The 113200-nt window shown below is 59.6% G+C and carries 114 protein-coding genes and 2 pseudogenes (2 of these 116 cut by a window edge); 58 read left to right on the top strand and 58 right to left on the bottom strand.

The annotated features are described in order from the left end of the window. Positions 1-806: the beginning of an ATP-binding protein gene (locus tag G9X67_RS09235; protein ID WP_138330198.1), read on the bottom strand. The gene continues 2581 nt to the left of window position 1, outside the view; the window shows 806 of its 3387 coding nt (coding positions 1-806); it begins with the start codon at positions 804-806; its stop codon lies off the left edge, out of view. 179 nt (positions 807-985) lie between these two features. On the opposite strand from G9X67_RS09235, the gene G9X67_RS09230 reads away from it, so the two are divergent. The 19 genes from G9X67_RS09230 (at position 986) to ureG (ending at position 18132) form a co-directional block, all read left to right on the top strand. After that, positions 986-2890: a phosphatase PAP2 family protein gene (locus G9X67_RS09230; protein WP_138330199.1), complete on the top strand. Its 1905-nt coding sequence runs from the start codon at positions 986-988 to the stop codon at positions 2888-2890. A gap of 185 nt (positions 2891-3075) precedes the next feature. Then, a complete protein-coding gene (gene urtA, locus G9X67_RS09225; RefSeq protein WP_017961750.1) occupies positions 3076-4368 on the top strand; it encodes an urea ABC transporter substrate-binding protein in 1293 nt (430 codons plus the stop codon). 114 nt (positions 4369-4482) lie between these two features. Then, entirely contained in the window at positions 4483-6105 is a 1623-nt protein-coding gene (gene urtB, locus G9X67_RS09220) for an urea ABC transporter permease subunit UrtB (protein ID WP_171598536.1), read from the top strand. Further along, a complete protein-coding gene (gene urtC / locus G9X67_RS09215) occupies positions 6102-7265 on the top strand; it encodes an urea ABC transporter permease subunit UrtC (protein ID WP_064652155.1) in 1164 nt (387 codons plus the stop codon). The genes urtB and urtC overlap by 4 nt, the downstream gene beginning before the upstream one ends. A 5-nt stretch (positions 7266-7270) precedes the next feature. Beyond that, positions 7271-8026: an urea ABC transporter ATP-binding protein UrtD gene (urtD, locus tag G9X67_RS09210; protein WP_026158829.1), complete on the top strand. Its 756-nt coding sequence runs from the start codon at positions 7271-7273 to the stop codon at positions 8024-8026. A gap of 76 nt (positions 8027-8102) precedes the next feature. After that, on the top strand, positions 8103-8621 hold the full coding sequence (locus G9X67_RS09205; RefSeq protein ID WP_138330203.1) for a hypothetical protein: 519 nt from the start codon (positions 8103-8105) through the stop codon (positions 8619-8621). Between the two features lie 18 nt (positions 8622-8639). Beyond that, positions 8640-9335: an urea ABC transporter ATP-binding subunit UrtE gene (gene urtE, locus G9X67_RS09200; protein ID WP_138330204.1), complete on the top strand. Its 696-nt coding sequence runs from the start codon at positions 8640-8642 to the stop codon at positions 9333-9335. Between the two features lie 152 nt (positions 9336-9487). Beyond that, entirely contained in the window at positions 9488-10309 is an 822-nt protein-coding gene (locus tag G9X67_RS09195) for an urease accessory protein UreD (protein WP_171598535.1), read from the top strand. A gap of 33 nt (positions 10310-10342) precedes the next feature. After that, positions 10343-10645 (top strand): urease subunit gamma, encoded by a 303-nt coding sequence (locus G9X67_RS09190; RefSeq protein ID WP_003561955.1) that lies wholly within the window; start codon positions 10343-10345, stop codon positions 10643-10645. A gap of 10 nt (positions 10646-10655) precedes the next feature. Further along, positions 10656-10907, top strand: coding sequence for a DUF1272 domain-containing protein (locus G9X67_RS09185; protein WP_171598534.1), 252 nt, complete (start codon positions 10656-10658; stop codon positions 10905-10907). Between the two features lie 10 nt (positions 10908-10917). Next, entirely contained in the window at positions 10918-11223 is a 306-nt protein-coding gene (locus G9X67_RS09180) for an urease subunit beta (RefSeq protein ID WP_171598533.1), read from the top strand. A 22-nt stretch (positions 11224-11245) separates the two neighbouring features. Continuing rightward, positions 11246-11653 (top strand): lysozyme inhibitor LprI family protein, encoded by a 408-nt coding sequence (locus G9X67_RS09175; RefSeq protein ID WP_171598532.1) that lies wholly within the window; start codon positions 11246-11248, stop codon positions 11651-11653. A gap of 16 nt (positions 11654-11669) precedes the next feature. Further along, positions 11670-12293, top strand: coding sequence for a Urease operon accessory protein (locus G9X67_RS09170; RefSeq protein ID WP_171598590.1), 624 nt, complete (start codon positions 11670-11672; stop codon positions 12291-12293). Between the two features lie 3 nt (positions 12294-12296). Then, positions 12297-14009 (top strand): urease subunit alpha, encoded by a 1713-nt coding sequence (gene ureC / locus G9X67_RS09165; RefSeq protein WP_020051336.1) that lies wholly within the window; start codon positions 12297-12299, stop codon positions 14007-14009. Between the two features lie 31 nt (positions 14010-14040). Further along, entirely contained in the window at positions 14041-14712 is a 672-nt protein-coding gene (locus tag G9X67_RS09160) for a TIGR02117 family protein (RefSeq protein ID WP_171598531.1), read from the top strand. Positions 14713-15043: 331 nt separating this feature from the next. Then, on the top strand, positions 15044-15907 hold the full coding sequence (locus G9X67_RS09155; protein ID WP_171598530.1) for a GGDEF domain-containing protein: 864 nt from the start codon (positions 15044-15046) through the stop codon (positions 15905-15907). 148 nt (positions 15908-16055) lie between these two features. Further along, positions 16056-16652, top strand: a complete 597-nt coding sequence (gene ureE / locus G9X67_RS09150; RefSeq protein ID WP_171598529.1) for an urease accessory protein UreE — start codon at positions 16056-16058, stop codon at positions 16650-16652. Positions 16653-16658: 6 nt separating this feature from the next. Beyond that, positions 16659-17330 carry an urease accessory protein UreF gene (locus tag G9X67_RS09145; RefSeq protein ID WP_171598528.1) on the top strand — a complete coding sequence of 224 codons (672 nt, stop codon included), beginning with the start codon at positions 16659-16661 and terminating at the stop codon, positions 17328-17330. A gap of 190 nt (positions 17331-17520) precedes the next feature. Beyond that, on the top strand, positions 17521-18132 hold the full coding sequence (ureG, locus tag G9X67_RS09140; protein WP_003542294.1) for an urease accessory protein UreG: 612 nt from the start codon (positions 17521-17523) through the stop codon (positions 18130-18132). A 19-nt stretch (positions 18133-18151) separates the two neighbouring features. Here ureG and G9X67_RS09135 read toward each other — a convergent pair whose 3' ends face one another. The 7 genes from G9X67_RS09135 to G9X67_RS09105 all read right to left on the bottom strand — a co-directional run bounded on the left by G9X67_RS09135 (position 18152) and on the right by G9X67_RS09105 (position 28137). Continuing rightward, positions 18152-18835 carry a Crp/Fnr family transcriptional regulator gene (locus tag G9X67_RS09135; protein ID WP_171598527.1) on the bottom strand — a complete coding sequence of 228 codons (684 nt, stop codon included), beginning with the start codon at positions 18833-18835 and terminating at the stop codon, positions 18152-18154. 166 nt (positions 18836-19001) lie between these two features. After that, a complete protein-coding gene (locus G9X67_RS09130) occupies positions 19002-22328 on the bottom strand; it encodes an efflux RND transporter permease subunit (protein ID WP_171598526.1) in 3327 nt (1108 codons plus the stop codon). 12 nt (positions 22329-22340) lie between these two features. After that, complete coding sequence (locus G9X67_RS09125) at positions 22341-23531, bottom strand: efflux RND transporter periplasmic adaptor subunit (RefSeq protein WP_138386803.1); 1191 nt, start codon at positions 23529-23531, stop codon at positions 22341-22343. Positions 23532-24035: 504 nt separating this feature from the next. After that, positions 24036-25007: an ABC transporter substrate-binding protein gene (locus tag G9X67_RS09120; protein WP_003542286.1), complete on the bottom strand. Its 972-nt coding sequence runs from the start codon at positions 25005-25007 to the stop codon at positions 24036-24038. A gap of 58 nt (positions 25008-25065) precedes the next feature. Then, positions 25066-26193, bottom strand: a complete 1128-nt coding sequence (locus tag G9X67_RS09115; protein ID WP_138330218.1) for an ABC transporter permease — start codon at positions 26191-26193, stop codon at positions 25066-25068. Continuing rightward, the gene (locus G9X67_RS09110) at positions 26190-27119 is read right to left on the bottom strand and encodes an ABC transporter permease (RefSeq protein WP_138386804.1); all 930 of its coding nucleotides are present in this window, start codon (positions 27117-27119) and stop codon (positions 26190-26192) included. The genes G9X67_RS09115 and G9X67_RS09110 overlap by 4 nt, the downstream gene beginning before the upstream one ends. Positions 27120-27360: 241 nt before the next feature. Next, the gene (locus G9X67_RS09105; RefSeq protein ID WP_168331013.1) at positions 27361-28137 is read right to left on the bottom strand and encodes an ABC transporter ATP-binding protein; all 777 of its coding nucleotides are present in this window, start codon (positions 28135-28137) and stop codon (positions 27361-27363) included. Positions 28138-28231: 94 nt separating this feature from the next. Between G9X67_RS09105 and G9X67_RS09100 the strand changes: the two genes are divergently transcribed. Further along, complete coding sequence (locus G9X67_RS09100; protein ID WP_003542280.1) at positions 28232-28645, top strand: cupin domain-containing protein; 414 nt, start codon at positions 28232-28234, stop codon at positions 28643-28645. A gap of 58 nt (positions 28646-28703) precedes the next feature. Here G9X67_RS09100 and hydA read toward each other — a convergent pair whose 3' ends face one another. The 4 genes from hydA to G9X67_RS09080 are packed head-to-tail and all read right to left on the bottom strand — an operon-like array spanning position 28704 to position 32049. Continuing rightward, positions 28704-30158: a dihydropyrimidinase gene (hydA, locus tag G9X67_RS09095; protein WP_138330221.1), complete on the bottom strand. Its 1455-nt coding sequence runs from the start codon at positions 30156-30158 to the stop codon at positions 28704-28706. Between the two features lie 10 nt (positions 30159-30168). Further along, positions 30169-30513: a barstar family protein gene (locus tag G9X67_RS09090; RefSeq protein WP_138330222.1), complete on the bottom strand. Its 345-nt coding sequence runs from the start codon at positions 30511-30513 to the stop codon at positions 30169-30171. Then, positions 30510-31763, bottom strand: coding sequence for a Zn-dependent hydrolase (locus tag G9X67_RS09085; protein WP_138330223.1), 1254 nt, complete (start codon positions 31761-31763; stop codon positions 30510-30512). Before G9X67_RS09085 ends, G9X67_RS09090 begins: the two co-directional genes overlap by 4 nt. Before the next feature lie 28 nt (positions 31764-31791). Next, complete coding sequence (locus G9X67_RS09080) at positions 31792-32049, bottom strand: hypothetical protein (RefSeq protein ID WP_138330224.1); 258 nt, start codon at positions 32047-32049, stop codon at positions 31792-31794. 16 nt (positions 32050-32065) lie between these two features. Between G9X67_RS09080 and G9X67_RS09075 the strand changes: the two genes are divergently transcribed. Beyond that, positions 32066-32716 carry a TetR family transcriptional regulator C-terminal domain-containing protein gene (locus G9X67_RS09075; RefSeq protein ID WP_029872411.1) on the top strand — a complete coding sequence of 217 codons (651 nt, stop codon included), beginning with the start codon at positions 32066-32068 and terminating at the stop codon, positions 32714-32716. Between the two features lie 4 nt (positions 32717-32720). On the opposite strand, the gene G9X67_RS09070 is transcribed toward G9X67_RS09075, so the two are convergent. The 3 genes from G9X67_RS09070 to G9X67_RS09060 form a co-directional block, all read right to left on the bottom strand. Continuing rightward, entirely contained in the window at positions 32721-35288 is a 2568-nt protein-coding gene (locus tag G9X67_RS09070) for an HWE histidine kinase domain-containing protein (RefSeq protein WP_138330225.1), read from the bottom strand. Then, positions 35285-35821 carry a biliverdin-producing heme oxygenase gene (locus G9X67_RS09065; protein WP_138330671.1) on the bottom strand — a complete coding sequence of 179 codons (537 nt, stop codon included), beginning with the start codon at positions 35819-35821 and terminating at the stop codon, positions 35285-35287. The genes G9X67_RS09070 and G9X67_RS09065 overlap by 4 nt, the downstream gene beginning before the upstream one ends. A gap of 138 nt (positions 35822-35959) precedes the next feature. Beyond that, positions 35960-36859: a LysR family transcriptional regulator gene (locus G9X67_RS09060; RefSeq protein ID WP_138330226.1), complete on the bottom strand. Its 900-nt coding sequence runs from the start codon at positions 36857-36859 to the stop codon at positions 35960-35962. 102 nt (positions 36860-36961) lie between these two features. Here G9X67_RS09060 and G9X67_RS09055 point away from each other — a divergent pair, with 102 nt between their 5' ends. After that, positions 36962-37984 (top strand): NAD(P)-dependent alcohol dehydrogenase, encoded by a 1023-nt coding sequence (locus G9X67_RS09055; protein WP_138330227.1) that lies wholly within the window; start codon positions 36962-36964, stop codon positions 37982-37984. Positions 37985-38019: 35 nt separating this feature from the next. Here the strand turns inward: G9X67_RS09055 and G9X67_RS09050 are convergent, their stop codons facing one another. Beyond that, positions 38020-38430 (bottom strand): rhodanese-like domain-containing protein, encoded by a 411-nt coding sequence (locus G9X67_RS09050; RefSeq protein ID WP_138330228.1) that lies wholly within the window; start codon positions 38428-38430, stop codon positions 38020-38022. A gap of 71 nt (positions 38431-38501) precedes the next feature. On the opposite strand from G9X67_RS09050, the gene ftrA reads away from it, so the two are divergent. The 3 genes from ftrA to prfH all read left to right on the top strand — a co-directional run bounded on the left by ftrA (position 38502) and on the right by prfH (position 41528). Further along, on the top strand, positions 38502-39503 hold the full coding sequence (ftrA, locus tag G9X67_RS09045; protein WP_138330229.1) for a transcriptional regulator FtrA: 1002 nt from the start codon (positions 38502-38504) through the stop codon (positions 39501-39503). A 233-nt stretch (positions 39504-39736) separates the two neighbouring features. Continuing rightward, on the top strand, positions 39737-40927 hold the full coding sequence (locus G9X67_RS09040) for an RNA ligase RtcB family protein (protein WP_246705381.1): 1191 nt from the start codon (positions 39737-39739) through the stop codon (positions 40925-40927). Further along, positions 40914-41528 (top strand): peptide chain release factor H, encoded by a 615-nt coding sequence (gene prfH / locus G9X67_RS09035; RefSeq protein WP_094087574.1) that lies wholly within the window; start codon positions 40914-40916, stop codon positions 41526-41528. The genes G9X67_RS09040 and prfH overlap by 14 nt, the downstream gene beginning before the upstream one ends. 106 nt (positions 41529-41634) lie before the next feature. Here prfH and preA read toward each other — a convergent pair whose 3' ends face one another. From preA to G9X67_RS09015, 4 genes are all read right to left on the bottom strand, one after another. Beyond that, positions 41635-42948 carry an NAD-dependent dihydropyrimidine dehydrogenase subunit PreA gene (preA, locus tag G9X67_RS09030; RefSeq protein ID WP_138330231.1) on the bottom strand — a complete coding sequence of 438 codons (1314 nt, stop codon included), beginning with the start codon at positions 42946-42948 and terminating at the stop codon, positions 41635-41637. Between the two features lie 15 nt (positions 42949-42963). Continuing rightward, on the bottom strand, positions 42964-44325 hold the full coding sequence (locus G9X67_RS09025) for an NAD(P)-dependent oxidoreductase (RefSeq protein ID WP_138330232.1): 1362 nt from the start codon (positions 44323-44325) through the stop codon (positions 42964-42966). 408 nt (positions 44326-44733) lie between these two features. Next, complete coding sequence (locus G9X67_RS09020) at positions 44734-45729, bottom strand: sensor histidine kinase (protein WP_171598589.1); 996 nt, start codon at positions 45727-45729, stop codon at positions 44734-44736. 193 nt (positions 45730-45922) lie between these two features. Continuing rightward, a complete protein-coding gene (locus G9X67_RS09015; RefSeq protein WP_003542253.1) occupies positions 45923-46717 on the bottom strand; it encodes a response regulator in 795 nt (264 codons plus the stop codon). A 257-nt stretch (positions 46718-46974) separates the two neighbouring features. Here G9X67_RS09015 and G9X67_RS09010 point away from each other — a divergent pair, with 257 nt between their 5' ends. Beyond that, complete coding sequence (locus tag G9X67_RS09010; RefSeq protein ID WP_003542250.1) at positions 46975-47181, top strand: NepR family anti-sigma factor; 207 nt, start codon at positions 46975-46977, stop codon at positions 47179-47181. 9 nt (positions 47182-47190) lie between these two features. Continuing rightward, the gene (locus G9X67_RS09005; RefSeq protein ID WP_003542247.1) at positions 47191-47748 is read left to right on the top strand and encodes an RNA polymerase sigma factor; all 558 of its coding nucleotides are present in this window, start codon (positions 47191-47193) and stop codon (positions 47746-47748) included. 340 nt (positions 47749-48088) lie between these two features. Here G9X67_RS09005 and G9X67_RS09000 read toward each other — a convergent pair whose 3' ends face one another. From G9X67_RS09000 to G9X67_RS08970, 7 genes are all read right to left on the bottom strand, one after another. Continuing rightward, the gene (locus G9X67_RS09000; RefSeq protein WP_138330233.1) at positions 48089-48490 is read right to left on the bottom strand and encodes a hypothetical protein; all 402 of its coding nucleotides are present in this window, start codon (positions 48488-48490) and stop codon (positions 48089-48091) included. 9 nt (positions 48491-48499) lie between these two features. Then, entirely contained in the window at positions 48500-48844 is a 345-nt protein-coding gene (locus G9X67_RS08995; RefSeq protein WP_138330234.1) for a DUF883 family protein, read from the bottom strand. Between the two features lie 148 nt (positions 48845-48992). Continuing rightward, entirely contained in the window at positions 48993-49787 is a 795-nt protein-coding gene (locus tag G9X67_RS08990) for a heme ABC transporter ATP-binding protein (RefSeq protein ID WP_138330673.1), read from the bottom strand. A gap of 36 nt (positions 49788-49823) precedes the next feature. Further along, a complete protein-coding gene (locus G9X67_RS08985; protein ID WP_138330235.1) occupies positions 49824-50936 on the bottom strand; it encodes an iron ABC transporter permease in 1113 nt (370 codons plus the stop codon). A 2-nt stretch (positions 50937-50938) separates the two neighbouring features. After that, positions 50939-51868, bottom strand: coding sequence for an ABC transporter substrate-binding protein (locus G9X67_RS08980; protein WP_138330236.1), 930 nt, complete (start codon positions 51866-51868; stop codon positions 50939-50941). An 11-nt stretch (positions 51869-51879) separates the two neighbouring features. Beyond that, entirely contained in the window at positions 51880-52929 is a 1050-nt protein-coding gene (locus tag G9X67_RS08975) for a ChuX/HutX family heme-like substrate-binding protein (protein ID WP_138330237.1), read from the bottom strand. Positions 52930-52937: 8 nt separating this feature from the next. Beyond that, on the bottom strand, positions 52938-53120 hold the full coding sequence (locus G9X67_RS08970) for a hemin uptake protein HemP (protein ID WP_012758649.1): 183 nt from the start codon (positions 53118-53120) through the stop codon (positions 52938-52940). Positions 53121-53296: 176 nt separating this feature from the next. On the opposite strand from G9X67_RS08970, the gene G9X67_RS08965 reads away from it, so the two are divergent. The 5 genes from G9X67_RS08965 (at position 53297) to G9X67_RS08945 (ending at position 56216) form a co-directional block, all read left to right on the top strand. Beyond that, the gene (locus G9X67_RS08965) at positions 53297-53719 is read left to right on the top strand and encodes a hypothetical protein (protein ID WP_138330238.1); all 423 of its coding nucleotides are present in this window, start codon (positions 53297-53299) and stop codon (positions 53717-53719) included. A 56-nt stretch (positions 53720-53775) separates the two neighbouring features. Next, on the top strand, positions 53776-55107 hold the full coding sequence (locus G9X67_RS08960; RefSeq protein WP_171598524.1) for a TonB family protein: 1332 nt from the start codon (positions 53776-53778) through the stop codon (positions 55105-55107). A 108-nt stretch (positions 55108-55215) separates the two neighbouring features. Continuing rightward, complete coding sequence (locus G9X67_RS08955) at positions 55216-55623, top strand: DUF2325 domain-containing protein (RefSeq protein ID WP_138330240.1); 408 nt, start codon at positions 55216-55218, stop codon at positions 55621-55623. Beyond that, the gene (locus G9X67_RS08950) at positions 55620-55892 is read left to right on the top strand and encodes a hypothetical protein (protein ID WP_138330241.1); all 273 of its coding nucleotides are present in this window, start codon (positions 55620-55622) and stop codon (positions 55890-55892) included. The genes G9X67_RS08955 and G9X67_RS08950 overlap by 4 nt, the downstream gene beginning before the upstream one ends. Before the next feature lie 9 nt (positions 55893-55901). After that, positions 55902-56216 carry an antibiotic biosynthesis monooxygenase gene (locus G9X67_RS08945; protein WP_027663899.1) on the top strand — a complete coding sequence of 105 codons (315 nt, stop codon included), beginning with the start codon at positions 55902-55904 and terminating at the stop codon, positions 56214-56216. Positions 56217-56597: 381 nt separating this feature from the next. On the opposite strand, the gene G9X67_RS08940 is transcribed toward G9X67_RS08945, so the two are convergent. Both G9X67_RS08940 and G9X67_RS08935 read right to left on the bottom strand, forming a co-directional pair. Next, positions 56598-56966 carry a DUF423 domain-containing protein gene (locus tag G9X67_RS08940; protein WP_171598523.1) on the bottom strand — a complete coding sequence of 123 codons (369 nt, stop codon included), beginning with the start codon at positions 56964-56966 and terminating at the stop codon, positions 56598-56600. Then, positions 56963-57388 carry a group II truncated hemoglobin gene (locus G9X67_RS08935; RefSeq protein ID WP_171598588.1) on the bottom strand — a complete coding sequence of 142 codons (426 nt, stop codon included), beginning with the start codon at positions 57386-57388 and terminating at the stop codon, positions 56963-56965. The genes G9X67_RS08940 and G9X67_RS08935 overlap by 4 nt, the downstream gene beginning before the upstream one ends. 177 nt (positions 57389-57565) lie before the next feature. On the opposite strand from G9X67_RS08935, the gene G9X67_RS08930 reads away from it, so the two are divergent. The 5 genes from G9X67_RS08930 to G9X67_RS08910 all read left to right on the top strand — a co-directional run bounded on the left by G9X67_RS08930 (position 57566) and on the right by G9X67_RS08910 (position 61086). Further along, the gene (locus G9X67_RS08930) at positions 57566-58129 is read left to right on the top strand and encodes a TetR/AcrR family transcriptional regulator (RefSeq protein ID WP_171598522.1); all 564 of its coding nucleotides are present in this window, start codon (positions 57566-57568) and stop codon (positions 58127-58129) included. Positions 58130-58147: 18 nt separating this feature from the next. Beyond that, positions 58148-58489, top strand: a complete 342-nt coding sequence (locus G9X67_RS08925) for an SMR family transporter (protein ID WP_168253327.1) — start codon at positions 58148-58150, stop codon at positions 58487-58489. A gap of 194 nt (positions 58490-58683) precedes the next feature. Beyond that, positions 58684-59469, top strand: a complete 786-nt coding sequence (locus G9X67_RS08920; protein ID WP_171598521.1) for a ThuA domain-containing protein — start codon at positions 58684-58686, stop codon at positions 59467-59469. 9 nt (positions 59470-59478) lie between these two features. Beyond that, complete coding sequence (locus tag G9X67_RS08915) at positions 59479-60522, top strand: Gfo/Idh/MocA family oxidoreductase (protein WP_138330246.1); 1044 nt, start codon at positions 59479-59481, stop codon at positions 60520-60522. Positions 60523-60648: 126 nt separating this feature from the next. Then, a complete protein-coding gene (locus G9X67_RS08910) occupies positions 60649-61086 on the top strand; it encodes an EamA family transporter (protein ID WP_138330247.1) in 438 nt (145 codons plus the stop codon). Between the two features lie 102 nt (positions 61087-61188). On the opposite strand, the gene G9X67_RS08905 is transcribed toward G9X67_RS08910, so the two are convergent. From G9X67_RS08905 to G9X67_RS08880, 6 genes are all read right to left on the bottom strand, one after another. Next, the gene (locus tag G9X67_RS08905) at positions 61189-61584 is read right to left on the bottom strand and encodes a DUF1236 domain-containing protein (RefSeq protein WP_003542187.1); all 396 of its coding nucleotides are present in this window, start codon (positions 61582-61584) and stop codon (positions 61189-61191) included. A gap of 120 nt (positions 61585-61704) precedes the next feature. Next, positions 61705-62814, bottom strand: coding sequence for an ABC transporter permease (locus G9X67_RS08900; RefSeq protein WP_138330248.1), 1110 nt, complete (start codon positions 62812-62814; stop codon positions 61705-61707). Position 62815: 1 nt separating this feature from the next. Then, the gene (locus G9X67_RS08895) at positions 62816-63943 is read right to left on the bottom strand and encodes an ABC transporter permease (RefSeq protein ID WP_138386826.1); all 1128 of its coding nucleotides are present in this window, start codon (positions 63941-63943) and stop codon (positions 62816-62818) included. Continuing rightward, a complete protein-coding gene (locus G9X67_RS08890; protein WP_138330250.1) occupies positions 63940-65685 on the bottom strand; it encodes an ATP-binding cassette domain-containing protein in 1746 nt (581 codons plus the stop codon). Before G9X67_RS08890 ends, G9X67_RS08895 begins: the two co-directional genes overlap by 4 nt. Continuing rightward, complete coding sequence (hlyD, locus tag G9X67_RS08885) at positions 65682-66695, bottom strand: secretion protein HlyD (protein WP_171598520.1); 1014 nt, start codon at positions 66693-66695, stop codon at positions 65682-65684. Before hlyD ends, G9X67_RS08890 begins: the two co-directional genes overlap by 4 nt. Then, the gene (locus tag G9X67_RS08880; RefSeq protein WP_171598519.1) at positions 66692-67393 is read right to left on the bottom strand and encodes a CerR family C-terminal domain-containing protein; all 702 of its coding nucleotides are present in this window, start codon (positions 67391-67393) and stop codon (positions 66692-66694) included. The genes hlyD and G9X67_RS08880 overlap by 4 nt, the downstream gene beginning before the upstream one ends. A 433-nt stretch (positions 67394-67826) precedes the next feature. On the opposite strand from G9X67_RS08880, the gene G9X67_RS08875 reads away from it, so the two are divergent. Both G9X67_RS08875 and G9X67_RS08870 read left to right on the top strand, forming a co-directional pair. Next, a complete protein-coding gene (locus G9X67_RS08875; protein ID WP_003542181.1) occupies positions 67827-67979 on the top strand; it encodes a hypothetical protein in 153 nt (50 codons plus the stop codon). Between the two features lie 180 nt (positions 67980-68159). Next, positions 68160-68546, top strand: coding sequence for a hypothetical protein (locus G9X67_RS08870; protein ID WP_171598518.1), 387 nt, complete (start codon positions 68160-68162; stop codon positions 68544-68546). Positions 68547-68650: 104 nt separating this feature from the next. On the opposite strand, the gene G9X67_RS08865 is transcribed toward G9X67_RS08870, so the two are convergent. Beyond that, positions 68651-69667, bottom strand: coding sequence for an NAD-dependent epimerase/dehydratase family protein (locus tag G9X67_RS08865; protein ID WP_171598517.1), 1017 nt, complete (start codon positions 69665-69667; stop codon positions 68651-68653). A gap of 281 nt (positions 69668-69948) precedes the next feature. Here G9X67_RS08865 and G9X67_RS08860 point away from each other — a divergent pair, with 281 nt between their 5' ends. Beyond that, positions 69949-70905, top strand: a complete 957-nt coding sequence (locus G9X67_RS08860; protein WP_171598516.1) for an endonuclease/exonuclease/phosphatase family protein — start codon at positions 69949-69951, stop codon at positions 70903-70905. 35 nt (positions 70906-70940) lie between these two features. Here G9X67_RS08860 and G9X67_RS08855 read toward each other — a convergent pair whose 3' ends face one another. The 3 genes from G9X67_RS08855 to G9X67_RS08845 all read right to left on the bottom strand — a co-directional run bounded on the left by G9X67_RS08855 (position 70941) and on the right by G9X67_RS08845 (position 74256). Next, positions 70941-71246 (bottom strand): hypothetical protein, encoded by a 306-nt coding sequence (locus G9X67_RS08855; RefSeq protein ID WP_138330675.1) that lies wholly within the window; start codon positions 71244-71246, stop codon positions 70941-70943. A 118-nt stretch (positions 71247-71364) separates the two neighbouring features. Continuing rightward, on the bottom strand, positions 71365-72792 hold the full coding sequence (locus G9X67_RS08850) for a mannose-1-phosphate guanylyltransferase/mannose-6-phosphate isomerase (RefSeq protein WP_171598515.1): 1428 nt from the start codon (positions 72790-72792) through the stop codon (positions 71365-71367). A gap of 39 nt (positions 72793-72831) precedes the next feature. Further along, positions 72832-74256, bottom strand: a complete 1425-nt coding sequence (locus tag G9X67_RS08845) for a phosphomannomutase (protein ID WP_171598514.1) — start codon at positions 74254-74256, stop codon at positions 72832-72834. 236 nt (positions 74257-74492) lie between these two features. Between G9X67_RS08845 and ung the strand changes: the two genes are divergently transcribed. From ung to G9X67_RS08830, 3 genes are all read left to right on the top strand, one after another. After that, positions 74493-75194, top strand: coding sequence for a uracil-DNA glycosylase (ung, locus tag G9X67_RS08840; protein ID WP_171598513.1), 702 nt, complete (start codon positions 74493-74495; stop codon positions 75192-75194). Between the two features lie 135 nt (positions 75195-75329). Then, positions 75330-76262, top strand: coding sequence for a VOC family protein (locus tag G9X67_RS08835; protein ID WP_171598512.1), 933 nt, complete (start codon positions 75330-75332; stop codon positions 76260-76262). A gap of 11 nt (positions 76263-76273) precedes the next feature. Continuing rightward, positions 76274-76879, top strand: a complete 606-nt coding sequence (locus tag G9X67_RS08830) for an alpha/beta hydrolase (RefSeq protein ID WP_171598511.1) — start codon at positions 76274-76276, stop codon at positions 76877-76879. 104 nt (positions 76880-76983) lie between these two features. On the opposite strand, the gene G9X67_RS08825 is transcribed toward G9X67_RS08830, so the two are convergent. Then, the gene (locus G9X67_RS08825; protein WP_003542164.1) at positions 76984-77226 is read right to left on the bottom strand and encodes a KTSC domain-containing protein; all 243 of its coding nucleotides are present in this window, start codon (positions 77224-77226) and stop codon (positions 76984-76986) included. A 367-nt stretch (positions 77227-77593) separates the two neighbouring features. Between G9X67_RS08825 and G9X67_RS08820 the strand changes: the two are divergent. Both G9X67_RS08820 and G9X67_RS08815 read left to right on the top strand, forming a co-directional pair. Further along, positions 77594-77899: pseudogene (locus G9X67_RS08820) on the top strand (TolC family protein); the annotation flags it as partial. Further along, a complete protein-coding gene (locus tag G9X67_RS08815; RefSeq protein ID WP_171598509.1) occupies positions 77900-78691 on the top strand; it encodes a metallophosphoesterase in 792 nt (263 codons plus the stop codon). Positions 78692-78805: 114 nt separating this feature from the next. Here the strand turns inward: G9X67_RS08815 and G9X67_RS08810 are convergent, their stop codons facing one another. After that, on the bottom strand, positions 78806-80134 hold the full coding sequence (locus tag G9X67_RS08810) for a UDP-glucose/GDP-mannose dehydrogenase family protein (protein ID WP_163882006.1): 1329 nt from the start codon (positions 80132-80134) through the stop codon (positions 78806-78808). 268 nt (positions 80135-80402) lie between these two features. Then, positions 80403-81002 (bottom strand): transglutaminase-like cysteine peptidase, encoded by a 600-nt coding sequence (locus tag G9X67_RS08805; RefSeq protein ID WP_171598508.1) that lies wholly within the window; start codon positions 81000-81002, stop codon positions 80403-80405. 309 nt (positions 81003-81311) lie between these two features. On the opposite strand from G9X67_RS08805, the gene G9X67_RS08800 reads away from it, so the two are divergent. From G9X67_RS08800 to G9X67_RS08780, 5 genes are all read left to right on the top strand, one after another. Then, positions 81312-82736 carry an O-antigen ligase family protein gene (locus G9X67_RS08800; RefSeq protein ID WP_138330676.1) on the top strand — a complete coding sequence of 475 codons (1425 nt, stop codon included), beginning with the start codon at positions 81312-81314 and terminating at the stop codon, positions 82734-82736. A 289-nt stretch (positions 82737-83025) separates the two neighbouring features. Beyond that, positions 83026-84237, top strand: coding sequence for a polysaccharide biosynthesis/export family protein (locus G9X67_RS08795; protein WP_062943559.1), 1212 nt, complete (start codon positions 83026-83028; stop codon positions 84235-84237). A gap of 78 nt (positions 84238-84315) precedes the next feature. After that, the gene (locus G9X67_RS08790) at positions 84316-85020 is read left to right on the top strand and encodes a sugar transporter (protein ID WP_138386831.1); all 705 of its coding nucleotides are present in this window, start codon (positions 84316-84318) and stop codon (positions 85018-85020) included. A gap of 51 nt (positions 85021-85071) precedes the next feature. Beyond that, positions 85072-87348: a polysaccharide biosynthesis tyrosine autokinase gene (locus G9X67_RS08785; protein WP_062943561.1), complete on the top strand. Its 2277-nt coding sequence runs from the start codon at positions 85072-85074 to the stop codon at positions 87346-87348. Beyond that, the gene (locus tag G9X67_RS08780) at positions 87348-88052 is read left to right on the top strand and encodes a hypothetical protein (RefSeq protein ID WP_171598507.1); all 705 of its coding nucleotides are present in this window, start codon (positions 87348-87350) and stop codon (positions 88050-88052) included. Before G9X67_RS08785 ends, G9X67_RS08780 begins: the two co-directional genes overlap by 1 nt. Positions 88053-88197: 145 nt before the next feature. Here G9X67_RS08780 and G9X67_RS08775 read toward each other — a convergent pair whose 3' ends face one another. Then, positions 88198-88893, bottom strand: a complete 696-nt coding sequence (locus G9X67_RS08775) for an Ig-like domain-containing protein (RefSeq protein ID WP_025395616.1) — start codon at positions 88891-88893, stop codon at positions 88198-88200. 685 nt (positions 88894-89578) lie between these two features. Here G9X67_RS08775 and G9X67_RS08770 point away from each other — a divergent pair. The 4 genes from G9X67_RS08770 to G9X67_RS08755 all read left to right on the top strand — a co-directional run bounded on the left by G9X67_RS08770 (position 89579) and on the right by G9X67_RS08755 (position 95602). Beyond that, the gene (locus G9X67_RS08770) at positions 89579-91189 is read left to right on the top strand and encodes a right-handed parallel beta-helix repeat-containing protein (protein WP_348649105.1); all 1611 of its coding nucleotides are present in this window, start codon (positions 89579-89581) and stop codon (positions 91187-91189) included. Between the two features lie 477 nt (positions 91190-91666). Beyond that, positions 91667-93433, top strand: a complete 1767-nt coding sequence (locus G9X67_RS08765; RefSeq protein WP_138330266.1) for a type I secretion system permease/ATPase — start codon at positions 91667-91669, stop codon at positions 93431-93433. 15 nt (positions 93434-93448) lie between these two features. Then, positions 93449-94756, top strand: coding sequence for an HlyD family type I secretion periplasmic adaptor subunit (locus G9X67_RS08760; protein ID WP_171598505.1), 1308 nt, complete (start codon positions 93449-93451; stop codon positions 94754-94756). A gap of 150 nt (positions 94757-94906) precedes the next feature. Continuing rightward, positions 94907-95602: an SGNH/GDSL hydrolase family protein gene (locus tag G9X67_RS08755; RefSeq protein ID WP_171598587.1), complete on the top strand. Its 696-nt coding sequence runs from the start codon at positions 94907-94909 to the stop codon at positions 95600-95602. Positions 95603-95644: 42 nt separating this feature from the next. On the opposite strand, the gene G9X67_RS08750 is transcribed toward G9X67_RS08755, so the two are convergent. From G9X67_RS08750 to G9X67_RS08685, 14 genes are all read right to left on the bottom strand, one after another. After that, positions 95645-96121 carry a glycosyltransferase gene (locus G9X67_RS08750; RefSeq protein ID WP_017961662.1) on the bottom strand — a complete coding sequence of 159 codons (477 nt, stop codon included), beginning with the start codon at positions 96119-96121 and terminating at the stop codon, positions 95645-95647. Then, positions 96118-96576: a glucuronosyltransferase gene (locus G9X67_RS08745; protein ID WP_129421574.1), complete on the bottom strand. Its 459-nt coding sequence runs from the start codon at positions 96574-96576 to the stop codon at positions 96118-96120. Before G9X67_RS08745 ends, G9X67_RS08750 begins: the two co-directional genes overlap by 4 nt. Before the next feature lie 209 nt (positions 96577-96785). Further along, a complete protein-coding gene (locus G9X67_RS08740; RefSeq protein ID WP_171598504.1) occupies positions 96786-97766 on the bottom strand; it encodes a glycosyltransferase family A protein in 981 nt (326 codons plus the stop codon). Further along, positions 97763-98647: a glycosyltransferase family 2 protein gene (locus G9X67_RS08735; RefSeq protein ID WP_171598503.1), complete on the bottom strand. Its 885-nt coding sequence runs from the start codon at positions 98645-98647 to the stop codon at positions 97763-97765. The genes G9X67_RS08740 and G9X67_RS08735 overlap by 4 nt, the downstream gene beginning before the upstream one ends. Further along, on the bottom strand, positions 98644-99618 hold the full coding sequence (locus tag G9X67_RS08730) for a glycosyltransferase family 2 protein (protein WP_171598502.1): 975 nt from the start codon (positions 99616-99618) through the stop codon (positions 98644-98646). Before G9X67_RS08730 ends, G9X67_RS08735 begins: the two co-directional genes overlap by 4 nt. Before the next feature lie 91 nt (positions 99619-99709). Next, positions 99710-100678, bottom strand: coding sequence for a glycosyltransferase (locus tag G9X67_RS08725; protein ID WP_171598501.1), 969 nt, complete (start codon positions 100676-100678; stop codon positions 99710-99712). A gap of 171 nt (positions 100679-100849) precedes the next feature. Beyond that, on the bottom strand, positions 100850-101794 hold the full coding sequence (locus G9X67_RS08720) for a glycosyltransferase (RefSeq protein WP_017961657.1): 945 nt from the start codon (positions 101792-101794) through the stop codon (positions 100850-100852). 83 nt (positions 101795-101877) lie between these two features. Further along, positions 101878-102699 (bottom strand): galactosyl transferase, encoded by an 822-nt coding sequence (locus tag G9X67_RS08715; RefSeq protein ID WP_171598500.1) that lies wholly within the window; start codon positions 102697-102699, stop codon positions 101878-101880. Between the two features lie 40 nt (positions 102700-102739). Then, positions 102740-103744, bottom strand: a complete 1005-nt coding sequence (locus tag G9X67_RS08710; protein ID WP_003561855.1) for a polysaccharide pyruvyl transferase family protein — start codon at positions 103742-103744, stop codon at positions 102740-102742. A 32-nt stretch (positions 103745-103776) separates the two neighbouring features. After that, the gene (locus tag G9X67_RS08705; protein WP_171598499.1) at positions 103777-105279 is read right to left on the bottom strand and encodes a lipopolysaccharide biosynthesis protein; all 1503 of its coding nucleotides are present in this window, start codon (positions 105277-105279) and stop codon (positions 103777-103779) included. Between the two features lie 150 nt (positions 105280-105429). Continuing rightward, on the bottom strand, positions 105430-106332 hold the full coding sequence (pssM, locus tag G9X67_RS08700) for an exopolysaccharide glucosyl ketal-pyruvate-transferase (RefSeq protein ID WP_171598498.1): 903 nt from the start codon (positions 106330-106332) through the stop codon (positions 105430-105432). Next, positions 106329-106835: an acyltransferase gene (locus G9X67_RS08695; protein ID WP_003542119.1), complete on the bottom strand. Its 507-nt coding sequence runs from the start codon at positions 106833-106835 to the stop codon at positions 106329-106331. Before G9X67_RS08695 ends, pssM begins: the two co-directional genes overlap by 4 nt. Next, positions 106835-107986 (bottom strand): glycosyltransferase, encoded by a 1152-nt coding sequence (locus G9X67_RS08690; protein ID WP_003542111.1) that lies wholly within the window; start codon positions 107984-107986, stop codon positions 106835-106837. The genes G9X67_RS08695 and G9X67_RS08690 overlap by 1 nt, the downstream gene beginning before the upstream one ends. Positions 107987-108017: 31 nt before the next feature. Continuing rightward, positions 108018-109091, bottom strand: a complete 1074-nt coding sequence (locus G9X67_RS08685) for an endo-1,4-beta-xylanase (RefSeq protein ID WP_171598497.1) — start codon at positions 109089-109091, stop codon at positions 108018-108020. A 141-nt stretch (positions 109092-109232) separates the two neighbouring features. Between G9X67_RS08685 and G9X67_RS08680 the strand changes: the two genes are divergently transcribed. Then, complete coding sequence (locus G9X67_RS08680; protein ID WP_171598496.1) at positions 109233-109673, top strand: hypothetical protein; 441 nt, start codon at positions 109233-109235, stop codon at positions 109671-109673. A gap of 30 nt (positions 109674-109703) precedes the next feature. Here the strand turns inward: G9X67_RS08680 and G9X67_RS08675 are convergent, their stop codons facing one another. Beyond that, positions 109704-110591 carry a DUF6030 family protein gene (locus G9X67_RS08675; protein WP_171598495.1) on the bottom strand — a complete coding sequence of 296 codons (888 nt, stop codon included), beginning with the start codon at positions 110589-110591 and terminating at the stop codon, positions 109704-109706. 124 nt (positions 110592-110715) lie between these two features. On the opposite strand from G9X67_RS08675, the pseudogene G9X67_RS08670 reads away from it, so the two are divergent. The 3 genes and pseudogenes from G9X67_RS08670 to G9X67_RS08660 form a co-directional block, all read left to right on the top strand. Further along, a pseudogene (locus G9X67_RS08670) lies at positions 110716-110916 on the top strand (hypothetical protein); the annotation flags it as partial. 171 nt (positions 110917-111087) lie between these two features. Beyond that, positions 111088-111513 carry a helix-turn-helix transcriptional regulator gene (locus tag G9X67_RS08665; RefSeq protein ID WP_171598493.1) on the top strand — a complete coding sequence of 142 codons (426 nt, stop codon included), beginning with the start codon at positions 111088-111090 and terminating at the stop codon, positions 111511-111513. Positions 111514-111522: 9 nt separating this feature from the next. Next, positions 111523-113200: the 5' portion of a peptide antibiotic resistance protein gene (locus G9X67_RS08660; RefSeq protein WP_171598492.1), read on the top strand. Its footprint extends 170 nt past the window's final position; the window shows 1678 of its 1848 coding nt (coding positions 1-1678); it begins with the start codon at positions 111523-111525; the stop codon falls past the right edge of the window.

Below are 113200 nucleotides of genomic sequence, written 5' to 3'. Positions count from 1 at the left end.
GCGAGAAAGATCGCCAGGCGGTGGCGCCACTTGCGCTGCGGGTCCGGCGGCAGGAAGCGCAGGAAGTCGGCCTGTTCGCCGATCTGCGACATCAGCGCCAGGATGACGGCGGAGGCCGCGCCGAACTCCACCAGATCGAATTCGGCGATGGTGCCGGGCGGACCGGAGGCATGGCGGATGCCGGCGAAGGCGCGCCAGAGATCGAATTTTTCCCAGTCCAACAGGGCGATGAAGATGAAGGGCAGGATATTCAGCACGATCCAGAAGGGCTGGGTCATCAGCTGGAACTTGCTGATCAGCCGTACGCCGTGCGTCACCAGCGGGATCACCATGACGGCGCTGATGATGTAGCCGATCCAGAGCGGGATGCCGAGGGTGAGCTCCAGCGCCCCGGACATGATCGATGCCTCGATCGCAAACAGCATGAAGGTGAAGCTCGCATAGATCAGCGAGGTGATGGTCGAGCCGATATAGCCGAAGCCCGCGCCACGCGTCAGAAGATCGATGTCGACGCCGTGGCGGATGGCGTAGCGGCTGATCGGCAGGCCGATCGCCAGCATGGCGATCGAGGCGACGATGATGGCGTAAAAGGCGTTGGTGGTGCCGTAGGAGAGGGTGATTGCGCCGCCGATCGCCTCCAGCGCCAGGAAGGAGATCGCGCCGATCGCGGTCTGCGAGATGCGCTGCGAGGAGAAATGCCGGGCGCTCTTGGCAGTGAAGCGCAGCGCGTAATCTTCCAGCGTCTGGTTGGCGACCCAGCGATTATATTCGCGTCTTACCGGAATGATGCGTTGGCGCGCTGCCATGTCTTCCTTTCCGGCATTCCGGTTGGGCTCATCGTCTCTCCGGCAGTTTTGGCGGGATGGTTGGGAAAGGCAAGAGGCAGGCACCGGCTGGTTCACAGAATGGCAATATTTTTGCAATTGAACTGTCACATAAGAACTCTAACTCTCCCGGCGTTCGTTCAACCATTTCGGGTATCACCATGTCTGTTTTAAGCCTTTGCCGTCTGAGCACTGCCCTCGTCTGCCTTCTTTCGATCGTGCCATCGCTTGCCAGCGCCGAGCAGGTAACAGTGGCGAAAGCTGCTTATGCGGAAGCCGGAAACACCAACAAGCGCGGTGACGCCTGCTTCTCGACGGTGGACACCAACGCCGCCGTTCACCTCCTCTCCGGCTTCCTCGAAATCTGGACCCCGCGCACGCCTTTCGTCGATGCGGGTGTCGAAGCCCCGGCCAAGGATAATTGCCCGGCGGTCGCCAAGACGGATTGGGATGGTATTCCCGCCAGCAAGACCGACGGCCATATCGTCAACCAGGCCGTCCATGACGCCAACATCGGCTATGTCGTCAATGCGACACGGGCGCGGACGGCCGATCAGGCGGTCGCTGCCTATCTCGATGATCGGCGGGGCAAGAATGCCAGCATCGTCGATGGCCTCGGTCCGCTGACGGATGCCTGGAAGGCCGGCTCCAAGCAGACCACTACGATCACCGAGGTGGCGGCCGACGCGACGACGGTCAAATATGACGACAAGGGCAACAATCGCGGTGCCGGCAGCAAGCCGGACGCGGAAAACAAGACCGATGCCAACCCCGACATGGGCCTTGCAATCGACTTCATCATTGCTGCAAGCGGTGACGGCTCGACGGAGCCTGCCAAGCGCTATTTCAAATATGGCCGTCCCTACCGCTGGAGCCAGGACGTGTCGGTGGTGCCGACGCTGCAGCCCGCCAAGAGCGGCAAGCCGGTCGAGGACGGCGGTTTCCCGAGCGGGCATACGGCGGAAGCCTGGCGGGATGCGCTCGCCATGGCGTATCTCGTGCCGCAGCGCTTTCAGGAAATGATCACGCGCGCCAGCGAGCTGGGTGAAGACCGCATCCTCGCCGGCATGCATTCTCCTCTCGACGTGATGGGCGGTCGGATGCTCGGAACGGCCACGGTCGTTTACAATCTGAACAAGGCCGACAATGCCGCGCTGAAGAGCGATGCCTACGCCCAAGCGCAGTCATGGCTCGTCGCCAAATCAGGCGTTGCGGATGCGGGCGCGCTCGAGGTTGCCGCCCAGGCGGCACCGCTGGCTACAGACCGTTTCGCCGATCATGACGCCAATCGCACCTACGTGCTGCAGCGCCTGAGCTATGGCCTGCCGACGATCCATGCGACCGATCAGCCGGCGCGCGTGCCGCAGGGCGCTGAAGCGCTTCTCGAAACGCGTCTGCCCTATCTGGACGGCGAGCAGCGCCGCGCCGTGTTGAAGACGACGGAGATCGCCTCCGGCTACCCGCTCCTTGACGATGCGGAAGGTTACGGCCGTCTTAATCTGTTTGCCGCCGCCGACGGTTACGGTGCGTTCGAACAGGACGTGACCGTGACGATGGACGCGGCAAAGGGCGGCTTCAATTCGATCGATACCTGGCGGAACGACATCACTGGCAAGGGCAGGCTGGTGAAGCGCGGCCAAGGCATCCTCGGGCTGTCAGGCGCCAACAGCTATGCCGGTGGCACCGTTCTGGAAGAGGGCGCGCTGGTGGCCGGCTCACCCTCGGCCTTCGGTACCGGCGGGCTGACGGTTAACGGTGGTTCGCTCGTTCTGGCGGCCGAAAAACCGTTGACCGTGAGTGGTGATTATCAGCAGTTCGCCAATGCCACGACGAAGCCGGCGCTGGGCGAAAACGGCGCGGGCACGCTGGTCGTCGAGGGCAAGGCGGCGCTGGCCGGCGACCTCGAGGTGACGCTTGCCGATGGTTATGCCCCGACGCCCGGAACCAAGATCGAAATCCTGAAGGCGAGTGCCGTGACCGGCACCTTCGGCAAGGTCACGGTCTCCGGCCACAAGGCGAGCCTCTCCTACGGCCCGACGTCAGTCACTTTGACGATCGACGGATAATTTCCGCCATCGAGACGGGGCATCCTGCTGCAGGGATGCCCTTCCTTCTCTGGCCTGCCTGTTTGACCCCCGCGCCTACGTCAATCGACGTATGTGTTTTCGCGCTGCAGCACCCGATAGTCCCTTAAGCAACAGTTAATCTCCGTTTCCGGCCTGTTGCGGAACAAGAAGAGGGGCTCAACCAGATGAATCTCAGAACTACTATTGCGGGCGCTGCACTCGGCGCCGTCATGGCGGCCTCGGCTGCCTTCAGCGGTGCGGTTGCCGCCGATGATACGATCAAGGTCGGCATTCTGCACTCGCTCTCCGGCACCATGGCCATCTCCGAGACCACGCTCAAGGACGCCATGCTGATGCTCATCGACGAGCAGAACAAGAAGGGCGGCCTTCTCGGCAAGAAGCTCGAGGCCGTCGTCGTCGACCCGGCTTCCGACTGGCCGCTGTTTGCCGAAAAGGCACGTGAGCTGATCCAGAAGGACAAGGTTGCCGCCGTATTCGGTTGCTGGACGTCCTCGTCGCGCAAGTCCGTTCTGCCGGTTTTCGAAGAGACCAACTCGATCCTCTTCTACCCGGTCCAGTATGAAGGCGAAGAGTCCTCGCGCAACATCTTCTACACCGGTGCTGCTCCGAACCAGCAGGCTATTCCTGCTGTCGACTACCTGATGGAAAAAGAAGGCGTCAAGCGCTTCGTTCTCGAAGGTACGGACTACGTCTATCCGCGCACGACCAACAAGATTCTCGAGGCATACCTGATTTCGAAGGGTATTCCGAAAGAAGACATCATGACCAACTACACGCCGTTCGGCTTCTCCGATTGGCAGACCGAAGTTTCCAAGATCAAGGAATTCGGTTCGGCTGGCAAGAAGACCGCCGTCGTCTCTACGATCAACGGCGATGCCAACGTTCCGTTCTACAAGGAACTGGGTAACAAGGGCATCAAGGCAACCGACATCCCCGTCGTCGCCTTCTCGGTTGGCGAAGAAGAGCTTGCCGGCCTCGACACCAAGCCGCTCGTCGGCCATCTCGCTGCCTGGAACTACTTCGAATCGGTCGAAAGCTCGGCCAACAAGAAGTTCATCAAGGACTGGCACGCTTTCACCAAGAACGACAAGCGCGTGACGAACGACCCGATGGAAGCTGCGTATATCGGCTTCAACGCATGGGTTAAGGCCGTCCAGGCTGCCGGCACGACCGATACCGACAAGGTTCTCGACACCATCATCGGCGTTAGCGTTCCGAACCTCTCCGGCGGTTATGCGACCGTGATGCCGAACCACCACATCACCAAGCCGGTGCTGATCGGTGAAATCCAGGCCGACGGCCAGTTCGAAATCGTCCAGCAGACACCTGCCGTCGTCGGCGACGAATGGTCAGATTTCCTGCCTGACTCCAAGGATCTGATCTCCGATTGGCGCAAGCCGATGTCCTGCGGCAACTTCAACGTCGCTACGGGCAAGTGCGGTGGCAAGGGCTCCTGAGCACGCCTCGATCCGATGATTGCATGAAGGCTTCCGTCCGGGTTTGATCCCGGGCGGAAGCTCCGTCCCAGCGATTGCGCCGCGAGGCCAACACTATCAAGGGCGAGAAAGCCGATGTATCGCGCCATAAAGATTTTCCTCATCACGGTTTGCCTGACATTTTCGGGCGTGATGATCTCGAGCGAAGTCCAGGCCCAGGACGATATCCACGTGCTCATCGACGCGCTCGGCGTCGGCGATTTCCCGGAACGCGAAGTGGCCATCAAGGCGCTGGTCGCTTCCAAGGACCAGCATGTCAGCCAGATCCTGCAGCAGTTGAGCGACGGCCTTCTCTACGTCAATTCAGATGGCGGCCCGGTTCTCCTCCAGGGTGGTACCGATGACGAACCAACCTATTCCGATCCGATCACCGGCGAAGCCGCTGCCGATGTCGATCCGGATCTGATGACGAAGGTCAAGATCAACAACGCGCTACGCGGCGTCATCGGCGCCGCCACGAGCCAGCTGACGCTGATGAGCCCGGACCGTTCCGCGCGACTTGCCGCGGCGCAGGGCCTTCTGAAAGATGCCGATCCCGCCAATCTCGACCTGCTGAACACGGCGCTTGCGGCCGAAAAAGACGCTGAGATCAAGAATACGATGGAAGCGGCGCGCGCAGTGCTGCTGCTCAAGACGGATGCGAGCGTCGAAGACAAGAAGGCTGCGATCGATACGATCGCGGCGCGCGGCAATCGCGATGCGCTGACCATCCTCACGACCACACTCGAAACCGCGCCGGACGACCTGAAGCCGGCGATCCAGGCGGATATCAGCTCCATCAATCGCAGCCTGGCGCTGTGGGATATCGTCCAGAACATCTGGTACGGATTGTCTCTCGGCTCGGTACTGCTGCTTGCCGCGATCGGCCTTGCCATCACCTTCGGCGTCATGGGCGTCATCAACATGGCGCATGGCGAAATGGTGATGATCGGCGCCTACACCACCTATGTGGTGCAGGAATACATTACCTCCGCCTTTCCTGAACTTGCCGATTATTCGCTGGCCTTTGCCGTGCCTGCGGCCTTCGTCTTTACCGGCTTCGTCGGTCTGGTGATCGAGCGCGCCGTCATCCGCTATCTCTACGGCCGGCCGCTCGAAACGCTGCTCGCCACCTGGGGCGTGTCGCTCATCCTGCAGCAGGCGGTGCGCAGCATCTTCGGCCCGACCAACCGCGAGGTCCGCAATCCGACCTGGATGTCCGGCGTCTTCGATCTCGGCGGGCTCTCCATCACCTGGAACCGACTGTGGATCATCGTCTTTTCGATGGTGGTCTTTGTGGCGCTGCTCCTGCTGCTCAAGCGGTCCGCCTTCGGCCTGCAGATGCGTGCCGTTACGCAGAACCGGCGCATGGCGTCGTCGATGGGCATCCGCACCGGCTGGGTCGATGCCTTCACCTTCGCGCTCGGCTCGGGCATTGCCGGCATCGCCGGCGTGGCGCTCAGCCAGATCGACAATGTCTCGCCGAACCTCGGTCAATCCTACATCATCGACAGCTTCATGGTCGTCGTCTTCGGCGGTGTCGGCAATCTCTGGGGTACACTGGTCGGTGCACTGTCGCTCGGCGTCGTCAACAAGTTCCTCGAGCCCTTCGCCGGCGCCGTGCTCGGCAAGATCCTGGTGCTCGTCCTCATCATTCTCTTCATCCAGAAGCGTCCCCGCGGGCTCTTCGCACTCAAAGGAAGGGCGGTGGAAGCATGATAACGGCCTTCCTTCTCCGATCACTCGATCGCAAGATCGTCATTGCCATCGCCCTCCTGCTTCTGGTCGCCGTCCTTGTGCCGGTCCTGAACCTGATGACGGGGCCGACCAATCCGCTGCACGTGCCGACTTATATCATGTCGCTGTTCGGCAAGTATCTGACCTATGCGCTGCTGGCGCTGGCGCTCGATCTCGTCTGGGGCTTCTGCGGCATCCTCTCGCTCGGCCACGGTGCCTTCTTTGCGCTCGGCGGCTATGCGATGGGCATGTATCTGATGCGCCAGATCGGCACGCGTGGCAGCTATGGAGACCCTGTTCTGCCCGACTTCATGGTGTTTCTGAACTGGAAGGATTTGCCCTGGTTCTGGTACGGCTTCAACCATTTCTGGTTTGCGGCGCTGATGGTGCTCGTCGTGCCCGGCCTGCTGGCCTTCGTCTTCGGCTGGTTTGCCTTCCGCTCACGCGTCAACGGCGTCTATCTCTCGATCATCACCCAGGCGATGACCTACGCGCTGCTACTGGCCTTCTTCCGCAACGACATGGGCTTCGGCGGCAATAACGGCCTTACCGATTTCAAGGACATTATCGGTTTCAACGTCCAGGCTGACGGCACGCGTGCAGTCCTCTTTGCGGCAACTGCGATCTTCCTTGCTCTATCGCTGCTGCTCGCCTCGGCGATCGTGCGCTCGAAGTTCGGCAAGGTACTGGTCGGCGTGCGCGATGCGGAAAGCCGCACACGCTTCCTCGGTTACCGCGTCGAGCACTTCAAGCTCTTCACCTTCGTCGTCTCGGCGATGATGGCTGGTATTGCCGGTGCGCTCTACGTGCCGCAGGTCGGCATTATCAATCCCGGCGAATTCGCGCCTGCCAATTCGATCGAAGTCGTCATCTGGACGGCGGTGGGCGGGCGGGCGACGCTGATCGGTCCGATCATCGGCGCGATCCTCGTCAACGGCGGCAAGACGATCTTCACCGGCCTCTTCCCGGAGTTCTGGCTGTTTGCGCTGGGCGGTCTCTTCGTTGCCGTCACGCTGTTCCTGCCCAAGGGTGTCGTCGGCACGATTGCGCAATATCTCGGCAAGCGGAAGGTCGTCTCCAAGGCGGCACCACCGGCGGCCGAGGAAGACGGTATCGAGCCGAAAATCCAGGCAGCGGAGTGAGCGCCATGATCCCCGACGTCAAACCCACCAGCGTGCTTTATCTCAACGGCGTCTCGGTTTCCTTCGATGGCTTCAAGGCACTGAATTCGCTGTCGATTGTCATCGAACCCGGCGAACTTCGCGCCATCATCGGCCCGAACGGCGCCGGCAAGACGACGATGATGGATATCATCACCGGCAAGACCAGGCCCGATGAGGGCGAGGTGTTCTTCAACGGCACGATCGATCTCACCAAGAAGGATGAAGCCGATATCGCCCAGCTCGGCATCGGCCGCAAATTCCAGAAGCCGACCGTCTTCGAAAGCCATACGGTGTGGGACAATCTGGAGCTGGCGCTGAACCGTCGTCGCGGCGTGTTCTCGACGCTGTTCTACCGGCTTTCGGGCGAGGACAAGGCGCGCATCGAGGAGATCCTCGAAACGGTGCGGCTGACGCATCGCCGTGACGAATTCGCTGCCAATCTCTCGCACGGGCAGAAGCAATGGCTGGAGATCGGCATGCTCTTGGCGCAGGAGCCGAAGCTGCTGCTGGTCGACGAACCGGTGGCCGGCATGACGGATGCGGAGACGGCGGAAACTGCGATCCTGCTCAAGGATATCGCCAAGACGCGCTCGGTCGTCGTCGTGGAACATGACATGGGCTTCATCCGAGACCTCGGCGTCAAGGTGACCTGCCTTGCTGAGGGATCGGTGCTGGCCGAAGGGTCGATCGATTTTGTGAGTTCGGATCCGAAGGTCATCGAGAACTATTTGGGGCGGTGATGAATGCAACTTACAGGCTTGAACCTGACAAAAGAACGAGCTCTAAAACGAGCGGGTTTTATTGTGGGGTTTCATCATGGCTTTTCTCGGTATTCTGGTCGTGGCGATCAGCGGCGCGGTCGTCTGGTATTGGCGTTTGAAAATGGTGCGTGAGGCGGGAAACGAGATCATCGATTCCGTCGAGCGTATGCGGGGCGCTTATAAGCGCGGAAAGTTCCGCAAGCAGGCCGAGGCAGCGCCGCTGGCCTCGATCGCCGATCCGGCGATTGCGGCGGTGGCCTTCCTCTTCTGCCTTGCCAAGGAAAAGCCGATCTATTTCGACGCTGCGAAGGATGTCGTTCGCAATCGCATGAAAGGCATCATCCGGCCGGGCGATATGCAAGAGGTGCTGGTTTTCGGCGAGTGGGCGTCTAAGAACGTCACCAGTCCCGAAGATCCGATCCGACGGTTCCGGCCTCTTTGGATAGAGGCGCTCGACATGCAAGAGCGTCAGCAATTGATCGGCATTGCCGAGGAAGTGGCCGAGGTCGGTGGTGAGAGAACGAAGGAACAGGAGCACGCCCTGCAAATGCTGAGGCGCATGCTGATGAACTGATGGGGAATGGGTGAACGCATGCTGACAGTCGAAAACGCAAACCTGCATTATGGTGCCGCTCAGGCGCTGCGCGGCATCTCGATCACAGCGGAGATGGGCAAGATCACCTGCGTGCTGGGGCGTAACGGCGTGGGGAAGAGTTCTCTTCTGCGCGCCGTTACCGGCCAGCATCCGCTGTCGGCGGGTACCGTCACCTTCAACGATACAAAGCTCAACGGCCTGCCGCCCTTTGCCCGTGCCAAGCAGGGCATCGGCTATGTGCCGCAGGGGCGCGAAATCTTCCCGCTACTGACAGTCAAGGAAAATCTCGAAACCGGCTTTGCTCCGCTTGGCCGCCGCGACCGCAACATCCCCGATGACATCTTCAGTCTCTTCCCGGTGCTGAAGTCGATGTTGTCACGTCGCGGCGGCGATCTTTCCGGCGGGCAGCAGCAGCAACTGGCGATCGGGCGCGCCATGGTGACGCGGCCGAGGATTCTCGTGCTCGACGAGCCGACCGAGGGCATTCAGCCATCGATTATCAAGGATATCGGCCGGGCGATCCGCTATCTGCGTGACTCCACAGGCATGGCGATCCTGCTCGTCGAGCAATATCTCGATTTCTGCCGTGAGCTTGCCGACTATGTCTACATCATGGACCGCGGCGAAATCGTGCATGAAGGGCTTGCCGAGACGCTGGATACGCCGGAGGCCCGCCGCCACCTGACTGTCTGACCGGCAGATGCCGCATATTGCAGCAGAGGGCGCGGCGCCTGGAAAACCTTCCGCCGCCGCCAGAGGTCTGCTCGGGGCGGCATAGGAATTGCTTGCTTTCCGCTATCTGCGCGCTTGAATGAAAACCGGGGGGCGCGACCGAAAGGGACGATATGACGATTGCGGCGGCAGGCACGAGACCGCAAAGAGCGGAAGGGCGCGGGCATCTGGCGGCAAAGCTGTTCGATGGCCGCACGCGCATCCGTGAACTCTATCAGGAGGGGGCGGCGAAGATCCGCCTGCCCGATACCTTCGACGCCTCCATGGAAGCCGTCATCATCAATACCGCTGGCGGGCTGACGGGCGGCGATCGGATGAATTGGAGCGTGGATGCCGGCGCCGGCACGCGCATCGACGTCACCACTCAGGCTTGCGAGAAGATCTACAAGGCATCGGCCGGCATCGCCGAGGTGGCGACCAGCATCAAGGTTGGAGCCCAAGCCCGCGTCGACTGGCTGCCGCAGGAAACGATCCTCTTCGACCGGGCCGCACTTTTCCGCCGGCTGGATGTCGATCTTGACGAGAGCGCCGAATTTCTGGCTGTCGAAGCCGTGCTGCTCGGCCGCAAGGCGATGGGTGAGGCGGTGGTATCGGGGCTGTTCCGCGATCGCTGGCGCATCCGCCGCTCGGGTCAACTGATCCACGCCGAAGAACTCAGACTTTCCGAAGGTGTGGCGGCACTGGCGGCGCGACAGGCCGTGCTCGGCGGACAGGTGGCCTTTGCGACACTGCTTTATGCCGGGCCGCTTTCAGAAGCCTATCTTGGCAAAGTCCGGCCGCTCGTCGAAGGATCGATGGGCGGTGCGAGCGCTTGGAATGGCAAGCTCGTCGTCCGCCTTGCCGCAGCCGACGGCTTCTCACTCAGAAAAATCCTGATCCCGGTCATTTCCGTCTTGCGCAATGGTGCGCCTGTGCCGAAAGTCTGGAATCTATGAACTTCAGCATTCGATCAAGCAGATGGACAAGCGATGAACCTCACTCCGAGAGAAAAAGACAAGCTGTTGATTTCGATGGCGGCGATGGTGGCGCGGCGGCGGCTGGAGCGCGGCGTCAAGCTGAACTATCCCGAAGCGATCGCGCTGATCAGCGACTTCGTCGTCGAAGGCGCCCGCGACGGCCGTCCGGTTGCCGAACTGATGGAAGCCGGTGCCCATGTGATCGGCCGCGACCAGGTGATGGAGGGCATTGCCGAGATGATCCATGACGTGCAGGTGGAGGCAACGTTTCCCGATGGCACCAAGCTCGTCACCGTGCACGAACCAATCCGGTGAGGAGATAGGAATGTTGGAGCTCAGGCCCAATTGCGAATGCTGCGACAAAGATCTGTCGCCTGACAGCGCAGAGGCACGGATCTGCACCTATGAATGCACCTTCTGCGCCGATTGCGTGGACGCCGTGTTGAAGGGTGTCTGCCCGAACTGCAGTGGCAATCTCGTCGCGAGGCCTATTCGGCCGGTGGCGATGCTCGCCAAAAATCCGGCGTCGACGAAGCGTGTGCTGAAAGCCGAGGGCTGCGCGCCCAAGGCGGCTTAAGGAGGACGAGATGATTCCAGGCGAAATCATTGCCGCAAGCGGCGACATCGAACTGAATGCCGGCGCGCCGACGGTGACGCTGGAGGTTTCCAATACCGGCGACCGGCCGGTGCAGGTCGGCAGCCACTATCATTTCGCCGAGACCAATGCCGCGCTTTCCTTCGATCGCGCGGTAGCACATGGCAAGCGGCTCGATATTCCGGCGGGGACGGCGGTGCGCTTCGAACCGGGGCAGACGCGCTCGGTGACGCTGATCCCGCTTTCCGGCAAGCGCGAGGTCTACGGATTCCGTCAGCTGGTGATGGGCAAGCTTTAAGAACTATAGTCTGGAGAAACGCATGCGCTTGAATATCTGCCTCGTCGGGGCGGCGATGCTGCTGACGGCAGGTGCTGTCTCTGCTGAGGATATCGATTGCAACAGTCCCAAGACGCAATCGGACATGACTGCCTGCGAGTCGGGGCGCCATGAGGCCGCCGACAAGGCGTTGAATGCGCAATATAAGAAGACCCGCGCCGCCCTGGCGGCGATCGACAAGGACCTGGATGGCGACAGGAAGGGCGCAGAGCAGGCGCTGGTCAAGGCGCAGCGCGCCTGGATCGATTATCGCGACGCCGAATGCGACGCCTTCGGCTTTCAGGCCCGCGGCGGCACGATGGAGCCGATGCTGGTCGCCGGGTGTCTCGCCAACATTACGGACAAACGCACGAAAGAGCTGAGAGAGCTCGAAGATACGATGAGCAACTAGGGTGATCAGGAAAATCATGATCGTCGGCAATGGCGACATTGAGCAGGGCGGGGCTGGCATCATCGATGCCGCCGATTTCGTCATCCGCTTCAATGATTGCCGCTCCTATGGCGCCGGCGGTAGCCGCACGGATGCCGTCGCGGTCTGCAATACCGGCAGGCCGGCAAAGGCGATGCTCGGTTCGCGTGAGTGGCGCGCCCATCCGGGCGTGGTGTCGGCTAGCGAAATCTGGAGTGTGCGCGACCCGGAAAAATTCGCTGCGATGCGGGCGCCGCTTGCCGTCTCGCATCCGGAACTCGACGATTTCTGTGACAACTATACGGGCGAGTTCAGTGTCTTCTGCGCCGATACCGGCAAGAAGCACGTCGTCATCGGCAAGGCGGTTCACGAGTCCGTGGATGCCTCGCTTTCGGCGTTTTCTCCGTCGCCCTATGTCGTGCCGAGCAGCGGTATGATCGTCATTGCCGAGGTGCTGAACACATACGCCGAGGCCGAGGTGACGCTTGCCGGCTTCGGCCACGTCGGCTGGGAATTGCACCCATTTGCGGCCGAACGACAGCTTGTCGATAGCCATATTGCCGCTGGCCGCCTCGCGCGGCTCGGCGGAGAAACACTCGTCTCTTCCTCCCAAGGAGCCTGATAGATGCCCTACAAGATCTCGCGCGCCGCCTATGCCGGCATGTTCGGACCGACCACCGGCGACAAGGTGCGCCTTGCCGATACGGAGCTCTTCATCGAGATCGAGAAGGATTTCACCACCTATGGCGAGGAGGTGAAGTTCGGCGGCGGCAAGGTGATCCGCGACGGCATGGGCCAGAGCCAGGTAACGCGGGCGGATGGTGCGGTCGATACCGTCATCACCAATGCGGTGATCGTTGATCATTCGGGCATCTACAAGGCCGATATCGGGCTCAAGGACGGGCGTATCGTCGCGATCGGCAAGGCCGGTAATCCCGACATGCAGCCGGGTGTAAACATCATCGTCGGTCCCGGCACGGAGGCGATCGCCGCCGAAGGCAAGATCGTCACCGCTGGAGGCATGGACAGCCATATCCATTTCATCGCGCCGCAGCAGATCGAGGAAGCGCTGATGAGCGGCATGACCTGCATGCTCGGCGGTGGCACGGGACCGGCGCACGGCACGCTCGCCACCACTTGCACGCCCGGTCCCTGGCACCTCGCGCGGATGATCGAAGCGGCCGACGCCTTTCCGATGAATCTTGCCTTTGCCGGCAAGGGCAATGCCTCGCTGCCGGGGGCGCTGACCGAAATGGTGCTGGCCGGCGCCACCTCGCTGAAGCTGCACGAGGATTGGGGCACGACACCAGGCGCCATCGACTGCTGCCTGTCGGTTGCCGATGAATACGACGTGCAGGTGATGATCCACACCGATACGCTGAACGAAAGCGGCTTCGTCGAGGATACGATCGGCGCCATCAAGGGCCGCACCATCCATGCCTTCCACACGGAAGGGGCGGGCGGCGGGCATGCGCCTGATATCATCAAGATCTGCGGCCAGCCGAATGTCATTCCGTCGTCGACCAATCCGACGCGTCCCTATACGGTCAACACGATCGCCGAGCATCTCGACATGCTGATGGTCTGCCACCATCTGTCGCCGTCGATCCCCGAAGATATCGCCTTTGCCGAAAGCCGGATCCGCAAGGAGACTATCGCCGCCGAAGACATCCTGCACGATATCGGCGCCTTCTCGATCATCTCGTCCGACAGCCAGGCCATGGGCCGCGTCGGCGAGGTGGCGATCCGCACCTGGCAGACGGCCGACAAGATGAAGCGCCAGCGCGGCCGACTGAAGGAGGAAAAAGGCGACAACGACAATTTCCGTGTCCGCCGCTATATCGCCAAATATACGATCAACCCGGCAATCGCCCATGGTCTCAGCCGTGAGATCGGCTCGGTCGAAGTCGGCAAGCGCGCCGACCTCGTGCTGTGGAACCCGGCCTTCTTCGGCGTGAAGCCCGATATGGTGCTGCTCGGAGGCTCGATCGCCGCCGCCCCGATGGGCGATCCGAACGCCTCGATCCCGACGCCGCAGCCGGTGCACTACCGGCCGATGTTTGCCTCCTATGGCAAGAGCCTCACCAATTCCTCCGTTACCTTCGTCAGCCAGGCCGCCCTCGACGGCGGCCTGAAGGGTCGGCTCGGTGTCGCCAAGGAACTGGTCGCGGTGAAGAATACGCGCGGCGGCATCTCCAAGGCATCGATGATCCACAACGACCTGACACCCGAGATCGAGGTCGATCCGGAGACCTATGAGGTCAGGGCGAACGGCGAATTGCTGACATGCGAGCCGGCGACGGTGCTGCCGATGGCGCAGCGCTATTTTCTGTTCTAGGCCTACGTCCGATGCGTGATGGACGGTTGCGATGAGGACAGGCATCCGCTGGTTGTTGCGGATCGTATTCCTGCTCGTGCTTTCGGCGGCCTGCGGGACCCTTATTCCCCGGCCGCTGATTGCGCCGGTCAAGGCGTCGTCTGCCGCAGTGACGCATCGGATCCTGCTGCTGTCAGGCCCGATCCATACCGATATTGCCATTCCGCTCGACGCGGAAACGCGGGCTGCCTTTTCCTTCCTTGACGATACCGGTTTTCCGCTCGGCCATCCGAATGCGGAGTGGCTCATTATCGGCTGGGGCGGTCGTGCCTTCTATCTGGAAACTCCCACTTGGGCGGAACTGAAGCCGCTGCCGGTGTTGCGCGCGCTGACGATCGACCGTTCAGTGCTGCATGTGGACCTTGCCGGTCATATCACCGAGCCGCAGCCGACTGTTGCGGCATTCAATGTCAGTGACGATCAATTAGCGCAGCTGCGCAATTTTATCTCGGACAGCTTCGTGCGCGACGCGGGCGCGGTGGTGCCGATTCCGGATGCCGGTTACGGCGAGATCGACCGTTTCTTCGAGGCCAGGGGATACTTCAACGCTCTCTTCGGCTGCAACACCTGGAGCGCCGCCGCCCTGCGCTCGGCTGGGCTTCGAACCGGCTTATGGAGCCCGATTCCACAAGCATTGCGATTGTCAGTTTCTGTCTACAATTGAAGCAGCCGTAGAGCCAGTCCGCTCTTAAAGCGAATTGTGAATAGCGCTCTCCATATGGTTGTAAAAATCGATGGAAAAGCCGATGTTTTTCCCAGCTAAACCATTCTGGAACAGCTGCCCCACGCGGATCAATAAATCTCTTTTATATCAGTAATTTAAGTGTCTCTCTGCGCTGTTCGATTCAGAGATTGGAAAACTGCATCCCCTGCTAGAAAAGTTCTATCCACCGATTCGTCCGACACCGTTCGAATCTTAACGAGTCGATTAAGACACCCGCAGCAATTGGACTCTTATCAATGCCTGGAAACGCCGAGCAGGAAGGTTGATTCTGATGAGAAACTGGATTTCGCTGCAGGCCGATTTTAGCGATCTTCAATACCGCAAGAACGTCTATGTCTTCGCCCTGAAGATGGCTTTTCTCGCCGTTATTCTCTCGGGAGTCATTATCGCATTGACGATGCCGTCGCTCGATCTTCTCGGGCTCCTGCCGGTGACGCTCGCCCATGCAATCGGCTTCGGCGCAATCTTTTCCTGGCTGATCGGCGGTACGGTTTCCGGCATGCTGTCGCTGTTTGCCGGCTTTGCCATGCGCGATCTCGCGCTCTCGCGGGCGGAATTCGAAAAGCTCAGCCGCACGGATACGCTTTCCGGACTGCTCAACCGGCGCGCCTTTACCGAGGCGCTTGAGAATACCGATGGCAACGCGTCGCTGGTGATTTTTGACGTCGACCGTTTCAAGACGATCAATGACCGCTTCGGCCATGGGTGTGGCGATGCCGTTATCATTGCCGTTTCGGCCATGCTCACATCCGCCTTCGATGAGATGTCCGTCGTCGCACGGCTGGGTGGGGAGGAGTTCGGCGTCATCGTCTCCGGGGAGCCGCTGGAGGCGCGGATGGAGCGCATCGAAAGCGTCAGAGCCCGGATCGCCGGCGGCGCCATCAGGGCCGAGGGGCACGATATCCGCATCACCGTTTCCGGCGGCGTTGCCGATCTCGTCGCCGGGCGCAACAAGCAGGCGGTCTATGCCTCCGCCGACCGGGCGCTCTATCTCGCCAAGGCGCTCGGGCGCAATCGCGTCGTACACGAACGGGAAGGTCTGCATCACGCTTGGCACGGGCTCGTCGATAACGGCGTCGATGGCGAGAACAAAGGACCGGAGAGCGACAATGTGATGCAGGCTTACGGAATATAAAAGCCAGGTCTGGAGCATGATGCCGAAAAGTGTTTGCGGTTTTCGGACGACATCATGCTCTATTTTTTGATTTAGACGAAAGGCCATTGGTGCTTGCATCGGGAAGAGCTATTTTGCATGGTCGTCCTCTCAGAAAAACGGACATGTCATGCAGCGCGTCACCTCCTATCTTCCCGCCGGAACCCCTTCCTCCCACCCAATCGCCCAGGTCAAGCTGCCGCATGATCTGCGCCATCTGCGCCGCAAGCTGCTGCATCTGGAAAATGGCGAGATGGTCATGCTCGATCTCAAGGATCCGGTGCTTTTCGCCAATGGCGACCTGCTGGTGCGCGACGACGGCGAACTGATCGAGATCCTCGCCGCCGACGAGAAGCTCTTCGAGGTTCGCGGACGCGACCGCACGCATCTGGTAGAGCTCGCCTGGCATCTCGGCAACCGGCATCTTGCCGCACAGATCGAGGAAGACCGAATCGTCATCCTCCGCGACCATGTCATCCGCACCATGCTGCAGGGCCTCGGCGCCGTCGTCCTCGAGATCGACGAGCCGTTCCAGCCGGCGCGCGGCGCCTATCATTCCCAAGGTGGGCATTCGCATGGGCATGATCACGATCACAATCATGACCACGGGCATGACCACGGGCATGATCATAATCACGGCCATGACCATGATCACGAACATGGCTACGAGCATGAGCATGAGCACCGCCACGATCGCGGTCATGATCATGACCACAAGCACGACTGAGCCTTGATGAACAGGGATCGTGAGCTGCAGGCATTGCTGCGCCTGACGGCATGGCTCTCCCCGGCCTTTCCGATCGGCGGCTTTGCCTATTCGGGCGGGCTGGAGCGGGCGGTTGCCGACGGGCTCGTTACGGATGCGGCCTCGCTTGCGGCCTGGATCGGCACACTAGTCGGCAATGGTTCGGCCTGGAACGATGCGGTGCTTCTGGCCGAAAGCCACAGGCAACAGGCAGAACCCGCACGCCTTGCCGAGATCGCTGCACTCGCCGAGGCGCTGGCCGGATCACGCGAGCGGCATCAGGAAACGATGTTGCTCGGCGAGGCTTTTCTCGCAGCGGCGCGGGCCTGGCCGGACGGGGTGTTCGAGCGGCTACCCGACAAGGTCGCTTATCCCATTGCGGTCGGGGCGGTAACGGGCGCCCATGGCATAGAGCCCGAGAAGGCACTCGCCGCGTTCCTGCATGCCTATGTCTCACAAGCGGTTTCATCAGGCATCCGCCTCGGTGTCACCGGGCAGAGGGATGGCGTTACCGTGCTTGCCGGTCTCGAAGACCATATCACGGAGGTCGCCCGGCGGGCGGCAGCCTCGACGCTTGACGATCTGGGTTCGGCGACGGTGCAGGCCGATATTGCCAGCCTGCGCCACGAGACGCAGGCGACGCGGCTGTTCCGTTCGTGATCGTCCGAAATTATCGCTGCGGTCAGAGCAATTCCAGCAAAAGTGCGCAGCGGTTTTGCGTCCGGAATTGCGTGAAAACCAAGAGATAGAGCGCTTCCGTGATTCGAAGAAAAACAGGCGCTCTAAGTCATTTGACGGTGGCGCGGGCGGGCGGCTTCGTTATCATCGGGGTTCGATTGGAGTAAGGCATATGAAATCAAGAAACGGACCTTTGCGTGTCGGCATCGGCGGGCCGGTCGGCTCGGGCAAGACGGCGCTGACCGAAAAGCTCTGCAAGGCGATGCGCGACGACTATTCCGTCGCCGTTGTCACCAACGATATCTACACGACAGAGGATGCCGAGGCGCTGGTGCGGATGCAGGCATTGACTTCGGACCGCATCGTCGGCGTCGAGACGGGCGGCTGCCCGCATACCGCCATCCGCGAGGATGCTACGATCAATTTGCAGGCGATTGCTGGCCTCAACCAGCGGATCCCTGATCTCGACGTCGTCTTCATCGAATCCGGTGGCGACAATCTGGCGGCGACCTTTTCGCCTGATCTTGCCGATATCACCATCTATGTCATCTCGGTTTGCCAGGGCGAGGAAATCCCGCGCAAGGGAGGCCCCGGCATCACCCGATCGGACCTGCTTGTCATCAACAAGAAGGATCTGGCGCCCTATGTCGGCGCTGATCTCGAGGTGATGGACCGGGATGCGACGCGCATGCGTGCTAGCCGCCCCTTCGTCTTCTCCGACATGAAGCGCGGCGACGGCGTCAGTTCGATCGTCAGCTTCCTCAGGGAGCAGGGCGGGCTCTAAAGCGGGATGATTTTGGCGGTCAGACCTGCCGCAGCAGGTTGACGTCGCTGATGGCGATCGCCCGGCCGCGCACCGTGACACCTTTCGTCTTCAGCGTCGAGAAGGCGCGCGAAAGCGCCTCCGGCGCGAGACCGAGCTTCCGGGCGAGCAGATTTTTCGGAAAGGGCAGCCGCAGCGAAACGGTCGCGCCGTTCTCAACGCAATGGGTCAGCAGATAGTGCGCCACGCGCTGCGGCGCCGTCTGCATGCGGTCGCTTGCCAGGCATTCCATCGTGGAGATCAGATGCAGTGACAGGCTGCGCATGATCGCCTTGCCGATCCGCGGCCGTTCCTCGAGCAACAGACGAACCTTGGGAATGTGGAAGCATGCCAGCACGGCATGATCCATCGCCTGCGCGCCGGTGCGATAGGTTTCGTCGGCGTGGATCAGGCATTCGGCGAAGCTGTCACCGGGCTCGCAGATGCGGATATCGGCGTGCCTGCCGTCGCCGTTGTGGCGATAGAGCCTGACATAACCGCTGAGCACGCAATAGAAATAGGCCGCCTTGTCGCCCTCCTCGAAGAGAACGTCGTGCGGGTCGCAGAGGAGAATGGTGGCGCAGGCGCGCAGGACTTCAGCCTCGTCGTGGTCGAGCCCGGCCATGAAGTCAGCCTTGGCGAGGACAGCGGCCTCATGGCCGTTGAATGTCAGCGTTCTGTTCATCTCCCGGTCTCCTGATATGGCCGGTCTTTCAATTCCTTATGGCTGCCGGGCAAAATACGGGAAGGAGACGATGGCGGAATTGATTTCGGTCAACGCTAAGAAATGAACAGCAAAAACGAAACGGGCCGGGAGATCGCTCCCGGCCCGTTCATTTCCTGGGTTTTGCTTATTCCGCCGCGAAGGGCGGCAGCCGCAGCACGTTGGTGTCGTTGCTCTTGGCGTTCTTGCGTTTGCTTTCCGGCTTTTCGATTGCGGTCAGGCGCTCCTCCAGCGAATCGATCTCGCTGCGGTTCTCCCGGGTGACACGGGTGAGATCCTCGCGCGACAGCGGCAGTTCCTCGTTGTCCTTCCTGCCGACCAGGCGACCGAAAGCCCAACCAAGCAGGCGGGACAGATCGTCCATGATCAGGAAGAAGGAGGGCACGACGACGAGCGAGAGCACAGTCGAGACGATGATGCCGCCGATCACCGCGATCGCCATCGGCGCGCGGAACGAGCCGCCTTCGCCGACACCGAGCGCGGAAGGCAGCATGCCCGCCGACATGGCGATCGAGGTCATGATGATCGGCCGGGCGCGTTTGCGGCCGGCTTCGACCATGGCCTCGACGCGAGGCATGCCTTGATGACGCATCTCGATTGCGAAATCGACGAGCAGGATGGCGTTCTTGGTGACGACACCCATCAGCATCAGGATGCCGATCATGACAGGCATCGACAGCGGATTGCTGGTGAGGATCAGGCCGGCTGCGACGCCGCCAATGGCGAGCGGCAGTGAGAACAGGATGGTGAAGGGCTGGATCACGTCCTTGAAGAGCAGGATCAGCACCGTCAGCACCAGCAGCAGGCCCATCAACATGGCGTTGACGAAACTCTGCTGCATCTCGCTCTGCACCTTGGTGTCGCCGCTTTCGGCAAGGTGCACCGTGGCCGGGATATTGGCGTCATTGACGATCTGACGGAAGCGGGCCGAAGCCGTGTCGAGTGCTACGCCCTGCGGCAGGTCGGAACCGATCGAGACGACGCGGTAGCGGTTGTTGCGCTTGATCGAGCTTACCCCTTCCGAATAGTCGATATTGGCGACGCTCGCGAGCGGAACGGTGCCGCCGCTGGCGGTCTGGATCTTCAATGTCCGGATGGCCGCGAGATCGCGACGCATGTCGAGTGCGGCCTGAACGCGGATCGGGATCTGGCGATCGTCGAGCGAGATCTTGGCAAGGGCGGCATCGACATCGCCGATGGTGGCGACGCGGATCGTCTCGGAGATCTGCTGCGGCGTAATGCCGAGGCGGGCGGCTTCATCCATGCGCGGGTGAACCTGCAGTTCCGGGCGGGGAAGGGAGCCGTCGGCGCTGACATTGGCAAGCAACGGATCGGCGCGCAGCTTGGATTCCAGAATGCCGACGGCGTCGTTCAGGTCCTTGTCGCTCTTGGAAAGGAAGTTGAAGGAGAGGTCGCGTTCGCCGCGGTCATTGAGCTTCAGGATCCGGACGTCGGGAATATCGCGCAGCTTGGCGAAGACTTCCTTTTCGATATCCCACTGCGGGCGTTCTCGGCCGTGGACCTCCACCTTCGGCAGTTTCGGGCCAATGACGGGGATACGGCCGATCACGTCGTTGACCATCTTCTTGACCAGCGATTGGTCGAGCTTATCGAGTGCCAGCGTGATGGTCGCACGGCGCAGTTCGAGATCGCCCTTCGGCGATGCGCCACCGAGGACGAAGACGCTATCGACGCCGTTGATGTCCTTGACCCTGTCATAGATCGCATCCGTCGTCTTCTCGGTGTCGTCAAGGCGTGCATTGGGCGGCAGCTCGACGGAAAGAACGATGCGTGAGGCATCTTCCGGCGGCAGGAAGCTGCCGGGAACCTGCATCAGCAACAAAACGGAGCCGACCAGAAAAGCGAACGCGACAATCAGCGTCGCATAACGCGTGTACCAGCGTCCAGTCGTGCCACGTATGAGACGGGTGTAGCCGCGCATCAGCAGGCCGTCATTGTCGTGATGGTCTTCCATGGCGTCTTCGGCGCGCATCAGATAGGCGGCCATCATCGGGGTGATCAGGCGCGCCACCATCAGCGAGAAGAAGACAGAGAAGGCGACGGTCAGACCGAACTGGATGAAGTACTGGCCCGGAATGCCCGGCATGAAGGAAACGGGCACGAAAACGGCGATGATGGTGAAGGTGGTGGCGATGACGGCAAGGCCGATTTCATCAGCCGCCTCGATCGCCGCTCGATAGGGCGTCTTGCCCATCTTGATGTGGCGGGCGATGTTTTCGATTTCGACGATCGCATCGTCGACAAGGATACCGGTGGCGAGCGTCAGAGCGAGGAAGCTGACGAGGTTCAGTGAGAAACCCATCATGTCCATGATCCAGAAGGTCGGGATCGCGGACAAGGGTAGGGCGATTGCCGAAATCAGCGTCGCGCGCCAGTTCCTCAGGAACAGGAAGACGACGATGACGGCGAGCAGCGCGCCTTCGAGGAGCGTATGGATGGCGGCTTCGTAGTTGCCGTAGGTGAAATAGACCGAATCGTCGATCAGTTCGATCTTCACATTCGGATTTTCGGTCCGCACCTTGTCGAGGTTCTGCGCCACGGTTTCGGCGACGCTGACCTCGCTGGCGCCCTTGGAGCGGAAAACGCCGAAGGTAACGACTGGCGTATCGTTGAAGCGCGAGAAGGATTTCGGCTCCTCATAGGTGTCCTTGATGACGCCGAGATCGGATAGTTTGACGAAGCGGCCGTTCGGCAGGCCGATCGTCGTGTTGGCGAGGTCGGCGACGTTGCGGGCGTCGCCGAGAACACGGATCGCCTGTTCGCTTCCCGCCACTTGGCCGCGGCCTGAGCCGAGGTCGATGTTGGTGCCGCGCAGCTGCTGGTTCACGCTCGCGGCGGTGATGCCGTAGGCATTGAGCTTGTCAGGGGTAAGTTCGATGCGCACTTCGCGCTCGGCGCCGCCGTAACGGTCGACACGGCCGATGCCGGCCTGGCCCTGCAGCGAACGCTTGATCGTATCGTCGACGAACCACGAAAGTTCTTCCAGCGACATGGCAGGCGAGGAAACGGCGAAGGTCTGGATCGCCTGTCCCTCGACATCGACCTTGGAGACGATTGGTGCTTCGGCCGTAGTCGGCAGATCGCTGCGGATGCGGTCGATTGCATCCTTGGTGTCCTGCACGGCCTGTTCGGTCGGCACTTCCATCCGGAACATGACGACGGTCTGCGAGCTGCCGTCGGTCACCGTCGACTGGATTTCGTCGATGCCGGTGATGGAGGCCACCGCGTCTTCGATCTCCTTCGTCACCTGCATTTCGAGCTCGGCCGGCGAAGCGCCGCTCTGCGTCACGTTGATCGAAACGAGCGGCACGTCGATGTTCGGAAAGCGCGTGATCGGCAGCGCGTTGAAGGACTGCATGCCGATGAACACCAGCAGGCAGAAGGCCAGCAGTGGTGCAATGGGATTTCGGATGGACCAGGCTGAAAAATTCATCGGATGGTCTCTTTAGTTGGAAGCCGGGGGCTGTTCACGCACCGGCGTGATGTGGTCGCCGTCGCGGACGTAAGCGCCCGCCTTGGCCACGACCTCGTCGCCGGTCTTCAATCCATCGATGACCTCGACATAGGCGCCGTCCTGAATGCCGGTCTCTATCTTGGCGAATTTCACCACGCCGTCCTCGACCTTGCGGGCGGAGGAGCCTTCGTTGCCGGTGAGGACTGCGGTCAAGGGAAGCGCTACGCCTTCAGTCTCGCGCACGATGATCTCGGCGCTGCCATACATGCCTGAACGCGCCTTGCTGTCATCATCGATGGAGATATGGACGAGGCCAAGGCGTGTGACCGGATCGACGGTCGGCGAAACCAGGCGTACGGCGCCGGAAAGCTTCTCACGGCTGCCGGAAAGCGAAATCGTCGCCTTTTGGCCGGCCATGATCCTGACGACATCGCTTTCGGCGACCTCAGCGACAAGCTCGATATCACCGTCGCGGATGATGGTGAACAGCGGATCGCCGTTGCCGGCGGCAATGGCGCCGACCTTGGCGTTCTTCGCCGAGACCGTGCCGGCGACTGGCGTCTTCACGTCGGTGCGCGCCAGCTTCAAATCCGCATCGGCGATCTGGCTGTCGAAGACCTTGAGATCGGCTTCGGAGACCTCGATCGCCTGTTCGGCGGAGACGACGCGGGCATTGGCTGCGGCGGCGGTCGCATCGGCCTGTTCGACCTGGGCGGTGGAAACCGTGCCCTTCTTGACCATTTCCTGAGCGCGGGCCTGCTGCTGCCTTGCCTGTTCGGCATTGGCCTGCGCCTCGATGAGCTGGGCGCGCAGCTGGGCGAGGCTTGCCTCGCCCTTGGCCTTTGTCGCCATCATCTGGCTCTTTTCCAGGACCACTGCGTCATCGTTGAGCGTCGCCAACGTGCTTTCGGCCTGAACCTTGTCGCCGATATCGGCTTTCAGCGTGCGGATCGAGAGGCCTTCGACCTGCGGCTGGATATAGACTTCTTCGACGGGCTTGACCGTTCCGGTGCCGATGACACGGTCGACGAGGGTGCGGTTCACCGCCGTGGTGACGACGATCGCCGGCAGGTTCTGCTGCGGTTTTGTGACCGGCGCTTCCTGCGAAAATGCGGTGGATGCAGCAAGTGCCGCTGCAAAAAGAGTAGAGGCGCCTAGAATTCCAGTCGGCTTGCGTGCCATGCGTCTTCGTCCAATCTTATGATAAGGTTGGCCGAACTCGAGCGTCTGCCACTCAGCGCGCGATCAGGCCACTGCCCTTCCTGCATTCTCAGAGGTATCCGCCGATCCTTTGCCGTCTTCATCCCTCGCCGGCAAATTCGGCTTGTAGGTGGTATCGATTTGCTCGATCTACAAGTCCGGCAGAAAACAATTCCCCATTAGGCGATAATAGTTACCATTCCGACGTCAATCAATCACCGCAAGGTTATGTCAACATTACGAAGATTGATCGCGCTCATCCCTAAGACGTTTGACGCCCGATAAATGCGACAGTTGCAAGGCATTTTTTTCGGTTGCTGGATGCAGATGATTTAGGCCGACTGACTGGAAATCTGAATCAGCATCTAAATCAAATAGATAGAGAATTTCGTCCGAATACCGCGGACAGTTTTTGGCATCATGCTCTAGAAAAAGACGAAACGCGCGGAAATCTCCCGCGCGTTTCGCTTCGCAATCCTGCCGAAACTACTTGGAAGCGGCGTCGGTGATGTCGTGCGTCCAGGCGCCCGACGGCTCCTTGCTGATGATCTTCTGGTCGAGCAGTGCCTTTGCCGTGCGAGCATAGAGCGCCTCGTCCAGCTTGCCGGAGCTGTCGCCGACCAGCTTGGCGACTTCGCCCATCATGCGCTTCTGATGGTTGTCGTCCTGGCCACCATTGTCCATGACGATCTCGGCGGCTTCGTCGGGATTCTCGGTGGCATATTTCCAGCCCTTCATCGAAGCGCGGACGAACTTGACCATCTTCTCCTTGAAGGCCGGGTCTTTCAGCTTGTCTTCCATCGCATAGAGGCCGTCTTCGAGAAGGTCGTTGCCCATTTCAGTGTAGTTGAAGACCGTCAGTTCTTCCGGCTTGAAGCCGGCATCGATCGCCTGCCAGTATTCGTTATAGGTCATGACGGAGATGCAGTCGGCCTGTTTCTGGACGAGCGGCTGCACGTCGAAGCTCTGCTTCAGCACGGTGACGCCGTTCGGACCGCCTTCTGTGGATAGGCCGAGCTTGTTCATCCAGGCGAAGAAGGGATACTCGTTGCCGAAGAACCAGACGCCGAGCGTGTGGCCCTTGAAGTCGGCTTCGGTCTTGATCGGACCGTCCTTGCGGCAGACCATTTCCAAGCCCGCCTTCTGGTAGGGCTGGGCGATGTTGACGAGCGGAACGCCCTTTTCGCGGGCAACCAGGGCGCCACCCATCCAGTCGACGATGACATCGGCGCCGCCGCCGGCGATCACCTGCTCGGGGGCGATATCGGGGCCGCCCGGCTTGATCTCGACGTCGAGGCCTTCTTCCTTATAGAAGCCCTTGTCCTTGGCGACGTAATAACCGCCGAACTGGCTCTGCGTGACCCATTTCAGCTGCAGCACCACCTTGTCGGCGGCCATCGCATGGGCCGATGCAAGCGACATCGCGCTCGCCATCATTGCAACCATCAACTTTCTCATTTTCTTATCCTTACCCTCTGAAGTTATGCCCGGACCCGTTTCTGGAGCCCGCGCGCGCCTAGCCACCACGGATAGACGGATGCCAGAACGTCACCGCCCGTTCGGTCAGGGCGATGATGCCATAGAAGATCGAGCCGGCCAGCGCCGCGACGGCGATTTCCGCCCAGACCATGTCGACATTCATGCGGCCGATCTCGGTGGAGATACGGAAGCCCATGCCGACGATCGGTGTCCCGAAGAATTCCGCAACGATGGCACCAATCAGCGCCAGCGTCGAGTTGATCTTCAGTGCATTGAAAATGAAGGGCATTGCCGCGGGAAGCCTGAGTTTCAGCAGCGTCTGCCAATAGCCGGAGGCATAGGTGCGCATCAGGTCGCGCTCCATGCTGCCGGAGGCGGCAAGGCCGGCGACGGTATTCACCAGCATCGGGAAGAAGGTCATGATGATGACGACGGCGGCCTTCGACGGCCAGTCGAAGCCGAACCACATGACCATGACAGGGGCGACGCCGATGATTGGCAGGGCCGAAACCATGTTGCCGATCGGCAGAAGGCCGCGGCGCAGGAAGGCGATGCGGTCGGCGAGCACCGCGACGACGAAGCCACTGAGGCAGCCGACGGTATAACCGATCAGCACCGCCTTGAAGATCGTCTGCCTGACGTCCGCGCCGAGGATGGGCAGCGACGCCATGAACCGCGCGCCGATGGCGCTCGGCGGCGGCAGCAGGATGAAGGGGACGCCAGCGCCGCGCGTGACCGCTTCCCAGAGAATGAGGATCCAGGCGCCGAAGATCGCCGGGATCAGGAGCTGGAGTACCGACTTGCCGAAAGTCGTGACGGGCTGCAGTTTCGACAGTTCGCTGACGCATCGCCAGGCAAGCAGCCAGCAGGCAAAGAGCAGCAGGAAGAAAGCCCGCGTCGCCGTGCCCTCGTTGCCGGAAAGAGCCGAAAGCAGCATCCAGGCGGCGCCATGCGCGCCGATAAACAGCACGGTGGCCCGATAGGCCGGCGGCTGCGGTGCGAATGACAGCAGGGCAGCCGCGATGACGATGGTGAAAATGAGGCTTGCCGTGCCGTCGGTGAGGGCGCGCGCCGCGCCCTCGGCCAGGAGCGGCAGGGCCGTCAGCGCCCCGACGCAGAGGAGGAGGGCGACCACACCTTGCCAGGAGAAGGTCAGATGTCTCATGCCGGCCTCCCGCCCATGGCGCGATCGACGATCTTCGCCGCAACGCCGACGATCGCAACCAGGATGCCCGCCAGCAGCGATCCGGCGACGAGGGCGGCCCAGATATCGATAGTCTGGCTGTAATAGGAGCCGGCGAGTAGCTTCGAGCCGATGCCGGCGACAGCACCCGTCGGCAGCTCGCCGACGATGGCGCCGACAAGGCTGGCTGCGATCGCGACCTTCATCGAGGTGAAGAGGAAAGGGATCGAGGCTGGAACGCGTAGCTTCCAGAACGTCTGCATCGAGCTGGCATAATAGGTGCGCATCAGGTCGAGATGCATGATTTCGGGCGAACGCAGCCCCTTCACCATGCCGACGGCGACCGGAAAGAAGGAGAGGTAGGTGGAGATCAGCGCCTTGGAGACGAGGCGGGAGGCGTCGGAATCGAGGTTCAACAGATGCGCAACGGCATTGTCGCCGGTCAGTACGTTGTAGGAGATGATGACGATCATCGGCGCGATGGCGAGGATCGGTATGGTCTGGCTCGCCACCAGCCAGGGCATCAGCGAGCGGTCCATGGCGCGGTTGTGGACGATCAGCACGGCGAGGAGGATGCCGAGCAGCATACCGAAGCCGAAGCCGAGCAGGGTGGAGGAGAGCGTTACCCAGCTGTGATAGACGAGGCTGCGATTGCTCGAAAGGCTGCGCAGAAAGGTGTTCTCGTAGACGTTCTGCGCCACCTGATGCGGCGCCGGCAGGATAGGCTTCGGCTGCGCCAGCGTCTTGCCGATGAATTCGAGGGTCGTAGGTGTGGCGCCCGCGCGGCCGTCCATGTCGCGCTGGAACGGCGCGTTCATCAGGATGGCGGCGACATACCAGATGACGACGAGGGCGAGCAGGATTGTGGTGACGGGGACGATCTTGTCCTTGAATGTGTCGGGTTTCACAGCGACTGCCCCCATTTGTTGGCGTCGAACGCGCAGCCACCCCCCTCTGCCCTGCCGGGCATCTCCCCCACAAGGGGGGAGATCGGCAGGAGGATAGCGCGTCGGTCCCCGTTGGCTCTATAGCGAACGGAACGGCGATCCTTGTTTGGGGAAGCCGGTGCAGCATATCGATCTCCCCCCTTGTGGGGGAGATGCCCGGCAGGGCAGAGGGGGGTGGCCCCAGGGTACACGCGCCCGCTCCTCATGCGTGCCCCGTCCTCAGCCCTTCGCGGACGCGATGGGCGATCTCCAGGAACTCGGGAGTTTCGCGGATGTCGAGCGGGCGTTCGGCCGGCAGGGTCGAGTCGATCACATCGGTCACGCGGCCCGGGCGCGGAGACATCACTACGATCTTGGTCGAGAGGTAGACTGCCTCGGGGATGGAATGGGTGACGAAGCAGATCGTCTTGTTGGTGCGGGTCCAGAGTTTCAGCAGCTCTTCGTTCAGATGGTCGCGGACGATCTCGTCCAGGGCGCCGAAGGGCTCGTCCATCAGCAGCAGGTCGGCGTCGAAGGCGAGCGCACGGGCGATCGAGGCGCGCTGCTGCATGCCGCCGGAAAGCTGCCAGGGGAATTTCTTCTCGAAGCCCGAAAGACTGACCAGATCGAGCGCTTCGGCGATGCGCCGCGTCCGGTCGGCGCCGGAATAGCCCATGATCTCCAGCGGCAGGGCGATGTTGTTTTCGATGGTGCGCCAGGGATAGAGCGCCGGCGCCTGGAAGACATAACCGTAGGCGCGGGCCTTGCGCGCCTCTTCCGGCGTCATGCCGTTGATCGAGATCTCGCCCGAGGTGCTCTTCTCGAGATCGGCGATGACACGCAGGAAAGTGGTCTTGCCGCAGCCCGAGGGGCCGATGAAAGAGACGAAATCGCCCTTGCGGACATCGAGATTGACATTGCTCAGTGCACGCACCGGGCCGTCATTTGCCTGGTAGGTGAGACAGAGATCCTTGGCGGATACGACGGAGGGTGTTTGCATCAATGCGACCAGTCTTGTTTTCGCCGCGGGAACGCGGTTTGCGTGCTATCATTACCGCCGGTTTTATCGACGACACACTCCATGGAGGATGAGGATGGACGTGACATCAAAGCCCACCTGCCACATCGTTCGCCCCAATCATGCCTATGACGGCAAGCAGGGGCTCAGCTATTTCCAGGGGGTCGCGGCCGAGACGGTCGGCGCCAAGGGCATCTGCATGCACCTCCTGACGATCCCGCCGGGCGTACGCGCCAAGGCGCATCTGCACGAGGCGCACGAGACGGCGATCTACATGCTCTCCGGCGAGGCCCATACCTGGTACGGAGATCGGCTGGAGCATCACGTCATCGTCCATGCCGGCGAACTTTTCTATATCCCGGCCGGTGTGCCGCACCTGCCGGCGAACCTCAGCAGCACGCCGTGCACGGCGATCATCGCCCGCACCGATCCGAACGAGCAGGAAAGCGTCGTGCTTCTGCCGGAGTTGGACGCTTTGGTGCCGGCGTGAGGTCATTGGCATAGAGGCAGCGGTCTCCGGTTGATGGCCGTATCGTCATGCGCCATCGTCATACGCCGCTTGCCGGAATGCCGCTCCGCGTCACCTTGCGCGGCGCGGTGATATCCTTCCACTGGGAAAGCGCCTTGCTGACAGCCGTGACCGGCTCGCGCCTGACGAATTCGCCGTGACCCTCGCGGGTCTTGATCGCACCTTCCTCAATCGCGACGACGCCGCGCGTCAGCGTATAGCGCGGCAGGCCGGTCACTTCCTTGCCTTCGAAGACGTTGTAGTCGATCGCCGACTGCTGGGCCTTGGACGAAATGGTCTTGGAACGTTTCGGGTCCCAGACGACGATATCGGCATCGGCGTCGACAAGGATTGCGCCCTTCTTCGGATAGATGTTGAGGATCTTGGCGATGTTGGTCGAGGTGACGGCGACGAATTCGTTCATCGTCAGCCGGCCGGTGTTGACGCCGTGAGTCCAGAGCATCGGCATGCGGTCTTCAAGACCGCCGGTGCCGTTCGGGATCTTGGTGAAATCACCGACGCCGAAACGCTTCTGCGCCGTCGTGAAGGCGCAATGGTCGGTCGCGACCACCTGCAGCGAGCCGGAGGCGAGGCCGGCCCACAGCGAGTCTTGATGCTGCTTGTTGCGGAAAGGCGGCGACATGACGCGGCGGGCGGCGTGGTCCCAGTCGGGATTGGAATATTCGCTCTCGTCGAGCGTCAGGTGCTGGATCAGCGGTTCGCCGTAGACGCGCATGCCTTTCTGGCGGGCGCGGCGGATCGCTTCGTGCGCCTGTTCGCAGGAGGTGTGGACGATATAGACCGGGCAGCCGGCCATGTCGGCGATCATGATGGCGCGGTTGGTGGCTTCACCTTCCACTTCGGCGGGCCGCGAATAGGCATGCGCCTCGGGGCCGTTATTGCCCTCGGCGAGCAGCTTTGCCGACATCGAGGCGACGACGTCGCCGTTTTCGGCGTGCACCAGCGGCAGGGCGCCGAGTTCGGCGCAGCGCTGGAACGAGGCGAACATCTCGTCATCGTCCACCATCAGCGCGCCCTTATAGGCCATGAAGTGCTTGAAGGTGTTGATGCCCTTGTCGCGGACGATGGTCTCCATCTCCTTGAAGACCTGCTCGCTCCACCAGGTGACCGCCATGTGGAAGGAATAATCGCAATTGGCGCGGGTCGATTTGTTGTCCCACATGGTCAGCGCCTCGAGCAGCGACTGGCCAGGGGCGGGCAGGGCGAAATCGACCACCATCGTCGTGCCGCCGGAAAGGGCGGCGCGTGTGCCGCTCTCGAAATCGTCGGAAGAATAGGTGCCCATGAAAGGCATTTCGAGATGGGTGTGCGGATCGATGCCGCCCGGCATGACATAACAGCCGGTCGCATCCAGCGTCTCGTCGCCCGAGAGGTTCGGACCAATCTCGATGATCTTGCCGCCGTCGATTTTCACGTCAGCCTTATAGGTCAGGTCGGCGGTGACGATAGTGCCGTTCTTGATGACTGTGGTCATTATCATATCCTCAATCGTAAAACGCTAAAGCCAGGACTGCGCCGCGTCCCTTTTCAGTGCGGCGCCAATTCACGAACGCTGCGCATTCCATCAGGTCGACCCACTGTTGCGGCGCTGCATCCTTGAAATGCAGATAATTGTTGATCCGGACGGTCAGAGCTTTTCCCGGCTCGACGGTCAGTTTCGACATCCCTGCATCGGGGTCGTCGAGACAGCTCATACAGTCGATCCAGGCATCCATGTTGCGACCGTAAAGGTCAGGAAAGCCGAACGTCTCGGCGAAGCCGTCATGAAATTTATCATGCCCGACCAGTCGAGTGCCATCCATGACGACCACCGCTTCGGTCGCGCTCACACCACAATCTCCGCCGTCTCGACCACCGCATGAAACAGCACATCGGCGCCCGCCATCGCCCATTCCTTGGAGATTTCTTCCGCCTCATTGTGCGAGAGCCCACCGACGCAGGGGCACATGACCATCGTTGCAGGTGCGACCTTGGCGGCCCAGCAGGCGTCGTGGCCGGCGCCGGAGATGATGTTCATGTGGCTGTAGCCGAGCCGCTCGGCGGCGTCGCGCACCGACGTGACCAGTTTCGGATCGAAGGTAATCGGCTCGAAATGGCCGATCGCCTCGATGGAACAGCCGACACCGAGTGCATCGGTGATCTCAGGTGCTTTCGCTTCGATCTTTGCCCGCATGTGGTCGAGCTTCTCCTTGTCGGGCGAGCGGATGTCGACGGTGAATACCACCTTGCCGGGCAGCACATTGCGGGAGTTTGGCGAGAAGAACACCTGGCCGACGCCGCCGACGGCGCCTGGCTGTTCGCCCATCGCCACGCCCTGGACCATCTCCAGGATGCGGGCCATGGCGAGGCCGGCATTGACGCGCAGGTTCATCGGCGTCGATCCGGTGTGGGCTTCCTTGCCGGTCAGCGTGAATTCCAGCCACCAGAGGCCCTGGCAATGGGTGACAACGCCGATCTGCTTTTCCTCAGCTTCGAGGATCGGTCCCTGCTCGATGTGATATTCGAAATAGGCGTGCATCTTGCGGGCGCCAACCTCTTCGTCGCCGACCCAGCCGATGCGCTTCAGTTCGTCGCCGAACAGATTGCCCTCGGGGTCTCTGCGATTATAGGCAAAATCCAGACTGTGCACGCCGGCGAAGACGCCTGACGCCAGCATGGCAGGGGCAAAACGCGCGCCTTCCTCGTTGGTCCAGTTGGTAACGACGATCGGATGTTTGGTCTTGATGCCGAGATCGTTCATCGTGCGCACGACTTCGAGAGCTGCAAGCACGCCGAGCACACCGTCATATTTGCCGCCGGTCGGCTGGGTGTCGAGATGCGAGCCGACATAGACGGGCAGAGCATCGGGATCGGTGCCGGGGCGGGTGGCGAACATCGTGCCCATACGGTCGACACCCATGGTCAAACCGGCATCGTCACACCATTTTTTGAAAAGGCTGCGGCCCTGCGCATCGGCATCCGTCAGCGTCTGGCGATTGTTGCCGCCCGCGATGCCGGGGCCGATCTTCGCCATGTCCATGAGGCTGTCCCAGAGACGGTCGCCATTGACGCGCATGTTCTCGCCTGGTGCTGCCACCATTTTGTATGCCCTCACCTGTTTGCGGCAGTCATGCAAAGGGCATGCCCGCCTGTTCCCGTGGTCCTTTCCTGCGCTCCCTTATTGGTTTTGTCGAGCGCCGGAAAATCGTCAGTTGCCTTTGTTTTGCATCTGGCGGATAATTTGACCGATTGGTAAACATTACAACTTCCACCGCCGGGCTCAAGACGAAAATCACGAAAATTGCCGATAAAAATACGGGCAGTTGCTCAAGAAGGCGGCGGGGGATCGCTTCCAGAAAAACTTGAGCGAAGAAGTTGAATTTCAAGGGGAAATAACAGCCTGTGACCATACCGAGAGCAGCGAAAACCCTGAGGCGGACGCGAATCCAGGAAGAGAAGGAAGAGCAGATCCTGGAAGCGGCGCTCGATGTATTTTCGGCAAGCGGCTTTCGCGGCTCGACCATCGACCAGATTGCCGAAGTGGCCGGCATGTCGAAACCCAACCTGCTCTATTATTTCCGCACCAAGGAAGCGATGCACCGGGCGCTGATCGACCGGGTGCTCTACACTTGGCTGGAGCCGCTGCGGGCCTTTAACGCCGAAGGCAATCCGGAGGCGGAAATCCGCAGCTACATCCGCCGCAAGCTGGAGATGGCCCGCGATTTTCCGCGCGAGAGCCGGCTTTTCGCCAACGAGGTGCTGCAGGGCGCGCCGCATATCGAGGACGAGCTGAAGGGACCGCTGAAGGAACTGGTCGACGAGAAGGCGGAGGTCATCCGCGCCTGGGCGAAATCAGGCAAGATCGTCAAATGCGATCCCTATCACCTGATCTTCTCCATCTGGTCGACGACGCAACATTACGCGGACTTCGACGTCCAGGTGCGTGCCGTGCTGGGGCAGGAACATTCGGGCGAAGGGCGCTTCGAGGATGCGGCGCGGTTTCTGGAACAGCTCTTCATCGGCGGCCTGCGACCGGATCCCCTTGAGGCGTGAGGGTTTACTCTCTTCTTGGAAGCGGCACCCGGGCAAGAATATCCGTCATGCCTTCCATCGTATAAGGCTTCTGTAGCACGGGCGCGTCCGAGTGGCTGTTCGCCTGGGCGATGCCCTCCCCATAGCCTGTGGCAAAAACGAAGGGCACGCCGTCGGCTGCCAGCCGGTCGGCAATTCCGAAACTCGTCTCATCGCCAAGATTGACATCGAGAAGCGCCAGATCGAAGGACTGGCCCGCCAGAATTTCCATCGCCTCAGTGACACTTGGTGCCGTGGCCACGTCGGCGCCCAGGCGGCGCAGGATGTCCTCCCCATCCATGGCGATGATCAGATTGTTTTCCACCAGCAGCACGTTGAGGCCGGAGAGCGGTTGATCGTCGGCAATCGTCTTGCGTTCGGTCGCTCCGACCGGAGGCGGATTCGACCGTTCGCTCGTAGGGCCGACGACATGTCGCGCCGGAATGCAGAAATCGGCCTCGAGCCCATCCTTGACGTAGCGGACCTCGGCTTTGCCGCCGAGGTCATACGGGATAGAGCGGCGGATGATCGTCGAACCGAAGCCATGGCGTTTGGGTTCGACGACGGGTGGACCATCCTTTTCGCGCCAGCCAATGCGCAGATTGCCCTCGTCGTCGCGATGCCAGCCGAGTTGAACGGTGCCACTGCCGGTGCCGGAAAGGCTGCCATATTTGGCGCTGTTGGTCATCAGCTCATGGAAAACAAGGGCGGCGGTGGAAAAGGCCTGCGGTTCCAGCAGCACGTCCTCGCCGCTCATCTGGATGCGTTGCGCATTTTTCCCGAGATAGGCGGCTGTCTCTGCCAGCAGCAATTGCCGGAGCGAAGCGGGCGCCCAGTGATCGCGGGTGATCTGGTCATGGGCGCGGGCGAGCGACTGAATGCGGCCCTCGAGCTGGCGGATGTAGTCGCCAAAGCCGACCGACGTTGCCTGTGACTGCCGGATAATGCCGGTGATCAGGCTCAATATGTTGCGGACGCGGTGGTTCAGCTCGGCGATCAGCAGTTCCTGGCGCTCGTTGGCCGTCTGGCGGGCCATGCTGACCTCGTCGGTGAGACGCAATACCACTTCGATCAATGTGACACGGATCGTTTCGGCGACACGGCGCTCGGCTTCCGTGAAGGGCAGCGAGCGGCCGCGCACCAGTTCCGACCAGGCCTCGAAACTCTTGCGCGGCGTCAGCCGCGGGCCGTTCGGGCCGTACTCTACCGGCTTGTGCGGGTCGCCGCCCCAGCGGACGGTGCGCACCAATTCCTGACGGAAAAGCACGACATAATCGCGCGGCGAACGCGAGATCGGGATGGCGAGCATGCCTGCTACCGCATCGTCGACCTCAAGGTCCGGATAGGCTTCCGCGAGCCTGTCCACGGCATAGATGCGGCCGGCTGCGTTACGGTTGAGGTGGCGGACGAGGGCTGCGAAACTTCTCTCATCCGGCCCGATGCCGGCAAGTGCCAGGCGGCCGTTGATCCAGACGCCGATCCCGTCGGCAGGAATGGCGTCGGCGAGCGCGTCGATCAGCCAGGCCGGATCGTCGAGCAGGCTCGCATTGTCTGCGACGGAGGTGAGAAGCCGGTCGGCAATGCGGCGCGCCTTTGTCTCGTAGTCGAGAGCCAGTCGCCGTTCGCGGCTTTCAAGGCGCGACGCAAACATCTGGCCGAAGAGTTCGGCAGTGGAGCGGCTTTGGGCCGAAGGCAGACGCGGGCCGTAGTGATGGCAGGCAAACAGGCCCCAGAGCTTGCCGTCTACGACGATCGAAATGGAGAGCGAAGCGCCAACGCCCATGTTTTTCAGATATTCGATGTGGATCGGCGAGACCGAACGCAATACCGACATGGAGAGGTCGAGCGGCCGGCCGTGCTCGTCGAGCTGCGGCAGGATCGGGACCAGGACGGCGTCGACATCGGCAATGATGCGGAACAGGTTGCGCAGATAAAGCGCGCGCGCCTGTACCGGAATGTCGGAAGCCGGATAGTGCAGCCCGAGGAACGAGCCGATGCCGGCCCGGGCGGCTTCCGCCACGACTTCGCCGGAACCGCCTTCGTCGAAACGATAGACCATGACCCGATCGAAACCGGTGAGCGCCCGCGCTTGTCTTGCACCTTCACGGAAGAAGGCTTCCAATGTTTCCGTGTGGTCGAGGCGCGACATCATGCTGCGCATTGAGAGCGAGGCGGCGTCGTGCCTGTCTTCCTGGCAGCGCTCGCCTTCGATGATGACCTCACCGCCGTTCAGGTGCACGGCAAGGTCGAACCTGTTTTGATCGGACGTCAGGGCAATGCCGAAAATGCGCTCGACGACGTCGGAACCACGCAGCGTGGTAAGCTTGTTGCGGATTGTGTGGAGTGCTTCGGGTGTAATCACAGAGAGAACGGGACGGCCGATCGCGTTGGCCTCTGTCACTCCGAGAAACTCCGCTAGGTTTGCGGAGGCGCGCATGACAATCCAGTCTGAGGACACCGCCAACAGAAAGCCGAAGGGCTGGACCGAGCCGAGCTGGTGGATCGGCTCACGGTCGCAATTGGTAAGATCGACGGGTTCGTGCGTGCCGTTCATGGGACGGCTTCCAGTTCGGCTTGCCCGGCTTTGAGGAAGAGATCGAAAACATCGCGGGCTGCGGCGACAGCCGCATCGGGATCCTCCACCTTGGTCGCGTCAAGACGATCCATGAAGAGCCGCATGGCGCCCTTCGGGCCTTGCAGGCTCAGATAGCTGTTGGGCAAGTGGTCGGGCACGGCCTTGGCGAGCAGCAGGCCGCCGAGTTTGGAGCCTTCGAGGACATAGGCGGCACCCCAGATCGCTGCTTCGCTGAGCAATGCCAGTTGCGGAAGCAATACCGGCAATCGATCATCGAGTTCCCGGATGTCGGCAGCCAATAGATGCGCGCGCCTTCGGTCCGGCCAATCCGGCAGCAAACGGCCGATTCCTCCATTCTCTAGCGCATATTCGACTGATGGTACGACCCGGGCATGCGCGCGCAAGAAAGCCCTATAATCCTGGATGCGTGAGAGGTTAAAACTGCCGAAGAGGGTGTCGACCGCGGCGTGGCAATCTGCAGTTTGTGCGCGGAGGGCGCTGCGAAGTGACATGCTGACGTTTTTCCGAGTGATATGGCGGCCGCCCAAAAGAGACGACGAACTAGCGGATATACTGCGGCATCGGGTTATTTCCAGAGAAACGCCTAGGAATAACATGGGTTTCTCGTCGCTCGATGCGCGGCGAGCGCTTCAGCCCGTCATTGCCGGCAGTCCGGCGGCGAGCGTATCGATCGCGAGCCGCACCTTCGGCAGCATGACCGGAGAGCGCAGCCAAACGGCATGGGCGTCGAAGACATTGGCCGGTTCCTGCTTCAGCACCTGAATGAGCCGGCCTGCCAGCACCTCTTCGCGGACCAGCCAGCAGGGCAGCCAGGCAAGACCGCGCCCGGCGACGGCCGCATCGGAAATCGAAGCGAGATCGTCGAGCCGCAGTCGCGCCTTTGGCGGCATCCGCCGCCCGGGATCTGCTGCAGTCGGAAAGATCCAACCCTTGTCGTCATCGCCCCGCCTGTAGACGATGCCTTCATGCCGCGGAATATCGAAGACCGTCTGCGGCGCGCCATGTTTTTCCAGATAGGCGGGCGATGCGCAGACGGTCATCCGCTGGCGGGCGATCGCCCGGGCCATCAGATCCGGATTGTCCTTCAACGGCCCGTTGCGAATGACAAGATCGAACCCGTCCTCCAGCAGGTCGACGACACGGTCGTTGAAGGAAAGGTCGAGTTCGAGGTCCGGATGTTCATCGAGCAGGCGTGCCAGGATCGGCGCGATGCAGTGGCGGCCGAAAAGCACCGGCATCGAGATGCGCAATCGGCCGCGCACGTCACGCCGGCCGGATTCCAGCATGGCTTCCCCGAGGCGGATTTCCTCGACCGCCCGCAGGCAGCGCTCGTAGAAGAAGCGGCCTTCCTCGGTGAGGCTCTGCATGCGTGTCGTACGGTTGAAGAGGCGCACGCCGAGACGCTGTTCCAGACGTGCGATGGTCTTGCCGACCGCCGAACGCGTGAGATGGAGCCGCTCGGCGGCAGCCGAAAAGCCACCTGCCTCGACAGCTTCGACAAAGATCGAGATACCTTTCAGTTGCTCCATTTGTTTCCTCTTTGGAACCATTCTGGAGAATTAATATCGCAACTGGTGCGAAATATTCAACGATATGTTTTGCGCTCCCTGCAATGGACAAGGAGCAAGACAATGCAGACAACACGGCAATGGCAGATCGACGCGGTAGGTCCGGAGCGCCAGCTGACGATCGGCGAGCGGAGGCTCGAACCGGTTTCGGGAAACAGGGTTCTGGTGCGGACGGAAGCCGTCTCGCTCAATTTCCGCGATCGGTTGGTGATGGAGAGCGGCATGGGGTTGCCGCTGCAATTTCCTTTCGTGCCGGCTTCCGACATGGCAGGGGTCGTCGAGTCAGTCGGACCCGATGTCAGCCGTTTCAAGCCGGGAGATCGAGTCATCTCGACCTTTTCGCCCGACTGGATCGACGGACGCGGCTTGGGCGATGCGCGCACCCCACCTTACAAGACGCGCGGCGGCTTCTATCCCGGTGTCCTCTCCCAATACACCGTGCTGTCCGAGGAATGGTATTCACGCGCGCCTGATACGCTCGATGCGGCGCAGGCGAGCACCTTGCCCTGCGCCGGGCTGACTGCCTGGTTCGCACTGATCGAACGCGGCGGCCTGAAAGCCGGCGACAAGGTGCTGGTGCAAGGCACCGGCGGTGTGGCGCTCTTCGGTCTGCAGATCGCCAAGGCGCATGGCGCGGAGGTGTTCATCACATCAGGTAGCGCCGAGAAGCTCGGACGCGCCGTTGCTCTCGGCGCCGATCATGCGATCAACCGCCATGAGGGTGACTGGGTTGAGCAACTCTATCAGTTGACCGGCGGCTATGGCGCCGATCACGTGCTTGAGATCGTCGGTGGCCCGCATCTCGGTCAGGCGCTGAAGGCGGTGGCGATCAATGGCCGCATTTCCGTCATCGGCGTGCTCGAGGGGTTCGAGGTTTCCGGCCCGGCCGGCCCGCTGCTGCTCAAGGCGCCTGTTGTGCAGGGCATTTCCGTCGGCCACCGCCGTGCGCTTGAAGATCTGGTGCGGGCAATCGACCAGACCGGACTGAAGCCTGTGATCGACAAGCGTTATGCCTTCGGCGAGTTCCCTGAGGCGCTCGATCATCTCTATCGCGGGCCTTTCGGCAAGGTGGTCGTCGAGTTCTGATGATCGCGATTCAAAGTGTTGAAGCGGTGCTGTCGTCAGGCGGCAGTGGAAACGCCCTGCTCGAAGGAGAAGCCTTCATCGGCCCAACCGGTCATGCCGCCGATCATCAGCTTCACGGACAGGCCGAGACGGGAGAGGCGAAGTGCGGCCTTGTCCGCCCCGTTGCAATGCGGGCCGGCGCAATAGACGACGAACAGCGTGTCGGAGGGCCAGGCCGACATGCGATGCGCGGTCATCTTGCCATGCGGCAGGTTGAGGGCGCCAGGAACGCGGGACTGTGCGAAGAGCGTCGGTGAGCGCGCGTCGAGAAGAACGAAATCGACCTTGCCCGACGCAAAGGCGGCGTGAACATCGGAGCAATCGGTCTCGAAGGCAAGCTTGGCTGCATAATGGGCAGTGGCGATATCAGCGGCGGCGGCGGGGATTTCTGCGACGGGGCTTGGCATTTGCGATTTCCTTTTGGGTTCGAATTGCCGCCTGGTATCGCCGATGCTAAAGCTTTGCGAAATTGGCCATCATGACTGACAGCGTAAAGATCATGCCAAACTTATCGCCACAGCAGACCAAAGGACCGCTGGTCGCAGCGCTTGCCTATGACGGGCTCTGCACCTTCGAATTCGGCATCGCCTACGAGGTCTTCGGCCTGCCGCGCCCGGAGATGGGTGAGGGCTGGTATCGCTTCTCGGTCTGCGCCATCGAACCAGGACCGCTTCGCGCTGCGGGAGGGCTGACGGTCGCGGTCGACAAGGGGCTGGAGGTGCTTCATGAGGCGGACCTGATCGTCGTGCCCGGCTGGCGGGCAATCGATGCGCCGGTGCCGGCACCGCTCGCCGTAGCACTCAAGGCGGCTCATCAGCGCGGCGCGCGCATCATGTCGCTCTGCTCCGGCGTTGCGGTTCTTGCCGGATCGGGGCTGCTTGCCAACCGCAGGGCGACGACACATTGGCGCTATGTCGCCTCGATCGCCGCATGTTATCCCGACATCACGCTCGATGCCGACGTTCTCTACATGGACGAAGGCAGCCTGCTGACGGCGGCGGGCAGTGCTGCCGGCATCGATCTCTGCCTGCATGTGGTGCGCGGCGATTTCGGTTCGGAAGCTGCAAACAGCGTGGCAAGACGCCTCGTCGTGCCGCCGCACCGCGAAGGCGGACAGGCGCAGTTCATTCACGCGCCGGTTCCCGTGGAACGCGAGGGCATCCGCTTGGGGCCGCTGATCGAATGGATGCGCGAAAGCCTTTCCGAGGAGCAGCCGATCGGCCTACTTGCGAAAAGAGCGGGCATGAGCATGCGCACCTTCCAGCGGCGCTTCGAAGCGACGACGGGTCTCAGCGTCGGCGAATGGCTGCTGAAGGAGCGGCTGCGACATGCCCGCGATCTGCTGGAAAAGGAACTTGCGGTTTCGCTCGACGATATCGCCGCCGCCAGCGGCTTTGGAACATTGGCGACGATGCGGCATCATTTCCGCAGGCGCCTTGGAACGAGCCCGAGTGCCTATCGGAAGTCATTCGGTGATTAGAGCATCCCATGCTTGCATTTCTTTGCCATTTCACCTAAAGGGGCGCTCTCGATGTTTCTGGAAAGGGAGCGCCACGATGACGAATATCTCAGCACGCCCCGAGAGGGTTTCGGCTTAACTCGGCCAACGGGTCGATGAATGCCGGTTGAACATCGCCGTTTTTGGCGATGAAAGACCACTCATATCCAGAGTTCATTATCATGGGCAATTCCATTGGGAGCGGAAGCTCCCCGATGACGTCGTCGGCACATCCGGCACTCATCAATCGTTTCTTTTCCGGTAGCGCCTGGATCGAAGGCGCCGCTTTAGATCAACTTGACGAAATGTCCCGCCTGCCGGGCGTTTTGGAGATCGCCGCCTTTCCAGATTTGCACCCGGGCAAATATGGTGCGACCGGCGTGGCACTGTTGTCCTCTCGGCTGCACCCGCTGCTGATCGGCAACGATATCGGCTGCGGCATGTCGCTCTTCGGCTTGGATCTTCCGCTGCGCAAACTGAAGATCGACAGGGCGGCGGAACGGCTTCGCCGGTTTGAAACGCAGGCGATCGGAGATGCCGCGGAATTTCTCACGGAGGCAGGTCTGCCCACTGATCTGACACCCGGTGCTCTCGGCACGATCGGCGGCGGCAATCATTTCTGCGAGTTGCAGGCTGTGGAGAATCTCGCCGAAGGTGGGTCTGCCGACGGTCTCGATGATCAGGGGCTCTATCTGCTGGTTCATTCCGGTTCGCGCTCTCTTGGCGCCACCATATTCTCGGAGATGGTGGCCGCTCATTCGGGGCTCGCAGTCGGTCTTGATCCCGGTTCGGAAGCCGGCGCCGCCTGGCTTATGCGCCATGACCAGTGCGTTGCCTGGGCATCGTTGAACCGACGGCTGATCGCAGAACGGGCGGCCGCAGCGCTTCATGCCGATCTGCGTCTCATCGCCGACGTGCCGCACAATCTCGTTCGCCCGTCCGATCGTGGTTTTGTACACTACAAGGGTGCGGCAGCGGTCGTAGCCGGCGAACTCGCGCCGATTGCGGGATCTCGAGCGAGCCTCAGTTATGTGGTTCGTCCGACCGCTGGCGTTGCCCGTTCGCTGGGTGGCATCTCTCACGGGGCCGGTCGCAAATATGACCGCGCCACCATGCACGGGCGTGTCGGCCGCAATCGCTCCGAACGAGAACAGCTCTTGCGCAATTCCTGGGGCGGTATCGCCATCTGCGACGATCGCTCCCTTGTCGTCGAGGAGGCGGCATCCGCATACAAGGATGCCGGGCAGGTGGTGACCGATCTGGAAAACGAGAGCCTGGTCGTGAGGCTTGCCAGCTTTCGGCCGCTTGTCACCTTCAAGAAGGCGGTTGATGAAGCGGAGGTTGAGCAGCGCCGGCGAAAACCCGAATATCGCAGGGAAGGAGGACGTGGCCATGAGCGCTATTGATCTTCTCATTACCGCAGGCAACGGCCCGGTGGAATGCCGCATGGCGCTGTCGGCGCTTCTCGGCATCCTCGAACGGGAGGCCGTTCGGCTCTGCTGCTCTTTCGAGACCAGCCTTGGCCCGATGCCGGATCAGCACGGTGCGAAGTCAGCGATCGTCAGCCTCAAAGGTTTCGAGGCTGAGCAGATTGCCAGTGACTATTGCGGCACGATCCGCTTCACCTTCAGGAGCCAGGTGCGTCCGGGTCACAAACGGCAGAACTGGTACGTCTCGGTTCAGCGTATCGATACCAAACCGGAAGGTGGCGAGGTGACGATCGATCCAGCCGACCTGCGTTTCGAGACGCTGAGGGCCGGCGGACCGGGCGGGCAGCATCAGAATACGACCGACAGTGCGGTTCGTGTCCTGCATCGGCCGACCGGTCTCGTCGCGACGGCGCGCGACGAGCGTTCCCAGCACCGCAACAAAGCCCTGGCGCTCCGGCGTCTTGAGGCGATGCTGCGCCATATCGAGGCGGAAAAGCAGGAGGCGGCCAAATCCGGGCGCTTCATCGCCAACCGGACCATCGAGCGCGGCAACGAGGTCAAAACTTTCAAGCTGTAATCGGGAATAGCGTGGCCTGACCACAAACAACAACGGCGCCCTTTCATGAAGGGCGCCGATTTCACTGGTCATGACCCGCCGCAGATCTCCGCGGCGTCGCAGATCCTTACTCCGCCGCCTGGCGCGCCATCGGGTTGTTCGGGTGTGTGGTCCAGTTGGCATAGTTCGGGTCGACGACGCGGCCAGTGCGTTTGTCGAGGGTGCCGGCGGGAAGCTGCTCCATGGTGATGCAGTTCTCGACCGGGCAGACGCTGACGCAGAGATTGCAGCCGACGCATTCCTCGTCCATCACCTCGAAATGGCGAACGCCATCGACGAAGTTGGTGATCGCCTGGTGCGAGGTGTCCTCGCAGGCGATGTAGCAGCGGCCGCATTTGATGCAGGCGTCCTGGTCGATCTTCGCCTTGGCGATATAGTTGAGGTTCAGATATTGCCAGTCGGTGACGTTGGGCACGGCGCGGCCGGTGATATCTTCGAGGCTGCGATGGCCCTTTTCGTCCATCCAGTCGGAGAGGCCAGTGATCATCTCCTGGACGATCTTGAAACCGTAGGTCATCGCCGCCGTGCAGACCTGGACGTTGCCGGCGCCGAGCACGAGGAATTCGGCCGCGTCGCGCCAGGTGGTGATGCCGCCGATGCCCGAGATCGGCAGGCCATAGGTTTCAGGATCGCGGGCGATCTCGGCCACCATGTTGAGCGCGATCGGCTTTACCGCCGGGCCGCAATAACCGCCATGGCTGCCCTTGCCGCCGACCGTCGGGTTGGGGGCGAAGTTGTCGAGATCGACGGAGACGATCGAATTGATCGTGTTGATCAGCGAGACGGCATCGGTGCCGCCGGCCTTGGCGGCGCGGGCGGGGCGGCGGATATCGCTAATGTTGGGCGTCAGCTTGGTGATGACGGGCATGCGGGTGTACTGCTTGCACCAGCGCACGACCATCTCGATATACTCAGGCACCTGGCCGACCGCGGAACCCATGCCGCGCTCCGACATGCCGTGCGGACAGCCGAAATTAAGCTCGATGCCGTCGGCGCCGGTCTCTTCAACCAACGGCAGGATCGCCTTCCAGGCCTCTTCCTCGCAGGGCACCATGATCGAGGCGATCAGCGCCCGATCCGGCCAGTTCATCTTCACCTGCTTCATTTCCCGCAGGTTGGTATAGAGGTCGCGGTCGGTGATGAGCTCGATGTTGTTCAAACCGAGCAGGCGGCGGTCGGCGCCCCAGATCGCGCCGTAGCGCGGGCCGTTGACGTTGACGACGGGCGGGCCTTCCTCGCCCAGCGTCTTCCAGACCACGCCGCCCCAGCCGGCCTTGAAGGCGCGCTCGACGTTGTAGGCCTTGTCGGTCGGCGGCGCAGACGCCAGCCAGAACGGGTTCGGGGATTTGATGCCGACGAAATTATTGCGGAGATCAGCCATTGTTCATTCTCCCCTTCAAGCAACCGCGACAGCCGGAGCGGCTGCTGCGGTGAGGCCACGATGGATGGATTCAGCCGCGTCGCGCCCGTGGGCGACGGCCGAAACCGTGAGATCGTCTCCGCCGAAGACGCAGTCGCCGCCGGCCCAGACGCCGTCGAGCGAGGTATGGCCTTCGCCATCGACGGCGATGCGGCCGGATTCCATGCGCAGCGAACCGAGACCAGAGGCGTCAAAGCTCTGACCGATCGCCTTGAAGATCTGGTCGGCGGCAATGACACCGGTTTCGCCGGTGCCGACGAGGCGGCCTTCGAGAAGCGTCGTATATTCCACCTCGATAGCGGCGACTTTGCCGTCCTGCGACAGGATCGATTTCGGCGCCAGCCAGTGCCGGATGATGACGCCCTTGGAGCTTGCCAGATCCTGCTCGAATTCGGAGGCGTTCATCTGTTCCTTGCCACGACGGTAACAGATCGTCACCTCCTCGGCGCCGAGCAGCTTTGCCTGCACGGCAGCGTCGATCGCCGTCATGCCGCCGCCAAGGACGACGACGCGGCGGCCAATGGCGATTTCGCTTTTGTCTTCGGCCTGGCGAAGGGCCGCGATGAAATCGACGGCATCGTCGACGCCCGCAAGGTTTTCGCCCTCGATGCGCAGCGCGTTGACGCCGGCAAGACCGATACCGAGGAAGACGCCGTCATATTGCGCCTGCAGATCGGAAAGCGAAAAATCGAGGCCGAGACGCTGCCCATGCCGAACCTCGATGCCGCCGATCGAGAGGACGTAATCGACTTCCTTCTGGGCGAAGTCGTCGACCGTCTTGTAGGTGGCGATACCGTATTCGTTGAGGCCGCCGGATTTTTCCCTGGCATCATAGATGACGACGGAATGGCCGTTCACGGCCAAACGATGGGCGGCAGCAAGGCCGGCCGGGCCTGCGCCGACAACGGCGATGGTCTTTCCGCTCGGTTCAGCCCTGGCATAGAACTGCCGCCCGGCATGCATGGCGGCATCGGTCGCATAACGCTGCAGGCGGCCGATCTCGACGGGCCGCTCTTCAGCCGTGTTGCGCACACAGGCCTGTTCGCAGAGTTCTTCGGTGGGACAGACGCGGGCGCACATGCCGCCAAGGATGTTCTGGTCGAAGATCGTCTTTGCCGAGCCGATCGGATTGCCGGTCGAAATCTGGCGGATGAACAGCGGAATGTCGATCGAGGTGGGACAGGCCGTCATGCATGGCGCGTCATAACAGAAATAACAGCGGTCAGCGGCGACCAGCGCCTCGTGATTGTCGAGGCGCGGATGAAGATCGGAAAAATTAGCCTCATACTCGGCGGGCGAAAGCCGGCCGGCATGAATCCCGGTTTCCAGTCGTTCCATTGAAGTTCCCTCATTATTGGTAAACGGCCTGTGAGGGAAAGCGTAACTCAGGTTTAAAAATTTATCAAACGGTAAAATTTTTACGATTTTCTCTTGTGGCCTCCCAAGTAATGCACTGTTTTCGTTAGGAGAATTTACCCGACGGTGATGGGTGAAATGACTGGGTGTTCGACACGAGAAAGGCATCCGAAAAAAGATTCAAAAAAGTCGAATTTTTTGTTGGCGGCAGGGAACCAAAGTTTGATGTCGTCGTTATTGCGATATCCGGATGGTGATCGCATCGACCCAACATGCGCGCCCCCAACCCACTATCCGGACGTACTCACGGTCCCCTCCCGGTGAGTGAAGACAGCTGGTGCGCCGCCCTCGCACCGGCTGTTTTTCTGTTTTCGGCTGCCTCCCGGCTTTTCACACGCGCTTGAAGATCTCGAATTCGCTTTCCGGAATGGTCAAACGATATTCGATGCGACCGGGAATGAGGTTCAACTCCGCTTTGCCATTGACCGACGAGGGCACGACACGCTCCAGCACGGTACGTCCGAAGCTGTTGTCGCTGAATTCGTGGATTTCCGACTGATCATGCAGCACTTCCGCCCAGGCGATTTCGATCGCCTTCCTGTCGTTGATCATGGCTTCGCGGCAATTCAGCGTGATGGAGGCGGCGCCGCCTGATATCGCGCCAAAGGAGGCGGAGTTGACGATGAGTTCGTGGAGGGCGAGCCCGAGATGTACGGCGGCATTCGGTGTCAGGTGAGCGTTGATCCCGTAGATCGGCATGGAGCCGGCCGTTTCCGGCCAATAGGGGGCAAACTGCTTTTCGGCGAGTTCGAAGAGGTAGGCGCCGCGCCAGCTCGAATCCGTGATCAGGTCCTGCGAATTGGACAGCGATTGCAGCCGTCCGCGGAACTTAAGGAGGAAGCTGTCGAGAGAGAGCGTGTTGCGCGCCGTCTGCGTGGCAATGCCCTGGATGATGGCGAGAAGGTTCTTCGAGCGGTGTGAGAGTTCGCGCAGCAACGACTTCAGAACTTTTTCGCGATGCCGGCTTTCGGTGACTTCAGCCATGACGGAAAGAAGTCCATATGCGCCGCGTTCGCCGGTGCGCTGGATCTTCAGTTCATAAGTGCGCGTTTCGCCGTCAACGTCGATCTCGACCTCGGCATTGTTAGGGATGCCGGTTTCCAGCACCTTGTGTTTCAGCGCAGTCAGATATTGCCCATGGGCGTCGCCAAAAAGGGCGGCGTCGCTGCCGCCGGGCATAAAGAGCGACGCGAAATGCGGCGGCAGATTTTCGGCGTAGAAGATCGACAGTCGGGCGTCCTGGCAGAGGATCGAAATCCCGGCGCTGCCGAGCGCGCGTTCCATCATTGCGGCTTTGCCTTCAAAGGTGAAAGGCATGCCGGACAATGGTTCAGTCGTATTCACTCGGCCGCCTTTCCTTGTGACATCTTGAACGTCGCTGAAGGGAGCGCCCTTCCAGACACCGCCTGCCAACTTTAGAACAAAGCGCTGCAAAAAACCGTTAAAGCCACCGGAGCGTCCCGGTAGCACCGGAACGCCTGCTTTGGCGATTTGGTTCCGAAGGCCGGAAAATTGCGTCTCAGGCGGCTACTCTGGTCGATTCATTGAAGAAAAGAGCCTGACTGATCAGTGCCTTGACCATGTCGGGATTGAAGGGCTTGGTGACAAGGAAAGTCGGTTCCGGGCGCTCGCCGGTCAGAAGCCGTTCCGGGAAAGCGGTGATGAAGATCACCGGTACGCTCGACGTCTTGAGGATGTCGTTGACTGCGTCGATACCGGAGCTGCCGTCGGCAAGCTGGATGTCGGCCAGCACCATGCTCGGCTTGGTCTTATTGTAAAGCGCCACGGCCTCGGCATGCGTACGGGCAATGCCGGTGACGCGATGGCCGAGGCTCTCGACCATCTGCTCGATATCCATGGCGATCAGCGGTTCGTCCTCGATGATCATGATATCGGTTGCGACCTGACGGGAAATCTCCTGCGACGCAACGTCGAGCAGATGCATGACATCCTGTTCTTCGGTTTCCAGAATTTCGGCGATTTCGGCGACGCGGAAATTCTCCACGGAGGCGAGCAGGAAGGCCTGACGGGCGCGCGGCGAAACCTTGGAAAGGTTCAGCGTGGCGCGCTGCTCCCAGGCATAGGGCGAGGTCGGCTCTGGAATCTGGACGGCGGTGGAACCAAACAGTTGCGTGAACAGTTTGTAGAGTGCGACCCGGTCATTCGCCGTATCCGGAAAAATCGACAGATCGGCGATGATGGCTTCGAGAACGGCGGCGACGTAAGCGTCGCCCGAAGTCTGTGTGCCGGTAAGGGCGCGGGAATAGCGGCGCAGATAAGGAAGGTGCGGCGCAATCCGAGTAGAAAGTGTCATTAATGGGCTCCTGCATACAGGCCGGCATTGGCTTCAATGAGCGGTTAACGCCGCCTTGATAAAAAAGTTCCGGAACGGCAGGAACTTTTTTCGTTGCGCCGCATTATTCCAGCCGACGAAGAAAGGGCGTAGCGTTTTGACCCATGCAACTGCAAATGCCAGCGACATCGACAATGGAACGTTCGATGTCGATGGTTGAAATCGTTTTTGATCCCATCCACGCTCCTCGAACAGACAACCGGCGAGAAGACGAATTGATGACTACACGCAAGAAAGAAGCAGCCGATCAGCGAAAGCTGGAGCTGCGGGCAAGCGACATCCTGGACCCGAACAACCAGATCGGCGTCAGGCTGCGGTCGCTCTATTCGGCCGCTCAGGATGAGGCGATTCCCGATCGTTTTCTCGACCTTCTCGAAAAGCTCGACCATGCTGAAATGATGGCTTCTGCCAAGATGGCCGAATAGGATCGCCGCATGGAAGACAAATCGCAACCCAGCTTCAAGCGGGAACTGCTGGCGGCACTCCCAAGCCTTCGCGCCTTCGCGATCTCGCTCATCGGGCGGCACGACCGTGCCGACGATCTCGTCCAGGACACCATCATGAAAGCCTGGGCCAAGCAGGATCATTTCGAGATGGGCACCAATATGAAGGCCTGGCTCTTTACGATCCTGCGCAACGAACTCTACAGCCAGATGCGCAAGAGCGGCCGCGAAGTGCAGGACAGCGACGGGCTGTTTACCGAATCGATGGCGATGCACCCCTCGCAATATGGTGCGCTCGATCTGCAGGACTTCAAGAAGGCGCTCGACCAGCTGCCGCCGGATCAACGCGAGGCGATCATCCTCGTCGGCGCCTCGGGTTTTTCCTACGAGGAGGCGGCCGAAATCTGCGGCTGCGCCGTGGGTACCATCAAAAGCCGCGTCAACCGGGCCCGTCAGCGGCTGCAGGAGTTGCTGCAGATATCAGGCGAGGCTGATTTCGGCCCCGACGCCACCTCGGCGCCGCTGACATCGAAGGCTTTCGCGTTCTGACAGGAGTTGTATTTGGGAGGAAAGCCGGCCGCCTTCGGGCGCCGGCTTTTTTGTGTTTGGCGGTGTGTGAAGGACGCGTCCACGGGATGGACGGCCATTCGAAGCACTACCTCTCCACCCTCATTCCTGTGCTTGTCACAGGAATCCAGTGCGCCCAAGTCCTTGGGCGCGAAAGACTCTTTCCACTTGGTATTGGTTTATTCACGGCGCGGACGCGCCGTGGCTGGATTCCTGTGACAAGCACAGGAATGAGGGAGGGGTCGGCGTCGTAGCCCAATCCTCTGCTGGGATGCTTCTCCTCGTCCTTTCTCTTAGAACGATCAGGGGAGCCAGTCCCCCATCAATCCTCGCGCTTCGAGCCCACCAGATTGGCCGCGACGATTGCTGCCAGAACACCGGCAGTCAGGAGCGGCTGGGCGCGGATAAGACCGAGCCCGACCGTTGCCAGCGATTCCACCGCCGCACGGCGTTCACGGGCGCGGCGTGCTTCCCTGGCGTTGATGCTCGACATCGCCACCAGGGCGATGATGGCGATCAGCAGCGCGCAGGCGGCCAGGAAAAGGGCAGCGCCGACCGGGCCGTAGATGCCGGCGAGCCAGATGGCGCCGGCGGTGACGGTCAGCGCGTAGGCGGTGAGGAGGAAAAGCACGGCAAGCGCAATGAAGATGCTATTGCGCTTGGCGCGCGCAACGGTCCGGTGCACGCTTGCGCCCGTCAGCAGGCTGAGGATCGAAAACAGCATCGCGCTTCCTCAGCGCCGGGCGAGGAAGGCGATGGCAAGGCCGAAAACGGCCGCGGCGCCGATGGTTGCCAGCGGATGCTTGCGCACGGTATCGCGCATTTCCGTCGCGCCGCGCTCATAGCCTTGCTGCAATTCGCGCAGCAGATCCTCGCTGCGGCCGAGCAGTTCTTCATAGCCGGCACCGGCCTGGCTGCGGAATTTTTCGCCCTGATGGCGCGAACTCTTGCCGACAAGGCGTGTCAGTTCCGCGAGTTCGTCGCGAAGCGCCTCGACCTGCTCCTCGATGCCGGATTCCAAATTGTGGAAGGTACCGTTGCGGCGACTGCGGCCGGACTGGAAGATAGAATAGCTCATGGCTGTCTCCATTGGCTGGGGCGCGCGCAAGCCCGCCTATTTCGCACGAGGGTCACCACCGTCCGTTGCATGAATGATATCGCCCGGCATTGACCCAGATCACTGCCGACAACGTGCCGGACGATCAAAAGTTCCGCCCGCGCAGTGCTCAGGGGCGGGAAACGGCGCTGTGGGCGAGCACGAAGGGCGTGCCGTCTGATGGTACCTGGTTTATCCGCAGCGCGCAGCCGAACACCGAGAGCATCGTTTCGTTCGTCAGCACTTCACCGATGCTGCCGGCGGCGGCGAGGCGGCCGGATTTCATCAGCACGATGCGGTCGGCAAAGAGTGCGGTCAGATTGAGATCGTGCATAACGGCGATGACGCCGCCGCCGCGTTCGCAGAAATTGCGGGCGAGCGTCATGATGGTCAGCTGGTGGCTGATATCGAGGCTCGAGACCGGCTCGTCGAGCAGCAGCCAACAGGGTCTGCCGTCGACGACGGGCTCGGCGATCTGGCAGAGCACGCGGGCAAGCTGCACACGCTGCTGCTCGCCGCCGGAGAGCTCCTGATAGAAACGACCTTCGAAGCCGGTCAAGTCGACGGACGCAAGCGCTGCCGCCGCCGTCTGCTCGGCCTTGTCGGGATGCAGGTTGAGGCCTGATGTCAGGCCCATGCGGACGATCTCGCGCACGGTAAAGGGAAAGGAGATGGTGCTTGCCTGCGGCAGCACCCCACGAATGGCGGCAAGCTGCCAGGGTTTCAGCGCCTTCACCTCGTCGTCGCCGATGCGTACCGAGCCGCCATAGGCAAGTTCGCCGGAGATGGCTTTCATCGTCGTCGTCTTGCCGGAGCCGTTCGGCCCGGCAATCGCCGTCAGCTCGCCGGCCTTTGCCGTGAAGGCGACGTCGCTGATGATGGTCTTGCCGGAAAGGCGCACGGAGACGCCGGAAACTTCGATCATCGCAATGTCACTCACGGGGGTCACTCACGACATCACTCACAGGGCAAGGCGCGAACGCTGCCTCAGCAGGATCCACAGGAAGAACGGGCCGCCGACCGCCGCGGTGATGATACCGATCGGCAGCTCGGCCGGGGCGACCAGGGTGCGGGCCAGGACATCCGCGAAGATCAGCAGGGAGCCGCCGAGCAGCGCTGCGGCCGGCAGCAGGAAACGATGGTCGGGGCCGATCGCCATGCGCAGGATATGCGGTACGACGATCCCGACGAAACCGATGCCGCCGCTGACGGCGACGGACGCGCCGGTCGCCGCGGCGACGCCGACGATCGCGACATTCTTCAGCCGCTGCACCGGCACGCCCATATGAAAGGCGGCCGCCTCGCCGAGCGTGATGGCATTGAGGCCGCGGGCCATGAAGGGCAGGGCGGTGAAGGACAACAGGATGATCGGGCTGGCGGCGGCGATCTTCGTCCACGTGGCGCCGGCAAGCGAACCCATGCTCCAGAAGGTCAGGTCGCGTAGCTGCTGGTCGTTGGCCATGTAGATCAGCAGTCCCGTGATGGCGAGGGCGAGTGCGCCGAGTGCAATGCCGGCAAGCAGCATCGTCGCCACCGAGGTCTGTCCGTGACGGGTGGCGATCCTGTAGAGCAGCAGCGTCGTGACGAGGCCGCCGCCGAAAGCGGCTGTCGGCAGAGCGTAGATGCCGAGAAGCGCCTCGATTGGCGCTGCGAGACCGCCACCGAGGACGATCATCGCAACCGCGCCAAAACTTGCGCCGGAGGAGACGCCGACGAGGCCGGGATCGGCCAGGGGATTGCGGAACAGGCCCTGCATCACCGTACCGGAGACGGCAAGCGAGGCGCCGATCAGGAAGCCCAGGATCGCCCTCGGCAGGCGGATATCGAAGATGATGATCCGGTCACGCGTGCTGAGCGCCGTCTCGGAGCCGGCCATGTTGCTGATGACGTCGAGGATCGAGGCATCCGAGGCGCCTGTCGTCACCGAAAACAGCATCGAAAAGACCGAGCCGGCGACGAGCAGCGCGATCGCCAGCAAGGCGAGCCGCGTCCTGTCGCCCGCCTGCCTGATTTCGCGGATGTCCGCCATCGGGAATTGTCGCCTTTGTTCCATCATGGCTTGCGGCAGGGCCATGATCAGCCCCCGTAGATCGCCGTGTTGAGCTCACGCGCGGCGGCGGCGGTGCGCGGGCCGAAGCCGAGCAGGTAGACGCCATCCATTCGGATGATCGCTTTTTTCTCGCCTGCCGGCGTCAGCGCGATCGCCGGCTGAGCCAGCAGGTCCTCGTTTTTGGTGCCGGCGCCATCGCCGCGATTCATCATCAGGATGATGTCGGGCTTGGCTTCGATGATCGCCTCGTCCGTCAGCGGCTTGTAGCCCGGAAATGCGCCGACGGCGTTGATGGCGCCGGCGAGCTTGACGATGCCATCGGCGGCCGTGCCAGTGCCCGATGCCATGATCCGGCCGTTCTGGGCGCTGAGGATGAAGAGAACGCGCTTGCGCTCGGCCTCCGGGCGTTTTTCGGCATCGGCGATCGCCGCGTCGAGATCGGCGGCGACCTTTTCTTCAAGCGCCTTCGCCTTGTCGGGCACGCCCAGCAGCGTGCCGACACGGTCGATCTTGGCGATGATGCCGTCGCGGGTAAAGGCGCTCGGCACGGCCTCGAAGGGCACGCTGGCATTTTTCAGCACGGCCAGCGCCTCCTGCGGGCCCGAACCTTCGACGGCGATGATCGCGGTCGGGTTCATAGCGAGGATGCCTTCCGGCGAGAGCGCGCGCATGTAACCGACGTTCGGCAGCTTCAGCGCCGCCTCCGGATAGATGCTCGTCGTGTCGCGCGCGATCAGCCGGTTTTCCTCGCCGAGCGCATAGACGATCTCGGTGATGTCGCCACCGACAGAAACCAGGCGCGACGTGTCGAGCTTCTTTTCTTCGGCGTGGGCGGCGCGGATGAAGGCGAAGCCATCGACCGTCCGCGCCGTCGGGATCAGCGGCAGCGCCATGACCGCCGCCGTCAGGGCCAGTTCCAAAGGGCGGATCCGGCGCAGATTGTTACGCATCGTCATCGTTGCGATCCTTATGCGGCCACGCTTGCTGCCCGCGGCAGGTTTTCGATGATCTCGCGCCACTCGGCGCGTTCGTCGGAACCTTCCTGCCGCTTGCCGAAGAACTGGATGATCATCTCGCCTTCGGTATTGTAAGCTTCCAGCGAGGTGACGTGGCCGTCCGTGGTCGGCTTGCGCACGGCCCAGGTCTCGGCGATGTGATCCTGGCGCAGATGCAGGTGGAAGGTCGGATCCATGATGTTGATCCACGGCCCCATCGGCTGCACGTTGAAGATCGGGCCGGAATGGATCTGGACGATGCCGTCATTGGCGACGAAGCACATGATCGGCAGGCCGGATTTCACCGAGGCATGCATCATCTCTGCCGGCGCGCTGTTGTCGAGCTTCCAGGCATAGTCGTCGCCGACGGTGCGCACGGCCGCCTGGCGGCCGATCTTCAGGCGCTTCAGCATGCCGAAGAACTGATGTGTATCGGTGAGCTTGCTCCAGTTGTCGCGCAGTTCGTCGCGGCTGACGTCGGCGATCTCATCGGCGGCGTTCGAGGTTTCAGCCTCGACAAATTCCTGCGACTGGTCTTCCAGCTTCAACTCGGCGACGATTGCGTGATAGGCGTCGACATTCGAGCTTGGGCGCAGGTGCACCTTGTGCACGGCGTTGCCCGCCTTGTCGAAATATTGCAGGCTGAGGCGCTCCTGATCGCCATCCTTCTTGGATACGGCGAAACCATGCTCCCAGCGGCTCGGGAAGATGCGTAGGTCGATATTCTCGCCGAGAACGATCGCGGCCTGCGCCCCGCTCTTGATGTTTTCGAAGACACCGATCTTCTCGTGAACGGCACTTTCGTTGCGCGACAGCGCCATCACTTCGCCCAGGCGTTCAACGCGTTCGAGAAGCTTCAGCGCACTGCCATCGATGCGGGTCACGCTGATGCCGGTTTCGGCGGCGACGAGCGCTGCCTCGGAAATCTTCAATTGGGCGGCGATGTCACGCTCGCGCATTTTCGGATTCTCGGCGCGAAACGCACGGATTTCGGCTGGCGCCGGTCTTGTCTGTTCGGTCATGTCCTACCCTACTTATTGAGAATGAGCTTGCCCTGACGGGTGATCTTCAGGCGATAGACCAAGCCGTCATGTCTTATCATGATCTCGTTCGTGCCGCGGAAAAGATCCGCGCTTTCGACGATCCGGTGCTGCGCCGCAGGCTCGCTCTGCAGCGGCACATGCTTAAAGTTATCTGGCTTTTCAACCATCATTTCGGTTGGAAATTCCGTGAGGCCGGCGATCGGGGTCCCCGGTTGTGATGACAATTATCTTGACTTTATTACTCATAGTTTTTTAAAGACGCAATAGGAGACTATTGCAGTCAAGTTTTTGAGATTGCTGATATGAGGCCGCCTGGCGGCGGTTCGCGACAATGGCGGAGAAGATGATGACGGTTAGGTTTGCGGCTGTTGCAGCCGGCATGGTGATGGCGGTTTCAGGCATATGCCAGGCGCAGGATGCGGCAACCGCCAAGCTGAATGTCGAACTCAACGCTCTGGCGCCATCGCAAAAGGGCTGCATGATGACTTTTGTCGCCGAGAACAATCTCCAGACCCCGATCAACAAGATCTCCTTCGAGCTCGCTTTCTTCAACGACAAGAATTCCGTCGACCGCATCACCGTGCTCGACTTCCGCGATCTGCCGCAGGGCAAGAAGCGCGTGCGCCAGTTCGATATGCCGAATGTGAAGTGCGAGACGGTCACCCGCATCATCATCAACGACACGCCGGTCTGCGACGGCCCGGCGGCGGGCGAATGCATGAAGGGTCTCGTCACCCGTTCACAGATTTCCGTTCCCTTCGAGGGCTAAGGATACGCCGGGAACGATTCCCGGCGGACATGTTTCAGGCTGTCCGAGGCATACAAATGGCAATTTCAGCGAAGACCAGATCGAGACAGGTGCTCATCGGGGAGCCGGACGCTGACGGCGGTCTGAACGACAATAACATGCATCCCGGCCACGAGCTTTCCGACCTGCGCAATGTGCAGCGGCAGCCGGCGGGCGAGGCTGTGGTCCACTACGCGCGTTTCGCGCAGATACCCTCCTTTCCCGATCATCCGGAAGCCGAGCCGATAACCTCCGTTCCTGCGCCGCCGATGGATGCGGCGGTGGAAAAGCAGGAAGACGAGAAGAAGCCAGCGCGGCGACGGGTGGCGCTCGCCTGCGTTAGTTCGCTGATTTTCCACGCGACGCTGGCCGCTGTATTGATCATTGCTTTCCCTAAGGCGCCGGAGGAGACGCTGATGGAGGCGGGCGAAGCGATCAGCGTCGTCATGCTCGGCAGTTCTGACGCCGATCAGAGCGCCGCTGGCGAGACCGAGGTGACCATCCGGCAAGAAATTGTTCCGGAAGCTGTCGAACCCGACACGGGCAAGCCAGTAGAAACAACGGAAATGCAGCCGGAGGCCGTCCAACGGGAAACTGTCCAGCCGACCGATGCAGAGCCGGTCGAAGCCGTTCAGCCCACGCAAGAAGTCACGCGTCAGTCAGCGGAGACGGTGACCACCGCGGAACCAGAGGTGCTGGTATCGGAAACTCCTGCGGAAACTTCAGTTGCGCAGCCAATGTCGACAGTGGTGCCGGAGCAATCCCCGGAGATGCCGATAACATCCACCGAGCCACCCGTCGCAACCGCGATGCAATCCGAACCGGAAGAGATCAAGCCTGTCGAGACGGCCGCGATTTCTCCCGAGCCGGAGCCGCCTACAGAGATCGTCACGCCGCAGCCGAAACCGAAGTTGGAAAAGCCTGTAGAAAAGAAGCCGATCGAAAGAAAGCAGCCCCCGAAGAAGGCACAGGGTTCAGAGGGAGAGGCCAAACAGGAGTCACGCAGGGGCGCCGCGGACGGGCAGGCAGACGCCAATTCAGATAATAATTCACGCACGTCGGGCGGACGGAGTGGATCGGGCGGTGCATCCGAAGCCAATTACAAGGGCAAGATCGTCTCGCGACTGTTCCGTTGCGTTGACCGGATTGAATCGCGATATCGTCGCAATTCTGCATCCTTGAATGTCCGCATTACGATCAATCGCAACGGAGATGTCACCGCATCAGGCCTTGTCCGAGGTTCGGGCTTGGCCGAGGTGGACAGCGCCGTTTTGTCCCGGATCGCTTCCTGTAATCTTCCTGCTATGCCGGATGACTGGGCCGGATCCTCGCGCTCGTACAGTTTTCCTGTCCAAGTCACCGCTCGATAAATATGATAAAAACAATCAACTTTATACTTTACTCTAAAAATCAAGTTTAATAAGGTCCACCCGCACACGCAGGAATCGTGTGACGATCAACGAGCGAACGGGTGGCATATGGCTCGCAAGGGCAAGAAGGGTTCGAACCGGGAGGTCCGCGATAGCGCGGGCGAGGAAGCTGGTCAGGCATCCCTCGGACGGTCCAAACTGGATGGCCGCAGTTTCCTCTATGTCGGTGGCCGTGACTGCCAGGTGGCGCATCTTCGCCAGATCGCCAGCAATTTCGGCGCCGAGCTCATTCATCATGACGGCGGGTTGCGCGAAGCGGTTTCCCGCATCGATACCGTCCTTCCCTCGGTCGACTGCGTGTTCTGCCCGATCGACTGTATCAGCCACGATGCCTGCCTGCGTGTGAAGACTGGCTGCAAGAAATTCGGCAAGACCTTCATCCCGCTTCGCAACGGCAGCAAGTCCAGCCTGGAGCGTGCGCTGCAGACGATGAACGAACGAGACAATTCCCGATGAACGACCAGCGCCCCGACGGCTTCACCATGATCGGCCTGCATAAGCTCGCCGCGCAGACAGGCGAGGGCCTCGTGCCCGAACTCTACGAACTTTTCCAGCAGCATGCCGAACGCCAGCAGATTTACAAGAATGTGACGCTGTTCCCGACCTGGGAAGCGCGCATGCCCGGGGAAGCGACAACAAGACCGCTTGGCCCAGCAGCGGCAAACGGCGATAATGTTCTCGCCTTTCCCTTGCGTTCTGCAAGGGCGGGCAAGAGGAAGGCGTAGGGAGATTCCATGTATATCGCAATGAACCGCTTCAAGGTTGCAACCGGCAGCGAAGGCGATTTCGAGACGGTCTGGCGCAATCGCGATTCCAGCCTGCCCGAGGTGCCCGGTTTCGTCGAATTCCGCCTGCTGCGCGGCAAGGCCAACGAAGAGGAGGGCTATACGCTTTATTCCTCGCATACGGTCTGGAAAAGCGAAGCTGATTTTCAGAACTGGACGAAGTCCGAGAGCTTTCGCGCGGCGCACCGCAATGCCGGCGATCACAAGGCGATCTACAAGGGGCCGCCGGTCTTCGAGGGTTTCAACGTGGTCGACGGCATTTGATTTTGGTTGTTGCGGTTTCATGTGTAAAGGCGGGAAAGCGACGCACGGGTGTTGAGGCTTCGACTTGCAGGAGCAAGCCGGCTGGAACTGATCGAGGTTAAGTAGTTTGCCTCGCTAATGCTTGGTTTTTGCATTCGCTCTGCACCTCCCCCTCCGTCATTCCTGTGCTTGTCACAAGAATCCAGCCACGGCGCGTCTGCGCCGTGAATGAATCAATCCCGCCGAGAAGAGTCTTTCGCACCCAGGGACTTGGGTGCGCTGGATCCCTGTGACGAGCACAGGGATGAGGGAGGTGAGGCGAAGCTTCCCGTCAGCCGCCTCTATATGCCGCGAGCAATTTTACGAGCGCGTCCTCAGGAAGGGAGCTGCCCCCGACGCTTCTCACGCCTTAACCCGGAAGATCGCGCCTGCCGCAATGGCCAGCCAGCCAAGCATCATCGCCCAGCCGCCGCTCGGCGCGGCATAGGGGAAGAGGCCGGAGCCGGAAAAGCGTAGGGTGACGAGATCGCCCGCAAAAAGCAGCGTTCCGACAATCATCAGCAAACCGGCCAGCCAGGCGGTTCTGAGCCTGACGTTGCCGAGAGCCAATGCCAGCAGGGCAGGGGCGTGGGCAAGGCACATGGCAGATGCGGATGCCGCCAGATTGGCTTCGCCGCCATGGGCAGCAAGGGCGGCAAGCGCCACGCCGGCTACGCCAAACAGGCCGGCGAAGAGATAGAGCACCGGCTCCAGACGCGCGTTCAAGCTCATGGTTGTTCCTTGTCGTCAGGGGCCTTGTTGTCGGGGGCCTTGTTCTGCATGTGATAGGCGAGCCGTTCCACCGGCGCCCAGATGAGATCGCGCAGCGCTTGGCTCGATATCGTCTCGTCCAGGGCGCGGCGGAAGCAGAGCAGCCACTCGTCACGCTCGACAGGGCCGATCTCGGCGACGAAATGGCGGCTGCGCAGGCGCGGATGGCCGCGCTTGTCGGTATAGAGCGGCGGGCCGCCGAGATAACCGCTCATATATTCGTAGAATTTCTCTTCGCTGCCCGTAAGGCTCGGCGGATGCACAGCGCGCACGTTTCTCGCCTCCGGCAGCGTGTCCATCAGCTCGTAGAAACGGTGGGTCAGAGCTCGCACGACAGGATCGCCCCCGATCGCCTCATAGAGTGTGGTGACCTTCTCCGTCACGAAACCATCCCCGATCCCATCGCCATTACTCGACATTCCCCGGCCTCTTCATGCACCGGGCGGAAAATGATCGCAACTGTCATCAAGGTGCCGCGGCATTTCGCGCATAATGCCGGACAGCGGGGGTTGCGGCCGATTCTCCTTGACAAAACCGTCCGGACGGTATCTATTAGCTGAATGTCGAACGCTCATCATCGCAAGAAACAGCCCGTGCTCGTGCGCCAGCAGTTGCTGGAGGTCGCCGCGCGCCTTGCTGCCAGCGACGGCATGGCGGCCGTCACGCTCGATGCGGTTTCTGCCGCGTCCAGCGTCAGCAAGGGCGGGCTGCTGCATCACTTCCCAACGAAGAATGCGTTGCTCGATGCCCTGTTCGAGAGCTTGCTCGAAAAGTTCGACGCCGATGTAGAGGAACTGATGCGCGGCGATCCGTTGCCGCAGGGCCGCTTCACCCGCGCCTATCTGAGAGCGGTATCCGGTCTCAACGAGCGTCCCGACGATTCCAGGAGTTGGACGCAGGTGACGATCGCGCTTCTTGCCGAACCTCGACTGCGTCTTCGCTGGCGCCAATGGGTGCAGGCGCGGGCCGAGGAATATATCGGCACCGATTCCTCCCTCGATGCACAGGTCGTGCGTTTCGCCGCCGACGGACTTTGGTTCGCAGATACGTTGGAAAGCCATGATATCAACGGCGTTCTGAGGCGGGATCTCATCGATCGCCTTGTCGAACTGACCGGCAAGTAATTCGAAAGGGAATTCGCCATGAGCCAGGCCGCCGTCTACGGGCTGCTGTTTGCAGCCATCGTGCTCGAGGTCATCGGCACGACCGCGCTGCAACTGTCGCAGCAGTTCACCCGCATCGGGCCGACGGCACTCGTCGTCGCCTGTTATGCGGCCGCCTTCTATTGCCTGTCGTTGACGCTGAAAAGCATCCCCGTCGGTATCGCTTATGCAATTTGGAGCGCTTTGGGAATCGTACTGATTTCCTCGGTCGGCCTGGTGTTCTTCAAGCAGCGCCTCGACCTGCCGGCAATCGTCGGGCTCGGGCTGATCATATCCGGCGTTTTGGTCGTCAATCTATTTTCTAAATCGGTTTCGCATTGATATTGCTGCGATATTGCCAGGCGGTTTTTCTGTCTTCGGCCGGTAAATTTTCCCCTTTGTCAAAATACTGACAAAGGTCTATGTGTTCCTTGGACGTGGAGGAGACGAGGCGCAGCCAGCGCCGTTTTCCAAAGCGCTTTGAATTCTTCTGCTTTCCCGCCTATCGATACTTCCAGGTTCTACAGGAGCACATCATGGCCATTCGCACCGTCGTCTGGGGAGAGAATATCCACGAGAATACCAACGAAATCGTCCGGGGGATCTATCCCGAGGGCATGCACACGACGATCGCCAATGCGCTGAACACAGATCCCGCTATCTCGGCGACGACAGCGACGCTGCAGGAGCCGGAGCACGGCCTCAGCGAAGTCCGCCTTGCCGAAACCGACGTCCTGACCTGGTGGGGCCACAAGGATCACGGCGCGGTCTCCGACGTCGTTGTCGAGCGTGTCGCCAAACGCGTCTGGGAAGGCATGGGCCTGCTGGTGCTGCATTCCGGCCATTTCTCCAAGATCTTCAAGCGGCTGATGGGCACGCCCTGCGCGCTGAAATGGCGCGAGGCGGGCGAGCGCGAGCGTCTGTGGACGATCAACCAGCGCCATCCGATCGCCGCCGGCATCGGCGAGCATTTCGAGCTTGAGAACGAGGAAATGTACGGCGAGCAGTTTTCGGTGCCTGAACCGCTCGAAACGGTGTTCATCTCCTGGTTCCAGGGCGGCGAAGTGTTCCGCTCGGGCCTGACCTGGCGGCGCGGCGCCGGTAACATCTTCTATTTCCGTCCCGGCCACGAAACCTATCCGACCTATCACGACGTCAATGTCCAGAAGGTGCTGATCAACGGTGTGAGGTGGGCCTATAATCCCGAGGGTGCATTGAAGAGCATTACCGATGCCCCAAATGTGCCGGTAGAAAAAGCACTGGAGCCGATCGTCGAACGCGGCCCGAGACTGCACCAGACCGGCGAAGCCGGTTACCGCTGAGGAGCATCCATGCGACTACTCGTTCTTGGCACGGGGGTGATGGCGAAAAACCAGCTCGCCCGCTTCCCCCTCATCGACGGCGTGACGGTGGTCGGCGCCGTCGACACCGATCCCGAGCGGCTTTCGGCCTTCGCCGATAAGTTCAACATCGAAAAGCGGTTTCTTTCGCTGGAAGAGGCGATCGCCTGGGGTGAATTCGATGCGGCGACGAACGTCACGCCCGACCGGATCCATCACCCGACGACGATGGCGTTGATTGCCGCGGGCAAGCATGTGTTCTGCGAAAAGCCGCTGGCGGAGAACTATGCGAAGGCGCTTGAGATGACGGAGGCGGCCGAAAAGGCCGGCGTCATCAACATGGTGAACCTGACCTATCGCAACGTCGCGCCGCTGCAGCGCGCACGTGAGATGGTGCTCGCCGGCGAACTCGGCACGATCAGGCACGTGGAAGCTTCCTATCTCCAGAGCTGGCTGGTGTCGCGTGCCTGGGGCGATTGGCGCACGGAATCGACCTGGCTGTGGCGGCTTTCCACCGGCCACGGCTCGAACGGCGTGCTCGGCGACGTCGGCATCCATATCCTCGATTTTGCCGCCTATGGCGCGGCGACCGACATCGACCACGTCTTTGCGCGGCTGAAGACCTTCAACAAGGCGCCGGGCGGCCAGATCGGCGAATATCTGCTCGATGCCAATGATAGCTTCACCATGTCCGTCGATTTCGCCAATGGCGCGCTCGGCGTCATCCACGCCAGCCGCTGGGCGACAGGGCATCTGAACGAGCTGAAGCTGCGCATCTATGGCGAGAGGGGCAGCCTCGAGGTCATCCATCGTCCCAGCGGTTCCGAGCTGCATGGCTGCCTCGGCGAGGGTGTCGAAACTGCCACCTGGACGCAGATCGAAGTTGAACCGGTGGCGACCAATTACGAGCGTTTTGCCGAGGCCGTGGCAAGCGGCATCCAGCCGGACCCGAACTTCCGCCACGCCGCCAACCTGCAGAAGGTGCTCGACCTTGCGATGGTGACCGAGCGCGAGCGGCGCGAACTGAAGGTCTGACGAGATATCGAACCGCTCACGATAGGAACGTCGTGAGCGGTTTCCTCGCCGCATATCTTCGTAAGGCAGTCTATATTCTTGTTTTTCCTGCCTCTGGTAGGTTTGAGGCATAACAGGGCAAGCCGCATGAAAAGCCTTCTGACAAGCTGGCCGCTTTGGGCGCTTCTTTCCGCCGGCTTTGCTGCGCTCACGGCGATTTTTGCCAAAGTCGGCGTCGAGAACGTGAATTCCGATTTCGCGACCTTCATTCGCACCATCGTCATCCTGCTGGCGGCGGGAATGATGGTCCATATCTCAGGCAGCTGGCAGGAGCCGTCCTCGGTGTCGAGCAGGAGCTGGCTCTTCCTGGTGCTCTCCGGCCTTGCCACCGGCGCATCCTGGATTTGCTATTTTCGAGCCCTGAAGCTCGGCGATGCCGCCCGCGTCGCGCCGATAGACAAGCTGTCCGTCGTCTTCGTGTCCGTCTTTGCGGTGCTGTTCCTCGGCGAACGCCTAACGCTTCCGAACTGGCTTGGCGTCATTCTGATTGCGGGAGGCGCCGTACTCGTCGCCTACAGGGCTTAACCGGCGACAAGCACAATGGGTTTTCGCAAAGGCACGAAAAACGGCCCCGCCGAAGCGGGACCGGAAGTTGCCGAGCCGCAACAGGCGGCTTCGGTTGCCTGATTATTCTATCACCTGCACCACGCGGTGGGTGCGGGGTTCGACAATCACGTGTTGATTGTTAATGACCGTATAGGCATATTTCGGATTGTCAGGCACCGGCGTCACGACGACGTCTGCCGGAAGCGGCTTGCCGACGACAATTGGTTCCTGGACGACCACGGAGGCGGTCGGGGCCGGCTGCTGCTGGACATAGGTGACGACCTCGCGCGGCGGCGGATCAACAACGGCACCGGCGACACCGCCGGCCACGCCGCCAATGGCGGCACCCACGGGGCCGCCGACGATTGCGCCGGTGATGGCGCCACCGGCTGCACCGGTCACGGCTCCGTCAGCCAGCGCATTGGTGGCGAGCGACGACAGCGCAAGGGCGCTGGAGACAAGTAGGATCTTGTACATTTTGCTTCTCCTTTGCTGGGGTTGCGCTTGGGTAACGACCGCGCCAATCCGAGGTTCCGGCAGGAGAGAGTCACGCTTTGGAAGGCCGGTTCACATTCTGTGAGGCGGCCGAAGCATTGATTATTCCAGCCGCCGGCGGAAGAGCCAGGCGGCGGCGCTGAGGGTGACGGCGGCAATCAGCGCCAGCGGGATCGTCTGGTTCACCACCTCGCTCAACGGGATATCCTTGAGGAAAACGCCTTTGACGATCACCAGGAAATAGCGCAGCGGATTAACGAGCGTTACCGGCTGCAGCCAGCCCGGCATGTTCTCGATCGGTGTCGCGAAGCCGGAGAGCAGCATGGCTGGGACCATGAACAGAAAGGCGCCGAGGATCGCCTGCTGCTGTGTCATCGACAGCGCCGAGATGAACAGGCCGAGGCCGGCGACCGAGCCCAAATAGAAGATTGCGCTGCCGTATAGCAGGAAGAGCGAGCCACGCAGCGGCACGTCGAAGAGGAAGACGGCGGCCAGGATATAGACGGTGATGTGGAAGAGGCCGATCATCATCGGCGGGATCAGTTTGCCGATCAGGATCTCGTGGATGCGCAGCGGCGAGACCATCAACTGGTCGAAGGTGCCGAGCTCGCGCTCGCGAGCGATCGACAGCGCCGTGACGATGAGGCCGATCAGCAGCGCGATGCTAGCGATCAGGTTCGGCACCATGAACCATTGATAGGTGAGGTTCGGGTTGAACCAGTTGCGCGGCACTGTCGAGACGATGTCGGCACCGGCGCGTTTGCCGGCCGGCGTCTCGGCGGCGAGGGCGGCGCCGATCTGCGAGAGATAGCCCGCGACGATCTGCGAGGCGTTGGAGCGGCGGCCGTCGAGCACCACCTGCAGGTCGGCCGGCGCTCCCGCCTCAATATTGCGCGAAAAGTCCGGGCCGATCTCAACGGCGGCAATGGCCGTCTGGTTGTCGATCGCCACCCGGACCTCCGCCTGGCTTCCTGCAATCTCGATTTTCCGGAAGGTCGGCGAGCCATCGATGCGCTCGATCAGTTCCTGGCCCCAGTGACCGCTGTCGCGGTTGAGGATCATCACGTCGACATTGCGGACTTCGAGCGTCGCCGCATAGGAGAAGACGAGAAGCTGGACGATCGGTGGGCCGATCAGGATGGCGCGGCCCTTGGGATCACGCAGGACGGCGAGCAGCTCCTTGACGATCAGGGCGTAGAGCCTTGTCCACATCTCAGCCGATCCTCTTTCTGGTGCTGCGGGCCGCCAGCACGAACATGATGGCGCCGATCGTCAGCATCACGCCGATTGCCTGCAGAAACATCGGCCAGATGTCGCCGGCGAGGAACACCGTCTGCAGGCTGGGGATCAGGTAGCGTGCCGGCACGATGAAGGTGATCCACTGGATCACGGTCGGCATGGAATTGATCTCGAAGAGGAAGCCAGACAGCAGGAAAGCAGGGAGAAAGGCCGAGATCAGCGCCAGCTGCGAGGCGAGGAACTGGTTCTTCGTGGCCGTCGAGATCAACAGGCCCTGGCCGAGGGCCGGGATCAGGAAAGCGGCCGACAGTGCGTAAAGAGCGGCGACGGAGCCGCGAAACGGCACGCCGAAGAGAAAGACCGCAAGCAGCACGCAGAGCGTCATCGAGGTGAGGCCGAGCAGGAAATAGGGCAGGATCTTGCCGGCGAGCAGTTCGACCGCCGTCACCGGTGTCGCCATCATCGCCTCCATTGTGCCCCGCTCCCATTCGCGGGCGACGACGAGCGAGGTCAGAAGCGTGCCGACCAGCGTCATGACGATGGCGATCGAGCCGGGCACGAGGAAATTGCGGCTGGTAAGTTCGGGGTTGAACCAGAAGCGCTGCTCGACCGAAATGGCGGGACTGTGGGAGGCGACGTCCGCCTGCCTCTGCCGCTCCCAGTTGGCAACAGTGCCTTGGGCATAATTCTGCACAAAATTCGCCGTGTTCGGTTCGGAGCCATCGACGATCACCTGGATACCGGGCCGGTTGCCGGCGGTGTAGCGCGTGGTGAAATCGGCGGGGATGACGACGATGCCGCGCAGCTTGCCGAGCACGAGGTCTTCCTCGAACAGACGCCGGTCGCGGCCGATGGCCACATCGAAATAGCGCGAGGCCTGGAAACTGGCCGACAGATCCTGCGTCAGCGGCGTCATCTCCTCGGTCACGAGGCCGATGCGGGTGCGGGTGGTATCGAGCGAGACGCCGTAGCCGAAGAGAAATAGCAGGATCAGCGGCAGCACGAAGGCGATGAGGATACTGCTCGGATCGCGGATCGCCTGGAAGCTTTCCTTGCGCACCAGAGCTGAAAGACGCCGAAGTTGACCGGAGGAGGCGCTCATGCGGCATCCTCCGCTTCCGATTGCTGTACGAGGGCGATGAAGGCGTCCTCCATTGTCGGGTCCGGCAGCTCCTTGGTCGCGACGCGGGCCTTCAATTCATCGGGCGAGCCGAGCGCGATCGAGCGGCCGCGATAGATCAGCGAGATGCGGTCGCAATATTCCGCCTCGTCCATGAAGTGGGTGGTGACGAGCACCGTGACGCCCTTTTCGACCAGCGCGTTGATATGCGTCCAGAATTCGCGTCGGGTGATCGGATCGACGCCGGAGGTCGGCTCGTCGAGGAAGAGGGCGCGCGGCTCGTGCATGACGGCGCAGGCGAGCGCCAACCGCTGTTTCAGGCCGAGTGGCAGGTCCTTGGCCGGCTGGCTGACATGGCGACCGAAATCGAAGATACTGGCCATGAGATCGATGCGCTCGCGCCGGTGTTTTCCGCGAAGGCCATAGACGCCGGAGAAGAATTCAAGGTTCTGCATGACGGTCAGATCGCCGTAGAGCGAGAATTTCTGCGCCATATAGCCGAGCTGGTTGCGGGCCTCGGCGGCATCGCGGCGAAGGTCGAAACCGGCAACGCGGCCTTCGCCGCCGGTCGGCTTCAGCAGGCCGCAGAGCATCTTGAAGGTGGTGGATTTGCCGGCGCCGTTCGGGCCGAGTAGGCCGAAGATTTCGCCGCGGCGGATATCGAAGCTGATATTGTCGGCAGCGGTGAAATCGCCGAAGCGCTTGGTCAGCCCCTTGGCCTCAATCACCGGCCGGTCGTCATCGCCCTTCGTCGGTTCTTGCGCCTCGGCCAGCCTCGAGCGGCCGCCAGGACCACCACCCAGCATGTCGATAAAAGCATCTTCGAAGCGCGGCGGGGCAGGGGCGAGCGTTGCACCATCGCCGGCCGAGCCGATATCCGGTTTCTTGTCCTTGGCGGCGACGAGGCGGATCGCTTCGCCCTGGATCACGCCGTCGATGACGCCATCGGCCTGCAGAAGCCCGGCAAGCACCTGCCGGCGGCGCCCTGTCATGCCCGAGACGCGAAAAACCCGGTCGCTGACGCGGCCGGTCATGTCATCAGGTTTTCCCGAAAACAGCAGCTTTCCCTGGTTCAAGAGCAGCACATGGTCGCAGGCTTCAGCCTCGTCGAGATAGGCGGTCGACCAAAGGACGCCGATGCCTTCCTTCGTCAGGTTCTCGACCATCTTCCAGAGATCGCGGCGCGAGATCGGATCGACGCCGACGCCCGGCTCGTCGAGTAGCAGCAGCCGCGGCTTCTTCAGAAGCGCGCAGGCAAGGCCAAGCTTTTGCTTCATGCCGCCGGAGAGCTTGCCCGCCAGCCTGCCGGTGAAACGCTTGAGATCGGTGAAGGTCAGCAGCTCGTCGAAGGCGCTTGCGCGTTCGCTCTTCGGCAGGCCGCGCAGATCGGCATAGAGATCGAGATTTTCCTGCACCGAAAGGTCCTCATAGAGACCGAAGCGCTGCGGCATGTAGCCGATCGCCGCCTGGATGCCGGCGGGGTTCTTGCGCGTGTCGAAGCCGAGAACCTCCATCGTTCCCGTGTCGGGCAGCATCAGGCCGGTCATCAGGCGGATCAGCGTCGTCTTGCCGGCGCCGTCAGGCCCGACGAGACCGGTGATTGCGCCGCCGCCGATCATGCCGGAGACGGCGTCAAGGGCGGCTGGCGCATCGCCGAAGCGCTTGGTGACGCCGTCGATCCGGACGAGCGGCTTGTCGCCCCGGCCGGTCTCGGCGGCGGTCATTGTCCACCCGCCATCGGCGTGGGAAAACGCACGGTGACCGGCATGCCCTGGCGCAGATCCGGGCCGGGCTTGTCGATGACGATCCTGAGGCGATAGACGAGGTCTGTCCTCAGCTCCGGCGTTTCCACCGATTTCGGAGTGAATTCGGCAACCGGCGAGATGAAGCCGATCGTGCCTTCATAGGGTTTGTCGGGCGCCGTATCGGAGGTGGCCGCAACCTTCATGCCGGGATGGATGCGGCCGAGATCGGGCTCGGCGACATAGGTGCGCACCCAGACGGGTTCTGTCAGCGACAACACGAAGACGGTGTCGGCGGGGGAAACGATGGCGCCGTTCTCCCGCACACGGGAGAGCATGACGCCGTCGTTTGGCGCGCGCAATTGGGTATCCTCCAGCGAGGTGCGGGCCGAGGCGAGTGTAGCCTGCGCCGCCTTCAATTGGGCGTCGGCAGCGGCGATATCCTCGACACGGGAGCCTTCCAGGAGCAGTTTCAACGCCTCGTTGGCGGAGTCGGAGCGTGCGGCGGCCATGGCCCGCGCAGCGGTCGCCTGATCAAGGCTTGCCTCGGAGATCGTGCCCTGCGGGCGCAGCTGGCGGGCGCGATCATAGGCGAGGTTGGCATTGCGGAGATCGGCGATACTTTCGTCATAGGCGGCGCGCGCCTGGGCAATCTCTGTCGGTCGCGGACCGGCCTTCAGCTTGTCGAGCGTTGCCTGGAGGGCTGCGACATTGGCTTCGCCCGAGCGGACCGCAAATTCATAGGGTGCTGCATCGAGCTTTGCGAGAACGTCTCCGCTCTTGATGACGTCGCCTTCGTCGGCGTGGAGTTCAGCGAGACGGCCGCTGACACGGAAACCGAGCGAGACCTGACGGATATCGACATTGCCGTAAAGGACGAATTCACGGCTGGCCTCGGGCAACCAGCCGAGCTTTTGGGGCAGGGCGTACCACCAGGCGGCGGCACCTGCCGCAACGAGAAGAAGGATGGCGAGGGGAAGGATGCGTTTCATGCTGCACTTCCTTTGGATGCGCCGATGGCATCGACCAGTTCTGCAGCCAGGCCGCGCACGGTTTCCACCTGTTCCGGGCCGACGCCGTCCCACTGCATCTGGGCGAGCACGGCTGCATGGGCGACGCGAAAGACGAGGATGCTGCCGAGAAGTGTGAAGGTGCGCAGGCGCACATGTTCCGAGGCGGGATCCTCATGAAGGATGGCGCCGATCAGCCGCCGGCCCATCTCGATCATCGACCGCATGAGGCCCTGATAGATCCGTGTGAAGGCTTCTGTCGGCTCCATCTGCTCGCGGATCAGGAAGCGCGCCCAGGATTCGGATTCCTTGCCGACGAACAGCGTCACCATGGTCTGCAAAATCTCGGTCAGGAAATGGCGAGCCTCCGCTTCACCAAGCGGTTTGCCGGCAGCGTCGAGCGCCAGCAGATGCGCGCCGACGCGCGCCCTCATGTCACCGAAATGCGTATTGATCCGCATCATCAGATATTCGGCGGTGGCGATGTAGAGACCTTCCTTGCTGCCGAAATAATAGGGGATTGCCTGCAGGTTGACGCCGGCCGCTTCCGTGAGCTGGCGCGTCGAGGCGCCGTCGAAGCCATAGCGGCCGAAGACGTCGAGGGCGGCGGATAGCATCTTCTGACGCGCGATCTCGGCACGGGCGGAGGCCGGTGACTGGTTGTCGTGTTCTTGGGTCATGACAGTTTTATAACATTGACAAGAAAATAAGTCAATCGATTGATATATTTTTGGAGCGGATGCCTTCGCTGATGCAAGGGCAATAAACGTAACATCTCGCATGGCTGGATGCGTGGCCTGATTGGGGATCGAGATGTGCCGTTCAGCGGTTCAGCGTCAATTCGGATCAGGGCGATCTAAGCTGCTCTGGAAAACGTTCGGAAACAAGGCAAAGAGACCCGTGGGAACGGGTCTCTCAGGGTTCTCGGGGTGGGAAGAGGAACCAAGCCTCGGGGTCGGCTGCTAACAGGTAGCGCTACAATATCGCTAATTTTCACGACACTAATATGTCTGGTGCCGACCGGCTGCAAAACAAAAAGCCCGCCACTTCTCGTGATCCCTGTGGCTATGTTTTGACACAAAACTGCCTTGCTCTTTCCGTATCGCCGGTACGATGCGTATTCAGATTTATATTATCGCGCTGCTGCTCAGTGCCATCATGTGGTCGATCTCATTCGATGCGGCGCGCGAATCCTATCATGCCGCGCAAAGCGCGGGCGTGATGCCGAACCTGCATATCAACAAGAAGCTGGATCGCATTTTGTAGACTGCGATACAGCATCCAGGTCATTGCCGATGTTGCGCACTCGGACCGCGGGCCGGGACCTCATTTTTTGTGCGTCAAGCCCTTCCGGACAGAAAATCAAATTTCGTAAAATTTGACCGATCCGCTTAAAAGCCCTGAAAATACTGATGTGTAGAGTGGTCTCATGAAAGCGACCGAAGCGTGGACAGACGCATCGATCGTTTGGAGCCGGGCAAACCGAAAGCCCGCCGATCCGCAAACGGGGACTTCAGCATGCACAGAACTCTTGCCGCCATCGCCTTGACCCTGACCATCACTGCCGCCGCCGAGCCGGCATTCGCCGTCGGCCCAGCAAGCCTTGCCCGCGACCTGATGTACACCTCCGCCATCGGCCATTCGCCCGAGGTTCCGTTGACGACCCGCGCCGGTTTCGTGCGCCCAGGCGTTCCTTTCGTCCTGCGCAGCCCGGCTACGGTCGAGGGCGAGGGCTACCGGCTCAAGACCTATTCGCAGAGCCTAACCGTTGTCGTCGGTTACGTGTTTTCGACGGCGGTCGAAGCCGTGCAGGCAGTTACGTTTCTTCGCTGATACCTAGCCAGATCTTAGGCCGATCAGGGCCTAAGATCATCCGCACCCAAAGCGCGTCGCATGTCGTTGTCGCAAAACCGCTACACACTTTTGCGCGACATCCGCTAGGCGTCGAGTTCGCCGCGCACATCGAGATACCAGTCGACGAAGGCCTTGACGCCGACCTCCAGGGTCGTATCCGGCTTGTAGCCCGTCAGTGCAACGAGCAGATCGGGGGCCGCGAAGGTGCGCGGCACGTCCCCCTTCTGCATCGCCAGCATCTTGCGAATGGCAGGACGGCCGAGCGCTTTTTCCACGGTTTCGACGAAATCCATCAGGCTGACCGGCTGGCCTCCGCCAATATTGACGACACGGAAGGGCGCCTGGCGCGAGAGCGTTTCGACAGTCGTGTTTTCGAGGCGATTTTCCTCGGATGGGACGACCGCCGATAGCCTGACGATCGCCTCGATGAGATCGTCTATATAGGTGAAGTCACGGCTCATGTTGCCTTCGCCGTAGATCTCGATCGGCTGGCCTTCAAGCATGTTCTTGGTGAATTTGAACAGCGCCATGTCGGGCCGGCCCCATGGGCCATAAACGGTGAAAAAGCGAAAAGCCGTGGTTGGAATCTTGTGAAGATGGGCATAGCTGTGCGCCATCAGTTCCATCGATTTCTTCGTCGCCGCATAGATGGTCAGCGGCTCGTCGGCGCGATCGGTCTCGTGAAAGGGGACGGTCGCATTGGCGCCATAGATCGATGATGTCGAGGCCAGCATCAGATGGCGGATTTCGACGCGCCGCGCAATTTCCATGATGTTCCACGAGCCTTCGACGTTCGAACGAAGATAGGCTTCTGGATTTTCCAGGCTGTAGCGCACGCCGGCCTGTGCGGCGAGATGAATCAGGATATCGGGCTTGGCCGCCAGAACAGCCGCTTCCAGCGCTGGCCGGTCCTCAAGCATTGCGATGACGGGTCTGAAGGCCGGAAACTGGGAGAGTGCGGCATGGCGCATCTCCTTGAGCTTGACGTTGTAATAGGGAGTGAGTCCATCAAAGCCTGTGACGTCATGCCCTTCCTGCAGCAGGCGCCTGGCCAGATGAAAACCGATAAAGCCGGCAGTCCCTGTAATGAAGTAGCGCATTCCCACCTTTTCTCGGCTCCCTGCTGACGGCAAAGAGCCGATTCCGTATCACGTGACCCCACTTACAAGATAAAAAGAGGCCGAGTCGATAGGTCTTTGAACGAGAAGGCCACAGCATCCTCTCGACCATCGGCGGCTTGTCGGCCGCTGCCTTGCCGGATGAGGGCGGGACCATCGATATCGTCCGTCGGTCGGCCGCAACTCCCGGCCGCTATGCTGCATTGCAACATGTTGGCTTGCATGTTATGGCCGGCCGGTCGTCTGCAAGCAGGTCAGGATCGATGAGAGATATAATTTATTGGATTCTCTGCGCGTTTCTGACCGTTGCCATGGCGATCGTGTCGTTACGCTATGTCACGAACTTCTGGCTTCTGTCTTTCGTTTATAGTTTTCAGGTTCACCTCGGCGTCGTGTTCGTCGCCGCCAGTCTCGTCGTTCTGGCTATCAAAAGGCAGATTTACGGCTTTATCCTTCTGCTTGCCTCGATTCTTCTCATCGCTCACGGCGTCATCATGCTGCGCGAGTTCTCGCAGGGCGACAGAGGCACCGACAGGCCGCCGCTTTTTCGTCTGATGTCGTTCAACATCGCGATCGACAACTGGAAAAACTCGACTGAAATCACCGACATGGTGATCGCGTCGAATGCCGACGTCGTCAATCTGCTCGAAGCCAAGCCGCTGACGTTTCACCTGCAGCAATTGTTCAAGGCCTATCCCTACCATATCGGTTGCGATGCCGGGAAGGATACATGCGATACGCTGGTGCTCTCCAAACGCCCGTTCGTCAGCCGGCAGGTCGCAAGTATGGGCAGCCTGCGAAAAAACAGGCTCATTATAGCAAGCGTCGACTTCGGAGGCGAGACCATCAATCTGGTTTCGGCGCACCTGACCAAACCCTACTTCGATGATTTCCAGATGGCTGAATTGGACGATCTCGGCAAAGCGCTTGGCTCGATCGACGGGCCTCTGGTGCTGTCAGGTGATTTCAACTCCTCGGTGATCGCCCCGAGCATCCAAGCTTTCCTGCGCGAGCAGAAGCTGAAAACGATCACGCCAGAACCGGCAACATGGCCGATCGGCGCCGGCGCGCTCGGGATCGCCATCGACCACATATTTGCGCGCGCGCCGCTTCATCTGACATCGCTCAAACGTCTTGATGACAACCTCGGCTCGAACCACTCGGGTCTGATCGCCGACTTCGTTCTCGACAAGGATGGCGAAGCGTCACCGGCAAAATGATTTTGCCCGGGCAAGGAAATCTGCCGGGCCACAAATCAGAATCTGGTTCGGCCGCCTTTTTTGTCGATCATCTGAAACCTCTTGCCGTCGGTCTTCACGTTGACGCAATCAGTCTTCTTGCTGGGGAATAGGACGCACACCTGGCCATTGGTTATCTTGTAGCCATTCTTATTGCCGTCGCGATATTCGTAGCCGTTCTTGGCTTCTTTGAGTTCGGACGTACCGGGCAGGTGCTGGCGAATTTCCGACTCGTTTGCGGTTCGCATGCTTGCCGTTTCGGCAAACGCCATTCCCGGCACCAAGATTGCAAGGAATCCGGCGAGGACGGGCAAGGTACGCATCAGGGGGATATCTCCGGTCATGTCTGTCGGTACATCCATTCTACGAGAACCCCAAGAGGAAATTCAACAGTGAGGATGGTCGCGCCGGAAAAGGCCCGACCATCGCTCCGGCTGCGATTTACGTTCTTCCAAACTCATCGACGATACGGATGATGTCGTCCTCGCCGAGATAGGAGCCCGTCTGAACCTCGATGAGCTCGAGAAGAATCTTGCCGGGGTTGGCGAGGCGGTGGACTTCGCCGAGCGGGATGTAGACGCTTTCGTTCTCGCGCAGCATCCGCACGTTCTCGCCGACCGTCACCTCAGCCGTTCCCTTGACGACGATCCAGTGTTCGGAACGATGGTGGTGTTTTTGCAGCGAGAGCTTCTTGCCCGGCGTGACGAAGATACGCTTCACTTGGAAGCGGTCGCCGTTGAAGATGGAGGTATAGCCGCCCCAGGGGCGATAAGATGTCGGATGGGTTTCGGTGAATTTCGCGGTAGTGGAAGAAGACGCCAGCATCTTGACCAATTGTCCGACATTCTGGCTGTCTTTGAGCGGTCCGACATAGACGGCGTCCTCGCTGGCGATGACGGCGACATCCTCCATGCCCTGGACGGCAAGATGCACACCACGGGTCATGACGAGCGAATTGCGGGTATTGACGACGGTGGTGTTTGCGGCGGCAACATTGCCGTTGTCGTCGCGCGCGCCTGATTTCCAGACTGAATCCCAGCTGCCCATGTCCGACCATTTGAACGGCGAGGGGACGACGGCTGCCTTGGAGGTCTTTTCCATGATCGCATAATCGATGGAGATATCGGGGCTCTTGGCGAAATGGTCGGCGTCGAGACGGGTGAAATCAAGGTCGCGGCTCGCCTTCGAAACGGCCTTGCTGGCCGCCTTCAGCACATCGGGTGCATATTCCTGCAGTTCGGCGATAAGTTCTGTCACCGGGAACATGAAGATGCCCGAGTTCCAGTAGAAGCCGCCGTCGGCGAGCATCTGCTCGGCCTTCTCAAGTGCCGGCTTTTCGACAAAGCGCTTGACCTTGTGCGCACCGTTTTTGAGGGCATCGCCGATCTCGATATAGCCGTAGCCTATCGCCGGCTCAGTCGGGTTGATGCCGAAAGTGACGAGGCTGCCATCGGCAGCAGCATCGCGGGCGATGCGGATGCAATCGAAATAGCTCTTGTCGGCGAGAATTTCGTGATCCGAAGCGAGCATCTGGATGATGGTGCCCTTGCCGAACAGCTCGCCAGCGAGCGTTGCAGCGGCGGCCACTGCTGCGGCTGTGTTGCGGGCGACCGGTTCGAGCAGGACTGCAGCGAGCGGGATGGCAAGCTCGCGTGCCTGCTCGGCGACCAGGAAGCGGAATTCCTCATTGGTGACGACGATCGGGGCTTCATAGAGCTCGGGATCGGAAACGCGTTCAAGAGTTTCCTGAAACAACGTCTTGTCGCCGACGAACTGGATGAATTGTTTCGGTGCGGTGGCACGGGAAAGCGGCCAGAGCCGCGTGCCTTTGCCGCCGGCCATGATCACGGGAACGATTTTCTGCGTCATAGGCGGGTTCCTTGAAGTAGACGGCTTGTTGGTCGCATGTTACCGGGCGCCTGCCCAGTCTGTTATTCGATTGAGCCCTGTATTCAGCAGCTCCAGGGCTGCAGCTTCGCTGCCGGCCTCCGTGTAGCAGCGCATTTCCGGGGCATTGCCGGACGGGCGGAAATGAATGATGCCGCCATCTCTCAGCGTCACCCGAAGTCCGTCGATGTCGGATTTCGTCGCTACCTCGCCGATCGGCTGCAGGAAAGCCGAGAGATTTTCGTCCGAAGCACGCAGATGCTCCATCAGCGCGGCACTCGTCTCCAGCGGAAAATTCTCCAGGCGGTCGGCGGCGGCAAAGGGCAGCTGATAGGAGGCGGCAACGGCCGAAAGCGGCTGCTTGCGGATGGCTGCGAGCGACAGGATCGCGAGCATCGGGATAAAACAATCGCGTGTCGGCAAGGCACGTACGTTCCGGCCGTTGATATCAAAGGCGGTTGCGGTCAGCAGCCCGCCATTGGCTTCAAAGCCCATGACATGATCCTTGCCAGCCGCCACGGCCTCTTCCATGCCTGAAATGACGAAGGGTGAGCCGACGCGGGTGCGCCGGACGGCGAAAGAGCCCGCGGCCTCGATGCCGGAATTGGAGGTAACCGGTGTCACCACCGTGCCGGCGCCGAGGAAATTGGCTGCCACAAGGCCGAGAAGGTCACCGCGCAACGGCGTGCCGGTTTCGTCTGCGACCAGCGGACGGTCGCCGTCGCCATCGGTCGAGACGATCGCATCGAACTTGTGCTCGGACACCCAGCGCTTCATCAGCGTGATCGTCTCGTCTGAAACGGCTTCGGTGTCGACGGGAATGAAACTCTCCGAACGTCCAAGAGCGGTGATCTCGGCGCCGTAATGGGCGAGAACATCAACCAGCAGGTCACGGGCGACGCTGCTGTGCTGGTAGACACCGATCTTCATGTCGGACAGCGCGCCCTGCGGAAGCAGGGCTGCATTGCGTTCGAAAAAGAGCTGCCGGCAGATCGCTTCATGCTCCTCCGTCTCGGCTGGCGCCTGCGCCACCGTTTCACCGGTTCGCTCGATCTCGGCCGCCAATGCGGTGATAGCAGCCTCGTCCGATTTGTCGATCTCACCATCCGGGCGATAGAATTTGATGCCGTTGCGGTCCGCCGGAATATGCGAGCCCGTAACCATCAGGCAGGCGGCCTTGCTGTCGAGGCAATAGAGGGCAAGGGCGGGCGTGGGGACATTGCCGCAGTCGAAGATCCGGAAGCCGAGCGCGGCAAGCGCACCGGCACAATTTCCCGAGATTTCAGGGCTCGAATCGCGAAAATCGCGGCCGATCAGAATGACGTCGCCGGTCCGCGCCTTGCCTGTCTGCAGCAGATATTTGCCGAACGCGGTGGCGTAGAGGGCGGAGGCGCGTCCCTTGAGGTCGACTGAAAGTCCGCGAAGGCCGCTCGTGCCGAATTTCATGGGAAGACATGGCTCCGATTTCACCATCAAAGTTCTACTCAGGCCGCCTGCCGGCGTAAATACCAAAGCCATCATATAGTTAAATACGGACGACGATGCCTCGGACAGCCTCGCAATCTTCTCTCACCGAATTCTGAAGGTGTAGACCATTGCCGAGCCGACAGGCATTGCAGCGTAGATTGATTTTGTTAGAACCGTGTGTCCGTTGTTTCGTCCTATGCGAAGGATTTTCCTAGATGAGCGATACATCCGTCAGTCTCGAGGAGAGCTGGAAAGCCACGCTGGAGGGGGAGTTTTCAAGCCCCTACATGCAACAGCTCAAATCCTTCCTCGTCGCGCAGAAAGAGGTCGGCAAGCGGATTTTCCCCAAGGGCAGCGAATATTTCCGCGCTCTTGATCTGACGCCGATCTCCAACGTCAAGGCCGTCATCCTCGGCCAGGACCCGTATCATGGAGTCGGGCAAGCCCATGGGCTGTGTTTCAGTGTCCGGCCGGGCGTGCGCATACCGCCCTCCCTGGTCAATATCTACAAGGAGATGGAGACGGATCTTGGTATAACGCCGGCACGTCACGGTTTTCTAGAACATTGGGCAAAGCAGGGCGTACTCCTGCTGAACAGCGTGCTGACCGTCGAGGAAGGGCAGGCGGCTGCTCATCAGGGAAAGGGGTGGGAACGCTTCACCGACGCCGTCATCCGCAAGGTCAACGATGAATGCGAATCCGTAGTCTTCATGCTGTGGGGTTCCTATGCCCAACGCAAGGCCGCCTTTGTCGATACGACGCGGCATCTTGTGCTCAGAGCGCCGCATCCCTCGCCGCTTTCGGCCCATAACGGTTTTTTTGGCTGCGGGCATTTTTCGAAGGCGAATGCCTTCTTGCAGTCGCGCGGACGTGCGCCGATCGACTGGCAATTGCCGGCCGATCCCCATGGGGCGTAGGTGTGAACGGACTTTGTCGTTCGTTCACTAAAAGAAGACAATGCGTTTTGGTCTACGGGTCTGTTCTACGGGAGTTTCAGCGCGCATCTTAGCCTCATCGAAAGCCCGCAACGGCGGGCATGAAAGGGGTTTGACATGCTCGATCAGATCAAGGGTCTGCACCACGTCACGTCGATGGCGCAGGATGCCCGCACCAACAACCAGTTTTTCACCAATGCGCTCGGCCTGCGACGCGTCAAGAAGACGGTGAATTTCGACGCGCCCGATGTCTATCACCTCTATTATGGTGACGAGACCGGTGCGCCCGGCACGGTCATGACCTATTTCCCGTTCCCGAAGATGGCGCAGGGCCGTCCCGGTACCGGCGAAGTCGGCACGACTGTGTTTTCCGTTCCGCAAGGTTCGCTCGGCTTCTGGAGCAATCGCTTTGTCGCGCTTGGTGTCGGCGGCCTTAAGGCTGAGGAAAGTTTCGGCGAAAAACGGCTGAACTTCTCCGGCCCGGATGGCGATGGCTTCGCGCTCGTCGAGGTCAAGGATGACGCCCGCCAGGCCTGGACACATGGCGGCATCAACGAAGACCATGCCATTTACGGCTTCCACTCCGTCGCCATGCGGCTGAGGGACGAGGGCGCCACGGCCGAACTCTTGAAGTTCATGGGTTACGAGGTCGCCGAGGAAAGGGACGGCGTCAAGCGGCTGATCAAGCCTTCCGGCAATGGCGCGCATCTCATCGATCTCGAGACCATGCCGAACATTGCGCGCGCCCTTCCGGGCGCCGGCTCCGTCCACCATGTCGCCTTCGCCGTCGAAAACCGCGAGAAGCAACTCGAAGTGCGCAAGGCGCTGATGGACACCGGTTATCAGGTCACGCCGGTGATCGACCGCGATTATTTCTGGGCGATCTATTTCCGCACGCCGGGCGGCGTGCTGTTCGAGGTCGCGACCAATGAGCCCGGCTTCGACCGCGACGAGGATACGGCCCATCTTGGCGAAGCCCTGAAACTGCCGCAACAGCACGCCCATCTTCGCGCGCTGCTCGAGCAGCATCTGCAGCCGCTCGAAGTGTGAGGATAGGCGATATGACCGAAACCGGATATGTGCACCGGCTGCATGCCGGTGCACCTGATAAACCCATCTTGCTGGTGCTGCACGGCACCGGCGGCGACGAGAACCAGTTCTTCGACTTCGGCCGGCGCCTGCTGCCTGAAGCGACGATTCTCTCGCCGCGCGGCGATGTTTCCGAACATGGCGCGGCGCGGTTCTTTCGCCGCACCGGGGAGGGGGTCTACGACATGCCCGATCTCTCACGCGCGACGGAGAAGATGGCCGCCTACGTCAAGGCATTCGCTGACGAGTACCAGGCTTCCCATATTCTCGGCCTGGGTTTTTCGAACGGCGCAAATATTCTTGCCAATGTCCTGATCGAGAAGGGTGTCTTCGATGCCGCGGTTCTGATGCACCCGCTCATTCCGTTTCAACCCGAAGCCCAGTCGACGCTGGCGGGAAGAAAGGTGCTGATGACGGCCGGGCAACGAGACCCGATCGCGCCCGTCTCCATGACAGAGGCGCTGTCCCAACATCTGAAAAACCGAGGGGCGGAGATCAGGGTGGTCTGGCATCCCGGCGGTCACGAGATTGCGCCGCTCGAGATCAATGCGGTCCGCGATTTTCTCGGCGGTTATTGACGGCGTGCACCGTCGGTCGGCGGGAAACTGGTTTGCGGAACCGGCGAATGCCGGTCCCGCATCTTTGCTGAAACAAGGATCCTATCGTCGTGATCGATAGGACATTAGGGGCGAGGAGGATATTTGCCCCTGATTGCCTTCATGTAGAAATTTCCCGGTGATTCCGCCATCGTCAACCCGACGACGACGCCCTTGGGAACGCCTTCATATTCTCGCCTCTGACCGTTGGTCAGATAGACCCGTAGATGCCGGCTGTCTTCGTCGTAGGTGATCGCCTCGATAAGTTTCGAATCAACCGCAGTTTCCACTTTGCACCCCGCAATTTTGGATCTGAGATTCCTGATCAAGAAATGTCATTCACACTCGCAACGCGCCATCATTATGCTGCGCCGCGGGGGCGTCAAGCATCATCTTCTTTAACGTTCATTTTTTCCTGATGGCTATCGTTATGGTTGATTTTTACAGCTTTTTCGAAGGTGTGGCCTGTGGAAATCCTATACCTGTGGCTCCTCCATTTGGGGAATATTAGCCGATAACGTCGCGAGAAACGCAATAATCGCCGGTTTAACGCCGGATTAACCATCATATAGCAAATTATAGCGTAATGTTAACCGCGGCACCCTCCCAAGTATGAATGATTACATCCGCAAGGCGGGGCGTGACCTCGCCGCTGCAAGGGCCAATATCGGCGTTGCCGAGTCGCGGGCGCCGCACGCTCAGGTGAAGACCACGCAGGAGACTCTTGCGCTTTCAATCGGGAGCTACAAGGATGGGCAATCCTCCTTGCTTGATGTGCTGGATGCGCAGCGTTCGGTCGCGACCAGTCAGGCGAAGCTGGCGCAGGCGGTGCAGCAAATGGCGAGGGACTATGTCACTCTGAATGTGGCAATTGGTTCGGGCATAACTTCGGTGGGGCCGCGATCAGGCCAAATTCTTATGGACACTGAGCCTCATGCCGTTACAGCGATGGATAAGAGATGGATTGTTTCCGACAACCCGCCATTCGGTCGGGTCTCATAAATGGGTTCCATGTTTGACTATCTAGCGCCGTGGCGACAACAGATACCGATACTGGCTGGCAACCGTAAAAGACGCGCTCGGCTGACGTTTGCCGAAGGCGAATTCGCTGCGGTCTACGCGATGAGCGATGTTCACGGGTGTTACAAAGAACTCGTCGAGGCACATCGCCGCATCGAGGAGGATGCCGCGCGCATTCCGGGGCCGAAGCTCATCGTCATGCTCGGCGATTATGTCGATCGCGGGCCGGATTCGAGCGCGGTGCTGGAATTCCTGAGCAGGACCCCGCCGCCGGGGTTTCAACGTTTCGTCCTGTGCGGCAATCATGACGCGGAGCTGGTGAATCTCTGTCGCAAACCGGCGCGCATTCTTGAATGGCTCGGCTTTGCCGGAACGGAGACGCTGCACTCATACGGTATCGATATCGAGCATCTGCTGCAGTCGGCGGCCGGAAGCGAAACAATCGCCCGCGTCATTCGCAATATGATACCCGAGCGGCATATCCAATTTCTCGAATCGCTGCCGGTCATGCTGCGGATGGGAAGGATCCTCTTCGTTCATGCGGGCATCAGGCCGGGCATCGACCTCAAGAGGCAGAAAGACAGCGACCTCATGTGGATCCGTCAGCCCTTCCTGGATGAAGGGCCGCAGCTTCCTGTCCTGGTGATCCACGGCCATACCCCGGCGCGAATCCCGACATTCGGTCCGCAACGCATCGGCATCGACACTGCGGTTTCGGCGACCGGCCGGCTGACCGTGCTGACGATAAAGGGAACGCGGGTCGGAATTCTTTAATTCGGCGAGCATGGTGTCGTCCGAAACGCTTGCACTTTCGGCATCATGCTCAAAACCAAACGCCGCGGATTATGCTCCGCGGCGTCAGGACGATCAGATGTTCAGGAGGCTATCTCAGGCGCCGGTCGTTTCCTGATAAAGGTTGGTGCCGATGCCGGTATAGGTAAAGCCGTGTTTGCGGACTTCGTCGCTGCGGTAGATATTGCGCAGATCGACCAGGATCGGAGCGCGCATCGACTGCTTCAGGCGACTGAAATCGAGCGCGCGGAACTGGTTCCATTCGGTGACGATGACAAGCGCATCCGCACCAGCAGCCGCTTCATAGGGACCGCTCGCATATTCGATGTTCTCGATTACTTTGCGGGCGTTCTCCATGCCCTCGGGATCGTAGCCGACCACTTGCGCGCCGGCGTCCTGCAGGGTCTGGATGACTGCGATCGCCGGGCTGTCGCGCATATCGTCGGTGTTCGGCTTGAAGGTCAGGCCGAGGATCGCGATCTTCTTGCCGCGAATGTCTCCGCCGACGGCCGAAATGACTTTGCGTCCCATCGCCCGCTTGCGGTTGTCGTTGATCGAGATCGTCGTCTCGATGAGACGCATCGGCGCGTCGTAATCCTGCGCCGTCTTGGCAAGGGCAAGCGTATCCTTGGGGAAGCACGAACCGCCGTAGCCTGGGCCGGCATGCAGGAACTTGGAGCCGATACGGCCGTCGAGACCGATTCCGCGCGAAACGTCCTGGACGTTTGCGTCGACCCGTTCGCAGAGATCGGCGATCTCGTTGATGAAGGTGATCTTCATCGCGAGGAAGGCATTGGCCGCATATTTGATCAGTTCGGAGGTGCGGCGGGTGGTGAAGACCAAGGGGGCCTGGTTGAGATAGAGCGGGCGGTAGACCTCGGTCATGGTTTCGCGCGCCCGGTCGTCGTTCAGGCCGACGACGATACGGTCGGGACGCTTGAAGTCTTCGATCGCCGCACCTTCACGCAGGAATTCCGGATTGGAAACGACGGCGACATCCGCCGCAGGATTGGTTTCGCGCATGATGCGCTCGACCTCGTCTCCTGTGCCAACCGGCACCGTCGACTTGGTGACGATAACGGTGAAGCCTTCCACATAGGTGGCAATCTCGCGTGCAGCGGCATAGACATAGGAAAGGTCTGCGTGGCCGTCGCCGCGCCGGGACGGCGTGCCGACTGCGATGAACACGACATCGGCGCTGCGGACACTTTCGCCGACATCCGTCGAAAACGACAGCCGGCCGGTGCTGGTATTTTCGGCGACCAACTGTTCCAGACCCGGCTCGTAGATCGGAATGCGGCCTTCGCGAAGGGCTTCGATCTTACTCAGATCCTTGTCGACGCAGATGACGTCGTGGCCGAAATCCGCAAAGCAAACGCCTGAAACGAGGCCGACATAGCCTGATCCAATCATCGTGATGCGCATATTTCCCTCAAATCATTAGAGTAGAACGTCATGCTGCGTCGCAGCATGAGTTCGTCATAGTTAATCTGGACGAAAAGACAATACCGAAGATCGCCTGAAACCCACATCGGAAATCGAACTCCGGGCACCGCAACTTGTTGCGCGCTGCCCCGTCGATAGCCAAAACATAGGTTTGTGTGGGCGATATGACAAGTCGAGCGGCTCGTCAGAGCAGGCTCGACTTCAATCCGGAATCAGGATCAATCAGTCTATGTCGCTGCCTCGGCTGTTATAGCCGGTACCAGACGTAAGGGTCTGTTCCCGATTGAATCTTGTCCCAGCGCAGATCGGTATCGCGCCAGTTCTTGATGCTGCTTTTCCTGTTGTCGAGGACGAGATCGCCCTTGTCGGTTCTGACGACGAGGACCGCATGTCCTTCACCGGAGGGCGTATATGCCGTCGCGATCCGCAAAGCGCGCGACGACCAGCCCATCGCGATCAGCCGGCTGCGCTTGGTCAAAGCGAAATCTTCGCAGTCGCCGCTGCGCACATTCACCTTCCAGACGTCGCCATTCAGTTCGTTGCGGGAGTCGTTCCGGCCGATCATCGTACGATTGACGGCGGTGTTGACGTCCTTCAGTTGCAGTATTTGCTTGTCGGTCATCGCAACGACCGCCAAACCATTGTTGTCGCGGCATTCGGTCGGGTTCTGGGCGCAGAACAGCACCTGGGCGAAAGGCGGAATGATCTTGCCTTTTTCAGAGATATAACTGACCGCCGAATTACCGGTCAGACCGCGGGCAAAACCAGCGGGACCGGCGGCAAATGCCGAGCATGCATTGCCTGCTGTAAAGGCCAGTGCCAGAAGTGTAACGACTGTTTTCTTCATCTCTTAAATCCCCGTTACGGGCAACCGATTGAGATCAGGCTTGCCTTTTTTCTCGGTCAATGGCATGGCGATCTGATGATCTGCCAAGTATTGGGCGCAGAATATCTGTCCCGTTTCTGCTGCTTGGAAGGAGCATAGCCGGGCCTTGTCTCGATTGGCTTAAACCTTTCGCGACAATTTTAAACGATGTGGAATTCTGTTACACTTTAGCACGCAAGCGCTTGATGTTCAACTTATGTTAGAACGAGTAAATTAATCTCTTCGGTTGTAATGGCTTTGGTCGCCGCCTACTCTGGTAAACGAATTCACATGTTCTCCAACCTCATCAATAAGCAGGTCTTGCGAGAGGTTTTGCTTTTTGCCTTCATCGGCCTCGTTATATTGACGCTCATACCGTTCGGGAGCGTTACACCCTTTCCCTTCGCCTTTGCCGCGATCGGGATGTTTGCCCTCGCCATCATTTCGGGATTGCTGTTTAGAGAGCCGAGACAAAGCAGATGGGTTTTCAGTATCGCTTTGTTTCTACTCGTCGTCCTGGCGGGCTGGGCGTTCATCCAAACCATCGAACTGCCCGCCAATCGGTTGGCAAATCCCGCCTGGAATGCTGCGCGTGACCTTGCAGGTGCCCGGTCCGCGGCGATCTCGGTCGAACCGGCCGACACGCTCGCGTCGATCCTCTGGGTCGCGCTGCCTTTCGTCACGTTCCTGACCGGGCTTCTCTTATGCGATACCGATCAGCGCGCGAGGAAAGTGCTCACCGGGCTCGGGCTTGCGGCGGGTATCATCGCTGTTTTCGGCCTGATCCAGTTTTTGCTGTTTCCCAAAATTTTGATCGTCGTCGAAAAACACGCCTACCTCGACAGCCTGACTGCGGTCTTCGTCAACCGCAATACTGCTGCGACCTTCCTCGGGCTTGGAACGCTGTTGATGCTGACCCTGGTCAGGGACATTACCCGAGCCTATTCGAAGTATCCGCCCGGCGAGCCGGGCCGAAACGCTCTTCTCTTGAGATCGTGGATCTATATCCTGTTCTTATGCGCATGCTTCACCGCGCTGATGCTGAGCCGCTCCCGCGCCGGGATATTTGCGACCTTTGTTGCCGCTCTCGTCTATTTTCCATGGCTTGTCATCAATTGGAACGGCTCAAGGCGTCATCTGAGACCGGCGCCAAGATGGCGTTCGATGCTGAAGCTCCTCTCGGCGATTGGTTTCGTCGTATTGTTGCTGACCGTGTTTGCGGGCCAGGCGATTTTGCGTGCGCAAGAGCGGCGACTCGAGGATGATGATCGGTTTTGCATTCTGCCGGGCATATGGCGTGCCATCTCGGATCATTGGTTGACGGGAACGGGGCTCGGAACCTTCCGGACCGTGTTTTCCGCCTACCGCGATCCGGCTTGCGGTATTTTCGGAGTCTTCGACCGTGCGCATAATTTCTATCTCGAAGGATTTCTGGGCCTCGGAATATTGTTCCCCATTGCGACAGTCCTTGCATTCTCGGTGCTTGCCAGAGTGTTCTGGCACGGGCTCGCCCAAAGACGGCGTCTCCGGCACTATGTTCTTCTTGGCCTAGCGGCGACCGTTTTGGTCGCCCTTCATGCGGCGGTCGATTTTTCGCTGCAGATACCGGGTTTTGCGGTGTTTTACTCCGCCTTCCTGAGTGCGGTTGTCGCGATATGCCTCGGCCGTAGCAACGGAGAGGCGGACATGGCATATGAGCGGCCGTTAACCACGTAAAGTTTAAATGGATGGATTTTAATAAGATTTTCGGAAAAGATCGATTGTGCAGGTGCGAACGGTTGACTCTGAAACCCAAGAAATTTTATAGCGGGTGCAGCCTTCGGATTGTTGCGACGCAAGAAAAGTCGGACCGAAGTCGTTTTTCGCTTCCTAAGGGGCTCGGCGTTGCCAGCCTGCCACAGTTAGGGGAATGTTAATCGGCTTTCAGTGTTATTGATCGGGGATTGTCTTGTATTTTGTCAGATCGCGGGGCAGTAGCTTCAGGGGCGTAAACGCAGGGTATTCTATGGGTTGTTCTCGTATCGGTAGTACACGCGTCGCCATTGTTGTAGCGCTAACGACTATATTGGCAAGCTGCACCTCGTTGCCAAGATCCGGTCCCGATCACAAAGACGTTGATCGAGATGCGGCGGTGAAAGTGACAACGAAGGAACGTCGTGTCGGTATCGACTACGCCCTGGTTGATCTCAGCAAGAACGTCCTGTCGTATTTTACCGCTCCCCAGCCGACCTCGTTCAAAGGGTTTGGTGGTGGTCGAGGCGGAGCGCCCGAAATTCCGCTCGGTTACGGCGATGTCGTTTCGGTTGCCATCTTCGAGGCTCAGTCCGGCGGCCTCTTCATTCCGTCCGATGCAGGTAGCCGACCCGGCAATTACATCTCGCTGCCAGAGCAGACCATCGATAGAAACGGAACGATCACAATTCCCTATGCGGGTCGGGTTCCGGCTGCCGGTCGCCTGAAGGAGACCGTAGAGCAGGACGTTGAGGATCGCCTGGCGAGCCGCGCGATCGAACCGCAGGTGGTTATTACGACAACGACAAGCCGCTCTAGCCAGGTTGCCATCCTCGGCGATGTCAACAATCCCCAGCGCGTTGAGATCAGCCCAGCGGGTGAGCGTGTTCTCGATGTCATTTCCGCCGCGGGCGGTTTGACGACCAACAATATCGAAACGAATGTGACGCTGCAGCGCCGCGGCAAGACGGCAACCGTCGCCTACACTACGCTGTTGAAGAACCCGGCCGAAAATATCTATGTCGCACCGGATGATACGATCTCGATCGATCATGAGCGCCGTACCTTTCTTATGCTCGGCGCCGCAGGCACCAGTGGTCGCTTCGATTTCGAAGAGTCCAACCTGACCCTTGGAGAGGCAATCGCCAAGGCGGGCGGCCTGCGCGACGACCGCGCCGATCCCGCTCAGGTCTTGCTCTATCGTCTTGTCCCGAAGAAAACGGTTCAAGCGATGCACGTGGACACGACGAGATTTGCGGGTGAAATGGTTCCGGTGATCATCCGTGCGAATATGCGCGACCCGGCAACCTTGTTTGCTGTTCAGCAGTTCAAGATGGAAGACAAGGATATTATCTATATTTCCAATTCGGACTCTGTTGAACTGGTCAAGTTCCTTGACATCGTGAACTCGGTATCATCCACTGTTTCCGGAGTGACCGACGATGCGAATGATACCCGTAACGCGGTACAGGATCTTGGAAATTGATTGAAATAGGTCGCCGGCATCGGTCTGAATGATCGATGCCGGAGGCTTATAGCGGATTTGATGAAGGAAATTGTGGTTATGGCAAGATCGGCTGTTTATCGTAAACTTGCATATAGCGGAATTGCCGTCGCGATGTATGTCGGCATGAATTCAAGCGCCTTTGCGGCAGCCTGCCTAGGACCGGCAAATCTGACTTCCGTCGATGTCAGCGGATTTACGGCTAGCCCCGCCGTCCTGCTCGACATGTCCGATCCGTTGGTTCTGTCCTCGCGTGTTCGCGCGCTGGTCGGAAGCAGCAATGACGCGCTGTCGCCGGTGATCGACCAGGCCAAGAAGGCCAGTGCCTCACAGATGGCGGCGATCGGCTCCGGTCTCGGGCGGGCTGCAAACAGCTGCCAGGTGACGGATCCGCAATACAAGCTAGCGATCGAAAAGGCTGTTGCCGAGGCGGCGAGCGCCGATCCGAACCTGGCGCCGCTGCTTGCAGCCTTTGCAAAGGTCCTTGCCGAAGGCGGGACCGCGGCGCTCGGCCCGGGTGCAAGTGCCGCCGCCGCCTCCGGCATCGGCAATGACGGGCAAGTTGGACAAACGGGGCCTGGAGCGGACGATGGTACGCCGTTCGACGGCGCTGCGACGACTGCGGGTACGCTGAAGGTTTCGAATGCCGGCTCGGATGATTCATCGTCGACTTCAACGACGACGATCGTCAGCGCCGGAGCGGGAGGGCAGTCGTCTACCGATCCGACGGAGTCGACGAGTCAGAGTGTCCCGGTCATACAATAGCTGGAATTGCCCTTAGATCTTAGCGCTTGACGCCTTTGTTGGAGATCGAAATTGCTATCGCCAGATAAACTTACGCCGCGTATCGACCCCTCCCGCGATACCGGAAATGATGCTGATTTCATCGATTTCGACAAGCTCATCGCAATCGCCCGCCGACAGTGGCGGATGGTTGCGGCTTGCGGTTTCGCCTTTGCCATTCTCGGCATTGTGTATGTGTTGACTTCGGTGCCTGTCTACACCGCCGACACTAGCGTGCTGATCGACCGCAGCGATAGTCAGGTGATCAACCAGCTGGCGGCTTTCGGCCAGATGGACGATGACGAAGGCACTGTCCTCAGTCAGGTCGAGCTGTTGAAGTCCGACACCATCGCCTATGCTGTTGTCGACAAGCTGAAACTCGTCGACAATCCGGAGTTCATGGGACCGAAAAGCTCGCTTTTTTCTGTCTCAACGTTGAAATCCTTTATGAATTTTCGGTCGTGGTTTGCCGATGACGCAGCCGTAGCACCTAATCCGGAAATGAGGCGGCGAGGCGCTGCCGAGACTGTCGCAGGCAATATCGATGTCGAACGCGTCGGCCGCTCCTACGTCCTCGATGTCAGTTATACCGCGCAGTCGCCCGACCTAGCGCGTGATATCGCGGCTGGGATCGCCGACGTCTATCTGGTCGACAAGCTCAATTCGAAATACGAGGCGACGCGCCGGGCCGGCCAATGGCTGCAGGAGCGCATCGAAGAGCTCCGGCAGCAGGCGCTGGACACCGACCTTGCGGTTCAGAAATTCCGCGGCGAGCATGGGCTTGTCGAGGCCGGATCCGGTACGCTGATCAGCGAGCAGCAGCTTTCCGAGATCAATACCCAATTGATCAATGCGCAGGCCGAGACGGCAAAGGCCGAGGCAAGATATGCGCGCGTCAAGTCGATCATCGACGCCAAGCAGACCGATGCGATCGTCACGGACGTGCTCGACAGCTCCATTTCGAACGACCTGCGCAAGAAATATCTGGAGGCTTCCAAGCTCGAGACCGAAATCGAGGCGCGGCTCGGTCCCGATCACGTCCAGGCGGTTCGGCTTCGTGCGGAAATGGAAGAATATAAAAGGCTCATGTTCGATGAGTTGAACCGCATCGCCGAGAGCTACCAAAGCGAGCTGCAGGTCGCGAAATCGCGGGAAAACTCTTTGCGCGACAGTGTTACACAGGCGACGGGCGTGGCCGCAACGGCTGGCGAGACGCAGGTGCAGCTTCGCGAGCTCGAGCGCACGCGCGATACCTACAAGAATCTCTATCAGAGCTTCTTGACGCGCTACCAGGAAGCAATTCAACAGCAGAGCTTTCCGATTACCGCTGCGCGCATCATCACGACGGCGGAGACGCCGACGAAGCCGAGCGCTCCGAGGAGAGCTCTCGTCGTTGCTTTCGCGATGTTCGTGGGATGTGCATTTGGAAGTGGTATAGCTGCTTTCCGCGAATTCCGGGATCGGTTCTTCCGCACCGGCGATGATGTCCGGGACGTGCTCGATGTCGAGTCTCTCGGTGTCATGCCGCTGATTGAAAATAACGTCGACGATCCGACGCTTGTTGATCCCAGCAATCCGCGAAGCATCGCCAGGGGCGGGAAGACCACGACCTATGTCGAGGAGCATCCGCTCTCGGCCTTTGCCGAGACGCTTCGAAGCGCCAAGATTGCCATCGACCTCAGTGCTGCCGATCAGCGCTGCAAGGTCATTGGCGTCGTGTCGAGCTTGCCGGGCGAGGGGAAGTCGACGACATCCATCAATTTCGCAAAACTCCTGGCAATGCAGGGTGCGCGTTGCCTGCTTATCGACGGCGATATGCGCAATCCCGGTGCCACCCGGGCGATCGGCCGCCATGCCGAGGCCGGCTTGCTCGAGGCGATCGTCGACAGCCGTCCGCTCAAGGATCTGATTCTTCTCGATCCCAAAACCAAGCTCGCATTTTTGCCAACGGTGGCACGGTATCGTGTTCCGCATTCGTCGGAGCTGCTTGCGTCACGCGGCATGGATCAGCTTCTTGAAACGGCACGTCAAAGCTTCGATTATATTATCGTCGACCTGCCACCCTTGGCGCCGGTTGTGGACGCGCGCGCCATCAATTCGAAGCTCGATGCGGTGGTTTTCGTTATCGAGTGGGGAAAGACATCGCGCAAGGTCGTGCAATCGACCCTGCTGTCCGAGCCGGAACTCTATGCGAAATGCGTCGGTACTATCTTGACCAAGGTCGACCCGTCGCAGATGAAACTCTACCGGACATTCGGTTCGAGCGAATATTATTATAAGCGTTATTCGCGATACTATACCGAAAGCTGATGTTCCGCAGTCAGTCCGTTTCGATTACCAGGATCGCCTTCATTATCGTCACCGTCGTCTTGGTGGTGCTGGCCGGTCGAGAGCTCTACGCCTCGATAAGAACGGCCAGCATCTCGATCGTCGCCGAAAGGATCGAGCGTGGCGAGACCGTTGCGGATGATGTCGTGACCAAATATGCGTCGCGCAGTGTCGATGTCGTTGACGGACACTATTGTCGATCCGACATCGTGGCTGCTGGCGTAACCCTCGTTCTGGCGCAACTCGATCGGCAGAATGTCAATCTCAATTACGACGGCTGGGCCGCTGCGGCCTCGAGTGCGCGCCAGTATCTGCGGCATGCGCTTTCGTGTATGCCGACGAACAGCAATTTTTGGCTTCGTCTTGCGGCCGTGCAGTCGACAATTGCGGAAGAGCCGGTCTCGATCGCGGGAATGATGAAGCGTTCGGTTGCGCTTGCGCCGTACGACCAGGTAATGATCCTGACGCGATTTTATTTCTGGAACGATTTCACCGATGCAACACTCGCCGCGGCAGAGCGCGCGCTCGATAGCGATCTCATGACCATGCTGAAACGGGGCGATCGTTGCAGGGTCAATGCCACGATAAGAGAGATCAGCCCACAGCTTCGCCCGATCTTCGATCGAAGCTGGACGAGCGTCGGAGAGGCCGCGACGGCGCGGTTCCGTCAGCGCTGCAGCAAGTAATCATCGAGGCTGGTTTATAGAAGTTCCAAGCTTTTGGCCGACAGGCTGAGCGGCTACGGCTCTTTCTCTTGGCCGAATTCAACTTGCATAAAACAACGCCCGCAGTCTGCGCGGCGGGCGTTGCTTTTTGATTGGCTACTGATGATCAGACTTCTGCGTCCGCGCCAGTGATGTTGAGTGTCAGAACGCCGGCGTCGGTGTGGCCTTCGCCGTCGGAGATCTTGTAGAACTGGATGGTTTCCGTGACCTGATCCCCCGGAGCGATATCTGCTGTCAGATCATAGGTGAATGATCCATCCGCTTTTACATGGAACGTACCATACGTACCGGCGACGTCGGTTGTTGCGCTCGGGTCGCCGTTTACGGTCGTGGTGCCGAATAGGCGGAGGAAGAGGTGGCCATTGTCGCCAGCAATGTCGTTGTCCAACGCGTTGCCGCTGATGGCGTCGCCTTCGGTGAAGCTGTAGTTGTCGTCGACAGCGATCGGCTTTACCTGGCTTACGCCCTGGATATTCAGGGTGAACAGGCCGACATCGGTGTGACCGGCACCATCAGAGATCTTGTACGAGACCTTCTCCTGGAGCAATTCACCATTGGTGAAGCCGACCTTGGCAGCGTCGCTCAGAACATAGGTGTAACTGCCGTCCGGCTTGACGAAGAAGGTGCCGTAATCGCCCTGGATCTCGGTGACCTGGCTGTTGCCTTGCTTGGAGCCAACGCCCTGCTGATCGAAGAAACGAAGGAACAAGTTCCCATCGGATGTATCGTTGGCCAGAAGATTTCCGGAAATAGCGTCGGTTTCCAGGAATGTTGCACTATCATCTGTTGCATGAATAGCCATTACTGTCTCTCCTCGAATTGTTCTTTGCTAGGTCAATTCTGACCTTTAGCGAGCTGGTCGATTAAGGATATCTTAATACTGAGAGTCAAGGTGCAATTAACAGCAAGTGAACATTTTTGGGTGTATTGTACAATAATGACACACCTGTAACACGCATAAGGCGATGAAACGCATGGTAATTATTACGTTAATAATAAGTGAGAATACCAAATGGTAGATTCGGACATCTGTTTCTTCAGAGGAGAAGAATGTTTATTCAGGGGCAATTTATAAGAATACCCGGAGGTGCTTATTTGCAGATGAGATGTTGATATAATCACTACGGGCTACAGCCTGAAATCTCAGTCTTGCTTCGGTTCCCGCACCGGCGTCTGCTTTTCGCAGAAACTGATGTCATGATTTGTAACATTTGCTTATCAAGTAATGTTTCTCTCGAAACGCAATTTTCGTAAACTAATATGCGATGCGTGGAGAATAATATTATTTACACCAGAGATATTGGGTAGCATCGCACATAACTGTGCGACGCAATTTTTGTTGCAATGCAAAATATTCGATAAACGAAGATGTTTTGTGAAGAGCGTAAGAATTATCGCGAGATAGAACGCATTTTAGTGTTCCATTTTAGCAGGCAGAGAGAGGTCCGCGGGTAAAAGATTTTCCAGTATCTTTGGGAGATCACGGCGTGACCGTCTACTATGTAAATTCGGCAACAGGATCCAATCAGAACAGTGGGGTGAGCGAGCAGTCGGCTTTCGCGACACTTTCCGCTGTCGAATCCTTGAGGTTAAAGCCGGGTGACAGCGTGCTGCTTGCCGCCGGAAGCGTGTTTAACGAGCAATTCGACCTGAAATACTCCGGCACTGTCAGCTCTCCGATTACAATTGGCAGTTACGGCGTTGGCGATGTGCCAGTTATTCACAGTAGCAATGACGGCATCCACGGCTCGAAGGCTTCAAACATCATCGTGGAGAACATCAAGATTGCTGATACCGGCGGTGCGGCGATATATGCGGGAAATGTCTCCAACTGGACCGTCCGCAACGTCGAGGTCGAAAATACCGGACTTGCCGGCAAACCCGGTTCCGTCAATTTTCAGAGCAGCCAGAACATTACCATCGAGAACAGCAAGATTTCCGGGGTAAATGGAGACGGCATCTGGATGGATAAAGTGATTGGCGTTACCATCGTCAATAATCTGGTCATCAACAGCCAGGGCGCTGCGGCAGACGCCGTTCAGTTGAACGACAGCAGCAATATCCTGATCAAGGGTAACCACCTAGAGCAGACTGAGACCAATAGCGCAAAGGGCGTCCTGGTGCTTGTTCGGGCTGTAAATGCAGCAGTCGAGGACAACACCGTGATCGGCGGCGGTTTCGGGATAGGTGCCAACGCGGGCACGAATATCGCCATCCACGACAACGACATCTCGGGATACGGCGGCTATAGTTGGTCCTACGGTATCGGCCTTGGCGATCAGGGCAATGCGACAAATTACGATATCAGTGGAAACTATATTCATGACGGCGTCTGGGGCGTGTCGATCAGCGCTGCAGGTTACCCAAGTTATACACGCACGGATATCGATATTCATGGTAATGTCTTTGACGACCTGTCGTCCTCGGCGCTGAAGGTCGACAGGCCTGCATCCGGCTCTTTCTATGATAATATCATCGACAGCGTGGTGTCGACCCTGACAATGCCGGTCGCAATTGCTCTCCAGAGCACCTTCTTGATCAACGACAATAAGACCCTGGAGCAAGCGCAGGCCGAACTCGACGCCACGAGTGGCAACACCCCGTCCAACAGTGAGACGCCTACCACGCCGGTTGTGGAGCCGCAGGTCGAACCGTCAACACCGACGCAGACAAGCACTCCTCCGCCAACGGACGAAGCGCAGGTTCCGACCGCACCCACCGTCGCCGTTCCCAGGATTGTCGCAGCCCATGACAGCCTGAAAATCTCCACGGATACGGGCGGCGCCTATCATGGCAACCTCCTCGAAAACGATAGCGCAATCAATGGAACCGTGCTGCTCCGTCGCTTCGGTGACAGTGCAGTGGATAAGCATGGCCTGACGCTGACCGGGAAATACGGCGTCATCCACGTGGAGAGCGATGGTGATTACACCTATACGGTCGATGCGGTGAAAATCGCCGGTCTCAGCGGAAAGGTCAGTGAATCCTTCCAATACAAGATTTCCGACGGCGCTTCTCACATCGATACCGACTCGCTCGGCGTGTATATCAATGTGGACGCGTTCCATAGCAGCCAAGCGCCGCACCTGCTGGTTTGAAATCACGTCAAATTTAGAGAGCGCCGGCCCCGCTGTTCAAGACTTGAAAGCTTTATGATGAAGGGGTGTCGGCGGTCGAAGGCCGGGGAGATGCGGATAAAAAAATATTTCCGCCGTTCAAAGGAAAAATGAACTATAGATTGAATTTATAGTTAACGCCCCAGTAAACGTCGCGAATATGCGCGCAACACGTTCATCCCTCTGCGCCGTTGTTGGGCAATTTGCGATTTTCACTTGCTTAGGTTGGTATATTTAGCGTAGCGTCAAGTCAGAATCCCTGAAGCCGCTCGATATAAATTGGAATTTTGGTCACTTTTTGGTTGGATTCATGTAATAGGTCGTGGGCTTGCAAGCGGGTCCGGCGCCGGTGTCGGGGTCCAAGGCAGTCGTGTCATTGATCGGGCGTGATGGACCCGGAGCTGGAGTGCGCGGCGGCATATTTGCTTTCGTGCGATGCGGTAAGAGAGGGATTACTTCGTGTTTCAGAGTTCAGCAGCTGATGTCAGCGAGCCGTCCAAAGCATTGAGGAAATGCAAGGGGGGGCTTGTTTTCATTGGAATAGCAAGCGCGCTTATCAATATCCTATACCTTACAAGCTCATTTTTTATGCTTGAGGTGTATGACCGGGTCATTCCCAGCAAAAGCATACCTTCGCTGGCTGTCCTGGCAATACTTGCGTTAATGCTTTACGCCTTTCAAGGAGCGTTCGAGGTTCTGCGAAGCAGGATGCTGGTGCGTGTTGCCGGAGCGCTTGACGAGATGGTGAACGGGCGCGTGTTCCGGGCGCTGATCAAGGCTCCGTTGAAGGTCAAAATCGGCGGCGACGGGCTTCAGCCGTTGCGCGACTTCGACCAGATCCGAACCTTCCTGTCCGGCATGGGCCCGACAGCGATGTTCGATCTGCCCTGGCTGCCGTTCTATATCGTGATCTGCTTTCTCTTTCATCCGGCGATCGGATATATCGCGATCGGTGGATCGCTGGTTCTCGCCATCCTGACGTTCCTGACAAATCAGGGAACGCGTACGCTCTCAAAAAAGCAGTCTGACTCCGCCAATATGCGAAATGCCTTCGCGCAGACCTCGATCCGCAACTCCGAAGTTATTCACGCCATGGGCATGGCGGGGACGATGGCCGAAATCTGGGACCGCAAGAACAGTGAATACCGAACCATCACCCGGCAGGCATCGGATGTCGGCAATGGATATGCGACCTTGTCGAAGATTTTCCGTATTGCTTTGCAATCGGGAACGCTCGCGACCGGCGCAATCCTGGTCATCCAAGGGCAGGCCTCTTCGGGAATTATCATCGCCGGCTCGATATTGACCTCGCGCGCCCTGGCGCCTGTCGAAGCGGCGATCGGAAATTGGCGTGGTTTCGTGTCTGCTCAGCAGAGCTGGGCGCGGCTTTCGAGCCTGCTGAAAACCATTCCTGAGATTCCAGCCCCCCTTGCGCTCGCGGCTCCTACCAAACAAGTCACTGTCGAAGGACTGGCGAGCGGGCCGCCGGCGGGTCAGCGCCTGGTTATTTCCGATGTCAGCTTCGGCTTACGGGCAGGGAGCGCGCTTGGGGTCATTGGTTACAGTGCCTCGGGTAAATCGTCGTTGGCACGGGCGATGATGGGCATCTGGCCGACCGTCAGAGGATCGATTCGCCTCGATGGCGCAGCACTCGACCAGTGGGACGGCGACGCACTTGGCCGGCATATTGGTTATCTCCCGCAGGATGTGGAGCTTTTCTCGGGGACCGTTGCGCAGAATATCTGCCGTTTCGCGAAGGAGATGTCGCCTGAGGCGGTGGTTGCCGCGGCGAGGGCGGCGCGTGTTCACGATCTCATTCTTCGTCTGCCGAACGGTTACGAAACCGAAATCGGCGAAGGCGGTGCTGCGCTTTCGGCTGGCCAAAGACAGCGTATCGCGCTTGCAAGAGCGCTTTACGGCGAACCATTCCTCGTCGTGCTCGACGAGCCGAACTCCAATCTCGATGAAGAAGGCGAGCGGGCGCTGAGTGCCGCGATCATGAGCGTGCGGGCGCGCGGCGGCATTGTCGTTGTCATCGCACATCGGTCCGGCGTTCTGGCGGTCTGCGACTTCGTGCTGATGATGCAGGATGGCCGCATGATCGCGTTCGGTCCCAAAGAGGAAGTGCTGGCAAGGGTCAGCCGGCCGGAAGCGGCGCGTACGCCGATTGCCGAGCGCGTGGCTCAGCTTAAAGTCGTGGTCGACGGCATGAATGCGGCCGAATAGGCCAGAGGGAAGATTGTGAGTAAAGTTATCAGTGAATCGAAACGCTCCCTCAATCGGCATGTTGCCGTTGTCGGTGTGCTGTCGATAGCCCTCGTTTGCGGCATTGGCGGTTGGGCGGCGACGACAGAGCTTTCGAGCGCCGTCATCGGCGAGGGCGTGATTGTCGTCGACGGCGATGTCAAGAAGGTCCAGCACCTGACAGGTGGTATCGTGTCGGAACTGCTGGTCGCCGAAAACGACCATGTGACGGCAGGACAGGTGCTGATACGGCTCGATGGGACGACGACAAGAGCGAACCTCTCGATTGTCGAAAGCACGCTCGCTCAGCTTTATGCGCGCCGCGCCCGTCTGAAGGCGGAGCGAATCGGCGCCGATTCCTTCGAGGTTGAGGAAAACATCAGCGATCTGACATCCAGCACCTCCGCAGAGAAGCTTCTCGATGGCGAGCAAAAGTTGTTCGACAGTCGCAGGACGGCACTTATCGGAATGAAGAGCCAGTTGGCATCGCGCAAGGACCAGCTGGGCGAGCAGGTAAAGGGGTTGGTCGTTCAGATCAACGCCACCAACGATGCCTTGGGCTTGATCGAACAAGAGCTTGAGGGCATTGATACGCTCTACAAGAAGGGGCTCGTCACGCTTCAGCGTTTGAATACGCTCAAGCGCGCCCGCGCCGATCTCCAGGGCAACAGCGGCCAGGAAATCGCAGCTAAGGCGGAGGCCGAGGGTAAGGCAATCGAGATCGATCGCCAGTCAATCCAGCTGGATGAGGATCGTCGTTCGGAGATCGCAAAGGACCTGACCGACGTCGAAGCGCAGATCGCCGAATATGAAGAGCGCCGCGGAACCGCAGTCGATCAGCTGCACCGTCTCGACATTACCGCGCCGCTGACTGGGCGAGTTCACGAACTTTCGGTTCACACCGTCAATGGTGTCATCGATCCCGGTCAGACGTTGATGCTCGTCGTTCCCGAAAATAACGAACTTACGGTCGAGGCGAAAGTCGCTACACGCGATATTGACCAGGTTCACGTCGGCCAGTCCGTCGATGTGCGTTTCAGTGCTTTCGATCAACGCACGACGCCTGATGTGAGCGGTGAGATTACCTCAATCGCCCCTGATATCGTCAAGGATGAGCGCACGGGCATCAGCTACTATCCCCTGCGCGTCAAGCCGAAAGCTGAAAGCATTGCCAGGATGAAGACGATAAAGCTCTATCCCGGCATGCCGGCCGAGGTCTTCATCAAGATAGGCGACCGGACCGTCATATCCTATCTGACGAAGCCGCTGACCGATCAGATGCAGCACGTATTTCGCCAGGAGTGATTGGCGGCTGTTTCGCGTCGTTAATAGCCCCGACGTTTCAAAGCAGCCGTTGTCATCCGCCAGGATGGGGATTGGATGGTTTCGCATTGCTCGAACAGGCATGCGCGGCCATTTCACGAAATTGTCTCAAGCCTGCTGCAAGGTCTCCTCATGATATGTTTGCAGTTTTGGCGAGCGGTGCCGACTGAGAGGCGACCGGCCTATGGACTGGTTCTGTTTCTGGCGTGTCTGGTAATGCTTTCGGCGGTCAGGAACGGCTATGCCGATAGTCCCGTGCCGCTGAAAATAGTGGCCTTCGGAACATCCTTGACGGCGCGGGGGGGATGGCAGCCTGCCCTTGAGACAGAGCTTGCAGCCTGCCTGCAGAAGCCGGTGAAGGTCGAGAGCGTTGCAAAAAGCGGTGAAACGTCACTGTGGGCTCTGACCCAGATTGATCGCGTCGTTGCCGAGCAGCCGGATATCATCCTGATTGAGCTCTACGCCAATGATGCGACATTGCATCGGTTCGTGTCGCTTGCGCAAAGCAGAAAGAATATCGGCGACATCCTCGACCAACTCCAGCAGCGCCTGCCGCAAGCGCGGATCATCGTCATGGCCATGAATCCGTTTTCAGGATTGCGCGGTCTGATCCGCCCCTTTGTCGACAGCTATGTCTCTGCACATGAGGCGGAGGCGCAAAAACGTGGTCTGGAGTTTGTCGACCACCGGCCCAATTGGGAGCGTCTGACGCCGGATGATCTGGCCACGGCAATTCCTGATGGCGTGCATCCTCTGCCCGACATAGCCTCCAAAATCATCGCGCCTGAGCTCGTCAAACGTATCGCCGGCAACAATTGCGGAGAATGAAAATTCGCTCGTAAGCCTCAGAGGCTATGACGGCTCTCGGGGTCAGACTGCCGTAATATAGTTTTTCAGGTAGGTCACCAGTGAAGCCCGACCGGCCTCCGACGAATCTTCGTGAGATGGGCTATCCAGCTCTTCGAGCAGATAGTTCCGGAGATCGTCATCGGTGTGTGCGACATAGATGCCCGGCCGGCCCACGAGCTGGCTCACGGTGGCGAGCTGATGATCGTTTCGGTGCTCGCCGAGAGCCGCCTGCCGGGGAACGAGAATGATCGGCTTTCCAAAACGCTTGGCCGTAAGCACGGTGCCAATTCCCGCATGAGAGACGATGACACTTGCATCGCGAAAGACGTTGTCAAAGTCCTTGGGCTCGATATTCTTGATCCATTTCATATTCTGTGGCGTGTAGGTGCCCTTGCCGATCTGCGCCAGAACCGGTTTCGACAGTTCGTTTGCGAAGGTGTCGACAGCCTTGACGAGGCGATCAAACGGCAGCTGCGTTCCGACGGTGACAAGGATCAAAGGACAGCTCCTGCGTAGTGGGGGCCATCCGGCCTCGACAGATGTTGCCATTGCGTGAGCCAGAGCGTCGCAATATGGCCGGCCAATTTACCCGATAGGGACAGCTTCTCCACATTGGCGACGCTATCGATCCAGATCGTCCGCTTGCCCGTCAATTTGCCGGCCAGCAGGCAAAAAAGGCCGGGTGCGGCACCGGTCGAGATGATGACGTCGGGCCTGTGCTTGATGACGATGGAGAAGGCGGTGAAAAAGCACCGGATCGACATGGTAATCGAGTCGCGGCTGCAATCGGGAAGGACTAGTCCGCCCCGAATGTCGTATTTTGCAAGCAGTCCCGGGATGGTCGTTGCAAAGACGATATCGCAGCCATCGAATGCGCCGCGCATGGCCATCAGCTGTTCCCAGTGGCCGCCTCCCGACGAGGCAGCGAGAACCTTCAATTTTTTCTCAGTCATAAACAGGCATCTCCTACATTTGACCGATGGATAAGGGCGAAAACCGTTCTGTTCGAACAGCGATTGGGTCACGATAGTTCAGTAGAAGTGTACCATTTTTGGCCCGGTTGATTGAAGCCTTGAAGTTCATGGACAGCCAATCTTTGTGATGTTTCAGCTCGAACATAATAACGCTCAGAACTCTTCCAAGGGCGTCTGCGTAAACAATATCAGAGAGCGGCATTGGGCTTGTATTCCTGGTATGCATGTCCGAGAATCCCATTAACCATACCCGCGCCGCGCAGAAGGTGGGTGAGAGCTCGCATGCCCCAATAGGGTGAAATCAAGATCGCCGGCAGCATGACCAGCCCAAGCACAACTCTCGTGGCGCCATAGGCGGCGCGATAGATCCGGCGCTTGAGATTGCCATGCAGGACCTCGCTGACTGCGAAGGTATTGCCGAGCCGGTATTGTCTTTGCAATACCCATTTCCAGGTCATCCGGCTGGCCGGAACGATATCATGGACAAGCGCCTTGTCAGCCCAGAAGACCTGCATGCCCCGGCGGATGGCTTGGTTGAAGAAAAGGTAATCCGTGCCCCCGGTGAAGCGCATCTTCTCTTCAAAACGCAGATTCCATGAACGGATCAGGGGATAGTCGAACATGACGTTGTTCGAGGCCGCATAAGAAATGCGTTGACCGTCCTTGTTCTTCTTGCGCTCGAACACCCTTGCCTTGATGAAATATTCCGGCGGGTTTTCGGGATAGACTGGTTGGACGGGGCCATAGACGCAATCGGCGCGGTTTTTCTCCCGTGTCTCCAGCATCGCATCCAGCCAGCCGTCGACCGGCCATTCGTCATCGTCGAGAAAGCAGAAGAGGTCAGTGCCTGGAGGTGCCGAATCCAGTGCACGATTGCGTGCAAAGGGTATGCCCTGGTTTTGTTCGATGACGTAGATCAGGTCGTAGGCACCTGTTTGGCCAAAGCTCTCTACCGTGGTCCTCGCGCTGCCGGCCGCATCATTATCCACGATCACCATGGTGAGATGATAGGGGCGAGCCGGGTGCCTGACCTGGCGCGTCATGACGTCAAGCAGCTTGGCGATCCCGTCGAGGCGCCGATAGGTCAGCACACCAACGGTGATCTTCAGTGGTGCGACGCCTGCTTCTGTGCCGACGGATGAATGCGGAAAAGTCTCTTGCTGATTCATGACTGTCCTCTCCGCAGCATATTTCCCAAACGCTTGCGCGCCGCCATCAAAGCCACTTCGGTCGCGGCAGCATCGCCAAACGGACCGCCGGCCACCGTGTTGCGAGCTTCGCCCCGGAGCTTCAGAAGCGATGTCGTTTCGGCAATTCCGCCGGCAACCAGGCTCTTGCCGAGTGCCTGCAACCCGTCATAGCGGCGTGCCAGTTCCAGCCCAGTCGCGATCATGATCCGCGGGCGCAGTGTCTTTGCCCTGCTTGTGCCCGTGTAGCGGTTCGACTCATGAATGCGCTGAAACGTCAGCGGTGTTTCGACGATGGCGCCGCGGCCGAGAAAGGCAGCGGCAAACTTGATATAATTGTCGCTGAGGACAACGTCTTTCGCGACAGACATCGGCAGGATCTGAGACAGCAGATTGCGGCGGAAGCTCAAGCCCGATGTCGGAACCGGAAGCGAGGGAAAGCCGCCCCTGCGAAGCGTGTCCCGCTTGTCGAACAGTGTCACTTGCAGCTCTGCAGGAGGCTGGTCGCTTTCCTCGGTCGTCACCCGGTCGAAGCACCAGTCGATCTCGTTGCGATCGTAGATCTCGGCGATACGAGCAAGTTTGCCGGGCAGAAACGCATCATCGGCATCGAGGAGAAAGAGGATATCGCCGCTTGCGGCCGCAAAACCCGCATTGAAGCTCGATGCCTGGCCACCGTTTTCCTTCAATACCGCCAGGATCCGCTCGCCATAGGAAGCAAGGATCTCTTGGGAATCATCGGTGGAGCCATCGTCGACCACGATCACTTCGAAGTCGGGATAGACCTGCGACAGAACACTGTCGATGCATGGGCGCAAATACTGGCCGTAATTGAAATTGTTGATAAGCACCGATAATTTCAATGCACGACCTCCTGCGCTAGTCGACCAGAATGATTTACTGCCGGTGCGTATCGGCGAAGTCCGGCGCGGTAGCCACGCATGTAATAGCACTTCCAGATGGCCCAGAACCGCTTCTTTGATCGCGGCAACGGATAAAGGAGGGCTGCCCGAACCGCCCAGTTGGCGCTCTCGATCCAGGTTCTTAAGGGGATTCCCCCGATCCTTATACCTTTTGGAATGTCCTCGGCGAAGAGCGCTGGCATTCCATAGCCAAGACGTTCCCCACGCTTCTGTACCCAAGCCTCTGTCACGCTAGAGGCTGGAATCCAATGATGAACAATGGCCTCGGCGCACCGATAGGTTTTCACGCCGCTTCGGGATAGGCGGCTGACAATTTCCGTATCCTCTCCCATTGCGAAAAGACCTCCTGGAAGCGGCCCGATATCTTCGCGGAATCGAACATTGCTGCCAAGCAATTCGCGACGCACGGTCGTGTTCGGACCCCAAATTTTTGTCGGGTCGCATGGGCCACTGGATTCCTGGTCGGATATGGCGAAGGTTGATCCCATGGGAATCCAGTCCAACAGCGGATCCCCATGGGGATAATGCTCCCAATTTGGAAGAATTCGGCCGCCGATAACGCCGAAATCCGGGTTCGCCTCCGCGCATGCAGCGATCGAACTCAACCAGTTCGCATCTGCCTCGACGTCGTCGTCCGTAAAAACGATCAGCGCTCCTCGAGCTATCGCCAGAGCTGCGTTCATAGCTCCTGATTTTCCTGGGCGGGTATGATTAACAACAACAATTGGAAGCTTCTTTGCATATTGATCGAGAAGCTCCTGTGTTTCGTCTTTACTGTTGTTGTTGACGGCAATCAGTTCCCATTGTTCGACTGGAAGGTTTTGCCCCAACATCGAATCCAGCATCTGTTGAAGCCGTCTGCTGGCGCCGTTGAAGGACGAAAAGATGACACTAATTTTCGGATCCGTCATCAAACCCACTCGCCTCCTGACGTGCGAAAATCCTGCCCGCTGCCTCCGCAGCTGGAGCACTTCCTGTCGATGCCGCGGTTTAGTACTTTTGTCATTTGGCACCGACCTGAGAGTAGATCGTTTTATTCATCGTAGATCGCTGCTTGAGAAATTGGCGCAGGATCCCCTGTCTCACCGACTGCGCCCAGAGCAATTTGAAGCGAACGCCGCTTGGCGGAAATCTCTTGACGACGACGCTGGCCGGCACCATCAGAAGCCATCTCAAGGCGCTAGCGATGGGCAGACCGCCAATTTTCGTTTTTCTGTCGAAGAGGTCCGGCCGAACGATAACCAAGCCCATGCCATAACGCTCGCCGCGCCGCAAAACCCAGCCTTCGTTCACATAGCCCTTCCTGACAATGTGCGGAACCCCGGGATGCCGCGAGTGAAAAGCCTTGGCTCCATTCTTCTCCAACCTGAGAGCGAAAGCAGTATCCTCACCCATGGGGAACTGAGCGACGGTGGCATCGGGGCCGAGGCCGTCGTGAACGATATAGCTGGATCCTAAAATGGAACGACGGAAGGCCGAATTCGGCCCTGATATCAATGCCGCTGAAATCGGCCCCTCGGGTAGACCGCCATTTAGCGCATAAAGAATCCCCAGATGCCCATACTTGACTAACCACGGTGCAGGCCTTTCCTCCCATTCGGGCGTGATCAAGCCGCCGAATATGGCAAACTGTGGCTGCTCATCTGCCAAGGTGAGAAACTGCTCGATCCAATCCGGCGCGGGAATGACATCGTCATCGGTTAAAATGACGAGTTCGCCCTCCAGATGGCGGAAGCCCAAAGTCAATGCGTACTGCTTACCTTGTTTTGGCTCAAAATAAACTTCCAGCGGAAGCCGCTCCTTATAGGAATTCAAGACTGCTGCAGTGTCGTCGCTGCTGTTGTTGTCGACCGCAACGATTTTCCATTCTTCCTTCGGTAGGGTTGAAGCGCACAGTGCGTCAAGCATCGTTGGCAGAGTCTTCTCGCCGTTATAAGTTGAGAACAGTATTGTAACCTTGACTTTGCTCATGTGATGCTCCGGACCTCATTTCGGTCTGGTCGCTTCCCTGTGCGATTCGGGTCACGCCTTTACCGATGTCTTGGGCCTGCGATAGAACGCTGTCGATGCGTGGGCGCAAATACTGCCATAAATTTTTGATGAGCACCGAGAGTTTCAAATTACTGCCTCCTATGCAATCGATTACTGCGTCATCGTCTGAGAAACGTATCGGCGAATTCCGGCGCGATAGCCACGCATGTAATAATATTTCCAGATCGCCCAGAAACGTTTCTTCGATCGCGGCAGGAGATAAAGCATTGCTGCCCGGAAGGCCCATTGTGCGCTTTCGATCCAGGTCGGAAGCGGAACTCCGCTTAACCTCACCCCTCCAGGCACCTCGTCGGGAAAGAGCGCCGGCATGCCGTAGCCGAGCCGCTCGCCTCTTTTCTGTACCCAATCCTCCGTCACGCTCGATGCCGGAATCCAATGATGGACCACGGCCTCGGCGCATCGATAGGACTTGGCGCCATTGGCCGCCAGGCGAATGATGATTTCCGCATCTTCACCCATGGCAAAAATCTTTCCGGGAAGAGGACCGATATCTTCGCGGTAGCGCACGCTTGTTCCGAGCAGCTCTCGCCGGACGATCGTATTCGGGCCCCAGACTTTCGTCGGGTCACACGGTCCGCTTTGGGTGTCATCGACTATCGCAAAGGTGGATCCCATCGGAATCCATTCGATAAACCTGTCTTTTGGTTCTTTCTCCCATTCAGGGACGATTCTGCCGCCGAAGACGCCATAACTCGGATGGGCTGCGGCGCAGTCGACGATCGCTTTCAGCCAGTTCGGTTCGGCACGAACATCGTCGTCCGTAAAGACGACGAGATCCCCCTTCACCCGATCCAAGGCCATATTCAGCGCGCCGGACTTTCCCGGCTTGCGCTGCTGCAGGATGGTGATGGGAAGCTTGTCGCTATAGGTTTCCAAAAGATCAAACGTGCCGTCATTGCTATTGTTGTCGACGGCTATCAGTTCCCACCGATCATGGGGAAGCTCTTGGCGCACCAAGGAATCCAAAGTATGGCGCAGCCGGCGGCTGGCGCCATTGTAGGATGAAAAAAGCACGCTGACCAATAGATCCGACATCAGTTATCAACCCTCTTGGTGAAGTCGAAAGAGAAAAGCTTCATATTTTGACTGCCTGTGCGATGTTGGAAAGGGATCGGCGCTTACGCGGGGTTCGACCGCGTCTTGCCGAAAAACTCGCGCCTGTGACCCTCGCCGAGTATCCTCAGCTTACGAAGATTGCGCCACCACCGCCGCGGTTTGGTGAGTACGCCGCGGTTCAGGAAATACTGTCGCAGCAGGCTCGGTGCCTGACTATGCGATCCGCCGTGGGCGACCCGATAGACTGCCCCGCGAAAGGGAAGCTTCGTGAGCGGCGCTCCCCGTTGCGCAAGAATATCCGCTATGCGGACATGGCTGCCCAGCATCGACTTGATCCAGTCGAGCGAAGCATCCTCAAAGCGTTGCGGCAGTTCGTAGAGATCGGCACGAATGATCAATGAGGTGCCGCAGAGATGGCTGAAGTCGTCATGGCCAAACAGGAAGTTGCCGCCATCGTCCCAGATATAACCATGGTCGATCGTCCATCCGTTGGCGTCACGATTTTCGGACACGTGCTGAACGATTCGCGAACTGACGAAATCGTCGTCATCGACAATCATGAAGAAGCGACTGTCGGTGGCGTTCAACATGCCACTGAGAACGCGACGGCCTTTGTCTGCCCGGAAGGCATCGAGGAAGTCTTCCTTGCTGCCCTTTCCAAGCTCATGCAGGTCGTTCGGCGGAAAGGTGACGCGCACGGCGGAGAATTTTTCCGGCAGCTCAGGCAGATCGGCGCCTTCGTTTGCCACGATAATGCCGCGCCAGTCCCCATTGGTCTGGTTGGAAATGGAAGCCACGGTCTGGGTCAGATTTGCCTTCAACCTGCTCCAGTCGCGGGCATTGTCCTGATGTCGGACCGGGATAATGAAGGTGACAAGTGTCATCGGATTACCCTCCTGATCCTGCAAGCACGCAGCGTCTCCGTCATCCGCGCGCTCCTTGCCCGGCCTGGTGACGCGCCCACTCGATTCCATCTTCGAGCGATGTTGCCTTGTATGAAAGGTCGGTCCCGCCGGAGAAGGCATTCATGAAGCGGCGGATCTTTCCGTAGCTGTTGTCCAGCACGGCATGCGGCCGGCCAAGCAGCAGCGAGCAGATATGGACGTGCAGGCGATCGGTAACGATGGCGCGGGCGCGTGAAATTTGGCTGATGCCACGCTCGAAGCGGTTGTGCGCTGCGGCGTCCAGCTTGCGCAATGCCACTTCGCTCGGCTTCAGTGCCAGGAAAGCCGAAGCTGCCCCCAACTTCTTGGCGATATCCACCTTCCGCTTCGACTCGGTGATCCAGTCTTCCACGGGAATATCAGAAGGGATCTTGCGATCGGTGCCGCCAACCCGTTCCGCATCCTCTCGCAGCATGGCGAGGACGGAAATTTGCGTTGCCCTGTCCGGCAGCGGCCCGATGGCGAAGGCCATGTCGGGGCATAGCCGAACGGTGCAGTCGAAGTGCTTCTCGGAAAATTCCTTCGATTCTTCATCGCGCACGAGCAGGACGAAATTCTTGTGACGCGCGATTGCGCGTGCGGATTGCTCGATGCGCTCAGGTGAACTGTAGTGGATAGACTGCGGGAACTGGACGATCTGCCGATCCGGGAAACGCTCCATGATGGCTTCGCGGAAATCCTGATGGGAAACCCAGATGTCGCCGAAATTGCCGCCGCCATGAATGAAAATCGGACCGGTCGGTACGCGTTTTTTTAGTTCATCTGCGGAGAAGTCCGCCGTTCTCGAAACATAGTCCGGGCGTTTGCCGAAGCGATCCTTCAGATAGGCCATTTCGCCCAGCCAGATTGCGGAGTCGCCGCAATTGCGGATGTCGGGAAAATCGAGGATTGCAAGCGGTTCATCGCGTGAGACATAGTCTTTCAGGCAATCATGGATCATACCATTAAGTTTTGCGATCAGCTCCGTTCTGGATTGGCTGGTCATTCTGCCTCTCTTGTTGATGTTCGTTTTAGCTTTTAGGCCGACTTGGGTAAGGCCATACGTTTGGCTTTTGACAGGAACTTGACAAAGATACGCTGAACTTCGGTTTCCGGGCCATTTGGCTTCTTCATCGCGAGCCAAAGGACAAAGCTGGAACCGACATAGAGAATACCGCCGGTGATGACCAGTATGGCCAGATGGAGAGCCAGGCCCAGCTTATCGGTCGGCATGTTCAGGACATGTGACAGCCCCCAGACGCCGGCGGCCATCAATGCGACGCTGGCAAGCGCGCGGAAGTTGGCCCCGAGTTGCTGGAAGAACGGCAGGCCGATCAGTCGCTTGACGAGAAGCATATTGACCGCGGTGGAGATCAAACCCGTCAACACACGCGCATAGACGACGCCTGGAAGTCCGGCAATCATCAGGCCGACGATGATGATGGGAACGCGGACCACCAGCATCTGGGCGTCGCGGATGAACAGCAACTTGGTATGACCCTTTGCCATGCCCAACGGCTGGACGAGGGAACCGAGCGTCTGCAGAGCAAAGACCGATGCGAGCGCCTGGACGATAAAGATGGCGGGAATCCATTTCTCTCCCAAGGCGAGTCGCATCATTGGATCAGCCACGACCGCCATGCCGATTCCAGCCGGAAGCGCCACTGCAGCCAAAAGCGCCTGCGCGCGCTGATAGGCTGCGATCAACCGGGCCGGGTCGTTGCGTACTCTCGAAAAGCCCGGATAAATCGTCTGGTTCAACGGTGCCGTGGCCTCACGGGTCGGCAGCGTCGATAGGGTGTTGCCGACGGTATAGTGGCCTAGCTGCGTGGCACCCAACATCTTGCCGATCAGCAGATACTCGATCCGCCAGTTCAGCGTGTTGACGATCTGTCCTGCCGTCAGCCAAAGCGAGAACGAAAACAACTCCCGGGCATGCCGGAAGGTTATGCGTGGCCAGAACGGCAAGACGGTATAGGAAACGATGATATTGGTAATCTGATAGGCGAGGGTGCCGAGAACAAGAGCCCAATAGCTCTGGTAGATCGCAGCGATTGCCACCGTCACGACGAAGCCGACAAGCTTTTGCGATACGTTGAGAACGAATTCCTGCCAGAAGATCAGATCACGCTGGAGCATGACCCGACGTGGGTTGGCCAGGCCGCTCAGGAGCAAGCTGAAACTTAAGGCAAGCATGACGCTTGTCAGTCGCGGCTCGTTGTAAAATTCGGCGATTGGATAGGAACTGGCGGCAAACAGCAACGCCAGGATCGCGCTTCTTGTCACGCTCAACGTCCAGACCGCGCTGAAGTGCTCCTCGCTCGGAGCCTCGTGGCGGATGAGCGCCTGATTGAGCGAGAGTTCGGTGACGGAACTCAGGATGATCTGGATCGTCGTTGCAATGGCAACGAGACCGAAATCGGACGGTGCGAGGTACCAGGCGAGAACGAAGGTGCTGAGCGCCGAAAGCCCGTTGACGATGGCGCGGGACAGGCTCAGCCACATGCTGCCCTGGATCAGTCGGTCGGTAACACTGCTCATGCTCGAATGGCTCCGCACATCAAGGACACTGACCGCTTAAGTGGGCTGCACGCCCGTCCAAAGTGCCTCTCCCCTTTGCGGGAGGAGAGGGGGTTGATGGAGTTGGAAAGGATCATGCCTTATGCCTCGTCACGAATCCGGTTTGCAGCGTCACAGGACGCTTGCCGTTTTCTTCGAAAAATCCTGCTTCAGTCGGTTCAGCTCGACCAGCATTCTCTCGTGCGCGTTTACAATAGACGCATCGGTGCTGAGCTGGCCCGGCTTCTCCGCCACCCGCTGCAATGTCTTGACCGTCGAGCCGAAGACATAATTGCCGGTGAGTTGCCGGATGCGGCGGTGGCGGAACGTTATGTTCTTCAGCAGGTAGGTGTTTTTCCGGACCAGCGACGCTCCGACCTCGACGAGGTTTGACGGGCCGATCGGATCGAAATCGATCTCCAGATCGAGCGCACTCGCCCAATCATACCACTTGGCACGATTGCTTGGCGCGATGGGACGGATCGCCCGCCAGGGAACGCGCAGCGCATCTGATATAATGCAGCCATGCATCGCCTCGGAGACGACCTTATGCGATGCGCTGATTTCGGTCAGAACCTTTTCCACCGACCAGCGGGGATCGATATAGTGGATGCCGGCGAGATCGCAGACTTTATCCCAGCTGCCGTACATGGCGCTTTCGTAGTGCGGCATGAAGGACACGGGATAACGTTTTTCGATGCTTTTCGCATCCCAGCAGCTGCGCGTCAGGATGCCCGAATCGCCGATGGCGTAGCTCGGATCAATGCCGAGGACCTCGGCGGTCTTCTTTCCGCGCACGAAATAGAAGGTCCAGTTGCCGTCGACTTTCGGCGGGTTGGTGTAGCCGCCATAACCCGAGCCGAAGACGATCTTCTGCATGCTCGGGTCGAAATTGTCGTAGAGAATCGAGCCGATGCCGAGGAAGAGCTGGCTTTCGTCCTCATCGAAGAAGCCGGGCAGCAGACGCTCCCAGAGCCAATGGTTCAGTTCGTCGCCAAAATTCTCGTGTTTCCCCCGGTAGGCAAACATCTTCATCGTGCTTCTCCAGTCGGCAAGTGCGTCACGATCTGCGAGACCGTCTCGTCTTCGCGTGCCATGCGTCCGTAACGCGAAATGATCTTGATGTCGCTGCGGATTATCTTTGCCGGATTGCCCGCCACGAGCGAGCGCGGCGGCACGTTCTTGGTCACCACCGAGCCCGAGCCGATGACACATTCGTCGCCGATCTCGACGCCGGGCAGAATGATGCTGCGGGCGCCGATGAAGCAGCGCTTGCCGATCCTCGTGTGGAGGTAGAGCCCGCGTGTGAGATCGTGGGTGAGAATCGCAGCCTCAAAGGCGACGTAAGTTTCCGCGCCGATATGCAATCCCTTCGGGTTGGTCTTGTCGAAACGAACGCTCAAGGAAAAGCTTGCCGTCGGATCGATGTCCATTCCCCAGAATTTCGTATAGTAGAGCCATTTGGCCGTCACAATGCTGTTCCGCAGCGGCCGAAATACATTCAGTCCCCACTTCGGCTTTTTTCCTGTCTGCACCATCAAGTCCGACCCCGGCTGGAAAATTCGTCTAGCACGGAACTGTAATAGTCCTCGAGCATCCCCGTTTGGCGACGTAAGTCGAAGCGCTCGGCCACCAGAAGCGGTGCCCGCGCGCTAAAGGCTGTCCACAGAGCCTGGTCGTTGAGCAGCCTTCCGACTGCCTCGGCCATTCCCGCGACATCCCGCTCCTCCACGAGATAACCAGTTTTCCCCTCTTCGATCGCTTCGCCCACGCCTCCCGAGCGAAATGCGACAACCGGGGTACCGACGGCTTCCGCCTCAAGATTGGCGAGGCCGAAAGCTTCGGCGTGACCATTGTCGAGGGTCACGCTTCCATGAAGATAAAGCTCCGCACTGGCGAGCAGGTCTCTTATCTCAGTCTGCGACAGATTTTCATGGATCGTGACGCTTGGCAAGGAACGACGCGCCAGTGCTTCGATTTCCTCCTTCAAGGGACCCTGGCCGACCATGACGAATTCGACAGGGGTGCCGGCAGCAGCCACACGCGAAAGCGCATCGATCATGAAACGATGGCCCTTATAGTCGACGAAGCGGGCAATTGAAACCACGAGCCCTTTTTTTCGCGGACGAGGCTCCATTTTGAAGAGATCGAGATCGATACCGATGTGATGGCGATAGACACGTTCGGCACGAAAGCCGAGCGCCAGCAGCCGATCGCGGATGAAATCGGAAACGGCGATGTTCCAGCTGTTCCAGCCGGCCATCTCGCTGCGGCCCTTGGCGAAGAAACGCACCTGATTGAAGCCGCCCGGCTTTTTCGGGTCACCGCGATAGGTGGCATCGAAGCCGTGGAACGTCGTGACCAGCGGCTTGCCGGCGGCGCGTGCCAATGGGCCAATGACATACCCGTTCTTGCCAAAATGGGCGTGAACGAGATCGGCTTTGCCGATCGCGGGAAAGAGGAAGGGAAGGCCGATCTGCGGGATTTTCAGAAGCAGTTCACCGGCCCGTGCAACGGGCGACCGACGGATGTCATGAACCGGAACAGTGGATTTTTTTGTATGGGCCGAAGAAATTCGCGAGCCAGCAAGGATTTCAGCTTCGAAAGAACGAAACGCTACCGCCTGGTTGAGAACAAATGCCTGGCTGGCAGGCAAAAATTTTTCCACATAAATAACGGCTTTTTTCATGAATCTGTTTGCGTCTCCGTTGTCTTGCGCATCACATCGCCTCTATTGCCCGCCGGATACCGTCAACCGCACTTCTTGGCGCATTGTTTTCGTCGTAAAGATTAACGCGCTTCGTGCAAGCCGCAGCGGGGTCGGTCGCTTTCTCATCGGGCTCGCCGTATTTTTCCGACATGCCCCATACCGTCACGCCTTTCAAGTCACCATGTTCGGCGGCAACGGTAATCACGTCACTGAAAATATCGGCGTAGGATGCCGGCGTGAAGGCTTTGTCGCGGTTCAGGAAGTGACAGGATGCATCCAGTTCGGTGATGAAAACGCCGACACCCATGTCCTTCAGCGCAGCGCAAAAGCGCCCCATTCCTTCCGGATCGATCCGGTCGAGGCCGGGGCGGAAATGCGCCTGCAGCCCCACCGCATTGATCGGCGTTTTTTTGGCGACGAGATCCTCGACGATTTTCAGGATACGCGCGCGCTTCTGTTCGAACACGTCGGATTTTTTCTCCAGATGCGTTTCGTTGAGCACCAGCGTCGCGCCGGGATTGGCCTGGTGCGCCATGTCGAAACTCATACGGATATAATCGTCGCCAAGAAGGCGTCGGAAAACACAATCCCGCAGATCCGGTGCATCATACTCCAACGGTTCGTTTACCACATCCCAAGCATCGATCGAGTTCTTATAGCGAGTGACAACCTGTTTTATGTGACGGTTCATCGTCGCCTGAATGGTCTTTGCGTCGGTGATATCAGACACCCAGCCCGGGACGCGATACCAGATCAGCGTATGGCCATAAACCCTCATGTTGTTTTTGCGCGCAAATGCAACCATGCGGTCGGCGCTGCCGAAGCTGAAAACACCCGGTCTCTTTTCCGTCGAATTCCACTTCAGCTCGTTTCGTGGCGTTATTGAATTGACGTTGTCGATGTAGATCTCGGCAGCGATGGGATCGTTGATGTTTTGCAGGTCGATTGCCGATCCGAATCGGAACGACTTCCTGTCGGCAAGGACGCGCAGCCCTGCAGCGGCAGGCACCTGTGCCAGGGCCTGGCCCGTGCGGACGTACAACAGAGCGAGCGGAACCGAGGCGAGGAAACGTCTTCTATTCATTCTATCTCTCACTGTTAGCTTTTTTCATGTCCGCGGTGGAATTTGAAAGGCCGGACTCGTCGGCACCGATCCATCACGAGATTCGCGTTCAATTCAGCAGGGTAATACAACCTAAAATATACACTTCACCGGCAGGGGATATTGTTGGTGTCTGCTAGACTTTTCAGCATATTCCAAGATATAAACCGCTCGGGGAGGGCGCTCGTGATGGAAGATTGGTCCAGCTATCTGATGAGCTATTTTCATATGGCATTTCAAAATGCCGTTTTTTTTATGGCGACCGTTCGAAGCGGTCTGTCTCTTCTCGATGACTGGCAGTTCGCGGTCCTTGCTCTCGGCATCATCGGCATCATTTTCCTCCCGTTCGCAGCGCTGGTCAGAATGTCGTGGTGGTTGCGCCGATCGGAGGTCGTCATTCGCTCGCTGAACGAAGACCTTGCGCAAGTCACGCAGGACCTCAATGTCGAGCGTGTCTGGCGTCTGGCGGGTGGGGACAGCACCGAACGGCCGAGTGCGGACAGTTTGAAAGAGCTCTACAAGATAATGGCCAGACATCACGACGATGCGAGTCACATGGCGTGATCAGTCCGTGCATGGCATGAAGCCGAAGACCTAATGCTGTTCCTGACTTTCAGCCGGCGTTTCGGTATGGGGAGGTTTGGAGACTGATTCCGGTTGCGCGCTGTCGATCTCTACTGCGGGGTCCGGCAACGGCAGCCATCTTCTGCCGGAAAAATAATTTCTGGTACTTTTCTGAGGTCCTGAAGTCGCATCCAGCGAGAGCGTGAAGTTGTAATTCCCGGGATTGAGTACCTCGCGGGTGAAGCCGATACTGGCTCCGAAGCCGTCTTCCTTGATGTCCTTCAGATTCTTGATCGCGTTCAGGGTCTGGTGAAAATCGAGCCATTGCGGTTGCTGCAGCATGATTTCGAAAATTCGCAGAATGCCGGGATCGAGCTGGCCATTTTCATCGGTCTCGGGATTGATGATTTTCACGCGCATATTGTTGATCGTGCCGGCGGCGTCGCCGCGAACGATGACGAAGATAGAGCTCGGGAGCTGATCCTTCTCCCGCTTGCCGCTCTGCTCGAAAAAGCATTCAAATGTATCGGCGTTGAAACTCGCTGCCGCCCAGTCGCTGGTTTCGATGCCGGCATTGCGCAGCGCCGCACACATTGCGGCGCCGGATATCCGCCATGTCCGCAGGAAAGTCGATGCGGTCTGTACCATCGGCGGTTCGATGATATGCAATGGAAGCGTGAAGGTGGCCGGTGGTGTGGGGCGGGGAAGGGCTTTGGGGGGAGGCGGTCTGACCTCCTGGGGAAAGAGATCGAAGCCAAAATAATGGCTAACCGTCTTTAGGTGTTTCATGTTGTTGGAAAGCAGCACCGTTCCCATGACCAGCGAGAGGGAAATCGTCAGCAGCAACCAGAAGACCACGGGAACCCGCGGTTTCCCCACCGGCTGTTTCGCATATGCGGACGACGAATTATCGGGCAAGCTTGTCTTCTCCGGCGCGCGAGAAGGGGTTTCGATCGAGCTGTCTAAATCCAGCAGTATACATTTATCCGTTAAATATCTTTGGCTTCTTGTCGGCAATTGGGCACCTTTGTGCCTCGTCATTGGGCATATCAAGTTCTGGTCGAAAAACACGGTGAGCACGCTGTTGCTGGATGCCGGCTTCGACAATGTTTGTTTTGAGTATGTCGGAAGAATTCCCGTTTTCGCCAAGTCGATGATCGCCGTTGCGCAAAAACCTCTCAGAGAGGGTGTTGGAGCGGCAGTGATTTCGGATAGCATTCGTCGGCTGCGAAGTGCGCGATAGAGAGCGCGGGTGCACCCGCGCCAAATGGTGCGGCTGCGATAATCCACAGGTTGTTTTTACTGTGTGCGCTGCTGAAAAAAATCCTTACGAAATATTTACTTTTAGTTGCATTCTTGCTTAAACTCTCCATTATACAGCCGGGCGTGCTGATAAAGCGGGAGACTTATTCACATGAAGGCTAAATCGCCGAATTCGATTGACGTCTATGTTGGCAACCGCGTGCGCGTTCGGCGAAAGACGCTCGGGATGACCCAGAACGGCTTGGCCGAACTTCTGGGCATTACCTTCCAGCAGATCCAGAAATACGAAAAGGGAACGAATAGAATAGGCGCCAGCCGTCTTCAGCGCATATCCGAGATTCTTCGCGTGCCCGTCGGCTTTTTCTTCGAGAACGGCGGCTCCGGACCGATCGACGGCGCGACGAATGAATTGAACACCTTTTTGTCCTCGAAGGAGGGGCTGGCGCTCAACAAGGCATTCATCGCCATCGAAGACCCGAATATCAGGCAAAAGCTGGTGGCGTTGGCCAAAAGCCTGGCCGTCGCGGGATTGCCTGACAGCGACAGTGAGCTGCAGGATTCGGGTGTGAACAGCTGAGGACGGATCGTGCTCCACCTGCAGACATTCGGCGATCTGCGGTTGATCGAGACGAATGGCGACCCGGTTCGCTATCCGATCAAGGGCCTGTTGATGATGGCCCATCTCTATGCCGGCGCGAGCCATGAACTCAGCCGCTATGAATTGGCTCAGTTTCTATGGAATGACGTCGAACCCGAGCTGGCGCGGCTCAATCTGCGCAAGCTGCTTTCCCGCATCCGCGAGACAGACGGCGGACGCGCCGAAATTCCCTTCGATTTCACCGCCACCACGGTTCGCCTCAACACGCAGGCGGTTTCCAGCGATCTGGATATTTTTCGCGCCGGCGGTTCGCCGCTGGAGCGGCTGAACGCGATCGCCGAACTGACCCAGCGTGGGTTCATCGGAAATATCAAACCAGCGACAAAGCTGATAGACGCCTGGATCAGAGCGCAACGGGACGCCCAGGCGCTGCAATTGCGGCAGGCATTGCTGGATGCGTTGCCGGATGCGCAAAAGCCCGGCGCTGCGCGCTCCATTTCCGGCGCCGCCCTGCAGATCCTCGAACGGGATCCGAATGACGAGCAGGTCAGAGCCTTGCTGCACCGGCTATCCGGCGGTTCGTCCCTCAGCGAGAGATTGCCGAACGGCGACGGCCATACCAGGGTGCAGGTGAAGCGTTCCGAGGCCGGCGGTGAGACAACTGCCGACATCGAACGCGTATCGCAGGCGCCGCTGATCCTACCTCGGCTGGTGCTGCTTCCCCCGACATCGAAACATGCCGATGCCGGGCTTGCGCTTGCCAACGCCCTGATCGAAGACGTGACGATCGAACTCTGCGCGCTCCGAAACATTTCCATCGTAGCGCCCCATACGGCCGGCCAGATCCGCCGCGACTCCGAGAAGGCTGCCGTGGTCGCCCGTCACTCGATCGCCTATCTTCTGGATACACGGCTTTCCGAAGAGGGGTTGTTCGCCCAGCTGGTTTATTTTCCCACGGACGAGATCATCTGGGCCAATCGCTTTACGATGACGCCCGATATATTGCCGCGTCAGAGACGGCTGATCGCGCAGCAATTGACCATGTCTGTGGCCCGCGAGCTGGCTGAAAACGAGGAAGAGCGCTTACGCTTCGAAGCCAATCCTGAGGCCTATCACGCCTATCTGGTCGGCTCGAGCCTGATGAGCAAATTGACATTGCCGCATATCCGCCGGGCCCGAAAAGCTTTCAAGCAGTCGCTGTCGCATAAGGCGGATTTCTCTCCGTCATTTACCGGGCTGGCGAGAACTTTCACCAGCGAGTGGCTCGTGACGGCGCAGGGAAACAATGAGCTGCTGCATCTGGCGGAGCAGAACGCGCTTCGGGCCATCGAGCGGGACCCGGCATCGGCGGCGGGCCATCGCGAGCTTGGCGTCACCAAACTCTATCTCGGCGATGTCGATGCCAGTGTTGCCGCACTTGATCTGGCGGAGCAACTCAGCCCGCATTTTGCCGATGTCATCTACAGCCATGCCGACACGCTCGTGCATGCATCCCGCCCCGGCGACGCGCTCGCCAAGATCAGAAGAGCGATTTCGCTCAATCCGATCGCGCCTGACGCCTACCTCTGGTGCGCTGCGGGAGCGAGCTTCTTCCTGGAACAGTACGAGGAGGCCATCGCCTATGTTGAGGCGATGAAAGACAAAGCGCCGGCCCATCGCATCGCCG

Origin of the sequence: Rhizobium sp. WYCCWR 11152 (assembly GCF_013087615.1) — a bacterium.
Classification (GTDB): Bacteria; Pseudomonadota; Alphaproteobacteria; order Rhizobiales; family Rhizobiaceae; genus Rhizobium; species Rhizobium indicum.
The sequence above is the reverse complement of the archived record's forward strand: the minus strand, read 5'-3'. Positions and strand labels throughout refer to the sequence as shown.

Excerpts from the sequence above, each read along its gene's own strand:
- G9X67_RS09230 (WP_138330199.1), top strand. The coding sequence starts at position 986 with ATGTCTGTTTTAAGCCTTTGCCGTCTGAGCACTGCCCTCGTCTGCCTT.
- urtA (WP_017961750.1), top strand. The coding sequence starts at position 3,076 with ATGAATCTCAGAACTACTATTGCGGGCGCTGCACTCGGCGCCGTCATG.
- urtB (WP_171598536.1), top strand. The coding sequence starts at position 4,483 with ATGTATCGCGCCATAAAGATTTTCCTCATCACGGTTTGCCTGACATTT.
- urtC (WP_064652155.1), top strand. The coding sequence starts at position 6,102 with ATGATAACGGCCTTCCTTCTCCGATCACTCGATCGCAAGATCGTCATT.
- urtD (WP_026158829.1), top strand. The coding sequence starts at position 7,271 with ATGATCCCCGACGTCAAACCCACCAGCGTGCTTTATCTCAACGGCGTC.
- G9X67_RS09205 (WP_138330203.1), top strand. The coding sequence starts at position 8,103 with ATGGCTTTTCTCGGTATTCTGGTCGTGGCGATCAGCGGCGCGGTCGTC.
- urtE (WP_138330204.1), top strand. The coding sequence starts at position 8,640 with ATGCTGACAGTCGAAAACGCAAACCTGCATTATGGTGCCGCTCAGGCG.
- G9X67_RS09195 (WP_171598535.1), top strand. The coding sequence starts at position 9,488 with ATGACGATTGCGGCGGCAGGCACGAGACCGCAAAGAGCGGAAGGGCGC.
- G9X67_RS09190 (WP_003561955.1), top strand. The coding sequence starts at position 10,343 with ATGAACCTCACTCCGAGAGAAAAAGACAAGCTGTTGATTTCGATGGCG.
- G9X67_RS09185 (WP_171598534.1), top strand. The coding sequence starts at position 10,656 with ATGTTGGAGCTCAGGCCCAATTGCGAATGCTGCGACAAAGATCTGTCG.
- G9X67_RS09180 (WP_171598533.1), top strand. The coding sequence starts at position 10,918 with ATGATTCCAGGCGAAATCATTGCCGCAAGCGGCGACATCGAACTGAAT.
- G9X67_RS09175 (WP_171598532.1), top strand. The coding sequence starts at position 11,246 with ATGCGCTTGAATATCTGCCTCGTCGGGGCGGCGATGCTGCTGACGGCA.
- G9X67_RS09170 (WP_171598590.1), top strand. The coding sequence starts at position 11,670 with ATGATCGTCGGCAATGGCGACATTGAGCAGGGCGGGGCTGGCATCATC.
- ureC (WP_020051336.1), top strand. The coding sequence starts at position 12,297 with ATGCCCTACAAGATCTCGCGCGCCGCCTATGCCGGCATGTTCGGACCG.
- G9X67_RS09160 (WP_171598531.1), top strand. The coding sequence starts at position 14,041 with ATGAGGACAGGCATCCGCTGGTTGTTGCGGATCGTATTCCTGCTCGTG.
- G9X67_RS09155 (WP_171598530.1), top strand. The coding sequence starts at position 15,044 with ATGAGAAACTGGATTTCGCTGCAGGCCGATTTTAGCGATCTTCAATAC.
- ureE (WP_171598529.1), top strand. The coding sequence starts at position 16,056 with ATGCAGCGCGTCACCTCCTATCTTCCCGCCGGAACCCCTTCCTCCCAC.
- G9X67_RS09145 (WP_171598528.1), top strand. The coding sequence starts at position 16,659 with ATGAACAGGGATCGTGAGCTGCAGGCATTGCTGCGCCTGACGGCATGG.
- ureG (WP_003542294.1), top strand. The coding sequence starts at position 17,521 with ATGAAATCAAGAAACGGACCTTTGCGTGTCGGCATCGGCGGGCCGGTC.
- G9X67_RS09135 (WP_171598527.1), bottom strand. The coding sequence starts at position 18,835 with ATGAACAGAACGCTGACATTCAACGGCCATGAGGCCGCTGTCCTCGCC.
- G9X67_RS09130 (WP_171598526.1), bottom strand. The coding sequence starts at position 22,328 with ATGAATTTTTCAGCCTGGTCCATCCGAAATCCCATTGCACCACTGCTG.
- G9X67_RS09125 (WP_138386803.1), bottom strand. The coding sequence starts at position 23,531 with ATGGCACGCAAGCCGACTGGAATTCTAGGCGCCTCTACTCTTTTTGCA.
- G9X67_RS09120 (WP_003542286.1), bottom strand. The coding sequence starts at position 25,007 with ATGAGAAAGTTGATGGTTGCAATGATGGCGAGCGCGATGTCGCTTGCA.
- G9X67_RS09115 (WP_138330218.1), bottom strand. The coding sequence starts at position 26,193 with ATGAGACATCTGACCTTCTCCTGGCAAGGTGTGGTCGCCCTCCTCCTC.
- G9X67_RS09105 (WP_168331013.1), bottom strand. The coding sequence starts at position 28,137 with ATGCAAACACCCTCCGTCGTATCCGCCAAGGATCTCTGTCTCACCTAC.
- G9X67_RS09100 (WP_003542280.1), top strand. The coding sequence starts at position 28,232 with ATGGACGTGACATCAAAGCCCACCTGCCACATCGTTCGCCCCAATCAT.
- hydA (WP_138330221.1), bottom strand. The coding sequence starts at position 30,158 with ATGACCACAGTCATCAAGAACGGCACTATCGTCACCGCCGACCTGACC.
- G9X67_RS09085 (WP_138330223.1), bottom strand. The coding sequence starts at position 31,763 with ATGGTGGCAGCACCAGGCGAGAACATGCGCGTCAATGGCGACCGTCTC.
- G9X67_RS09070 (WP_138330225.1), bottom strand. The coding sequence starts at position 35,288 with ATGAACGGCACGCACGAACCCGTCGATCTTACCAATTGCGACCGTGAG.
- G9X67_RS09065 (WP_138330671.1), bottom strand. The coding sequence starts at position 35,821 with ATGTCACTTCGCAGCGCCCTCCGCGCACAAACTGCAGATTGCCACGCC.
- G9X67_RS09060 (WP_138330226.1), bottom strand. The coding sequence starts at position 36,859 with ATGGAGCAACTGAAAGGTATCTCGATCTTTGTCGAAGCTGTCGAGGCA.
- G9X67_RS09055 (WP_138330227.1), top strand. The coding sequence starts at position 36,962 with ATGCAGACAACACGGCAATGGCAGATCGACGCGGTAGGTCCGGAGCGC.
- G9X67_RS09050 (WP_138330228.1), bottom strand. The coding sequence starts at position 38,430 with ATGCCAAGCCCCGTCGCAGAAATCCCCGCCGCCGCCGCTGATATCGCC.
- ftrA (WP_138330229.1), top strand. The coding sequence starts at position 38,502 with ATGACTGACAGCGTAAAGATCATGCCAAACTTATCGCCACAGCAGACC.
- G9X67_RS09040 (WP_246705381.1), top strand. The coding sequence starts at position 39,737 with ATGACGTCGTCGGCACATCCGGCACTCATCAATCGTTTCTTTTCCGGT.
- prfH (WP_094087574.1), top strand. The coding sequence starts at position 40,914 with ATGAGCGCTATTGATCTTCTCATTACCGCAGGCAACGGCCCGGTGGAA.
- preA (WP_138330231.1), bottom strand. The coding sequence starts at position 42,948 with ATGGCTGATCTCCGCAATAATTTCGTCGGCATCAAATCCCCGAACCCG.
- G9X67_RS09025 (WP_138330232.1), bottom strand. The coding sequence starts at position 44,325 with ATGGAACGACTGGAAACCGGGATTCATGCCGGCCGGCTTTCGCCCGCC.
- G9X67_RS09015 (WP_003542253.1), bottom strand. The coding sequence starts at position 46,717 with ATGACACTTTCTACTCGGATTGCGCCGCACCTTCCTTATCTGCGCCGC.
- G9X67_RS09010 (WP_003542250.1), top strand. The coding sequence starts at position 46,975 with ATGACTACACGCAAGAAAGAAGCAGCCGATCAGCGAAAGCTGGAGCTG.
- G9X67_RS09005 (WP_003542247.1), top strand. The coding sequence starts at position 47,191 with ATGGAAGACAAATCGCAACCCAGCTTCAAGCGGGAACTGCTGGCGGCA.
- G9X67_RS09000 (WP_138330233.1), bottom strand. The coding sequence starts at position 48,490 with ATGCTGTTTTCGATCCTCAGCCTGCTGACGGGCGCAAGCGTGCACCGG.
- G9X67_RS08995 (WP_138330234.1), bottom strand. The coding sequence starts at position 48,844 with ATGAGCTATTCTATCTTCCAGTCCGGCCGCAGTCGCCGCAACGGTACC.
- G9X67_RS08990 (WP_138330673.1), bottom strand. The coding sequence starts at position 49,787 with ATGATCGAAGTTTCCGGCGTCTCCGTGCGCCTTTCCGGCAAGACCATC.
- G9X67_RS08985 (WP_138330235.1), bottom strand. The coding sequence starts at position 50,936 with ATGGCCCTGCCGCAAGCCATGATGGAACAAAGGCGACAATTCCCGATG.
- G9X67_RS08980 (WP_138330236.1), bottom strand. The coding sequence starts at position 51,868 with ATGACGATGCGTAACAATCTGCGCCGGATCCGCCCTTTGGAACTGGCC.
- G9X67_RS08975 (WP_138330237.1), bottom strand. The coding sequence starts at position 52,929 with ATGACCGAACAGACAAGACCGGCGCCAGCCGAAATCCGTGCGTTTCGC.
- G9X67_RS08970 (WP_012758649.1), bottom strand. The coding sequence starts at position 53,120 with ATGATGGTTGAAAAGCCAGATAACTTTAAGCATGTGCCGCTGCAGAGC.
- G9X67_RS08965 (WP_138330238.1), top strand. The coding sequence starts at position 53,297 with ATGACGGTTAGGTTTGCGGCTGTTGCAGCCGGCATGGTGATGGCGGTT.
- G9X67_RS08960 (WP_171598524.1), top strand. The coding sequence starts at position 53,776 with ATGGCAATTTCAGCGAAGACCAGATCGAGACAGGTGCTCATCGGGGAG.
- G9X67_RS08955 (WP_138330240.1), top strand. The coding sequence starts at position 55,216 with ATGGCTCGCAAGGGCAAGAAGGGTTCGAACCGGGAGGTCCGCGATAGC.
- G9X67_RS08950 (WP_138330241.1), top strand. The coding sequence starts at position 55,620 with ATGAACGACCAGCGCCCCGACGGCTTCACCATGATCGGCCTGCATAAG.
- G9X67_RS08945 (WP_027663899.1), top strand. The coding sequence starts at position 55,902 with ATGTATATCGCAATGAACCGCTTCAAGGTTGCAACCGGCAGCGAAGGC.
- G9X67_RS08940 (WP_171598523.1), bottom strand. The coding sequence starts at position 56,966 with ATGAGCTTGAACGCGCGTCTGGAGCCGGTGCTCTATCTCTTCGCCGGC.
- G9X67_RS08930 (WP_171598522.1), top strand. The coding sequence starts at position 57,566 with ATGTCGAACGCTCATCATCGCAAGAAACAGCCCGTGCTCGTGCGCCAG.
- G9X67_RS08925 (WP_168253327.1), top strand. The coding sequence starts at position 58,148 with ATGAGCCAGGCCGCCGTCTACGGGCTGCTGTTTGCAGCCATCGTGCTC.
- G9X67_RS08920 (WP_171598521.1), top strand. The coding sequence starts at position 58,684 with ATGGCCATTCGCACCGTCGTCTGGGGAGAGAATATCCACGAGAATACC.
- G9X67_RS08915 (WP_138330246.1), top strand. The coding sequence starts at position 59,479 with ATGCGACTACTCGTTCTTGGCACGGGGGTGATGGCGAAAAACCAGCTC.
- G9X67_RS08910 (WP_138330247.1), top strand. The coding sequence starts at position 60,649 with ATGAAAAGCCTTCTGACAAGCTGGCCGCTTTGGGCGCTTCTTTCCGCC.
- G9X67_RS08905 (WP_003542187.1), bottom strand. The coding sequence starts at position 61,584 with ATGTACAAGATCCTACTTGTCTCCAGCGCCCTTGCGCTGTCGTCGCTC.
- G9X67_RS08900 (WP_138330248.1), bottom strand. The coding sequence starts at position 62,814 with ATGTGGACAAGGCTCTACGCCCTGATCGTCAAGGAGCTGCTCGCCGTC.
- G9X67_RS08895 (WP_138386826.1), bottom strand. The coding sequence starts at position 63,943 with ATGAGCGCCTCCTCCGGTCAACTTCGGCGTCTTTCAGCTCTGGTGCGC.
- G9X67_RS08890 (WP_138330250.1), bottom strand. The coding sequence starts at position 65,685 with ATGACCGCCGCCGAGACCGGCCGGGGCGACAAGCCGCTCGTCCGGATC.
- hlyD (WP_171598520.1), bottom strand. The coding sequence starts at position 66,695 with ATGAAACGCATCCTTCCCCTCGCCATCCTTCTTCTCGTTGCGGCAGGT.
- G9X67_RS08880 (WP_171598519.1), bottom strand. The coding sequence starts at position 67,393 with ATGACCCAAGAACACGACAACCAGTCACCGGCCTCCGCCCGTGCCGAG.
- G9X67_RS08875 (WP_003542181.1), top strand. The coding sequence starts at position 67,827 with ATGCGTATTCAGATTTATATTATCGCGCTGCTGCTCAGTGCCATCATG.
- G9X67_RS08865 (WP_171598517.1), bottom strand. The coding sequence starts at position 69,667 with ATGCGCTACTTCATTACAGGGACTGCCGGCTTTATCGGTTTTCATCTG.
- G9X67_RS08860 (WP_171598516.1), top strand. The coding sequence starts at position 69,949 with ATGAGAGATATAATTTATTGGATTCTCTGCGCGTTTCTGACCGTTGCC.
- G9X67_RS08855 (WP_138330675.1), bottom strand. The coding sequence starts at position 71,246 with ATGCGTACCTTGCCCGTCCTCGCCGGATTCCTTGCAATCTTGGTGCCG.
- G9X67_RS08850 (WP_171598515.1), bottom strand. The coding sequence starts at position 72,792 with ATGACGCAGAAAATCGTTCCCGTGATCATGGCCGGCGGCAAAGGCACG.
- G9X67_RS08845 (WP_171598514.1), bottom strand. The coding sequence starts at position 74,256 with ATGAAATTCGGCACGAGCGGCCTTCGCGGACTTTCAGTCGACCTCAAG.
- ung (WP_171598513.1), top strand. The coding sequence starts at position 74,493 with ATGAGCGATACATCCGTCAGTCTCGAGGAGAGCTGGAAAGCCACGCTG.
- G9X67_RS08835 (WP_171598512.1), top strand. The coding sequence starts at position 75,330 with ATGCTCGATCAGATCAAGGGTCTGCACCACGTCACGTCGATGGCGCAG.
- G9X67_RS08830 (WP_171598511.1), top strand. The coding sequence starts at position 76,274 with ATGACCGAAACCGGATATGTGCACCGGCTGCATGCCGGTGCACCTGAT.
- G9X67_RS08815 (WP_171598509.1), top strand. The coding sequence starts at position 77,900 with ATGGGTTCCATGTTTGACTATCTAGCGCCGTGGCGACAACAGATACCG.
- G9X67_RS08810 (WP_163882006.1), bottom strand. The coding sequence starts at position 80,134 with ATGCGCATCACGATGATTGGATCAGGCTATGTCGGCCTCGTTTCAGGC.
- G9X67_RS08805 (WP_171598508.1), bottom strand. The coding sequence starts at position 81,002 with ATGAAGAAAACAGTCGTTACACTTCTGGCACTGGCCTTTACAGCAGGC.
- G9X67_RS08800 (WP_138330676.1), top strand. The coding sequence starts at position 81,312 with ATGTTCTCCAACCTCATCAATAAGCAGGTCTTGCGAGAGGTTTTGCTT.
- G9X67_RS08795 (WP_062943559.1), top strand. The coding sequence starts at position 83,026 with ATGGGTTGTTCTCGTATCGGTAGTACACGCGTCGCCATTGTTGTAGCG.
- G9X67_RS08790 (WP_138386831.1), top strand. The coding sequence starts at position 84,316 with ATGGCAAGATCGGCTGTTTATCGTAAACTTGCATATAGCGGAATTGCC.
- G9X67_RS08780 (WP_171598507.1), top strand. The coding sequence starts at position 87,348 with ATGTTCCGCAGTCAGTCCGTTTCGATTACCAGGATCGCCTTCATTATC.
- G9X67_RS08775 (WP_025395616.1), bottom strand. The coding sequence starts at position 88,893 with ATGGCTATTCATGCAACAGATGATAGTGCAACATTCCTGGAAACCGAC.
- G9X67_RS08755 (WP_171598587.1), top strand. The coding sequence starts at position 94,907 with ATGATATGTTTGCAGTTTTGGCGAGCGGTGCCGACTGAGAGGCGACCG.
- G9X67_RS08745 (WP_129421574.1), bottom strand. The coding sequence starts at position 96,576 with ATGACTGAGAAAAAATTGAAGGTTCTCGCTGCCTCGTCGGGAGGCGGC.
- G9X67_RS08740 (WP_171598504.1), bottom strand. The coding sequence starts at position 97,766 with ATGAATCAGCAAGAGACTTTTCCGCATTCATCCGTCGGCACAGAAGCA.
- G9X67_RS08730 (WP_171598502.1), bottom strand. The coding sequence starts at position 99,618 with ATGACGGATCCGAAAATTAGTGTCATCTTTTCGTCCTTCAACGGCGCC.
- G9X67_RS08725 (WP_171598501.1), bottom strand. The coding sequence starts at position 100,678 with ATGAGCAAAGTCAAGGTTACAATACTGTTCTCAACTTATAACGGCGAG.
- G9X67_RS08720 (WP_017961657.1), bottom strand. The coding sequence starts at position 101,794 with ATGTCGGATCTATTGGTCAGCGTGCTTTTTTCATCCTACAATGGCGCC.
- G9X67_RS08715 (WP_171598500.1), bottom strand. The coding sequence starts at position 102,699 with ATGACACTTGTCACCTTCATTATCCCGGTCCGACATCAGGACAATGCC.
- G9X67_RS08710 (WP_003561855.1), bottom strand. The coding sequence starts at position 103,744 with ATGACCAGCCAATCCAGAACGGAGCTGATCGCAAAACTTAATGGTATG.
- G9X67_RS08705 (WP_171598499.1), bottom strand. The coding sequence starts at position 105,279 with ATGAGCAGTGTTACCGACCGACTGATCCAGGGCAGCATGTGGCTGAGC.
- pssM (WP_171598498.1), bottom strand. The coding sequence starts at position 106,332 with ATGAAGATGTTTGCCTACCGGGGGAAACACGAGAATTTTGGCGACGAA.
- G9X67_RS08695 (WP_003542119.1), bottom strand. The coding sequence starts at position 106,835 with ATGGTGCAGACAGGAAAAAAGCCGAAGTGGGGACTGAATGTATTTCGG.
- G9X67_RS08690 (WP_003542111.1), bottom strand. The coding sequence starts at position 107,986 with ATGAAAAAAGCCGTTATTTATGTGGAAAAATTTTTGCCTGCCAGCCAG.
- G9X67_RS08685 (WP_171598497.1), bottom strand. The coding sequence starts at position 109,091 with ATGAATAGAAGACGTTTCCTCGCCTCGGTTCCGCTCGCTCTGTTGTAC.
- G9X67_RS08665 (WP_171598493.1), top strand. The coding sequence starts at position 111,088 with ATGAAGGCTAAATCGCCGAATTCGATTGACGTCTATGTTGGCAACCGC.